A 99,351-nucleotide genomic window follows, 5' to 3' on the forward strand; every position below is an offset into this window, starting at 1 on the left:
TGCTGCTGGTGGTGGCCGGTAACGAGACCACCCGACACCTCATCGCCGGCTCGCTGTCGGCCCTGGTCGACGACCACGAGCAGCGCGACCGACTGGTGGCCGGCACGGTGCCCATCGCCGCGGCGGTCGACGAGCTGATCCGCCATGTCACACCGATCATGCAGTTCCGACGTACCGCCACTCGCGACACCGAGCTGGCCGGGCAGGCCATCGCGGCCGACGACAAGGTGGTCCTCTACTACACCTCGGCGAACCGCGACCCGGCCGTCTTCACCGAGCCGGACCGGCTCGACCTCGGCCGCAGTCCCAATCCGCACCTGGCGTTCGGCATCGGCCCTCACTTCTGCCTGGGCGCCCACCTGGCCCGGCACGAGTTGACCGCCCTGCTCCGGGCGTTCCTCCCGCACCTGCCGTCGCTGGTGCGTACCGGACCGGAGATCCGGTTGGAGTCGAACTTCGTGAACGGTTTGAAGTCTTTTCCCGCACAGATCCGATAAGCGCGTGCTTCAGCCAATGGAAGGGAATTGCGCGATGGAAGAGTTCCGGATCGACATCCCACAACCCGACGTCGACGACCTGCGTCGACGACTGGCCGCCACCCGCTGGCCCGGCGAGCTCGCCAGCGTCGGCTGGGACCGCGGCGTGCCGCTGGCCTACCTGCAGGAGCTCACCGACTACTGGGCCACCACCTTCGACTGGCGGGCCGCGGAGGCTCGGCTCAACCAGATGCCCCAGTTCCGGACCGAGATCGACGGCGCGATGATCCACTTCGTGCACGTGCGCAGCCCGGAACCGGACGCGGTGCCGCTGATCCTCACCCACGGCTGGCCCGGCTCGTTCGCGGAGTTCACCGAGATCGTCGGCCCGCTCACCGACCCGCGCGCACACGGTGGCGACCCGGCCGACGCGTGCCACGTGGTGATCCCGTCGCTGCCCGGGTACGGCTTCTCCAGCCTGCCGGACACCGGCTGGGACGTGGTGCGGATCGCCTCCGCTTGGTCGGAGCTGATGCGCCGGCTCGGCTACGACAGGTACGTGGCGCAGGGCGGTGACGCCGGATCGGTGATCTCGCAGGCGCTCGGCGTCATCGACCCGACGCACTGCGCGGGGGTGCACGTGAACATGCTGATGACCTTCCCGTCCGGCGACCCGGCCGACCTGGACGGCCTGAGCGAGCGGGACATGGCGCGGCTGGGCCGGCTGCGCGAGTTCGACGAGCACCTGTCCGGTTACATGAAGATCCAGCAGACCCGCCCCCAGACGCTGGCGTACGCGCTCACCGACTCACCGGTCGGGCAGCTCGCCTGGATCGTGGAGAAGTTCCGGGAGTGGACCGACAGCGAGAAGGTGCCCGAGGACGCGGTGTCGCGCGACGACATCCTGACGCTGGTGTCGCTGTACTGGTTCACCGCCACCGCCGGGCCCTCGGCGCAGTTCTACTACGAGGGCGCGGCCGCGGTGAAGGCGGCGGCCGCCGGGGCGGCGCCCCCTCCGATCACCGTGCCGGTCGGTGTGGCCGTGTTCCCGAAGGACATCTTCCTGCCGGTACGCCGATTCGCCGAGGCACACATCCCCACCATCGCCCGGTGGACCGAGTTTGACCAGGGCGGTCACTTCGCCGCCCTGGAGCAGCCCGGCCCCCTGGTCGACGACGTCCGGGAGTTCGTGCGTCTGGTGCGCTGATCGACAACCGCCACGGCCGGCCGGGTGATCCCGGCCGGCCGTGGTGTGCGTCAGAGAACGACCGCGCCGGTGGTGATGGCGGACAGCAACGTCCTGGCCTGGACGTTGACATAGTGCCCGTGCCGGAGCAGCGCGGTCAGCTGGCCCGGTGTCAGCCAGCGGTATCCCGGCGGCGGATCGGCCGGCGCCGCGTCGGACTCCAGGACGACGCAGCGGTTCTCCGCGTGGTAGAAACGCCCGCCCTCCTCGGCGTGCACCACGTCGTACCGGATCTGGCCGGGCGTCGCCGACCTGATCAGGTCCAGGAATGCCGGCCCGGTGCCCGAGCCGTGGTGCCCGGGTGTGCACTGTACGGTCGGCCCGAGCTCCACTGTGTTGTGGAAGCCGGCCTCCACCCGGGCGTGCGTGAGCAGATGCGGCACGCCGCCGAACCGGCGGGTCAGGAACGCGATCAACCCTCGTTCCAGCGGTTCGAAGAGTGGCTGGGTCCAGCCGCGTACCTCGCGGTTGTCGGCTTCGACCGAGACCGCCATCACCCGGAAGTAGCGCGGCGGGACGTGTTCGATGGTCCGTTCGCCGATGGTCCAGCCGGGCAGCCCGCGCAGCGGCACCAGCCGGCCGTGGAGGTCGTGGCGGGTGCGTTCCGCGGTGAACCAGGAACGCACCTCGGTGTCGTCGTGCCGGGCCACCGCATCGCCAAAGGTCACCGGCGCGCAGGCCAGGACCGTACGGGTGTCCATGTTGATCAGGTTGTCGACCTGCATCAGACGGCCGATCTGGCCGAGGGTGAGCCAGCAGAAGTCCGCGCCGGCGTCGACCGGGGCGCCAGTCTCGACGATCATGTTCCGGTTCGTCTTGTGGTGGAACCAGGACCCGTGCTCCGACTGCAGCACGTCGGTGAGCGGCCGGCCGCGATGCGGATCGGTGAAGAGCTCCAGGTGGCGCACCGGTGCCCCGCGGTGCGCCCCGGTGTAGTTGCTGCGGGTGGCCTGAACCGTCGGCGAGAGCTGCACCGGTGTCGGGTTGCCGGGCTCGGCCTTGGCCTGCAGGAGGAAGTGCAGAACGCCGTCGAACTCGGTGGCGACGATGCCCAGGATGCCCACCTCGGGCTGGTTGATGATCGGCTGCCACCACTCCAGGTGCGGCGACCCACCGGTGCGTACGTGCAGGCCCTCCACAGTGAAGAAACGGCCGCTGTGGTGCACCAGGTTGCCGGTGCCCGGAGCGAACCCCCAACCGTCCAACTCCTGGAACGGGATCGGCGTCACCCGGAACCGCTGGGCGCGCGCCCGCTCCGCCAGCCAGCCCGGCACGTCCGTCGTAGGGATGGCCGCGCCGGCCTCGGTCTCGGCCGCCGAGCGAGCCAGGCGTTGCGCCAGCCCGTCGTCCTCACGCGGGCGCAGCCGAAGCGCCGCCCCCGGCGCGCTCATGCGGCCAGCTCGATCCGGGTGTCGTCACCGATCACCAGCCGGTGCGCGAGGCCGTCGCCCGCACTGACCGTCGCGGCGCGCCCGATCAGCGACCGGGCCAGTGGCGGCACCGCCGAGATGGTGGCACCAGCGAGCACCACCGAGTCGGCCACGTTGCACCGACGCAGGACGCAGTCCGGGCCGACGGCGGTGAACGGCCCCACCGTGCTGTCCTCGACGAGGGTTCCCGCCCCGATGACGGCCGGGCCGTCGATGCGGGAGCGCACCACCCGGGCGCCGGGCTCAACGACGACGTGCCCGGTCAGGATGCTGGCCGGGTCGACGTCGCCGGCGATGCCGGGCGTCAGATCGGCCAGCATCCGGCGATTGCAGTCGAGCAGGTCGTCGACCTGCCCGGTGTCCTTCCAGTAGCCGTCGTAGACGCTGGCACGTACGTCCGCGCCGGACGCGAGGAGCCACTGGACCGCGTCGGTGATCTCCAGCTCCCCGCGGGTGCTCGCGTCGATCGCGGCCACCGCCTCGTGCACCGCCGCCGTGAAGAAGTAGACGCCGATCATCGCCAGATCGCTGCGCGGCCGGGCCGGCTTCTCCACCACCCGCAGCACGGTGCCGTGCGGGTCGAGCTCGGCGACGCCGAACTCCTGCGGGTCGCTGACCTTGTGCACCACGATCTGGGCGGCCGGGCGGTGCACACGGAAGTCGGCGGCGATGTCGGCGACACCGTCGGGCAGCACGTTGTCGCCCAGGTACATGACGAAGTCGTCGTCGCCGAGGAAGGAACGTGCCAGCCGGACGCAGTCCGCGAGCCCGCGCGGCTGGTCCTGGTGCAGGTACGTGATCGGTACGCCGAAACGCCGGCCGTCGCCCAGCGCCGTCCTGATATCGGGCCCCCACCGACCGACCACCACCCCGATCTCGGTGACGCCGAGGCCGCTGACGGTTTCCAGCACCAGTTCCAGTACCGGTCGATTGGCCACGGGGAGCAGTTGTTTCGGCATGGAATGACTGAGCGGGCGGAATCGGGTGCCGGAACCGCCCGACAGGACCAGAGCCTTCACCGTGGAAATTCCTTTCCTTGCAGGAAGTGTGGACGCTCGTTCAGTGGCGTCCGGCGACGAATTCCCGGATGGTCCGCCCGACGTGGAGGATCATGTCGTCGGTGATGCCGGGATAGACGCCGATCCAGAAGGTGCCGTGCACCACCGCGTCGCTGTTGGACAGGTCACCGGCGACCCGGAACTCGACATCCCGGTAGGCCGGGTGCCGGGTCAGGTTGCCGCTGAACAGCAGCCGGGTACGGATCTGCCGCTCCTCCAGGTGTTGCTGCAGCTCACCGCGGCCAAACGGTGCGTCAGGCGCGACGGTGAGCGCGAACCCGAACCAGCTCGGATCCGAGCCCGGTGTGGGACGCGGCAGCAGCAGTCCCGGCACTCCGTCGAGCTCCTCGCGCAGCCGCTGCCAGTTCTTGCGCCGAGCCTCACCGAACGCCTGGATCCGCTCCAGCTGGCTCAGCCCGAGCGCCGCCTGCAGGTCGGTCGCCTTCAGGTTGTAGCCGACCTGCGAGAACGTGTACTTGTGGTCGTAACCGGCCGGCAGTGTGCCGAGCTGCCAGTCGAACCGCTTCTTGCAGCGGTTGTCCTCCCCGGGCTCGCACCAGCAGTCGCGCCCCCAGTCGCGGAAGGACTCCACGAGGTGGGCCAGTTCCACGCTGTCGGTGAGCACGCAGCCGCCCTCGCCCGTGGTGATGTGGTGGGCCGGATAGAAACTGACAGTGCTGAGGTGGCCGAACGTGCCGGTGAGCCGCCCGCCGTACAGCGAGCCGACCGCGTCGCAGTTGTCCTCGACGAACCACAGCCCGTGCCGCTCGGCCAGTTCGGCGATCTCGGCCGCCTCGAACGGGTTGCCGAGCGCGTGGGCGATCATGATGGCGCGGGTGCGTGGCCCGATCGCTGCCGCCACCCGCTCCGCTGTGGTGTTGTACGTGCCGAGTTCCACGTCGACGAACACCGGTATCAGGCCGTTCTGCACTATCGGGTTCACTGTGGTGGGAAAGCCCGCCGCCACCGTGATGACCTCGTCGCCGGGCCGCAGACGCCGGTCTCCCAGCTCGGACGCGCGTAGCGCGGACAGGGCGAGCAGGTTCGCCGACGATCCCGAGTTGACCAGGTGGGCCTTGCGGAGGCCGAAGTACCGCGCGAAGGAGCGCTCGAACCGCAGCGCGTGGAACCCCGCGGCGATCCGCATGTCCAGCGCCGCCTCGACCAGCGCCAGCCGGTCTTCGGCTTCGAGCACGGCGCCGGACGACAGCACCGGCGTGACGCCCGGAACGAACTCCTGGTCGTCGGGTGTGCGTTCTCTGTGATAGGCCCGGACCAGGTCCAGGATCATTGCCTTGAGGTCCGGGGTCATGGTGTGCTCGCCTCCTGCGCGGGGTGGCCGGGGAACGGGTGGGACCGGGCGGCCTGCCAGATCCCGAGCAGCGTCTCGGGCAGCTCCCGGCGCGCCGACCAGCCGAGCACCGTGTACGCCCGGCGGGTGTCGGCCCGCTGCCAGTCGCCGTCGGCGGAGCGTGCGCCGGTCGTCGGCGCCGGCCGCAGCTCCAGTCGGTAGGGGACACCGCTGACCTCGGCGAGCGCCCGGACCAGTTCCTCTGCGGTCCGGGTGACACCCGACCCGATGTTGAACAGCCCGGGAGCGATCTGCCGTGCCGTGCCGGCGGCCAGGACGGCGTCGGCGGCGTCGCGTGCGTCCACGTAGTCGCGGTACTGCGCCAGGTCCGTGAGCTCCAGGTGTGCCGTCGTACCGGTCCGGTGCGCCGCCACCAGGCGGTTCACCGTCCGGCCCAGCACGCTGACCGGTGACATGCCGGCGCCGATGACGTTGAACAGCCGCAGCACCACCGCCTCGACGCCGTGCCGGGCCGCGAGGCGGCGTACCAGCTCGGTGCCGGCCAGCTTCGACCGTCCGTACGCGCTGCGCGGTGCGGCCGGGGAGTCCTCGGTCAGGGCTGTCGGCGGTGGCTGCGGCGCGTACTCCAGCGATGAGCCGAGATGCACCAGCCGGGCGTCGGCACCGGCCTCGGCCACAGCCCGCACCACGAGTCCGGCGAGTTCGACGTTGGCGGCGGTGAGCCGGTCGGGCTCCGGCCGCCAGATCTCACCGGCGGCGTTGACCACCACGCCGGGCCGCGCCGCGCGGATCGCCTCGGTCAGCGACCCTGTCGCGACCTCGGACCGGCGCCCGGCCACGACCACGTCCCAGCCGGCCGAGGTCAGCCGGTCACGGACGTGCCGGCCCAGCAGACCCGTGCCGACCACCAGGGCGCGCCCGGTCACGGCTCGCCCAGGCCGGCCGCCCGGCGGATGGTGTCGACCAGCCGCGCGTGCCCCAGCATCTCGGCGTGGTGCCCGGACAGGTCGTGCTCGCCGTACACCGCCGCCACGAAGGTGCGGACCAGCGCGGCGAACTGGTCCTCGGCGGCCAGCGTCCGCGACTCGCGGCGGTCCTGCTGCCGCAACCCGAGCACCGGGCGGTGTTCCGGCGGTGGGGTGAACGCGCGCTCCAGGCGCAGCTCACCGGTGCTGCCCCACAGCTCGTACCCGCTGCGGTAGAAGTGCTCGAAGCCGAACCCGACCTGCACCGCGACCTGGTTCGGCCCGCTCAGCAGCACGGTGCCCGCAACGTCCACGCCGGACGGTCCGGTGCGCAGGTCCGCGCCCACCACCCGCAGGTTCGGGCCGACGAAGTGACGTGCCGCGCGCAGAGGGTAGAAGCCGACGTCGAGCAGCGCCCCGCCGCCCAGGTCCGGGCGGTACCGGATGTCGCCGTTCTGCAGCGGCGGAATCCCGAACACGCTGCTGAAGGCGCGTAGCTCCCCGATCTCGCCGGCCGCGTACGCGCGGCGCACCGCGGCGTGCTGGCCGTGCAGGAGGAACGCGGAGTTCTCCATCAGGGTGAGGCCGCGCTCGGCCGCCTGGGCAACCAGATCCGCTGTCTGCTTCTCGGTGCCCACCATCGGCTTCTCGGCCAGCACATGCTTGCCGGCGGCCAACGCCGCGCCCGCCCACCGGTGCCTCAGGCCGATCGGCAGCGGCAGGTAGACCGCTTCCACGTCAGAACGCTCGAGCAGCTCCTCGTACCGGTTCACCGCGGCGCAGCCGAACCGGGCCGCGAAACGGTCGGTGCGTGCCGGGTCACGTCCGGCGATCGCGACGGTACGCAGACCCGGTTCCGCCGCAGCCGCAGGCAGCAGCTTGCGCCACGCGATGTCCGCGCAGCCGAGCACGCCCAGGCGAACGGGGACCGGCACGTGGTTCATCGGCGTCGCCCCAGAACGAGAACGACCCGCAACCGCACGTACAGCATGGGAATCACCTGATCACCATCGCGGAGCACCGCCCGGGACGGCATCTCACACGTTGCGCAGCCGGGTCGTCCGTCCGCTGAGCGCAACTTGCGAGATGCCCGGGATGTCGCCGCTGCGGCACAGTGGTGCCATCGCAGGCAGCGTCGCCTGTCGATGTTCGGTCCGGGCGCCGGGCGGCACCGCAATCTGGAAGAAGATCGCGCGTGGCCAGAGCAAGCAGACTGAGCCGGATCAGTCGACTTATTCCGATGGGTAGGTGCTCACATGGTTGCATCGCGCCGGCAGTTCCTCGGCTCGGCCGCTGCTGTCTCCGGCGCTGCTGTCACCGGCTTGGTCCTGCAGCCCGGCGCTGCGCAGGCCGTCGGTCACAGCGGTGGGGCGGCCTTGCCGAATGTGGTGGTGCGTCCGGACGACCCGCGTTACCCCGAACTGCTGACGCGCGGGTTCAACGCGCGTTTCGTCTTCTCCCCGGATTCGATCGTGCTGGCCTACTCGGCCGGCCAGGTCCAGGAGGCGGTGCAGCGGGCGGTCAAGGAGGGCCGCAAGTTCACCGTCCGCAGCGGCGGGCACTGCCTCGAGGCGTTGGTCGCCGACCCGCGCTTCGACATGCTCATCGACGTGTCCCCGATGCACCAGGTTTCCTGGGACGCCAAGATGAACGCCTTCTCGGTCGGCGCGGGCAGCACGCTCGCGCAGGCGTACAAAGCGCTCTACCTGGGTTGGGGCGTGACCATCCCCGGTGGGGTGTGCCCACCGGTGGGCATCGGCGGACACACCGCCGGCGGGGGATACGGGCCGCTGTCCCGGCGGTACGGTCTCATCTCCGATCACCTGTACGCGGTCGAGGTGGTGACCGTCGACGCCAAGGGCAAGGCCCGCATCGTCGTCGCCACGCGCCGCCCCGACGACCCGAACCGCGACCTGTGGTGGGCGCACACCGGTGGTGGCGGCGGCAACTTCGGCGTCGTCACCCGGTACTGGTTCCGCGACCCGCGGGCCACCGGAAACAACCCGACCAAGGCGCTGCCGCGGCCGCCGGCCCGGCTCCTGATGACCTGGGTGACCTGGCCATGGGAGTCGCTGAGCCAGGCGGACTTCAAGCGGCTGGTGCAGAACCACGGGGCCTGGCACGCGGCCAACAGCGGGCCGGACTCGCCGTACGTCGTCATGCACAGCGCCCTGCACCTCAACATGAAGAGGGACTACGCGCTCTACCTGGAGTGCCGGATGGACGCCACGGCGCCCAATGCCCGCCGGATGGTTGAGGACTACATCGCCGCTGTCTCCGAGGGCGTGTCAGTGCAGGGCTACGTCGAGATGAACGAGGAGCTCTGGCTCGCCAACGCGTTGTTCGAGTACCCCCGTTCGCTCGGCGCCCGGACGAAGTCGGCGGGCAGCAACCTGCGCAAGCCGCTCACCGACGACCAGATCGACATCGTCTACGGGGCGCTGACGGACCCCGATGCCAAGAACTCCTGCCTGGTCTATCTCGGTGCCTACGGCGGGCAGGTCAACGCGGTTGCGTCGGACGCCACCGCGGTGCCCCAGCGCGACTCCATTCTGCGCTTCTGGATCGACTCCACGTGGGCCGATCCGAACGCCGACGCGGAGGCCGTGGAGTGGACCCGCCGTCTCTACCGGGACGTGCACGCCGCCACCGGCGGGGTGCCGGTCCCGAACGACCAGTACGACGGTTGCTACATCAACTACCCCAGCAAGGACACCAGGGACCCGGCGTGGAACACGTCAGGGGTGCCCTGGCACGACCTCTACTACAAGGACAGCTACCCGAAGCTTCAGCGGATCAAGAAGAAGTACGACCCGCTGAACACCTTCCAACACGCGATGTCCATCGAGCCCGCCTGACCGGGCGGTTCGTCCAGGTCTTGCCCGCAGACCGCTGACACAGCCGGTCGCGAAGCGGCCCCACGCCCATCGACATGACGGGTGTGGGGCCGGTTGCGTACTGCCCTGACGACGGTGTGACGGAAGAGGTGGCGGTCCTTGCCGGACAGCCGGGACGACCTGAGTCCCGGCCGAGGAGATCCGATCAGCAAACGGAGGACCGACATGACGAGCCCGGACGGCAATGCGAACGCCACGACCAAGGTGTTCCTGGTGCAACAGGGTGTCTGGGAGATGCCGCTGGAGTCGATGCCGCTGGCGTCGGGCTATCTGAAGTCGACGGCCCTGGCCGACGACCGGATCCGCGACGCCTGCGACATCAGCATCCACAACTTCCGCGGCGGCACCACCAACGCCACCATGGCCAACGCCCTGTTCAGCGACGAGCCGCCGGACGTTCTCGCGTTCAGCGTGCTGGGCTGGAACTACCGGTCCTTCGGATCACTGGCCGCGACGTTCAAACAGCTCAACCCGGACGGCTGGGTCGTCTTCGGTGGCACCCACGTGGCCGAGCAGGCCGACCGGGTGTTCCGGATGTTCCCCGAGGTCGACGTCGTGGTCAACGGGGAGGGCGAGCTGACGTTCCGCGATCTGCTCAACTGCTACCTGGACGGCGTGGACAAGCACGCGCTGCACGCGGTGGCGGGTGTGTCGTTCCGCGAAACTGACGGCGCCACCTGTCACAACGTCGCCCGTGACCGCATCGAGGACCTCGAGATCATACCGTCGCCCTTCCTGACCGGGGCGCTGGAGATGACCGACGCCGACGGCAACTTCCGGTACGACGTGGCGCTGATGGAGACCAACCGGGGCTGCCCGTACAAGTGCGCGTTCTGCTACTGGGGCGGTGCCGTCGGGCAGAAGGTCCGGGCGTTCTCGCCGGAGCGGATGCGCGCCGAGCTTGAGATGTTCGGCCGGCTCAAGGTGCACACCGTGGTCGCCTGCGACGCCAACTTCGGGCTCCTGCCCGGTGACGTGGAGTTCGTCGAGACGCTCATCGAGACTCGGGACCGGCTCGGTTTCCCGCGCGCGCTGGAGACGTCCTGGGCGAAGAACAAGTCGAAGACGTTCTTCCGCATCGTCAAGATGATGAAGGAGGCCGGCATGCGGAGCTCCTTCACGCTCGCGCTGCAGACGCTCAGCGACACCGCACTGGACACCATGAACCGGCGCAACATGAAGGTCAACGAATGGGAGGACCTCGCCGCCTGGCTGGACGAGGAGGGGCTCGACTGTTACGCCGAGCTGATCTGGGGCGCGCCGGGTGAGACGGTGCAGTCCTTCATGGAAGGCTACGACCGTCTTTCGCGGCGGGTGTCGCGGATCGCGGTCTACCCGATCCTGCTGTTGCCCAACACCGACTACATGGAGAAGAAGGAGCAGTACGGCATCAAGGCCGTCCGCGGTGACAACGACGACTTCGAGTACGTGCTCGCGCACAACACCATGACCTTCGCCGAGAACCAACAGATGCAGCGGTTCCTCTTCATGGCGCGGGTGGTGGCGGAGAACGCGGTCCTGCGCTGGATCTGGCCGGCGCTGCGGCACCTCGCCGGCATCACCCAGTCCCAGGTGCTGCGCCACCTGGACACCTGGATCAGCACCACTGACGACCCGGCGGCCGCGCCACTGCGAGGGTACGCCGCGACCGCTGTCGGCGGAACCGGCGCGTTCGGGGCGGCGATCACCTACCTCTACACCGACCCGGACGCCGAGCGGATGCTGCACCGCTGGTGGGACGAGGCGATCCGGCCGCTGGTGCCCGCCGAGGCGGCGCCGGTGCTGGACGAGGTGTTCCGGTACGACCTGCTCACCCAGCCGGTCTACCGCCCTGCCGACCATCCGGTCGGTGAGGACCTGCCGGTGGTGCTGGTACGCGATGAGGAGTACTACCTGCGCAGCGGGGTGCGGCTCCGCTACGACGTGCCGGCCATCGTCGCGGCCATCCGTCGCGGCGAGGAGCCGGACCTGTCGCCGGTGGACTTCACCGTCGACCTGTACTACCGCACCGGCTCGGAGTCGGCGGTCACGTCGACCAACCACGAGATCGTCGTGCACTTCATGGGGATGACCGCCGAGGAGGTCCACGACAACGCGCGGGGGAGTGCCGAGGGCCTGAGCGAGGCGGAGTTCGAGGCCACCTCGGCGTCGCGGTCCGCGGAGGCCGGCTCCCCGGCTCCGGACGGACGGACCACGCTCGGAATGCTCAAGGCGGACAAGGGCGGCTGTTCCTGAGACACGCTGCGGGCCCGGTGCCTCAACAGGAGGCGCCGGGCCCTGGCGTGCGCGCCGACGCGCCTGTCACGAACAGACTGAGGCGTGGACGCCGGTCGCGGGCAAAATGAGGCGTGGACGCTCGACGAGCGCCCACGCCAGCTCAGGGGTCCGCGGCGATCGCCGCCGCCTACTACGTCGCCAGGTGCGGCGCGGTCCAGCCGTTCAGGTCGTACTCGGACAGGCACTGCTCGACCAGGGCGATCATGTCGTCGGTGACGCCGGCCTGGGTGCCGCGGCGCAGCACCTGGGCCCGGTTGTCGTCCGGGTTGCCGGCGTGGTTGCGCTCGTACAGCTCCTGACGCCCGCCGAACTCCGTGCCGACCGCGTCCCAGAGCAGCTTCATCACCTTCACCCGCTGCTCAGCGTCGGTGCCGTGCGAGCCGCGCAGGTACCGGTCCAGGTACGGGCGGATCTCCGGGTTGTGGAAGTCGGCGACGCCCGAGTTCAGGTAGATCAGCCCACTGCCCGCGGTGTGCTGGACGATCTCGCGCATCTTGCCGTACGCCATCGGGGCGAGGGTCCGGTACGTCAGCGCGTACTCCTCGTTGGGCTGCACGTAGCCGTCGGCCCACGGCCGGGACCGCTCGATCATGGCGTCGGACAGCGCCCACATCAGATGCCGCCAGACCATCAGCTCACCGATGTTGCCCTGTACCTGACGGAACTCGTCGGTGCCGTTGATCTCCACGGCCTTCATCAGCAGGCCGCAGATGAAGTCGAACTTGACCGCCAGCCGGGTGGCGCCGTGCAGGGAGAACCGCGGCATGAAGCCGGAGTCGTGGAAGAACGTGTTCGCCTTCTCCAGGTCGCCGTAGACGAAGACGTTCTCCCACGGGATCAGGGCCTGGTCGAACACGATGACCGCGTCGTTCTCGTCCATCCGGCTCGACAGGGGATAGTCGAACGGGCTGGCGGTGCGGGCCGCGGTCATCTCGTACGAGGTGCGGCAGAGCAGCTTCACCCCGGGGACGTTCATCGGCGCCATGAACACGACACCGAACTGCTTCTCCTTGATCCGGAGCCCGTGGTGGGCGATGAAGTTGTAGTTGGTCAGCGCGGACCCGGTCGCCACCACCTTCGCCCCGCTCACCACGAGGCCCGCGTCGGTCTCCCGGTCCACGTGCACGTACACGTCGGCGACCTGCTCGGGGCGCAGGTGGCGGTCCACCGGCGGGTGCACGAGCGCGTGGTTGACGTGCAGCACGCGCTCCTGGCACTCCTTGTACCAGCGCCGGGCGTTGTCACCGAACGGGGCGTAGAAGTCGGCCTTGGCGCCCAGGGTGGCGAGGAACGACGCCTTGTAGTCGGGCGAGCGGCCGAGCCAGCCGTAGCACCGTCGCTGCCACGCCGCGATGGCGTCGCGCGAGCGGCGCAGGTCGGCCGCGTCGACCGGGGCGCGGAAGAACGGATGGGTGAAGCCACCGTTGCCGGTGTCGGTAGGGACGGTCAGCACGTCGCGGTCCGGCGACTCCCAGAGCGCGTCGTACATGTTCGCGATGGTCCGGGCATTGTTGCGAAAGGCCGGATGCTCGGTGACGTCCTTGATTCGCTCGCCGTACAGCCAGATCTCCCGACCGTCGCGCAGGCTTTCCAGATATTCGGCACCGGTGAATGGCCGTAGTCCGGACGGTTGCGCCTCCGGCGTCTCCGTCGTGGATTCTGCGCTCGGCATCGGCAATCAGCTCCTCGGCGTGGCGGTGCGGATATTCATGGAGCGTGCCAGCCGGCTCGGTGGCACGACAAGGCAATGGAAGCGGAACGGCAATTCAGGAGATGCCGCTGCTACGCAAGGAATGCGAGCGTGAGCGGGCGACGATCAGATTCTCACGACCCACGAGGGGGCACGGTGGCACGGGACGAGATGAGCGCCAAAATCTGGTCCATGGCGGGGCTCGGTACGCCGATGGCGATCCGGACGGCGGCGACGCTGCGCCTGGCCGACCACATCGACGCCGGTGCCGACACCGCCGAGGCGATCGCGGGGGCCGAGGGGGTGAACGCCGACGCGCTGGAGCGGGTCATGCGGTACCTGGCCGTCCGGGGCCTTTTGACCCGGGAGAGCGGCGGGCGGTACTCACTGACCCCGCTCGGCGCGGTGCTGCGGGAGGACCACCCGTCGAAGGCCCGCGCCCGGCTGGACATCGAGGGTTCCGTCGGCCGGGCCGAACTGTCGTTCGTGCAGTTGCTGCACAGCGTACGGACGGGAGAGGCCGGTTTTCCGGTCCAGTTCGGCCGTTCCTTCTGGGAGGACTGGGCCGCCGACCCGGAGCGGGCCGCGAACTTCAACCGGCTCACCAGCGACCTGGAGTCACGGTCTCCGGAGATCGTCGAAGGCATGGACTGGGGTCCGCTGGGCTGGGTCGTCGACGTCGGCGGCGGCAACGGCGCGCTGCTGATCGGGCTGCTCAACGCCTACCCGACGCTGCGTGGCACGGTGCTCGAGATGCCGGACAACTGCGAGGCCGCCCGCAAGTCGGTCGCGGAGTCGGACCTGGGGGAGCGCCTGGACGTGGTGGCCGGCAGCTTCTTCGACCCGCTGCCGGCCGGCGCCGGCGGGTACGTGCTGTCGTTCGTGCTGCACAACTGGGCCGACGACCCTGCGCGGGAGATCCTGCGCCGGTGCGCGGAGGCCGCCGGGCAGACCGGCGCGGTGCTGGTGGTCGAGCAGACCGGGCCCGGTGGGGAGGCCACCCACACCGGAATGGACCTGCGCATGCTGACGGCCTGCGGTGGTCGGGAGCGGACCGCCGCTGATCTGACCGCCCTCGCGGCATCCGTCGGGCTGCACGCTGTGGCCGTCCATCCGGCCGGCTCGTTCTCCATCGTGGAGCTGCGCGCGGCAGGCTGACCTGCCATTCCGTTGCCGCCGTCGCGCCACCGGGTGGGTTACCCTGTGCCGCATGCGCTTCGGGATGCTCGGTCCGCTCGAGGTCTGGACCGCCGACGGCAAGCCGGTGCGCATCCCGGAGCTCAAGGTCCGCGCGCTGCTGGCCGACCTGTTGGTCCACGACGGTCGGCCGGTGGCGGCGCACCGGCTCATCGACGACCTCTGGGGCGACCGACTGCCCGCCAACCCGGCCAGCGTGCTCCGCAGCAAGATGTCGCAGCTCAGGCGGGCACTGGACGACGCCGAGCCGGGGGCGCGCGATCTGGTCACGCATTCCCCGGCCGGGTATGCCCTTACCGCCGGCGACGACGCGGTGGACGTCGGCCTGTTCACCGAGATGGTGGGCCGAGCCCGCCGCGCCGTCCACCCCCGGGACAGGATGGCGCTGCTGACCGATGCCCTGGCGCTGTGGCGCGGCCCCGCGCTTGCCGACTTCCCGGACGAGGCGTTCGTCCGCCCGGCTGTCACGCGCTGGTCGGAGGCCCGGCTGATCGCTCAGGAGGAGTGGGCCGAGACAGCGCTCGATCTGGGTCGACACGCCGACGTGCTGGCCGATCTCGGCGACCTTGTGGAACGCCATCCGTTGCGCGAGCGTTTCCGCGCGGCGCGGATGCGGGCGCTGTACCAGTGCGGCCGGCAGGCCGAGGCGCTCGACGAGTTCCGGGTCTTCGGCGACCGCATGCGCGACGAGATGGGGCTCGACCCGGGGCCCGAACTGGTCGCCCTGCACCGCGCCCTGCTCCGCCAGGACCCGGCGCTCACCGGCCCGGCCACGACGCCGGTGCCGATCGAACCCGAACGCGGGAACCTGCCGGCCCCGCTCACCGGGCTGATCGGCCGGGACGCCGCGGTCGCCGACGCGGCTCGACTGCTGGACGCCGGCCGCCTGGTCACCCTGACCGGTCCGGGCGGCGTCGGCAAGACCCGGCTCGCGGTGGCCGTCGCCGCGCGGATCGCACCCGGTGTGCCGGCCGGCGCGTGGATGGTCGAGTTCAGCACCGTGCCGCGTCCGGCCGGCGGCGGACGGGCGCCGTCGGCCGTGATCGACGCCGTCGCCGGCACGCTCGGGCTCCGGGACGACGGCCGCTCGGGCAGCGCCGGCGGTGTCGACCGGCTGGTGGCGGCGCTGCGGGGTCGGCGTCTGCTGCTGGTGCTGGATAACTGCGAGCACGTCGTCGAAGATGTCGCCGAGCTCGGCCGCGAACTGCTGGATGCCTGCCCCGACCTGCGCATTCTTGCCACCAGCCGGGAGTCGCTCGGTGTGCCCGGCGAGGTTCTGGTGCCGGTGCCGCCCCTGGCGCCGCCGGAGGCGGGTACGACGACGGTCGCGCAACTGCGTCGGTCCAGCGCCGGGGAGCTCTTCCTGGCGCGGGCGGCCGCCTCCGAGCCCGGCTTCGCCCCCGACGACGAGAACGCGGCAGCGGTGGCCACCGTCTGCCGGCGGCTCGACGGCATACCGCTGGCCCTGGAACTGGCCGCCACCCGGGTGCGCACGATGGGGATCACCGAACTGGCCGCCCGCCTCGACGACCGGTTCCGACTGCTGGCTGCCCACCGGCGCGGCGGCCCGGCCCACCACGCCACCCTGCGCACCATGATCGACTGGAGCTGGGACCTGATCGGCGCGGACGAGCGGGCCGTGCTGCGACGGCTGTCGGTGTTCACCGACGGCTGCGCGCTGTCATCCGCCGAGGAGGTGTGCGCCGATCCGCCCGCCGCCGGGGGAGTGTCCCGTGCCGACGTGGCGTACCTGCTCGGGCGACTGGTGGACTGCTCGCTGGTCACGCTGGTGGAGAACGCCGACGGGGTGCGGTACAGGATGCTGGAGTCGGTGGGGGCGTACTGCGCCGAGCGGCTGCGCGAGTCCGGCGAGGACGAGGCGGTGCGACTGCGGCACGGCGCCTGCCAGGCCGCCCTCGCCGAGGAGGCGGACCAGAATCTGCGCGGTCCCGTCCAGCGCCGGTGGCTGCGCCGGTTGGACGCCGAACAGGCCAACCTGCGGGCGGCCCTGGCCGCGGCGATCGAGCGTGGCGACGCGGTGCTCGCCCTCCGGCTGGCCTGCGCCTGCGCCTGGTACTGGGTACTGCGCGGCCACTTGGGCGAGGGCCGCCGTGCGCTGGCGGCGGCGGCCGCGGTGCCGGGCGAGGCGCCGGCCGGCCGGCGTGCCCTGGCGCTGCTCTGGGAGGCGGGCATGGCAGCGCTCGGGGGCGATGACCCGCACGACCTGCTGTGCCGGGCGGAGGCCGAGGGTGAGGCCGGTGCCGACCCGCACGCCGTGGCGCGGGCCCGCTGGTTGCTCGCCTCGGCGCTGCCCGAGGATGTCACCGCCCGGCCCGGCGACGGCCGGTTGGACGGAGTGCTGTCGGACTTCCGTAGCCTCGGCGACCGCTGGGGGGCGGCGGCCGCGCTGAGTAGCCTGGCCTGGACGGCGCTGCTGCGCGGAGACGTCGCCGCGCTGCGCCGCGACGCGGAGCGGAGTCTGGAGGAGTTCCGCGATCTCGGCGACCACTGGGGAGTGTTGCAGGCCACCAACCCGTTGGCCGCGCTGGCCCGGATGACCGGGGACAGCAGCCGTGCCGCGCGGCTGCACCGCGATGCCCTCCGCATCGCCCGCGAGCTGGGCCTGTGGCCGGAGGTGTCGTACCAGCTGAACGAACTGGGACGGATCGCGCTGGACGCCGGCGACCACGCCGCCGCCGGCGACCTGCACGCCCAGGCCCGGCACATGGCAAAGGAACAGTCCAATCTGGCCCTGGAGCAGTTCGCCGACCTGGGGTTGGCGATCACGGCACGCCGGCAGGGCAGATGGGACGCCGCCGAGCGACTGCTGCACCCGTGGCTGGAGTGGAACAGGCAGGCCGGCTGGCATGCCGGCGTGGCCGCGGTCGGCGCGGAGCTCGGCTTCGTCGCCGAGCAGCGCGGTGCGGCCGACGACGCGCTGCACCGGCACCGGGAGGGCTTCGCCGCGGCTCAGGACAGCGGTGACCCGCGAGCGGTGGCGCTCGCCCTGGAGGGGCTCGCCGGGGCGTACCGGCTGGCCGGTGACCCGGTGCGGGCGGCCCGACTGCTGGGCGCGGCGGACGCCGCCCGCGACGCGGCGGGACTGCCGTCACCGGACGCGGACCGGCACGACTCGCGACGCGTCGCCGGGCTCCTGGCCGCCGACCTGGGCCCGGCCCAACTGGTCGCGGAGCGCGCCGCAGGGGCCGGCGCGCCGCTCGACGACCTGCTGCGCGACGACCGGTCGATGGCCCGGCGCTGACGAGCCTGCGCAACGCAGGAGATGAACATCGGGTCGTACCCGTGTGATGCTTCAGCTCGCGAGACAGTGAATTCCCGGCCGAGGGGATCCGGATGTCAGAACAATCGCGCGCCGATCTCGAGAAGCACGTCAATGCGATCTGGGAGGACGTTCTCGACACCGCGGCCGGTCCGCCCGACGCGACATTCTTCGAATTGAACGGGCAGTCGATAGCGGCTTTTCGCATCGTCGCGCGGATAAGTGACCGGACCGGCATCGACGTGCCCGTCGAGGAATTGTTCAAGGATCCGACACGCGCCGCCTTCGCCCGGGCGGTTCTCGCGTGTGCGGAACGGCGTTGACCCGAGCGGGCTCGACCACGTGGAAAGGCACGGTGGAATGGTGTACGCAGAGAACCGCTTCCCGTTCTCCATCGAGCAGGAGTTCCTGCGCGGGCAGCATCAGGAGGACGGCTCCACGGCGGGGTTCGGCCCGCGCCCCATCTCCAGCGGTGGCTGGCGGCTCACCGGGCCGGTCGACGCCGACCTGCTCCGCGGGGCTCTGGACGACGTCATCGCCCGGCACGAACCACTGCGGACCATGGTGATCAGGGGCGCCGACGGCTGGGAACAGGAGGTGCGGGACCCGTGCCCGGCCCGGCTCCAGGTGCATGACCTGGGCGACGACCCGGACGGCCGGGGCGTGCGGGCCGAGCGGTTCCTCGACGAGGCTGAGTCCGGTCACTTCGACGCGGACGAGCTTCCCCTGCTCTGGGCGTACCTGGGCCGTTTCGACGACCGGGACGCGGTGCTGGTGCTTGTCGCGTACCTCCCGCTGATCGATGTGTGGTCACTGGGCATCGTCATGGACGACCTGGCCGCGTGTTACGCCGCCCGCCTGGCCGGCGGCAAGCCCGACCTGCCGGACCCACCGCGGTATCGCGACTACGTGCGACGCACCGAGGGAGATGCCGCTGCCGGCGGGTCCGACCCGTCCTTCGAGTACTGGCGTGAGCGGCTGGCTGGAGCGCGCCCCGTCGTCATCGCCGCGGACCGGCCGGCGAACCCCGACCATCCGGGCGTCACCCGCGTCGACCGTTTCCAGATCGACGCCCGGCTCGGCTCGGCCGCCCTGCGTCTGGGTCGTGCGACGGGAAGCTCACCGTTCATGGTGATCTTCGCGGCGCAGCTCATCCATCTCCAGCGGATGACTGGTGTCTCGGACGGGGTGGTGTGGACGCTCACCCCCGGACCCGGCCGCCGGCACGAGTGGGCCGAGGCCACGGTCGGCTACTTCGTCAACATGTCACCGCTGCGAACCGACATCTCGGGCTGTGCCACCTACCGCGACGTCCTCGCCCGGGTGCGCGCCACCTGCCTGGAGGCGTTCCCGCACGAGGTGCCGTTCGTCGGACTGGCGCAGCGGGCCCCGGAGGTCATCGCGGGGTTGGAACAGGGCGGCATGGTCGTGCCGGGCTTCGCGGTGTTCCAGAACCCCGCGGCGTCGAAGACCCGGTCCGCCGGTGCGGTCGAGTACGCGCCGGTGCGTCGGCGGTTGTCCCAGGCGCAGGGCCCGGGCATCCCCGACGACGCGATCCTGTGGACCATCGACATCGACCCGGACGGTGAGATCTTCTGCGCCGTCAGCTCGAGCACGGACCGGTTCGAACAGGCCACAGTGGACCGCATGCTGGCCGAGTTCCGCGACCTGTTCGGCAGGGTCCTGGCCGACCCGGACGCGCCGCTGGCCGGCGCCCGTACCCACGAAGGGGCGCACTCGTGAGCACGCTGCCTCCCGGCTACCAGCTGGTCACCGACCTCCCGGACGACCGGTACGGGGAATGGCTGGACTGCTGGCTCGGTGCCTTCGGCAACCCGGTCAGCGCCGATCCCGAGATCCTCGACTTCTACCGGCGCACGCACCCGCCGGATCGGGCCGTGGCGGTCGCCGACGACGAACGGTACGTCGCCACCAACACCGCGCTCGACCGTGACCTTGTGCTCCCCGGCGGAAACACGGTGCCGGCCGCCGCGTGCACCGGTGGTTCCGCGCACCCGGTGGTGGCCCGGCGCGGGTTGCTGCGCGCCACAGTCGCACACCTGAACCGGCGGGCCGTCGACGAGGGCAAGGCGATCGTCGTCGGGGGCGCGTCCGAGTGGCCGATCTACGGCCGGTTCGGTTCCGGCCCGGCGACCTGGTCCGACGCGGTCGAGTTCGACGTCCGGGCGGTCGGCCTGCGCGACGACGTGCCGGGCCGCGACCTGCGTCCGCGTCGGATCGACGGTACGCAGGCCCGGGACCTCGGGTACAAGCTGTACTCCCAGCAGGCGGCGCAGACGCCCGGGGAGGTGCTCACCCCCTCGTGCTACTGGGACCGGCTTGCCGGCGACCCCGCGTCCGGCGCGCTGGAGGAGGCTCTCGCCCTGGGCGCCCCGGGGTACGGGCCCCGGCACTGCGCCGCGATCGACGACCGTGGCCTGGTGACATACCGGATCATGCCGGACTGGACGGCGGAGTCCGCGCCGCAGAGCAAGCTGCACGTCATCGACTTCCTCGCGGCCGACCAGGAGGCGGAGGGCGCGCTCTGGCGGCACCTGTTCTCCGTCGACCTGGTCCGCGAGATCGACGTGTGGCGGATGCCGGTGGACAGCCCGCTGCGCTGGTGGGTCGACGACGCGCGACGGATGCGTGTCCGCCGCCAGGACGCCCTCTGGATCCGCCCGCTGAATGTGCCACGGCTCCTGCGCACCCGCGGCTGGGCCTGCGACGGCGTCCTCACGCTCACCGTGCACGACCCGGAGGGCCTGGCGGCCGGCACGTTCCGGCTGGAGGTGACCGACGGGCACGCCACGTGCGAGCCGGTCACCGCCGCGGCCGACCTGGAGATGGGCGTCGGCGCGCTGGCCGTCATCCTGCTCGGTGGCACCCCGGCGGCCGCGCTCACCAGGGCCGGCCGGATCAGCGCCCCGGACGCGCGCAAGGTGCGACTGTGGGACGCCATGGCGGTGCCGGAGCGCAGCCCGTACATCAGCTACTGGTTCTGACGGGGTCACCGTGACAGTGAGCCCGCTCGCCGTGACCGGGGCCCTGCACTTCACCGCGCCGGTGTTCCCCGACGACCGGGGCTTCTTCGGCACCCCGTTGCAGGCTGGCCTGTTCGCCGAGACCACCGGCCGTCCGCTGTTCCCACTCGCGCAGGCCAGCTACAGCCGTTCCCGGCGGGGGGTGGTTCGGGGGGTGCACTACACAGCCGCACCCCCCGGTGCCGAGAAGTACGTCTACTGCGCGCACGGCGCCCTGCTCGACATCGTGGTGGACATCCGGGTGGGGTCGCCCACGTACGGCCAGTGGGACGCGGTGCGGCTCACCGGCGACCAGATGGACGCGCTGTACCTGCCGGTCGGCGTCGGCCACGCCTTCGTCGCGCTGACCGACGACGCCGTCATGCAGTACCTGCTCTCGCGGGAGTACGACCCCGCCGACGAACGCGCCGTCTCCGTCCTCGATCCACGGCTGGGTCTGCCGGTGGGAAACCCCGCCGGGCACGATCTGTCCGAGCGCGACCGCGCCGCGCCGACCCTGGAGCAGGCAAGGGAGGCGGGGTTGCTGCCGGACTACGCCCGCTGCCGGGCGATCGAGGTGCGCAATCTGCGAGATGCCCCGGCCAGGGCGGCTGGTGGACGGTAGGCGGGCACACGACGACCCGACCGAAAGGGCACCGATGCGCGTTCTGTTCGCCACCTATGCGGAAACCACCCATTACTACAACATGGTCCCGCTGGCCTGGGCCCTGCGCACCGCCGGCCACGAGGTCCGGGTCGCCACCCAACCGGCCCTCATGGACGCGGTCGTGCAGTCCGGCCTGACCGCCGTGCAGGTCGGGGAGGACCACGACTTCATGTCGGTCATCGCGGCCAAGGCCGACGACCCGACCTGGGGCGAGCGGATCACCACCGCGCTGCGGACCGGCGGCGCCGACATGGACTATCCGGCCCTGCTGGCCTTCTTCGACGAGGCCGTGGAGACCTCGGCCAAGGTGTTCAACGACCCGATGGTCGACGCCCTCGTGGCGTACGCGCGGGAGTGGCAGCCGGACCTGATCATCTGGGAGAACTTCACCCTCGCTGGCGCCATCGCGGCCCGTGTCACCGGCGCCGCCCACGCCCGCCTGCTCTGGGGGGCCGACGCGCAGACCCGCATCTACAACCGGTTCCAGGCGTTGCTCGCCGAGCAGCCCGAGGATCGCCGGCGCGACCCGATGCAGGACTGGGCCGCCGCGCACCTGGAGCGGTTCGGAGTCACCTACGACGCCGACGTGCTGACCGGGCAGTACACCCTGGACCAGGCGCCGGAGAGCATGCGGCTGGACGTCGGGCTGCGGATCGTGCCGTTCCGGTATGTCCCGTACAACGGTCCGGCCCGGGTCCCCGGCTGGCTGCGCGAGCATCCGGAGCGCCCGAGGATCTGCGTGACCGCCGGCATCTCGATGCGGTACATGCTGGGCTACGACCCGATTCCGGTCTCGACGCTCAAGCTCTTCGCCGACGCCGACGTCGAGGTGGTCGCGACGCTGGCCGTTGACGAGAGCGAACTTGCCGACGTGCCGCCCAACGTCCGGGTGGTGGACTTCGTGCCGATGCACGCGCTGCTGCCCAGCTGCGCGGCCGTCGTGCACATCGGCAGCGCCGGCGTGGTGTCGACGGCGATGGCGTACGGCGTGCCGCAGCTGACTCTCGTCCCCGACCTGTGGGACGCCGTCGTGCGCGCCGACATGTTGCGCGAGCAGGGCGCCGGCCTGGATCTGACGCTCGACCGGGCGACGCCCGAGGCGATCCGCGACAACGTCCTGCGGCTGGTGCACGAGCCGGAGTTCCGGACGGCCGCGGACCGGATCCGGGGCGAGATGCTCGCCGAGCCGGCACCGAGCGAGATCGTGCCGGTTCTCGAGAAGATCGCCGCCCAGCGGTGACCCGGGGGTTCCGGCCGGCGCACGTCCGGCCGGAACCGAACCGGAACCCCGGCACGGAAGGCTGACCACTGCTGCGGGAAGCCGGCGAGCCGGGGAGAGGTGACGCCAGGATGAGCGAGAACCATCTGCGGTTGGTGATCGTCATTGCCAGCATCCGCCGAGGCCGGTTCGGTCCGGTCCCGGCGCGCTGGCTGTGCGACGAGACCAACCGTGGTGGGCGCATCGAGGCGGACGTGATCGACCTCGCCGAGGCCCGCCTGCCCGAGGTCGCCGGCGACCCGGCTCCGCCCGCCGTTCGTGACCTCGCACCATGGCTGGCCGCCGCGGACGCGTTCGTCGTCGTCACACCGGAGTACAACGGCAGCTTCCCCGGGTCGTTGAAGACGGCCATCGACTGGTTCCGCGACGAATGGCGGCGCAAGCCCGTGGGCTTCGTCTGCTACGGCGGTCCGGCCGCGGGGCTGCGGGCGGTGGACCATCTGCGCCAGGTGTTCACCGACCTGGACGCGATGACGGTGCGCGACCCGGTGACCATCCCTCACCACCGGTCCGCCTTCGATCTCGCCGGCCGGCCGGTCGATCCCGGTCTGACGGTAGCGGCTGGTCGCATGCTCGAACAGCTCGTCTGGTGGGCCGACACGTTGCGGCGCGGACGCGTGGCGCCGACCGACACCCGACTCGGGAAACTTCAGGAAGGAATTCGATGACAACCGAAGGCACCACTGCGGCCGTGCCGCGGGCGGGCCGCCGGGAATGGATCGGGTTGGCTGTGCTCTGCCTGCCCACCCTGCTGGCCTCGGTGGACCTCACGGTCCTCTATCTCGCACTACCGCATCTCAGCGCCGATCTCGGCGCCACCACGACCCAGCAGTTGTGGATCGTGGACATCTTCGGGTTCCTCACCTCCGGCCTGCTGGTCACCATGGGCACGCTCGGTGACCGTTTCGGCAACCGCAGGATGCTGTTGATCAGCTCCGCCGCGTTCGCCGCGGCGTCGCTGCTGGCGGCGTACGCCACGACGCCGGAGATGCTCATCGGCGCCCGCGCCCTGCTCGGCGTGGCCGGTGCGGCAGGCATGCCCGCCGCCCTGGCCCTCATCACACACATGTTCCGGGACCCGGCGCAGCGCGGCATGGCGATCGCGTCGTGGATGAGCTGTTTCATGGGCGGCCTGATGCTCGGGCCCCTGGTCGGCGGCATCATGCTCGAGTACTTCTGGTGGGGCTCGGCGTTCCTGCTCGCGGTCCCGATCATGGTCCTCGTCCTGGTGGTGGCGCCGGTGCTGTTGCCGGAGCGCCGCAACCCGGGCGCGGGCAAGCTGGACCTGCTCAGTGTCGCCATGTCCCTGGTCGCGATGATCTCGCTGGTGTACGGGCTGAAGAAGCTCGCCCAGGACGGCTTCACGGCACCGGCGCTGCTCGCCATGGTGTTCGGCGTTCTGGTCGGCGTGCTCTTCGTGCGGCGGCAGCGGAGCCTCACCGACCCGCTGCTCGACCTGCGCCTGTTCGGCATAGCGACACTGCGCGCCGCGCTCATCCTCGGCCTGCTGGTCAGCGCGCTCAACGGCGGCGCATCTCTGCTGGTGACCCAGTTCCTCCAGGTGATCGAGGGGCTGTCACCGCTGCGGGCGGGCCTGTGGCTGCTGCCGCCGTCCCTGGCCATGATCATCGCGTTGTTCCTGGCGCCGGGCCTCACCGCCAAGCTGAAGGCGGGCCGGGTGATCGCGCTCGGGCTCGGCATCGGGGTGGTGGGTTATCTGATCCTGGCTCAGGTGGAGAGCGTGGACGGTCTCGGGCTGCTCGTCGCGGGCTTCGCGGTGCTGCTGTTCGGTATGGGCCTGCCCTCGTCGCTGGGCACCATGCTGGTGATGGGCGCCGCGCCGCCGGACAGGATCGGCTCCGCGTCGTCGTTGCAGCAGACCAGCAACGAGTTCGGCATCTCGATCGGCATCGCCACGCTCGGCAGCATCGGCATGGCGACCTACCGCAGCGAGTTGGCGGACACGGTGCCCGACACGGTGCCGCCGGACGTGGTGGAGGCCGCCCGCGAGGGCATCGCTCCCGCCAGCGTGCTGTCCGCGCAGTTCCCCGACCTGCTGGCGCCGGCGCGGGCCGCGTTCACCGTCGGTCTGAACAACGTCGCCTGGGTCAGCGCGGCGCTGATGATCGGCCTGGCCATCTTCGCGTACTTCGCACTGCGGCACACCGAGCTGAGCGAGATGACGCCGCCGACCGACATACCGCCGCTTGCCGAGCAGGCTACGGCCGCGGACGCCGCCGGCGTCGAGGCCGGCCGCACCGACGACGCCCCGCAGACCGTTCCGCCTCAACGCTGACGCCGATGCCCGGCGGGCCTGGCCCGCCGGGCATCGCGGAAGGAGTAACCATGTCACTCGACGTGGATGGCACCCAGGTGACGCTGTGCCGGGACAGCGCGCGGCCCAGCGTGCGGCTGCGGCGCCGCTATCCGGCACCGGTCGCCGCGGTGTGGCGGTGCCTCGTCGAACCGGATCAGGTCAACGCCTGGTGGACGCCGATGACCGTCGAGCTGGTGCCGGAGGCTGGCGCCGCGATGACGTTCACCTGGCCCGGTGGCGACACGGATCCGGGCCAGGTCCTCGCCGTCGACCCGCCCCACCTCTTCGCGTACACCTGGGGTCCGGACACCCTGCGCTGGGACCTGTCCGCCGCAGGGGACGGGACCGACCTCACGTTGCTGACCACGGTGGCCGACCCGGGCCACATCGCCTACAGCGCGGCTGGCTGGCACTCCGGCCTCGACCTGCTCGGAGATCACCTGGCCGGCCGGGAGGTCGTGCCACCCGGTCCCGATCCGGCACCTCCGGCGCTGGTCGAACGCTATCGTCGGCTACTCGACGGAGAACAGGGATGACACATGGCTGACGAAGAGATCCACGACAGTCCCACCAAGTGGGTGGCCGACCACGTGCGCTCCTACGTGGAGACCGATGGCGCCAAGGGACACGACTTCCAGGGCAAGCTGCCCACCCTGCTACTGACGACGCGGGGCCGCCGGACGGGCAAGCTGCGCCGCACCGCACTGATCTACGGGCGGGACGGCGACCGGTACGTGGTGGTGGCCTCGGCGGGCGGGCAGGAGGCGAATCCCGCCTGGTACCTGAACCTCTGTGCCGAACCGGAGGTGTCGGTGCAGGTGTACGGCGAGACCTTCCAGGCCAAGGCGTCGGTCGCCGCTGAGGCCGAGCGGCCCGCGCTGTGGGAGCAGATGGCGGGGATCTTCTCCACCTACCGTCGCTACCAGAAGAAGGCATCCCGGGAGATCCCGGTGGTGCTGCTGGAACCGCTGCGTTAACCCCTGAACAGGCTGTGCGCCTCCGCCGGCCCGCCCCCGTCCGCGCGGAGGCGCACAGCCCTGCCTCAGCCCGCCCGCCGGTAGGCCGCCGTCAGCTTCTCCACGGCGGGCACCACCTCGTTGGGCGTGGGCAGACCCATCATCTCGGTACGCAGGCGGACCGCGTTCTCCTTGAACGACGGGTCCTTGAGCACCCGCATCAGGTCCTCGCGGAGCCCCGCGGGGGTGAGGCGGTCGGAGTCGTAGGCCAGCCACACCCCGGCGCCACGCTCCTGCAGCCCGTTCGCCTGCGCCACCGGGCCGAACCACTTCTCGCTCCAGTACGCGCTCGGCACGATGAGCTGCGGTACGGCGTGCTCGAAGGCTGAGGCCATCGTCGAGGATCCGCCGTGGTGCACGATGGCGCTGCACGTCGGCAGCAGGACGTTCATCGGCACGAAGTCGACCACCCGCACGTTGTCCGGTATCCGCGGCACCGAGGCGAGCTGCTCCGCGCTCATCGTGGCGACCACCTCGATGTCGAGGTCGCCCACCGCCTCGAGCAGGTCCACGGCGGAGGCCTCGGCGACGTCCGCCTCGCGGTGGGTCATGCCCAGCGTGACGCAGACCCGCGGCCGGACCGGCGGCTCATAGAGCCACCGCGGCACCACCGAGGGGCCGTTGAAGGCGAGGTGACGCATCCGGATGTAGTGCGGTGAGCTGGGGCGCCAGGTCCACGGCGGCATGGTGTCGATCGTCCACTGACCGTGCACGACGTCGTCGGCGAACGCGCCGCCGCCGTGCGTGCGCAGCAGCGGCTCCAGCCAGGCGCGCATCGGGTCCGGCCGGGACCCGCCGGCCGCCCGGACCGCCTCCCAGAGCTGCACGAAGGCGTCCGTGCCGAACAGGATGCGCGCGTGCGCCGCGCCGCAGGCCCGGGCCACCACCGGTCCGGCGTAGGTCATCGCGTCCCAGAGCACCAGGTCCGGCCGCCAGGCGCGGGCGAAACCGATCAGGTCGGTGAGCATCTCGTCGGTGTGCAGGAACGGGAGGAGGTTCGTGGTGAGGTACTCAAGCTCGGCGTACGGATCGTCCCGGGCATAGTCGGTCTGCAACGGCAGCGTTGCCGGTGCGGCCTGGCGCTTCGGCGGCTCGGACATCTCGTCGACCTCGGCCAGCGTCTCGGCCATGGGCTCACCGGCCAGGACGGCGGTGAGCCCCGCCTGCGCCAGCGCCTCGGTCGAGCCCGGCTGGCAGGCGACGCGCACGTCATGACCGGCGGTGCGCAGCGCCCAGGCCAGCGGCGTCATGATGTAGAGGTGTGACTTCAGGTCCGGGGGAGCGACGAACAGGACACGCATGGCGGGTCTCTCCTTCGGGTTCGAGGTGATTCACCAGCCCGCCGGCGGGCTGGCGCCGGCGACCGGAGGGAACAGCTCTTCCAGGCGTCGGATCACCGCGGGGTCGAGCGGGCTGTCGAGGGCGGCGAGGGCACCGTGCAGGTGCCCCAGGGTGCGTGGACCGATCACCGCGCCGGTCAGTCCGGGACGGCCCAGTACCCAGGCGAGCGCCACCTCGGCCGGGTCCAGCCCGAGACCGGCACAGTACTTCTCGTAGTCGGCGACGGCCTCGTACCGGTCCTCCAGGGCCCGCATCGCGCGCCCCTGCGCCGTCTTCACCGCGGTGCCGTCGGCCAGCTTCCGGAGCGCGCCGCCGAGCAGCCCGCCGTGCAGCGGGGACCAGGCGAACACCCCGACGCCGTACGCCTGGGCCGCCGGGATCACCTCCGTCTCGGCCTGCCGGGCCACCAGGTTGTAGGCACACTGCTCGACGACGAGCCCGAGGTGACCGCGTCGGGTCGCCGTCTCCCGCGCCGCGGCGATGTGCCACCCGGCGAAGTTCGAGGAGCCGACGTACCGGATCTTGCCCTGGCCGGTCAGCATCTCCATCGCCTGCCAGATCTCGTCCCAGCCGGCGTGTGGATCGAAGTGGTGCATGTGGTACAGGTCGATCCAGTCGGTGCGCAGCCGCCGCAGGGAGTCCTCGCAGGAGGCGACGATGTGCCGGGCGGACAACCCGCGGTCGTTGGGCCAGTCGCTCATCGGGTTGAACACCTTGGTCCCCAGCACCACCTTCTCCCGCCGGCGGTCGCCCTGGTCGAACCATGCGCCGATGAGTTCCTCGGTCAGCCCTCGATGCACCTGCCAGCCGTAGTGGTTAGCAGTGTCGAAGAAGTTGATGCCGTGGTCCAGCGCCTCGTCCATGAGGCGGAACGCCTCTTCGCGCGTGGTGCGCACACCGAGATTGAGCGTGCCCAGGCACAGCGGGCTGACCTCCAGGGCGGTACGGCCGAGTCGGGTGTAGCGCATCGTCGCTCTCCTTCGTCTCAGCCGCGCTGCCCGACGAACAGGCCGCGCCCGGTAAGCCCGTCATCCAGGAACTCGGCCGGGCAGCCGGCGTCCGCGAACGCACCCAGGTACTCGTCGCGGCTGAACAGCATGAGGTGCGACGTCTGGGTGAACTCCCGGATACCGCCCGCGTCCCCCACCAGGAAGCGCACCTCCAGGTGCGACATCCGCCCGGTGCGGGTGGTGTGCGACATCCGGGCCACCGCCCGCGTCCCGTCGGTGTCGGAGTCGACGGCCAGATGACCGTCGAGGAACCGCTCGGGAAACCACCACGGTTCCACCACCAGCACGCCGCCCGGCTCCAGGTGCTGCGCCATGGACCACACGGCCTGGCGTAACTCGGCCACCGAGCCCAGGTAGCCGATGGCGTTGAACATGCAGGTGACCGCGTCGAAGCGGCGGCCCAGGCGAAAGTCGCGCATGTCGCCGTCGTGCACGGGCACCCCGGGTAGGCGCGTCCGGGCCGTCGCACGCATCGGCTCGGACAGCTCCACGCCGGCCACCTCGTCGAAGGTGCCGGCGAAGGTGGCCAGGTGTGCGCCCGTCCCGCAGGCCACGTCGAGCAGGCTGGCCGCCTCCGGACGCCGGTCGCGGATCAACCGGGTCAGGGTCTCCGCCTCGGCGGCCCAGTCCTTGCCCCGGCTGCGGTAGATGAACTCGTAGATCTCGGCGAACTCCGCGGTGTAGGTCATCGGCGGACCCCGGCGAACAGGCCACGGCCGGGCAGGCCGCCGGCATCGGTGAGATGCTCGGCGGTACAGCCCGCCGACCGCAGGGCCTCGAGATAGTCCTCCCGGGTGAACAGGGTCAGCATCTGCACGTGGGAGAAGTGCCGGATACCGCCGTCGTCGGCGACGACGTAGTGCGCCTCGTGCCGGGCCGCCTGCCCCTGCCGCGCCGAGTGCGAGACCCGCACGACGGTACGGGTGTCGTCGTGGACCACGTCGTGGGCGATGTGCCCGTCGAGGAAGGTGTCCGGGGACCACCATGGGTCGATCACCAGTACGCCACCGGGAACGAGGTGCGCGGCCATCGTCCGGACCGTCGCGCAGAGCTCGTCGACGTCGTGGGCGTAGCCGATGGTGCCGGTCAGGATGCACACGGCATCGAATTCGCGGCCCAGCGCGAACGACCGCATGTCGCCGACGTGGACGGCGCCGGACGGCAGCTTGGCCTGCGCCACAGTGCACATCGCCGGGGACAGTTCGAGTCCGGCGACCTCCAGGAAGGTCGTCGCCAGCCGCCGCAGGTGCTCGCCGGTCCCGCAGGCCACGTCCAGCACGGACCGGGCCTGCGGCCGGCGCTCGCGGACCACGCGCGCCACGGCGTCCGCCTCGGCGGCGAAGTCCTTGCCCCGTCCCGCGTACAGCAGGTCGTAGATCTCGGCCACGTCGGCGTCGTATGCCGCCGAGGTCACAGTGGGTTGGCCGGTCACCGGGTGTCTCCCGCCGCGACGGTGTGCCGGCCGAGCCGACGGGCGAGGGATGCGCGCAGCGCCGCGACGACCGCGTCCACGTCGTCGTCGCTGAGCGCCTGGTGCATCGGCAGGCACAGGGTGCGTTCGGCGGCCCGCTCGGCCCGGGGCAGCCGCGCTGTCGACCCGTACGCGGCCACCCGGTGCAGGATGGGGTAGCGGAACGTCGTGTAGATGCCCTGGGCGTACAGATCGCTGGCCACGTCGTCGCGGATTCCCTCGTCCATCTGCACCCAGTACAGGTAGTACGAGCTGCGTTGGCCGGGGGGCAGCGGCGGGGGCAGGGTCAGACCGGGCACGTCGGCGAGGCCGCTGTCGTAGCGAGCCTCGACAGTTCGCCGCCGGTCGGCGAAGTCCGGCAGTCGGCCCAGTTGCACAAGGCCGACGGCGGCCTGCATGTCGTTCATGATCGAACGCCTGGAGAACGACGAGATGTCGAAGTCCCACCATCGGTGCGCCGAGCGCCGGGCCTGGGAGAAGCCGCTGAACTGCTCCAGGCCGAAGTACGCGAGCTTGGCGGCCCGTGCCACCAGGTCGGGATCGCGGGCGGTGAGCATGCCGCCGTCGCCGGCCACGACGATCTTCTGTGCGTCGAAGCTCCACACGCCGATGTCGCCGAGCGTGCCGCAGGGTACGCCGTCCACGCTGGAGTCCACCGCGCAGGCGGCGTCCTCGATGAGGAGGATCCCGCGTTCCCGGCACAGCTCGGCGATGCCCGCGATGTCACCGGGCCGGCCACCGTAGTGCAGCGCCAGCACTGCGCGGGTGCGCGGAGTGAGTGCCGCCGCCACGTCGTCGACGGTGGGGTTGAGGGTGTGCGGATCCACGTCGCAGAAGACCGGACGGCCACCGTGCGCCGCAATGGCGTTGCCCGCACCGACGAAGCTCACTGTCGGCAGCACCACCTCGGTGCCGGGTCCCACACCGGCGAGCTGCATCGCGATGAACGTCGCCTCGGTGCACGAGTTCACCGCCGTGACCCTGTCGGTGTCCACACCGAGGTGGCCGGCGAAGGCTGCCTCGAACGCAGCGGTGCGCGGTCCCTTGCCGACCCAGTTGCTGCCGAACACCTCTGCGATGGCGTTCAGCTCCGCCTCGCCGAGGGACGGCTGAAACACGTTGATCATGATCCGCTCACCACCTCTCGTAGTCGTCGTGGTGGCGGACCCAGTCCATCTTGTCCTCCAGGTGATCTTCCTGGCGACCCAGCGGGGTGAGGTCGAGGTAGTTGTAGGTGTTGTTGAGCAGGTCGCTACCGCGCCGGTAGGTGGAGTAGGCGTAGCGCACCGCGTCGCCCTCGCGCAGGAACGTGCTGACGCCGGGCATCTCCGGCTCCGGGTCGTCGTCGTCGAGGCGCACGTGGAAGTCCTCGTAGAACGTGGTGCCGTGGCAGGAGACGAACGGCACGGTCCAGCCCATCCGCTTGACGAACTGCTCCGTCTCCGCTGGCGGCTCCGGTGACACCACCATCAGCGTGGTGTCCCGTGCGTGCAGGTGCGCCAGGTGACCGATGTTGTCCACCCAGAACGAGCAGATCGGACACCAGCCGTACCCTTCCAACGAACCCATGAAGTGGTACGTGATGAGCTGGCGCCGGCCCTCGAACAGGTCGAGCAGGCTCAGCCGGCGCCCGCCCGGGGCGATGAAGGTGTAGTCCGTGTCGACGGTCAGCAGGGGCAGCGCCTGCCGCTCCCGGGTCACCGCGTCGCGGGCCCGGGTCAGTTCCTTCTCCCGCTCCAGCAGCGCCTTGCGGGCGGCCAGCCACTGCGCCCGGTCGGCCAGCCACTGCGCCCGGTCGGCCGGGGCCGGCGTGGTGGTGGTGGCGGCCCTGCCCGTAGCCCCGTCAGCGCAGCACGACATCGGCGCGCTCCAGCTCCGTCAGGAACACCCCGCGCGACAGCGCCTCGGCGGTCCGCTCGATGTCGTCGGACATGTACCGGTCCTCGTTCAGCGTGGACACGAGGCCGCGGACGGTGTCATAGGTGGCCCGGGCAGCCGGGCTCAGCCCGTCGGGCCCACCCCGCAGGTCCACCGCCTGCGCCGCGGCCAGGAACTCCACGGCGAGGATGCGGTCGTTGTTCTCCAGCACCCGCCGGGCGTTGCGGGCGGCGATCAGGCCCATGCTGACCACGTCCTGGTTGTCGCCGTTGGACGGCACGCTCTGGGTGCTGGCCGGCCCGATGGTGCGGTTCTCCGCGACCAGCGCGGTGGCCGGGTACTGCGCGCCGGCGAACCCGCTGTTGAGGCCGGGATCACCGGCCACGAGGAACTCCGGCAGCCCGTCGCTGAGATGCCGGTTCAGCAGTCGGTTGGTGCGCCGCTCGGAGAACACCCCGAGCTGGGTGAGCGCGATGGTCAGGAAGTCCATCACGAAGGCGATCGGCTGGCCGTGGAAGTTGGCGCCGTGGAAGACCTCCTTGCCGACGAAGAACAGGGGGTTGTCGTTGGCCGAGTTGACCTCGGTCTCCAGCTTCTCCATGGCGTGGTACACGGTGTCCCGGACGGCGCCCACCACCTGCGGGATGGCCCGCAGCGTGTACGCCTTCTGCATGTAGATCTCCGTACGGGAGACGCCGTTCGCGGCCCGCTCGGTCGCCTGCAGCTGCCGGCGCAGGTCCTCGTGCTCCAGCGCCAACCCGCTCCCTCGCATCAGGGCCCGCATGTTCGCCGCGGTGTCGATCTGACCGCGGTGCGGGCGCGCGATGTCGTGGCCCTCGGCGAGGAACGGACTGGTCGACGCACGCATGGTCTCCAACACCAGAGCGGTGACGATCTCCGCCTGGCGAACCTGGTCGAGCGCGCGCTTGGCCACCAGGCAGCCCAGGCCGGTCATGCCCGAGGTGCCGTTGATCAGTGAGAGGCCCTCCTTGAAGCGGAGCTCCAGCGGCTCGATGCCGAGCTTGCGCAACACCGGGCCGGTCGGCACGCGGCTACCACCACGCAGCAGATAACCCTCGCCGATGAGGGTGGAGGCGATGTGTGCCAGCGGAGCCAGGTCACCGCTCGCTCCCAGCGAGCCGATCTGCGGGATGGCCGGCGTCAGGCCCTCGTTCAGATACAGCGCCAGCCGCTCCAGCACCTCGGGGCGGACCGCGGAATATCCCTTGGCGAGGGCGTTGAGCCGGGCCGCCACGATCGCCCGGGCCTCGTCCTCGGCGAAGTCCGGCCCCACGCCGGCGCTGTGACTGCGTACGAGGTTGGTCTGGAGCTCGACCTCCTTCGAGGTGTCGACGAGCATGTAGACCATCTCGCCGTAACCGGTGGTGACGCCGTACACCGGCTCACCGCGTCGTACGGTGTCCTCGAACATGGCCCGGCTGCTGGCCGCACGGCCCAGCGCGTCCCGGTTCACCCCGCAGCGGACGCGGTCCACCGCGACCTTCCACACATCGGGCACGCCGACGGTCTCGCCGTCGAAGTCGACGGTCGTCTGGGTCTCGACAAGGGTCACAGTGCACACTCCATCGGATCGCGGTGTTTCGTTCTTCCGGTACGGAGGCCGGCCAGGGCGCGCCGGTCGACCTTGCCGCCGGTGTTGCGCGGCAGGGAATCCACGGTGGTGAAGGTGACCGGCAGGACGGGATCGCCGAACCGGCGGCGCAGTGCCGAGCGCCAGTGGTCCGGGGTCCCGCCTGGGCCGGGTACGACGTAGGCGTCGAGGCGGACGACCAGACCGTCGTAGCCGGTCACGGGCACCACGGCGCAGGCGGCCACTGCTTCGTCTGCGGACAGGGCGGCCTCGACGTCGGCGAGCTCGATGCGGACGCCGTACATCTTGATCTGCAAATCCCGGCGGCCGTGAAACTCCAGCACACCGTCCGGGCGCCACCGGCCGAGGTCACCGGTCCGGTAGTGCGGGGTGACGCCGTCGACGCCGCGCGGCGGGTGGAACACCCCGTTGTCCGCGGCCGCCGCCCCCACGTACCCGGTGGTGACGTACCGGCTGCGGATCACCAGGTGACCGATCTCGCCCGGCGGGCACGGGCCGTCGCGGTCGTCGAGCACGAGCAGGTCACGTCCGGGGATGGGCCGGCCGATCGCGACGGTGCCGGGCCCGGTGTCCGCGACGGACACCTCGTGCCAGGTGGCGAGGATGGTCTCGGTCGGTCCGTACAGGTTGACCAGCCTGGTCCGTGGCAGCCGCGCCCGGAGCTGGCGGGCGAGCGGGCCAGGCAGCGCCTCGCCGGCGAGCAGCAGGGCGGCCAGCCGGGTCGACGCCGGATCGCCGGCGAGCAGCGGCTCCAGCTCACGGGCGAAGCTCGGCACGGTCTGGAGCACTGTCACGCGCTCACGTGACAGCCACGGCACCAGGCGATCCGGGTCCGCGCGTGTTCGCCACGGCACCGGGCACAGCGTGGCGCCCCCGCGCAGGGCCGCGAACACCTCGACGAGGCAGGCGTCGTAGCCGGGTGCCGCCCACTGCGCCAGCCGGGTGCCGGCACCGATGCCGAACTCGGCGGCGAACCATCCGGTGAACTGGGCCAGCGCGGCGTGGGTCTGCCGGATGCCCTTGGGTCGACCGGTGGTGCCGGACGTGTACGCCACGTAGGCGGTCGCGTCCGGAGCGACGGCGGACACCGTGGTGTCGGTGGCGCCGGGGATGCCGGCGAGGTCCAGCACGGGCACGCCGGTCGCGTCGACCGCCCGGCGTACCGGATCGTCCGGGTCCGAGTCGGTGAGTACGCACGCCGGCCCCAGATCGGCGAGCGCGGCGTGCGCGGTCCCGGTGCCGGCGAGGCACACCATCGGCGCCCCCGAACCGAGCGCGCCGACGAGCGCGACGACCAGGTCCGCGCCGGGGGACGCGAGCACTGCCACCGGTCGTCCCGGCCCGGCACCGTACGCCCGTACCGCCGCCCGCACACCGGCCGCGCGGCGTGCCAGCTCGCCGTAGGTGAGCTCGACGTCGCCGTCCGACACGGCGATCGCTTCGGGATGCCGCCGGGCCTGCGCCCGGATCAGGTCGGCCACGGTCGGGCCGGCGTCGGCCGGCTCCAGACCCTGGGTGTTCGCGGTCACGCCTCCTCCTTTCCAGATCGGTTGGGGCGACGGGGAGATCAGCGCAGTCGCACGGGCAGCGCGTTCAGGCCGTGCATGACGACGCTCGCCCGCCAGGCCAGCGATTCGGCCGGGTTGGCCAGCCGCAGGTGCGGATAGCGGCGCACCAGCGCGCGGATGGCGATCGTCGCGTCCAGCCGGGCCAGCGGCGCGCCGATGCAGTGGTGCAGTCCGTGCCCGAACGCCACGTGCGCGTTCTGCGGCCGGTCGACGCGCAGCGTGGCCGGCTCGGCGAACCGCTGCGGGTCGCGATTGGCCGCCAGCAGCGAGACCAGCACCACCGCGCCGGCCGGAATGGTGGCCCCGCCGACGGCCAGCGGCTGCCGCGCCCGCCGGGCGGCCACCTGCACGGGGCTCTCGTACCGGAGAACCTCCTCCACGGCGTCCGGCACCAGGTCCGGATCGGCGCGCAGCCGCTCGAGCTGCGGCCGGTCGGTCAGCAACGCCAGCATCGCGTTGCCGATCAGGTTGACGGTGGTTTCGTGTCCGGCGATCAGCAGAAGGAACACCATGGAGGTGAGCTCGTCCTCGGTGAGCCGGTCACCGCCGTCCCGCACCGATGCCAGGGCGGAGAGGAGGTCGTCACCCGGCGCGCGGCGCTTGTCGCGCAGCAGGCCCTGGGCGTAGTCCAGCATCTCCCCGGCGGCCGCCTCCAGCTCGGCGAGGCTCAGCGCGCTCGCCGTCAGCGTGGTCGTCCACCGGTGGAAGGAGGCGTCGTCCGACTCGGGGATGCCGAGCAGCCCGCCGAGCACCCGGATGGGCAGCGGCAACGCGTACGCCGCGACGAGGTCGACCTCGTCCGCGCCGGCCATCGCGTCCAGCAGATCCTCGGCGATCCGCTCGATGCGTGGCCGCATGTCCTCCATCCGGCGCCGGGTGAACGCCGCGGAGATCAGCCTGCGCAGGCGGGTGTGGTCCGGCGGTTCCCGGTTCAGCATGTGGTTGTTCATGCCGAGGCGGAGCCGCTCGGAAAGACCGCGCCGGTCGGCTACCGCGCCGGTGCGGCCCTCCAGGCGGGTGTCGGCCAGGCACCGGCGCACCTCGTCGTACCCGACCACCAGCCACGCCGGACCGCCGGACGGCAGCGTCACCCGGTGCACCGGTCCCAGCGCCGCCAGGCGTGCGGATCCGGCGTGCCGCTGTGCCGCGTCGCCCAGCAGGAAGTCCGCGGCGTGCGGCGCGACGGTCATGCCGTCATCCTGGCAACAGCGGGTGTCGCGCAGCGCCTTCGTGGTTGCGCTGCTGGAACGAGGTGCCTCCGGCATGATCAGGACCGGCCGAACTGTCCCGGCGTGCGACCCGCACCGGCCGGCCCGCGGTACGCCTGGGCGATGTCCAGCCAGTGCTCGGCGTCGGCCCCCGTCGCGGTCAGGGACAGATCGTCGCGGTGCCGGCGCCGCGTGACGAGCAGGCAGAAGTCCTCGGCCGGTCCGGAGATCCGCTGCTCGGCGTCCTCCGGGCCGAACCGCCAGACGGAGCCGGACGGAGCGGTGAGCGTGTAGCCGAACTCGACGTCGGGGGTCGACTCGCCGCGAGCCTGATAGCCGAAGTCCCAGGTGCGCACCGCGAAGCCGCACAGGAACCGGATCCGGTCCGTCCGCACCTGACGCACGCCGAGCGTGTCGGCGATGTCCTGACCGTGGCCGAACAGCTCCATCATTCCGGCGCAGGCGAGCACCGGCGCGGGCAGTGGCCGCACCAGCCAGGGCACCACCTGACCGTCCGGCACGGCGGCGAGAGCCTTCTCGGCGTTGGCGCGTTCCTCCCGCCACCGGTTGAGCAGGACGTGCGGCGGGTCGGAGAGATAGGCCGACAGCGCCACGTCGACGTTGCGGTCGAAGTCGCCGCTCATCGTCGCGACGCGGGCGCGGAAGCCGTCCGGGTCCGCGGCGGCGAAACCGGCCAGCCGGAATGTCGCGGCCAGGTGGGCCACCTGATGGGCGATGGTCCAACCGGGAGCCGGGGTGTCCAGCTTCCACTGTGTGTCGTCCAGGCCGGCGAGCAGCCGGTCCAGCTCGTCACCGTCAGCGGTCAGGGCGGGGATCGGGTCGGGTCCGGTCACCGTGAGGTCCTCTCGATCGGGCGTACGGGTGGCGTCGGGCCGGTGCGAGCCGGGCGGCGGTGTGTGTGGCCTGGATCGGCGTCGGTTCTCTGCAGGCGGGGCCCGTGCGCCAATCCCCGGAAAACGTCTCCATGGTCGACCTCGCACGGAGGGTGACGCACCTTCGTCAGTGCGCTGCGGGGCAGAGGGGATCTTCGCCGCCGGGGTGTCCAGGGCGACTGCGCACGAACGCGTACGCGTGGCACGGGTGGCGACTCACCGGGACCGGAACGTTTCCGGACCGTCTTCGCACCGCCGCTGGGGCACCATGAACGCCGGACGGGCGCGTCCAAAGAACCGAAGGGAGTCACACGATGGCGCAAGGCACCGATCTGCCGAGCTCACTGGGCAAGCCCGCGCTGCGGGCGCTCGAGGGTGCCGGCTACACCAAGCTGGAGCAGTTCACCAAGATCAGCGAGTCCGAGGTCAAGGAGCTGCACGGGATGGGCCCCAAAGCCCTGAGCACGCTCAAGTCGTCGATGAAGGCGAAGGGCCTCTCCTTCAAATGAACCGCGACGACCGGGTGGGTGGCTGTTCGCCACCCACCCGGTCTCGTCGTGACGGGCACCCGCCACAGCACTTTGGAAGACGGCATCTGATGGGAAACGGGTACGAAGGCCACACACCAGCTCCATCGCGAGGCAGTGTGGGGCGTCGACCCGGAGGAAGCGGCATGACACAGGCCAGAACAGCCATGATCATCGGTAGCGGCATCGCCGGCAGTGTGGCGGCGCTCGCGTTGCGCCGGGCAGGCATCGAGCCGACCGTGTTCGAGGCGTACGACCGACCGTCCGACGATGTCGGCGGCGAGTTGATGCTGGCGCCCAACGGCATCGACGCGCTCGGCATCGTCGGGGTCGAGGACGACGTGCACCGCCTTGGCAGCCCCATCCGCCGTACCGTGATGACGGACGGCCGAGGCCGCCCGTTCGGCGATTTCGAGCACCTGCCCGATCTGCCGCCGAGCCGCGCGGTCAAGCGCGCGGACCTGCAACGACTGCTGCGCGAGCGGACCGAGGCGGCGGGTGTCCGCATCGTCTACGGCCGGCGTCTGGTCGGCGCCACGGACTCGCCGGACAGCATCACCGCAAGCTTCGCCGACGGCAGCAGCGCGACCGCCGACGTCCTGATCGGCGCGGACGGCATCCGATCGGCCGTCCGGCGCCTCATCGACCCGGGCGCACCCACGGCGCAGTACACCGGGATGCTCGGCCTGGGCGGCGCCGTGGAGGTGCCGTCGGTCGGTGAGCCGGGCGTCATGCATCTGGCGAACGGGCACGACGCCTTCTTCGGCCACTGGATCGGATCCGACGGACGCGTCAACTGGTTCAGCAACATCACCAGCGACGAGCCGATGGCGATGTCCGAGGCGCGCCGGGTGCCAGCGGACCGATGGCTGAACCGGTTGCGCCGGGTGCACGCCGAGGACGTACCGGCGCGCGACGTACTCGACCGGGCCGAGCCGCAGGACGTGTTCCCGTTCGGCGCCATCGAGATCCTGCCCCCGCTGCGGACGTGGTACCGCGGGCGGATGGTGCTGGTCGGGGATGCCGCGCACGCGCCCTCCCCGGTGTCCGGTCAGGGCGCCTCGTTGGCCTCGGAGAGCGCCGTGCAGCTCGCCCGCTGCCTGCGGGATGTGCCCGGGGTGCAGGCCGCGTTCGCCACCTACGAGATGATGCGACGGCCCCGGGTGGAGAAGATCGCTGCCGATGCCGCGCGCGCCAATCAGGCCAAGGCGCCCGGCCCGGTCGCGTACGCGCTCATGCGGCTGCTGGCCCCCGTCGCGCGGCACACAGTGCTGAAGCCCGAGCGGATGTTCGGCCCGGTGCACCGGCACCGGATCGACTGGAACCGGACGGTCACCCCCGCCTGAGCGGCGTCGACCGGTCCGCGGTGTACGCCTCGTGAACCTCCCGCAGGGCACCGATGCCGCCGCCGAAGACGGTGACCGCCAGCTCGGTGACGCCGGCCTCGGCGAACTCGCTGAGCCGCCCGGCGATCCGGTCCACCGGCCCGAGCAGCGACGTGCGGTCGACGAAATCCGCCGGTACGGCGGCGGCCGCCTCGGCGTACCGCTTCGCCAGATACAGCTCCTGGACGTCACGGGCCGCGTCCGCGTATCCCATGCGTGCGGCGAGGAGGTTGTAGAAGTTGCGGTCTCGGCTGCCCATGCCGCCGAGATAGAGGGCGACGTGCGCGCGGACCCGGTCGACGCACCGCCCGACGTCGTCGCCGACGGCGAGCGGCACTGACGCGATCACCTCGAACCCGTCCATGGGCCGGCCGGCTCGCTCCCGGCCGGCCCGGACGTGCCGCAACTGCTCGGCCGCGAACTCCGGGCTGAGGAATGCGGCGAGCCAGCCGTCGCCGATCTCCCCGGCCAGCTCCAGGTTGCGCGGGCCGACCGCGGCCAGATAGATCGGCAGGTCCGGGCGGGGCGGATGGACTGTCAGCCGCAGGGCTCTGCCGGCGCCGCCGGACAGCGGCAGCGGGTAGTGCCGGCCCGGGTGGGCGAGCGGGCGCCGGGACAGGGCGAGGCGGAGCACGTCGACGTACTCACGGGTCCGCCCGAGCGGGTCGGCGAAGGGCACGCCGTGCCATCCCTCGGACACCTGTGGTCCGGAGACGCCGAGGCCCAGCCGGAACCGACCGCCGGACAGGCGATCGAGGGTCGCGGCGGTCATCGCGGTGAGGGCGGGGCTGCGTCCCGGCATCTGCATGACGGCGGAGCCGATGTTGATGGACCGGGTGTGCGCGGCGAGCCAGGTCAGCATCGTCACCGCGTCCGAGCCGTACACCTCCGCCGCCCACACGGTGTGGAAGCCGAGCCGCTCGGCCTCGACGGCCAACCGCACCCGGCCGGCGGCATCGCCGGCGCCCACCAGATGTCCCAGATTCAGCGACAGTCGCATCCGACCATCGTGGCGTCGGGTCGCCTCGGCGGGCATCTCGCGCCGTGCCGTTCCCGCAGCGCGGGGCACCGGCGACGCCCGATCAGACGGGCCCTGGCACCTGCGCAGCCTGGGAGGTGCCCCCGGTCGGACTCGGGGCCAGGATGTGTGACGAGAGCAGGGGGTGGCGATGACCGGAGGGCGCGGAAGTCGCACCGCTGCTGTGGTGAGCTTGGAGGAGTTTGATGTCCATCCACGATTCACGTGTCGAAGCTATGGATCCGGTCGAGTTCGCCCGTCTGGTGAAGCACACTCCGGACGACGAGCTGCGCGAGGTCATGCGCGGTGAGCGGCGTGCCGAAATCCTCGATCACCTGATCGGCGGGATGCGGTCCGCGTTTCGGCCCGAGGTCGCCGGCCGGACCCGGGCGGTGGTGCACTGGCGAATCGGCGACCGACCGGACGGCGGCGTCGACACCTACCAGATGGTCATCGCCGACGGCGTCTGCACTCTGTCGTCACGAGCCGACGGGCAGCCACAGCTGACCTTGAACCTGGCCGCGGCTGATTTCGTCCACCTGGTCACCGGCAACGCGCACGCGGTGATGCTGGTGATGAAGGGCCGGTTGAAGACCCGAGGTGACCTCGGCCTGACCGCCCGGTTCCCCACCTTCTTCGCCGCCCCCCGGCCCTGAGCGGCGCGGCCCGGACCGGGTGGAGGCGTCCGTGTCCATCTGGCGATTCGGCAGGTGAGGAGCGAGAACATGACCGACACCGCTGCGCACGGTGAGGACGGGCGCGATGCCGAGGACTCGGCCGCCGACCCTCGCCACGAGGACCTCGAAGACCCGTGGCGCGGTATCCCGGCCACGCTCCTCGACGGTCCCGGCTACCACATCGGCGGGCCGGCCGGAGACGGGCGAGATGCCCCGCAGACGCTCGGAAACTCTCGCGCCGGGAACGTCGAAGACCGCTGGCGCGGCATTCCGGCCACGCTTCTCGACGGCCCCTTCTACGACGCCGACCCAGCGGGTGACTCCCGATGAACGGCGGGCTCGCGGCGCGCACCGTCAGGCGGTACGACCTCGCCAGGACCCGCGGGCGCCACCGGGTCGCGTACGCCGACTGAGGCGCGTGCACCGCGGCCGCTGCGGGTGTCGTCGCTTTCCCGCCGGGCGACGTGCCTGTGCCCGTCACCCACGTGCCTCTCAGCTGGCACGGTCGGCCCGGCGGGGAAGCTGTTGGGGCGCCCCGGTCACCGGGTCGCCGGCGTGCCGCGTGCCGTTCGCCGGCGTCGCGTCGGTGGTGGGGGAGCGGCCGTGCGTCGACGGGGCCGAGCCGGACGTCTCGGCCGGTCTGCCGAAACGCTGGGTGACCAGGTGCTCCTGGGCCATCCCGCGCAGCGCGGCGAGCGCCGCGTCGAGCAGCACCGCGCGGGCCACCGCGGCGGCCCGCTCCACTTCCATGTCGTCGCGCGGAAGCAGACCGAGCTCGCGGTCTGCGGACTGTTCCGCGAGTTGTGCGTACGGATGGAAGAACTCGGTGCCGTGGCTGCAGCCGAGCTGGCGCAGAGCTGCGAGAACATGGGCCAGCCGGTTCCGACCCGGGACGTCGTCGCCCACCTGCCAGCCCAGCTCGTTGATGAGGCGGTCGACCTCGGTGCGCTCGGCCGTCACGTCGTTGACGGCCTTGGATTTGTCGAGGTCCGGGTACACCACCCGGTTGGCGGTCCGGTACAGCCCGGGAAGTGGGAGGTCGTCGTCCTCGATGGCCGTGAGCAGTTCCATCACTGTGGACAGCTCAAGCTGGCCGATGCCGGTCATCGCCCGGATGAAGAGCAGGCGCCGTCGGTGCGCCTCGCCGTACTGCGCCTGGTTGCGGCCAGTCAGTCGGCCCGGTGGGACGAGACCCTCACGAAGATAGAACTTGATTGTTGCGACGGGCACGCCGGTGTAGCGGCTCAGGTCAGAGATGCGCATCGAGTTCCCCCAGCTGGTCAACACAGCCCCGCGGTGCGATTCTCCCATGTGGAACGGGTAGAGATTGATGGCGATCCCATGGCACGCTCGTGGCGGAAGCGTTCGGGCCGTCACCGCGTCGCGGCTGTGGCCCGGGTGGGACCGGCGGTCGAGCAGTCGAGCAGTCGAGCAGTCAGGCAGCGGTACGGTCGGACTCGCGGAGCTTCGTGATCATTACGGGCGCGGCGCTCAGGGGCGTCTCGGCCGCCTGCTGTTCCGCCGCGACCCGGGCCAACGCGAGCTTTCGGCTGTCCATCAGGGCCAGTAGCACGGGCGGATCGATGCTCTGGATCGGCTGTAGGTCGAGGTCCACCCGGATGTCGGAGTTCCATGAGACCGTCAGCGGCCCCTCCGAGGCCACCGCGATCGGTCGGTTCGCCTCGTCGGGACGCCCGCCCGCGTTGGTGTCGACGGCTTGAGCGAGCAGGTACCAGGTGCCCGGCGGCACCGTGTCGAAGTGGAAGTAGCCGCCGTCGGGTAGCACCGCGCACCGCACCGGACGACCCTCGGGGATGCGGTCCGTGAAGAGGCCGACGAAGACCGGCCCGTTCGGCCGGCCCGGCTGCGAGGGGATGCGGCCGTGTACCCGGGCTTCGGAGAGCGGGGCCGGTTCCGGATCGGTCGCGATCTGCGGGGCGTAGCCGGCGCGGCGCCGGTAGGTGGTCGGCGACATGCCGACGCTGCGGGTGAACCGCGAGCTGAAGGTGCCGACGCTGTTGTAGCCCACCCGGAGGCTGATGTCGGCGACGTTGAGTGTGGTGGAGATCAGCAGTTGTTTGGCGCGTTGCAGACGCAGCGCGGACAGGAAGCGGCCCGGGGAGACCCCGGTGGTCCGCTGGAAGATCCTGGTGAAGTGGAACTTGCTGAACATGGCAGCCCTGGCCATGTCGTCGACGGTGAGCTGCTCGCCGAGATTCTCTCGCATGGTGCTGATCGCGCGATTCACGGCCTGCTTGGTCGATTCCTCCATGATGCCTCCCCCTGACCTGTCCGGCGATTTTTCGTACTAGGTGGTAATAATTGTCGTGTAAAGCATCGCGGTTTCGGTCCCATCGAGCGCGGTAGTGATGCATATGATTGCGCCGGTATGCCCTACTGCCTCACTCCCGCCGCCCCGATGGGCACCGCTTCCGGTCGAGGCTAGCCCAGCCCAGAGCGATTGACAATACTGCTGATCATCGAGGGCAATAGACCGCAATCGTGAAGAGAGGAACGCCTTGAGCAGTGCTTCTGACACTCATATGAAGCTCGACAGTCATCCATGCGGATAGCGGTGCGACCCACTTTCCACCGGGGTTGCCGAGAGTGGCCAATGTGGAAACTGGTAACGCATACGGTGCCCCTGGGCTGCGGTTTGACGCGAAACGTCGGTAATTGTCGATCATGTACCCGGCGGTCTGGCTACCTTCAGTGAATCTGGCGCTTTGTTGACTGAAAAAGATTATTGACCGGAGCGACGAGCGGAAGGTAAGATTATTTGCTCACGCTTTTGGTCGGATCTATTGCAATGCATAGTCGGAGTTTTCCGGAATGCCAGTATTTGTTTTTCTATTAAAAAGAATTGCTGCCTGAATTTCTCGGGCCGGGGTCGCGTGGCCGATATTCGTCAATTCTCAATCGGGTGCCGGATAGGTGGATCAGCCGCTCGTCGCGCTGGTTTCGATCGGGCCCGGATAATCAGTCGGGGCGGATTCCAAAGACCGTCGTCCGGCCCGGTGAACAATAGGAGGAGCGGCAGTGGAATCCCGTCGGCCGCACCGCCTCATGCCACTCGGCACGGTCCCTACCAGGATGGGGGCGAGGGTTGCCTGACCGACCCCGATCGACCATCCCGTCCGTGGGACAACCGTGTGAGACACACCCGAGGGGCGCGTCCTACTGCTCAGGGAGGCGTACGAGACGGGCCTCGTCGTTGCCACCTGAAGCCGCGGCCAGCGACATCCAGGAGCCGTCGGGCGGGCCGTACGCCTCGCAGGATCAACCGATGGTGCGCCGGCTCCAGCCCGCCGTCGGGGCCGGCGCGACGCGAAGGGCGCGCGCGCCCAGGTGACGGGCGGCGGTGAGGCTCGACCAGGCGGCCAGTTCGACGAGACCCCGGTCGTCGTACCCCTGGGCGCGTACCCGGTCGACATCGGCGGCGGTGACCCGGTAGGAGGCGAACGCCACCAGCAACGCCAGGCGCCCCGCCGGGCGGTCCGACTCCGGCAGGCCCGCGACGCACTCGTCGAGCCAACGGAGTCGCAGGGCGGCCGGGCGCGCGTCCAGGACGGACGGGGGCGCGCCAAGGCGAGGGAGTTGCGCCGTCAACAGCCGGCGTACCGGTGCCGGGACACTGCGTTCGCCTGCCGCGTCGACCACCGCTGCGGACCGGGCGAACGCCGCCACCAGGTGCGGCCGGTCGCCGGTCCAGGACAGGTCCGGCGGCACCGTCGCCGGAGGCAGCAGGCCCGGGGACTCGCCCGGGACCACGGTCCTGCCGGCCAGCCCGGCCAGGATCCGGGCCGCACCCCGCCGCAGCACCGCCGCGACCGGGCCGGGCACCGGCGGCAGGGGCGAGTCCGGCAGGAAGACGTTGACCATCCGGTTCAGGTAGTGAAACACCACAGCGACGCCGACGAGTTCGGGACCGTGCTCGGGCGGGAACGGCGGCGGCCCGCCGTGGACGGCCCAGCGGGCCAGCTCACGCAGCTGCGGGTCCCGCAGGTCGGCCAACTGCCCGGTCAGCATGGCGGCGGCGTCCGGGCCGCTCAGCAGACCGGCGAGGGTGCCACCGTGCACGTCCACGCAGTACGGGCAACGGTTGGCCTGGGAAACCCCGGCGGCAACCACCTCCCGGGCCTCCCGGCCCGTCTGCCCGGACGCCAGCAGCGCCTCGCGCAGCATGGTCCAGGCCGCGGCGAGCACGACCGGAGAGGCCGCGTGCAGCGCCACCGGCGGTGCGAGCATCCCGAAGTCCCGTTCGATCTGCTGGTACACGGCCGCCACCGGGCCGTCGGCCCGGCTCGGCGGGACTGGCGCGACGTGCCGGAGTTGCAACGCCGTGGCGCGTCGAGCGACCCTCGCGATGAGCTTTCGCACCGATTCTCCCTCGGAAGAACAGGCGCCGGCCGGCGCCTGGCCGGCCGACGCCCGACTGTTCAGCGGGCGAACACCGCCCGGCGGCCGGCGGTCTCGCCGTCCGGCGACGGCGCCCCGTAGGTGACGGAGACCCCCCGCTCCTGCGCGGCCCGAATGATGCCCGGCATGGCGCGTTCGGCAAGGGCGGCGATCGTGAACGCCGGGTTCACCGTGAGCGCACCGGGGACCGCCGATCCGTCGGTGACGAAGATTCCGGGGTGTCCGCGCAGCTCGTGCCGGTCGTCCAGCGCCGAGGTGGCCGGGTCGTCGCCGATCCGGCAGGACGCCAACGGGTGCACCGTGTACGCGCCGACCAGGTCGTTCGTCCACGGCTCGACCCGGGCCAGCCCGTCGCGTTCCAGGATGTCCTTGATGTCGGCGTCGGCCAGCGACCAGCCCCGCCGGGTGTTCGCGGTGGGCCGGTAGCTCAGCGGACCGTGCCCCAGCATCTGCTGGGAGAAGCGGTGCGCGTTGCCGGTCTCCGGCGGCGGCCCGAAGACGCCCTCGTTGTCGTCCTCGGACATGATGAAGATCGTCAGCCAGGACTTCCAGCGGCGCAGCATCTCCTTCTTGTCCACCCCGAACCAGGTCGGGCCGCTGGCGTCGGGCGCCTGCGCCAGGATGGTGCCCAGCCCCGGCGGGAAGTAGAGCTGCTCCAGTGAGTAGCGCTCGAACTCGGGCAGGTTGCCGTCGAGCCGGTCCCAGCTGGCCACCGTCGGGCCGCGCCCGATCTGGTAAGCCTCGTAGGCCCGCCCGTCCGGTCGGGAAAGCCCGAGCACGTCTCGGACCCGGTCCTCGTCGAAGACGGCGGTGTTCAGTCGCTCCCCGTTGCCGGAGAAGTAGCGCCCCACCGCGTGCGGCATGGTGCCCAGCCCGGGCTCCGACCGTTGCAGGATCACCGGTGTGGCACCGGCACCCGCCGCGACGATGACGAGCTTCGCGTCGATCGCACCTTCGTCGTGCAGGATCCGGTAGTCCTCGCCGTCCACGATCCGGTAGTGCACCCGGTAGCCGCCGTCGTCGTTACGGGAGATCTGCTGCACCTCGTGCAGCGGCCGGATCTCCGCGCCGTGGGCGAGCGCCGCCGGCAGGTAGTTCAGCAGCAGTGAGCGCTTGGCGTCGAACCGGCAGCCGGACATCATCCAGTTGCAGTTGGTGCACATGTCCACGTCGACGGCGGACGGCGCCGGGTTGGCGGTGCGCCCGGCGTGCCGACAGGCCGCGCCGAACAGGCCACCGGCGTACGGGATCTTGTCCCAGGTCTGCCGGGTGATCGGCAGGGCCTCGGCGACCCGGTCGTACCAGGGTTCGAGGGCGTCCCGGCTGATCGAGCCGGGCCACATCCGGCGGCCGATGCTGCCGCGTCGCTCGAAGACGAAGCGCGGCGCGCGCGGCATGGTGGCGAAGTAGACAACGCTTCCGCCGCCGACACAGTTGCCGCCGAGCACGCTCATGCCGTCGCCCACCACGAAGTCGAAGACCCGGGTGTACGACGAGCCGAGCAGGAAGTCGTGGTCGAACTCCTCGCCGCGCAGCCACGGGCCGCGCTCCAGGACGGTCACGCGGGCACCGCCCGCAGCGAGGTGGTACGCGGGGATGGCCCCGCCGAAGCCGCTGCCGATGATGAGAACGTCTGTCGATTCGATGCTGGTCATGCGGGGCTGCCCGTCGCCGTCGTGTCGGGGTGGAGGTCGGCCAGTTGCCGGCCGTAGGAGAAGGACTCGAACCGCCAGATGCCGTCGGCCTGCGGCTGTTCGTAGCCGATGGTGAGCAGCCCTGGGTGGCCGGCGGCCAGCGCGGCGGGCGTGCTGAGGTGGGCGGCGCTGTCGAAGGCCATGTTGCTGAACAGGGCCAGGCCCACCCACATCTGCTTTTCCGGGTGATCCGGTTTGGTGAGGTCGGCGACCAGAGCGGTGCGGTGGTCGAACGGCAGCGCCACGAACGGCGGCACCGTCGGATCCGGCGTCAGGCCGTGGTCGGCCGCGTACTCCCGTGCGTGGTCGTTGAGGGAGAACACCAGGGAGTCCAACCCTTCGGCCAGACCGCCGGCCGGGTTCTCGAGAAGCTCGACCGCACCGGCCGCCACCGCACCACCGCCGGCTGACACCCCGGCCACACTGCGGTCCCCGGGAAACCGTTTCTCGCCGGGAATGATGGTGTCCGCGAACGCCTCTAGCACGAGGGTCCGATCCGGATTGCGCTCGGATTCGTCGGGCTGCACCGCATCGCCTCCTGTCCGTGGTCGGCGCGCCGGTACGGGTCGTCCGCCTGGCGGACGCGCGACCGGAGGAGGTGCCCGCCGGGCCGGTCAGTGCCGTGGCCGTCGTGCCGGACCCGCGGCGGTGACCCACCGGACACCGCTCACGGATCGCTTTCCCACATCGTGACGGCAGCACGACAGGGGCCGCATCTTCGTCGTTGCGCTCGCACGGAACCCTCTGAATCTGGAGAAAAACCCCGGGCTTCTCCGGTCGTGCGCTGGACCGGTCGGCCCCACTCCAAGCGACCGCCGCCCGCTGATACTGACCGGGAACACGACGACGGATGGAGGACGGAGATGGTCGCCGGGCGGGTAGCGTCCTCAATGGTGCGTCGGCAGGTCAGGTACGTGTCCCCGGTTTCCCCAGGGTCGGCCAACGGGCTGGTCGCCGAGGTGTACGCGCAGGTGGCCGACGAGATGCGACTCGTGGTGCCGCCGGCGTTGATGCACTCTCCGGCACCGGACGTGCTGGCCGCGTACTGGGCGCTGACCCGGGAACCCCTGGTCACGGTGGGGCCGGTGGACCGGGCCACCAAGGAGGCGGTAGCCGCGGCGGTGTCGGTGGCCAACACCTGCCCGTACTGCGCGGACATGCACACCGTCGGCATGTACGACCTGTCCGGCGAGCACGCCGCCGAGGCGGTCGCCGGCGACCGGATGCAGGACATCACCGAGCCGGAGCTGCGCGTCGCGGCGGCGTGGGCGCGTACCGCACACCAGTCCGACGACGCCGCGCCGCCGCCTGCCGGGCTGTCCCCGGCGGACCGCGCGGAACTGATCGGGGTGGTCGTCGCCTTTCATTACCTGACCCGCATGGTGAACGTGTTCCTGGCGAACTTCCTGCTGCCGCCGGGCCTGGCTCCGTGGCCCCGTCGCCGACTCAAGCAGGGGATCAGCCGGGTCCTGCGTCCCACCCTGCGGGAGCCGCGCGAGCCGGGCCGGGCCGCTGGGCTGCTGCCCGCCGCGCCGCTGCGCGCGGCCACCGCCTGGGCGGCGCCCCGGCCGGCGGTGGCCGCCGCGGTGGGCCGGGCCGACCAGGTCTTCCGCGCCGCCGGTGAGCGCGCGCTCTCCCCGGAGGTACGCGACCTGGTCACCGCGCATCTCTCGGAGTGGCGGGGGAGGGAGACCGGAATCAGCACCGACTGGTGCGAGCGGCTGATCGCCGACCTGGCACCGGCGGACCGGGCCGCCGCGCGGTTGGCGCTGCTCACCGCGGTCGCCTCGTACCAGGTCGACGAGGAGGTGGTCCAGGAGTTCCGCCGCCACCACCCGGAAGACCGGTCGCTGGTCGACGCCGCGGCCTGGGCCGCCTGGTCGGCGGCTTCCCTGGTCGGCGCCCGGCAGGTGGCCGATCCGGTGACCGGACCGCCGCCCCAGCGCCACGGCTGACCACCGCACCGCATCCGGTCCGGCGCCAACTGAGCATTGTGGAAGAAAGCCGATGCGCCGCGACCCGGAAGGGTGGGAGGGGATGCCGTCCGTAGGGCTCGGGCGGCGACCGCTACGGCGACTGGAGGCCAGGATGAGTGTTGACGCGGCGCGAACCGGGAGGGTCGGCCCGACCAACTGGTGGAACGGTGCCCACCACCGTACCGCGCTGAACCTGTTCATGGTCGTGGTGCTGGCGCACTGGGCCGAGCACCTCACGCAGGCGTTCCAGATCTGGGCGCTGGGCTGGCCCGTGCCGCAGGCGCGCGGAGTGCTCGGCCTGTACTTCCCCTGGCTTGTCACCTCCGAATGGCTGCACTACGCGTACGCGCTGGTGATGCTGGTCGGCCTGTGGCTGCTGCGCGGCGGTTTCGTGGGCCGGTCACGCACCTGGTGGATGATCGCCTTCGGGATCCAGTTCTGGCACCACATCGAGCACCTGATGCTCTTCGTGCAGGCTCAGACCGGCACGTTCTTCTTCGGCCGCTCGGTTCCCACCAGCATGTTGCAGCTGGTCCTGCCCCGGGTCGAGCTCCACCTGTTCTACAACACCGTGGTGTTCCTGCCGATGGTGATCGCGATCATCCTGCACCTACGGCCCAACCGGGCCGAGTCCGCGCTGATGGCCTGCAACTGCGCCCCACGGCTGACCGTGGCGCCCAGCATGTCGTGACGGTGCCGGAAGCAGCGCGATCGGGGCCCGGGTCCCGGTGGTTCGGGTACCTCCTCGCCGCAGTGGTCTGCGCGGTGGTGGCGCTGGCCGCACTCACCGACAACCCGACCGCCCGGGTCGCCGCGGTGACGCCGGCGGACGGCGCGACAGTGGCCGGTCCACCGGCCGAGGTGGTGGTCACCTTCGAGGGCACGGTGCGGGCCAGGGAGTTCCATCTGGCCGTCGCGCCGGCCGGTCAGAGCCGGTCGATAGCCGCCGGTCCGGCGAGGCTGGAGGAGCAGCGGTTGGTGCTGCCCGTCCGCGTTCAGACCGCCGGGGCGTATCTGGCCGCGTACCACGTGCTGTTGACCGACGGACGGCAACTGAGTGGCACGACCCGGTTCACAGTGGCCGCTGGCGGACCGCCCGTTTCGGTGGCCGCCGACGCCCCCTCGGTCGGGCCCGGTGGGCACCAGCACGGTGCCGACGACCCGCTCAGCGTGGGCCTCCTCGTGCTGGACCTGCTGCTGGTCGTGGTCGTGGCCGTCGTGCTGCTACGCCGGCCCCGGGTCCGGGCGGCGCGACGCTGACGGTGACCGGGAGCGCATGAACGAAGGCGCGCGAGATGCGGCCGGCGTACGACGATGGGTACGCCGGCCGCGGCACGTCGCCGGGCCGTGAGGGAGGACGACGATGCCGACGACAGTGGGTTCGATACGGCGGCTGGTCCTGACGCCGTCACTGGCGGAGACGACCTTCGCCCGCCGCGGCTTCCCCGTGACGCCCGGCCCGGTGACCCGCCGCCTCGAGGCGATTCCGCAGGCGGTGATCTGCGGGTTCGAGTGGGGCATCGACATGCGCGACCAGTGGGAGCTGGAGCGTCGTCTGGAACTGGTCGAACCGGAGATGCGCGGCTTCGCGTACGAGGGTGCGGCGATGGCGCTCACCGTCATCGACGCGATGCCGGGGCCACGCCGTCACCGAGCCCGGGAGTTGCTCTCCGGTCCGGGCCGGCCGCACACCTTCCTGACCTACATCGGCATCGGGTTCGCCATGGCCCGCCTGCCGCGCCCACTGTGGAAGGGTGTGCTGCCGGATCTGACCGGCACCCCCTACTACCCGACAATGAGCTGGCTGGCCGTCGACGGCTACGGCTTCGACCGGGCGTACTTCGAGACCGAGCGGTGGGTGACCCGGCAGGAGCTGCTGCCCGCGTACCCCTGGCAGGGGCGGGCGGACTACTTCCCGCGCGCCGTCGACCAGGGCATCGGCCGGGCGCTCTGGTTCATCCACGGGGCCGGCGCGGCGGACGTCGCCGCGGCGGTGCGGCGGTTCGCGCCCGCCCGGCAGGCGGACCTGTGGAGCGGCGTCGGCCTGGCGGCCACGTTCGCCGGCGGCGCCGACCTCGGCAGCCTGCGCTCGCTGGTGGACGCCGCCGGAGAGGACCACGCGCACCTGGCGCAGGGCGCGGTCTTCGCGGCGAAGGCCCGTCACTTCTCCGGTTTCCAGCCGGCGCACACCGAGGTCGCGCTGACGGCACTGGCCGGCATGTCGGTCGAGGCTGCCGCCGCCCTGGCCGACGACGTCGCGGTCGACAGCCTCGCCGACGACGCCGAACCGGACTACGAAGTGTGGCGCCGCCGCATCCGCGCTCATTTCCCGGTGCCCGCGACGCGCGTGTCGTAGCGATTCCCGCTACCCGTTCTGGCGCCCATTTTCCGGGCGCGGCCCCTGCCTGCCCGAGGTCGGTGCAAAGCGCCGCAACAAAGAAGAAGAATGTCCTCGCCCGGGCTGCGAATATTGGCGACATATCTATTGCCCTGGGGGTGCTGATGAGAGCTTGGCGAAGGCTGCGACGGCGTGTCCTGACTCCGGACATCTCCCAGACGAGGTGTGACGTCCGGGGCTTCCACGTCACTGACGAGGCGACGCGTGAGCGCTTGGAGACCGTCGGCGGGTCCTTCCTCGCCGGCTTCGGCGAGGCCGCGGAGGCCCGCGTCGTGGCCGACGTCGTGGCCCCGCTGGAGCGGTTGGCGCCCACCTGGCGCGGCTTCGCCTACGAAGGCGCGGCCATGGGCCTGAGCATCCGCGACGCGCTGCCCGGGCGGGGCGGGCGGGTGGCCGAGTTCCTCGCCGGCCCCGGCGACCCGCACGTCTACATGGCGTACGTCGGGGTGGGCTGGGCGATGGCCCGGCTGCCCCGGTTCCTCTGGTCCCGGCTGTACGCGCCGGACCCGCTGCTGCGCTGGCTGGTGCTGGACGGCTACGGCTTCCACCAGGCGTACTTCCGCACCGGACGCTACGTCGAGCAGCGCTACCGCGAGGAAACCTTTCCCTGGCCCGGCGACGACCCGGGCAGGTACGCGGTGCGGGCCATCGACCAGGGCGTCGGCCGGGCCTCCTGGTTCGTGGTCGGGGCCGATCCGGACCGGTTGGCCCGCCTGTTCGCCGGGTTCCCGGAGCGGCGTCGGGCGGACCTGTGGGCCGGTGCCGGGCTGGCCGCCACCTATGCCGGCGGCGCTGACGAGGCGGGGCTGCAGCGGCTGCGCGAGCTGTCCGGGTCGTACCGGGGCGACCTGGCCCAGGGGTCGGCCTTCGCGGCCGGGGCCCGGGTGCGCGCCGGCCTGACGGTGCCGCACAACGAGGTGGCCACCCGGGTGCTGTGCGGGTTGTCGACACGGGACGCTTCGGCGGTCACCGACGACACCCGGATCGGGGTGGCCCCGGCGAACGGCTTCCCCGCGTACGAAGTGTGGCGGCAACGGATCAGGAACGCGCTCGTGCCGATTCGGAATAGTTGATTTGCTTCATTCACCGAAGACCGTGCGCGAATTGTTCCGTGCTGCGCCGGGCGTTTGAGGAAGGGCGTAGTCAGTATGACAAGAATCGCTGTGGTGGGCATGGCGTGCCGCTATCCCGACGCCACGTCTCCGCGGGAGTTGTGGGAGAACGCACTGGCTGGCCGGCGGGCCTTCCGGCGGCTGCCCGACGTGCGGTTGAAGCTGGACGACTACTGGGACGCCGATCCGAAGACCCCGGACAAGTTCTACTCGCGCAACGCGGCGGTCATCGAGGGCTACGAGTTCGACCGGGTGGCCTACAAGATCGCCGGCAGCACCTTCCGCTCCACGGACCTCACCCACTGGCTGGCGCTGGACGTCGCCGCCGCCGCGCTGGCCGACGCTGGCTTCCCGATGGCCGAAGGGCTGCCCCGGGAGCGGACCGGCGTGGTCATCGGCAACAGCCTCACCGGTGAGTTCTCCCGCGCGAATCAGCTCCGCCTCCGCTGGCCGTACGTGCGGCGGATGGTCGGCGCGGCGCTCAAGGAGCAGGACTGGGACGACGACCAGCTCGCCACCTTCCTGGACGGCTTCGAGGCCACCTTCAAGAGTCCGTTCCCGGAGATCGACGAGGACACCCTGGCCGGTGCCCTGTCGAACACCATCGCCGGGCGGATCTGCAACCACTTCGACTTCAACGGTGGCGGATACACAGTCGACGGTGCCTGCTCCTCGTCGCTGCTGTCGGTGGCCACCGCCTGCAAGACGCTGATCGACGGCGACGTGGACGTCGCGGTCGCCGGCGGCGTCGACCTCTCCATCGACCCGTTCGAGATCATCGGCTTCGCCAAGACCGGTGCGCTGGCCACCGGCGAGATGCGGGTCTACGACCGCTCCTCCAACGGCTTCTGGCCGGGCGAGGGCTGCGGCATGGTGGTGCTGATGCGGGAGGACGAGGCCCGCGCCGGAGGGCACCGCATCTACGCCTCGATCGCAGGCTGGGGCATCTCCTCCGACGGCAAGGGCGGCATCACCCGACCCGAGATCAACGGCTACCAGCTGGCGCTGCGCCGCGCGTACGAGCGCACGGGCTTCGGCATCGAGACCATCGGGCTGTTCGAGGGCCACGGCACCGGCACCAAGGTCGGCGACGCGACCGAGTTGGAGGCGCTGTCGCTCGCCCGCGCCGAGGCGGACCCGACGGCGCCGCCGGCCGCGATCGGCTCGGTGAAGGGAATGATCGGTCACACCAAGGCAGCCGCCGGAGTGGCCGGCCTGATCAAGGCGGCGATGGCGGTGCACCAGGAGGTGCTGCCGCCCGCCATCGGCTGCGTGGACCCGCACGCGCTGATCAGCGAGGGCACCCCCGCGCTGCGGGCACTGCGCCGGGCGGAGGCCTGGCCCGCGGACACACCGGTTCGCGCCGGGATCACCGCGATGGGGTTCGGCGGCATCAACACCCACATCGTCCTGGACAACTCCCGATCACGGCGCAGGTCGACGTTGGACACCCGTACCCGCGCGCTGGCCACCGGCCTCCAGGACGCCGAACTGCTGGTGGTCGACGCACCCACCCCGAATGACCTGGTGCAGCGGCTGGACCAGCTGATCGAGTTCGTGCCGTCCCTGGCGTACGCCCAGCTCGCCGACCTGGCCGCGACCCTGCACGGTGAGCTGCGCGAGCAGCCCTTCCGGGCGGCCGTGGTCGTCTCCTCGCCCGAGGACGCCGAGCGGCGGCTGCGCAAGGTACGCGACTCGGTGGAGGCCGGGGAGACCCGGATGTTCTCCGCCGACGGCCGCTGCCTGGTCGGCCACGTCAGCGGGCCGGGACGGATCGGTTTCCTCTTTCCCGGCCAGGGCTCCGGACGGGGCGTCAGCGGCGGCGCGCTGCGTCGCCGGTTCGCCGAGGCGGAGGAGGTGTACCAGCGCGCGAACCTGCCCACCGGCGGCGACGTGGTGGCCACCGAGGTGGCCCAGCCGCGCATCGTCACCGGCTCCGCCGCGGGCCTGCGGGCGTTGACCACGCTCGGCATCGAGGCCGCCGTGGCGGTCGGTCACAGCCTGGGCGAGATCTCCGCGCTGCACTGGGCCGGCGCGATCGACGAGGCGGGCCTGCTGCGTATCGCCGCCGTGCGTGGCCAGACCATGGCCCGGCACAGCGCGTCCGGCACGATGGCCAGCCTCGGTGCCGCGCCGGAGGCCGTCCACCCGCTGATCGCCGACCTGCCGGTGGTGATCGCCGGCTACAACAGCCCCGACCACACCGTGATCGCCGGTGCCGAGGACGCGGTCAGGGCTGCGTGCCGGAGGGCGTCGGACGCGGGGCTGAACGCCTCCGTCCTGTCCGTCTCGCACGCGTTCCACTCGCCGCTGGTGGCCCCGGCCGCCTCGGCGTTCGGTGCGGCGCTGGCCGACGAGCCGTTCCGGCCGCTGGACCGGCGGCTGGTCTCCACTGTCACCGGCGACGTGCTGCCGGCCGACACGGACGTGCCCGCCCTGCTGAGCCGCCAGATCACCGATCCGGTGCTGTTCACCCTGGCGGTCACCCTCGCCGCGAAGGACGTCGACCTGTTCGTCGAGGTCGGGCCGGGCCGGGTGCTGACCGGGCTGGCGTCCCGGACCACCGACGTACCAGCGGTCGCCCTGGACACCGACGAGGAGTCGATCGCCAGTCTGCTCAAGGTGGTCGGCGCGGCGTACGTGGTTGGTGCGGCGCCGGTGGACAGCGGGCTGTTCCACGGCCGGCTGATCCGGCCGCTCCAGATCGGCCAGCGGTTCTCCTTCCTGGCCAGCCCGTGTGAGCAGGCGCCGCCGCTACGGCTGCCGGAGGCCGCCGCCGCGGCGGCGCTCACGCCGGCAGCCCGGCCCGCCGAGCCGATGGTCGCAGACCTGCTCGGCGAGTCCGCCGAGGAACAGCTGCGCCAGTTGGCCGCCGAGCGGGCGGAACTGCCGCTGGAGACGGTGCAGCCGGACAGCCACCTCCTGGACGACCTGCACCTCAGCTCGATCACCGTCGGCCAGGTGGTCAACGACCTCGCCCAGCGGATGGGTGTGCCGACTGCGGCGCTGCCCACCAACTTCGCCACGGCCACCGTCCGCGAGCTGGCCGAGGCGTTGGATGAGCTGGCCGGTACGGCGGGGCAGGCCGGGTCGGTGACCGAGCCGCTGGTGGCCGGAGCCGCCGCCTGGGCCCGGCCCTGGCGGCTGGACCTGGACGAGCTGCCCGCGCCCGCGCGGGTGGCTCCCGAGGAGACCGGCCGGTGGCGGGTGCACGCCGCGCCCGGACACCAGTGGGCCGACCGGTTGGCCACCGCCCTGCAACGGGCGAACCTCGGCGACGGGGTGCTGGTCTGCCTGCCCGACCCCTGCCCGGAGGAGGCGCTCGACCTGGCGCTGACCGGGGCCCGGGAGGTACTCGGCGGTGCCCCTGGCACGCGATACGTGCTGGTCCAGCACGGTCGCGGCGCGGCCGGCCTGGCCAAGACCCTCCGGCTGGAGGCACCCCGCGCCCGGGTCACCATCGTCCACCTTTCCGACGACGCGGCCGTGGTGGACCGAGTGGTGACCGAGGTGGCGGGCACCGCCGACTATCGCGAGGTGCACTTCGACATCTCCGGCGTACGCCGGGTGCCGACGCTGCGCGCCATGCCGGTGCGTGCCGCCCGGCCCCGTCCCGCGCTCGGCGCGGACGACGTGCTGCTGGTCACCGGCGGCGGCAAGGGCATCACCGCCGAGTGCGCGCTCGCCATGGCCACCGACAGCGGGGCGAGCCTGGCCCTGCTCGGCCGTTCCGACCCGGCGTCCGACACCGAGCTGGCGGCCAACCTGGCCCGGATCGCCGAGGCCGGGGTGACGGTCCGCTACGCCCGCGCCGACATCACCGACGCCGACCAGGTACGTCGTGCCGTCGCCGAACTCACCGCGCAGCTCGGCCCGGTCACCGCGGTCCTGCACGGTGCCGGCCGTAACGAGCCCGCCTCGCTGGCCAGGCTGGACCTGGCGGACTTCCGGGCCACGCTCGCGCCGAAGATCGACGGACTGAAGGCCACCCTGGAAGCGGTCGACCCGGACCGGCTCAAGCTGCTGGTGACCCTGGGCAGCATCATCGGCCGCGCCGGGCTGCGCGGCGAGGCGCACTACGCCACCGCCAACGACTGGCTGGCCGAGACCACCGAGGAGTTCGGCCGACGGCACCCGGGATGCCGGGCTGTCTGCCTCGAGTGGTCGGTCTGGTCGGGTGTCGGCATGGGCGAACGGCTCTCCGTGATCGAGTCCCTCACCCGCGACGGGGTCACCCCGGTCACGCCGGACCAGGGCATCGCGATCCTGCGCCGGCTGCTGGCCGACCCGGACGCGCCCGGCACTGTGGTGATCAGCGGCCGCACCGAGGGCATCGACACGGTCCGCTACGACCTGCCGGAGCTGCCGCTGCTGCGGTTCGTGGAACGGCCGTTGATCCGGTACCACGGCGTGGAGCTGGTCACCGAGGTCGACCTCAACGTCGGTACCGACCTCTACCTGGCCGACCACCTCCTCGACGGCAACCTGCTCTTCCCGGCGGTGTTCGGCATGGAGGCGATGGCCCAGGTGGCCGGTGCGGTCACCGGCGACGGGCGGGTGCCGGTCATCGAGCGGGCCGAGTTCCTCCGGCCGATCATCGTTCCGCCGTACGGCCGCAGCCGGATCCGGGTGGCCGCGACGGTGACCGACGACGACACCGTCCAGGTCGCCATCCGCAGCGAGGAGACGGGCTTCGCCGCCGATCACTTCACCGCGACGATGCGCTTCACCGACACGGTGGCCCCCGACGGCCCGCCCGACCAGGTCTGCGACGAGATCGCCCCGGTGTCGATGTCACCGGCCGACGATCTGTACGGCGACGTGCTGTTCCAGGGTGACCGGTTCCAGCGGCTGCGCCGCTACCGGCGGGCCGCCGCCCGCCACGTCGACGTCGAGGTGGAGGCACTCGACGACGTCGACTGGTTCGCCCGGTTCGTGCCAGACCGCCTGCTGCTCGGTGACCCCGGTGTGCGGGACGCGCTGATGCACGGCAACCAGGTCTGCGTGCCGGACGCCACGCTGCTGCCGACCGGGGTGGAGCGGATCCACCCGGCGGGGGAGAAGCTGACCGGCCGGGGTGAGTTGCGCTACTGCGCCACCGAGCGCAGCCGCGACGGCGACACCTACGTCTACGACGTCGTCCTGCGGACCACGGCCGGCGAGGTCGTGGAGCGCTGGGAGGGCCTGCGACTGCGTGCCGTGCGCAAGCAGGACGGTCGCGGCCCCTGGGTGGCGCCGCTACTCGGGCCGTATCTGGAGCGGGCGCTGGGCGACGTCCTCGGCGCGCAGGTGGCCGTGGCTGTCGAGCCGGACGGCCCGACCGAGCCGGTCGACCAGCCGGGCGGGCACCTGGCCGTGCGGCGGGCCCGGTCGCGCATCGCGGCGCGGCGTTCGACCGGCGAGCCGGTCGAGGTGACCTACCGCCCCGACGGCCGCCCGGAGATCGCGGGCGGGCGGACGCTGTCCGTGGCGCACGGCGCGCGGCTGACCCTGGCGGTGACCGCGACCGGGGCCCTCGGTTGCGACGTCGAAACGGTGCTCCACCGCGACGACACGGTGTGGGACGGCCTGCTCGGCGAGCACGCCGGCCTGGCCCGGCTCGTTGCCGCGGACACCGGTGAGGACGCCGACACGGCCGCGACGCGGGTCTGGACGGCGCTGGAGTGTGTGCAGAAGTCCGGCGGCCAGCCCGGCGGACCGCTGACCCTGCTGCCCTCGCCGCGCCCCGGCTGGACGGTGTTCGGGGCCGGCGAGCTGCGGGTGGCGGCCTTCGTCACCGCGGTACGCGGCGTCGACGAGCCGGTGGTGTTCGCGATCCTTACCGAGGGGAGGTGACGACGGTGGAGCGCTGGTTCGAGTACCGGCACACGGTCGGGTTCGAAGAGACCAACCTCGTCGGCAACGTCTACTACGTCAACTACCTGCGGTGGCAGGGGCGGTGCCGGGAGATGTTCCTCAAGGAGAAGGCGCCGGCGGTCCTGGCCGACCTCCGGGCGGATCTCAAGCTGTTCACACTGCGGGTCGATTGCGAGTTCTTCGCCGAAATCACCGCCTTCGACGAGCTGGCCGTCCGGATGCACCTGCGTGAGCTGGCGCAGACCCAGGTCGAGTTCGGCTTCGACTACGTCCGGCTGGACGCCGGCGGCGGCGAACTCCTCGTCGCCCGCGGCTCGCAGCGCGTGGCGTGCATGCGCGGCCCCAACACCCGCACCGTCCCCACCCGGGTGCCCGAGGCGTTGGAGGCCGCGCTCAAGCCGTACGCCGCGGGCGTACGGGCCTGACCGGCGACCCCAGGAGTCACTGTGACAGCTCATCCCCAACCCACCGGCCTGGTGACCGACTCGAAGACACTCCGCTGGGCACTCGCCGCCTTCGCCACCGGCGTCACGGTGGTCACCGTAGGCGGCCCGACCCCGCACGGCATGACGGCCAACTCATTCACCGCGGTCTCCCTGGATCCGCCGCTGGCCCTGGTCTGTGTCGGCCGGGACGCGATGATGCACGGCGCACTGACCGAGGCCGGGCAGTTCGGGGTCTCGGTGCTCGCCGCGGCGCAGGAGCCGGTGGCCCGCTACTTCGCCGACCGGCGTCGGCCGCTGGGCCGGGAGCAGTTCGAGTTCGCCGAGTGGCAGCCCGGCAGCCGGACCGGCTCGCCGCTGCTGGTCGGCGCGATCGCGCACTTCGAGTGCGAGTTGTGGCAGGCGTACGACGGCGGGGACCACAGCATCTTCATCGGCCGGCTGGTGGCGCTGGACCGCAACGCCGACGATGCGCTGGTCTTCGTCGACGGTCAGTTCCGCCAGTTGGAGCGTGCGCACAGCGGGGCCACGACGTGAGCGTCGCGACGCGGGCCCGCCGGACGCCGCCCGGTCCGCCGCGCCTCGCGGCGCTCCGCATGCTGCTGGTGATGAATCGCGACCGGCTGGGAATGATGACCTCGGCCGCGCAACGGTACGGCGACGCGGCGCGGCTGCCCGTCGGCCCGAAGAGCCTGTACTTCTTCAACCACCCGGACCACGCCAAGCACGTGCTGGCCGACAACGCCGCCAACTACCACAAGGGCATCGGGTTGGTGCACGCCCGGCGGGCGCTCGGCGACGGTCTGCTCACCAGCGAGGGTGAGCTGTGGCGCAAGCAGCGCAAGGTGATTCAGCCGGCGTTCCAGAGCCGGCGGATCGCCGCCCAGGCCGGTCAGGTGGCGGAGGAGGCCGCGGCCCTGGTCGAGCGCCTCCGACGACGGGCCGGCGACGTCGTCGACATGTCGGACGAGATGACCTCGCTGACGCTGGGGGTGCTGGGCCGCACTCTGCTCGACACCGACCTGGGCCGGTTCCCGACCATCGGCGGTGACTTCGCCGCCGTGCAGGACCAGGCGATGTTCGAACTGGCGACGTTGAGCGCGGTGCCACCGGTGCTCCCGCTGCCCCGGCAGCTGCGGTTCCGACAGTCCCGGCGGCGGCTGGAGGGCATCGTCGACCAGTTGGTGGCTGAGCGCGGCAGTGCCGACGACGACCGGGCGGATGTGCTGTCCCGGCTGATCGCCTCCGCCGGCCGGGAGCGGGATCCGCGCATCGGGCGCGCCCGACTCCGCGACGAGCTGGTCACCCTGCTGCTGGCCGGCCACGAGACGACCGCCAGCACACTGAGCTGGACCCTGTACCTGCTCGACCGGCACCCCGAGGTACGCGAACGGCTGCGCGCCGAGGTGGTCTCGGTGCTTGGTGACCGGTTGCCCACCATGGACGACCTGGGCCGGCTGCGCTACACCTCGATGGTGCTGGAGGAGGTGATGCGCCTCTACCCGCCGGTGTGGCTGCTGCCGCGCAAGGCCCTGGCCGAGGACGAGGTGGGCGGGTACCACGTCCCCGCCGGCGCGGACGTGCTCATCTGCACGTACACGCTGCACCGGAACCCGCGGTTCTGGGACGACCCGGAGCGGTTCGACCCGGAGCGATTCGACCCGGCCCGCTCCGTCGACCGACCCCGGTACGCGTACATCCCGTTCGGCGCGGGGCCCCGGTTCTGCGTGGGCAATCACCTGGGTCTGATGGAGGCCACCTTCGCCACCGCGTTGCTGGTGCGGGATCTGCGCCTGACCCGTCCGGCGGGTCGTCCGGTGGTGCCCGAGCCGATGCTGTCACTGCGGGTGCGTGGCGGCCTGCACATGAGCGTCGGCCTGCCCGACTGACTGTGCTCCGCCGCCGTCCCCGCCCGGTCCTCCGGGTGGGGACGGCGCGGTCCACGACTGTTTCCGGGGCATTTTTCTTCCGAGTCACAACCGTCGTGAGTAGTGGCACTCACCGCTTTCGAAAAACGTTTCTTCATCCGTGCGCGCTTCGCCGTAAACAGCTTCGAGAGCAATTCCTGAGAAGACACCGCGCCGCGCCGGACGAAAGCATGGCGATGGTTCGTACCGAGACGCCGCGTCCGACCGCACCGCCCGCTGCCGGCCGACCCGAATGTCCCGGCGCCGTCTACCCGAGGGGGACACTTGCCACCGCAATCCGTAGGCATCCTGCGCCGACTCATCCCACCCGTGTTCGTCCTGGTGCTGGTCGCCGGGCTGTTCTCGGTGGCCCGGCTGCCCTCGGCGTCTGCCGAGGAGCGCAGCGCGCTGGCCTCCCGATACGCGTTCACCGAACGCCCGATCGCGTTGCCGCCCGGCCTGCCGGAGCGCACCGTGCGCCAGGTGAACCCCCGGTACGAGCACATCCGGTCCTGGATCTCGTCGGTCGGCGCCGCAGTGGCGCTCAACGACCTGGACGGCCAGGGTGGTGCGAACGACCTGTGCCTTGTCGACACCCGCAGCGACGCGGCGATTGTCACCCCGGCCCCGGACAGTGGTGCCACGTACGCACCGTTCGTGCTGGATCCAGCCCCGCTGCCGATGGGTCCGGCGATCGCCCCGATGGGCTGCACCCCCGGCGACTTCAACCTCGACGGCCGGATGGATCTGCTCGTCTACTACTGGGGCCGTACGCCGGTGCTGTTCCTGCAGCGCCCCGGGGTGACCTCGCTGAGCCTGGCGGCGTACCACCCGGTCGAGCTGATCCCACAGCAGACCATTGGCACCCTCTACCGCGGTCCGTTGTGGAACACCAATGCCGTCGCGGTGGCCGACTTCGACGGTGACGGCCGCCCGGACATCGGGATCTTCAACTACTTCCCGGACAGCCAGGTCCTCGACCCGCAGGGCCTGCCGCACGTGCAGATGAACCACTCGATGTCGCACGCGCACAACGCCGGTGGCGCGTACCTCCTGCGGTGGACCGGCGCCACCACCGGTGACTCACCCTCGGTGAGCTACGAGAGGCAGGTGGGCGGCGATCCGGAGTTCTTCACCGGCTGGACCCTCGGCGCCAGCTCCGCGGACCTGGACGGCGATCTGCTTCCGGAGCTGTACCTGGCCAACGACTTCGGACAGGACCGGCTCTTCCACAACCGGTCCAGGCCCGGCCAGATCCGGTTCGACCTGGTGGAGGGAAATCGCGACCCGATCACCCCCAAGTCACTCGTGCTCGGACACGACTCGTTCAAGGGCATGTCCATCGACTTCGCCGACCTGGAGGGGCGCGGACGGTTCGATGCGTTCGTCAGCAACATCACCGAGTCCTGGGGTCTGGAGGAGAGCAACTTCCTCTGGCAGAACACGGCCTCGACTCCGGAGCAGGCCCGGAAGATGCTGAGCAGGGGCGAGGCGCCGTTCCGCAACCAGGCCGCCGCCAAGAACATGGCCTGGATCGGTTGGGGCTGGGATGCCAAGATGGCCGACTTCGACAACAGCGGACGGTTGGCTGTCGTCCAGGCCACCGGCTTCGTGAAGGGCACCATCAACCGGTTCAACTGGTTGCAGGAGTTGGCGATCAGCAACGACCTGCTGCTCTCCGACCCGGACATGTGGCCCAAGGCCGAACCCGGTGACGACCTCGCCGGCGACAACGAGCTCGCGTTCTGGGTACGCGAGGACAACGGCCGGTACGCCAACATCAGCAAGGAACTCGGTCTGGCCCTACCCATCCCCACCCGGGGTGTGGCGGTGGCCGACACCAACGGCGACGGGGGCCAGGACTTCGCCGTGGCCCGCCAGTGGGGTCCGCCGGCCTACTACCGCAACGAGAAGCCCGGGAACGGCAACTTCCTGGGGCTGCGGCTGACCCGGCCGACGCTGTCCGGCGACGGTTCCTCGCCGGCGTACGGCGCGCAGGTGCGGGTCACCACCGCCGACGGCCGCACCCAACTCGCCCAGCTCGACGGGGGCGGGGGTCACTCCGGCAAGCGCAGCTTCGACGTGTTCTTCGGCCTCGGCGCCGCCGGGGACCGGCCGGTCAAGGCCGAGCTGTGCTGGCGTGACCTCACCGGTGCCACTCACATGCAGACGCTCGACCTGACCGCCGGGTGGCACGACTTCATGCTGACCAGTCGAGCCGAGGAGTTGACCAAGCGATGACGGACGTCAAGCAACCCGAGGCGACCAGGGAGCTGTCCCTCGCCACCCCGGTCACGCCGTCCGCGACGGCACCGCAGCCGACGCCCACAACGGACCGGCCCGCCGTACCGCGGGTCGACAGCAAGGACCCGCGCTACATGGCGCTGCGCAACTTCGCCATGTCGATGACGGTCTTCAACATCCTGGGTTACACAGTGCTCGGTTTCGAGCAGCCCTGGCTGTGGCCGATCCTGGCCCTGGCGGTCGGATACGGCACCGAGATGATCGTCGAGATGGTCTCGGCGCGGGCGCTGAAGCGACCGGCGGCCTTCACCGGCAACGGCGCGTGGGGGGTCTACACCTTCCTGCTGCCGGCGCACATCACCGCGTTGGCCGCGAACATGTTGCTGTACGCCAACGACAACTTCTGGCCCATCGCGTTCGCGGTGGTCGTGGCGGTCGGTCAGAAGGCGGTGCTCCAAGCGCCGATCAAGGGCCGGATGCGGCACTTCATGAACCCGTCCAACTTCGGCATCACCATCACGCTGCTGGTGTTCTCCTGGGTCAACATCGCCCCGCCGTACCACTTCACGGAGAACGTGCCCGGGGTGATCAGCATTCTGATCCCGGTGATCATCGTGACGGCGGGCACGGTGATCAACGCCATGCTGACCAAGAAGGTGCCGCTGATCGTCGGCTGGCTGGGCGCGTTCGTGATCCAGGCGGTGCTCCGGCACTTCATCTGGGACGTGTCGCTGGTCGCCGCGCTCGTCCCGATGACCGGGGTGGCCTTCGTCCTGTTCACCAACTACATGATCACCGACCCGGGCACCACCCCGGCGGCACCCCGGATGCAGTTCATGTTCGGTTCCAGCGTCGGCATGGTCTACGGCCTGCTGATGGTGTTCAACGTGGTCTACACGCTGTTCTTCGCCGTGACACTGGTCTGCCTCGCCCGTGGGCTGTTCTGGTGGGGCCGGTGGCTGATGCAGCGCAACCGGCCCGAGGAGAACCTGACACCCGCACCGCCGCCCGCGGCGGTGGCGCTACCGGTCGCCCGTTGACCGTCCGCTGGTCCCGGTCACCGGTCGGCCCGCTCGTCGTGGGTCCACCGGTGGCCGGGACCGGCCGCTTTCGTGGAGGTGCACAATGAACCTGCTCGTCGTCGGCGCCTCGTACCGGAGCACTCCGGTCGACGTACTGGAACGGCTCGCGGTCGGATCCGCCGAGCTGCCAGGGCTGCTGCGCACGCTGCTCGACCGGCCGGCGGTCGAGGAGGCGGTGGTGCTGTCCACCTGCAACCGGGTGGAGGTGTGGGCGGCGGTCAGCGGCTTCCACGCCGGGCTGCGCGAGATCGGCGCGACGCTCGCGACGCACGCCGACGCGTCGACCGACGTGCTGGCCCGCCACCTGTACGCCCATTACGACGACGCCGCCGTGGCGCACACCTTCACCGTCACCGCCGGCCTGGACTCGATGGTGGTCGGCGAGGCGCAGATCCTCGGGCAGGTGCGGGCCGCGTACCGGGCCGCGGTCTCGTACGGGAGTGCCGGCCGGCTGACCCACGAGCTAATCCAGCACGCGCTGCGGGTCGGCCGACGGGTCCGGGCCGAGACCGACATCGGGCGCTGCGGCGCCAGCACGGTGACCGCCGCCCTCGACGTGCCGGCGGGACACCTGCCCGGTGGCCTCGCCGGCCGACCAGCCCTGGTGGTCGGTGCCGGGGCGATGGGCGGGATCGCCGTCGCCGCGCTGTCCCGCGCCGGCGCCGGACCGATCGCGGTCGTCGGCCGCGGTGCCGAGGGCATCCGCCGGCTCGTCTCGGCGTACGGCGTGCGGCCCGTGCCCGCGGCGGACCTGGTGCCGGCTCTCGCCGCCGCCGACGTCGTGGTGACCGCGACGACCGCACCGGACCCGGTGCTCACCGCTGAGCTGGTCGCGCCGGCGCTACGTCGCCGGCTGACCCGCGGCCCGGACGTGCCGCTGTTCGTACTGGACCTGGCGATGCCCCGGGACGTGCACCCGGCGGTCGCCCGGCTCGACGGCGTGGTGGTCGTCGACATCGGCGGACTCGGCGCGGTGGCGCGCGACGGTGTCGAGCGCCGGGACCGGGATGCGGCCGAACGGATCGTGGCCACCGAGCGCGACGCGCTGGCCGACCGGCTCCGCGGGGCGGACGCCGGGCTGACCGTGGCCGCGCTGCGCCGCCGGGCCGACCGGACGGTCAGCGCGGAGCTGCACCGGCTGGCCCAGCGCCGACCTGACCTCAGCGAGGCGCAGCGGGCCGAGGTGGCCCGCACCGTCAACCGGGTGGTCCAACAACTGCTGCATCCCCCCTCGGTACGGGTCCGTCAGCTCGCCGGTGAGCCGAACGGCGAGCGTTACACAGCGGCACTGCGTCAGCTGTTCGACCTGGAGGTGCCGCACAGCACCCCGGTCGCCGACGTGCCCCGGGTGGCCTGACCGTCGTCAGCGACCGTCGTCAGCGACCGTCGTCAGCGACCGTCGTCGGCGGGCGTCTCGGCGAGGGCCTTGATGCCCTCCAGGGTGGTGAGCATGGCCTCCCGTAGGGCGGCCGTGCGGCGTTCGATGATGACCTCCTCCTGCTCCGGTGCGCGGTCGATGATGAGGCTCAGACCGGTGCGGCCCGGCCCGATGCGGACCGAGTGGGTCAGTCGACATCCACCCGCCTCCTCGACGAGCCGGAACTGCCAGGCCGAACCCGGACGCTCCGGGTCGGCCGGGCCGCCGCCGAACCGGCCGGCCTCGTCGACCACCACCCAACCGAACACCCGCGGCGCGTCGAGGCGCACCACGTGCGAGACGGTCTGCCACTCACCCAGCAGGGGGTGGTGGTTCTCGCCTTCGAACCGGGCACCCAGCGTCGGCCCTTCGCAGTCGTCCAGCCACCGCACGCGCCGTAACTCCGGGCTGAACCGCGCGGGCAGTTCGATGTCCGTCACCAGGTCCCACACCCGGGCGGGGTCGGCCGCCACATGCAGGTCACACTCGATTGTCGGGCCGTCGGCGTACCGCACGTCACCGCTCCTCTGATCGTTTCGGACTCGTGCCGGTCCACTACAGCGCATGACATGATCGGAATTCAAGTGCGCAAATTCGTGGTGGCGTCGAGCGGGTGGGTGGCCTCGTCGCTATTGCCTAGACAGGCAATGCGCGGGTTGCGGTGTTATGGGTTGTTGGCCCGCTGGTCTGGAGGCGGCGGCATTGACACACGCCGACATTCATTCCAAGGTCGATGGATTCGTCTCTCCGTCGAAGGGGCCGCAGGATGGTCAGCAGCGAGCACAGGTACGTCATCGTCGGGGCGGGTCCCGCCGGCGTTCAACTGAGCTACTACCTACAGCAGCACGGTGCCGACTACCTGACACTCGAAAGCGGCGACGCGCCGGGCGGGTTCTTCCAGCGGTTCCCACGCCATCGCAGGCTGATCTCGCTGAACAAGGTGCACACCGACAGCACCGATCCGGAGATTCGCCTGCGCTGGGACTGGAATTCGCTGCTCAACGACGACCCGGACCTGATGTTTCCGAAATTCAGCGAGGAATACCTGCCGCCGGCCGATGATCTGGTGCGCTACCTCGCCGAGTTCCAACGTGTGCACAAGCTCAACATCCGGTACGGCACGACGGTCGAGCAGATCACGCGTACGGGCGACGGCTTCACGGTGCGCACCGACCAGGGTGAGGTGCGCGCGCGCTGCCTGGTCGTCGCGACCGGCTGGGGCCAGCCGTTCGTCCCGGCCATCCCGGGCATCGAGCACGCCATCGGGTACGAGGACATGGTCATCGACCCCTCGGCGTACGACGATCAGCGGGTCCTGATCATCGGAAAGGGCAACTCCGCGTTCGAGACCGCGTCGGCCATCCTCGGCCACGCGTCGATGGTGCACCTCGCCAGCCGGCAACCCCTGCGACTGGCGTGGAACACCAAACACCCCGGGGACGTCCGTGGTCAGTACGGCGCGATCCTCGACAGCTACCAGTTCAAGACGCTGCACGCGGTGCTCGACTGCACGATCGACGAGATCCGGCCGGTCGACGGGCGGTTCCAGGTGTCGATCACGTACACCCACGCCCAGGGGGAGACCGCCGTCCTCGACTACCACACGGTGCTGAGGTGCACCGGCTTCCGGATGAACACCGCGATGTTCGACGAGACGTCCCGACCCGACATGGTGCGGGACGGCCGCATGCCCGGGCTGCGCCCCGACTGGCAGTCGAGCAACGTCGACGATCTGTACTTCGCCGGCACCATCGCCCAGGCCCGGGACGTCAAGCACGCGTCGTCACCCTTCATCGACGGCTTCCGGTACAACCTCCGTACGTTCACCCGGATCCTCCGTGAGCGCTACGACGACGTCCCGTTGTCGTACGCGACGACGCCGGCCGACGCCGCGTCGCTGACCAAGCTGATGCTCGACCGCGTCAACTGGTCCTCGGCGCTGTGGACCCAGTTCGAATACCTCTGTGACGTCTTCGTCCGCGACGACGCCAGCGGCGACTTCCACCACTACGAGGACCTGCCGGAGGACTACGCCGTGGAGCGCTTCGGGGCTGCCACGCAGTGGTACACGCTCGCGCTCCGGTGGGGCCGCGACGACTACGGCGACGTCTTCGCCATCGAGCGGCATCCGACCCCCGACCGGGCCAGGGAGAGCGCCTTCATCCACCCGGTGATCCGGCGGTACCGCGGTACCGAACTGCTCGCCGAGCAGCACCTGCTGGAGGATCTGCTGGCCGAGTGGCGGCGGACGGACCGGCACGTCGAGCCCCTGGTCGACTTCCTGACCAGGGACCTCACCAGCGGATCATGACCTCGTCGAGGGGTTTGCGGGTCAGGTCGGGTACGTGGGCGTCCGGCGTGGGATACCCGACGGGCATCACCACGTACGGGCGCTCCTCGGGCGGACGCTCACACACCTCGTTGAGAAATCGCATCGGGCTGGGCGTGTGGGTCAGTGTGACCAGGCCGGCATGGTGCAGCGCGGTGATCAGCAGGCCGACCGCCATGCCGACGGACTCCTTGACGTAGTACGGCTTCGGGGTGTTCGGCCCCTGGTGCACCTCGAACACGACGATGACGGCCGGTGCGGTCTCCAGGAACGGTTTCCGCCAGTCGGTGCCGAGCCCGGCGATCGCACCGAGCCACTCCTGCGAGGCGCGGCGGTCGTAGAACGCGCGTTCCTCGGCCTCGGCCGCCTCGCGTAGCCGGCGCTTGCGGACCGGGTCGGTCAGCACGACGAACCGCCACGGCTGCACATTGGCCCCACTGGGTGCGGTCGACGCGGCCCGGATCGCCGCCTCCACCACCCCGTCGGGCACGGGGTCGCTGGCGAAGTCGCGCACGGAACGGCGCCGCGCCATGCGGTCGGCGAACGCCTCCGCCTCCCGCACCATGTCCGCGGGGGATCGACGCTCGAACTGGATGGGGACCTTGGAAAGCAGGTCTGTGTCGTGCACCTGGAACCTCCCCTGATCCGGCGTGCCGGTTTCTGCGGGAGGGTCACCTGCCGCCGGCATCCGGTTCGTTCAGCATTTCGGAGGCCTGACGGCATGTCGTTACGCAGGTGTGCTGTCTTCGCGGGTCGGCACGTCGGGCGCGGTCCGGGTGGCGATGTCGTCGACCACGTCGGTCAGGCGTCCACGGAGCGCCGCGGCGGCCCGCTGGCGGGTCGCCCCGTCGCCGTCCACGGCGAGCCACCTCAGCCATGCCTCCACCCGGTGGCGGTCACCCGCCTCGTCCAGCGCCGGTCGGGCGAGCGCGACCAGCCGTTCGGCGAGGGCCGTAGCGGGCAGCAGCCGGCCCGTGGCGGCGTCGACGCCGTGGCCGCCCATCCCGTCGCGGGCGGCCCGCCAGTACGCCAGTCGCATCAGCTCCGGGACCAGTTCCGGCCCCTCGTCGCCCCGGTCGACGGCATCCCCGGAGACGACCACCAGAGCCCGCACCAGGGCCGCGAGCGCCGCGGATTCGACGGCGCTGACGGGTACGTCGGCCACCCGTACCTCAAGGGTGGGGTGGTTGGTGGACAGCCGGAGATCCCAGAAGATGGTGCCGTGATCGACCAGCGCGCCCGCCTCGAGCAGCATGTCCACGTGGTCGTCGTACTGCCGCGCCGAGGTCAGGAACGGCGGCGGGCCGGCCACCGGCCAGCGCCCCCACGTGACACTGCGCCAACTGGCGTACCCGGTGTCGCGTTCGGGCCAGTACGGCGAGTTGGCCGTGAGGGCGAGCAACACCGGCAGGTGCTGGCGCAGATGGTTGCCGATCAGCACCGCCCGGTCCCGGTCGGGCTGCTCCACGTGGACGTGCACGGCGCAGATCGCGAGCTCGTCGTGCAGCCCACGGTAGGTCGCGGTGCCCCGGTCCTGGCGAGGCCCTTCGGTGAGGGGCGGCGGCACGGCACGGCCCAGCACCGGCGAGCCGCTGGCGATCACCCGCAGACCCGCCGACAGGGCTGCGGCCTGGACGGCGGCGCGGCCCTCGGCGAGCTGCGCGCCGATATCCTCGACGCTGCGGCACGGGTCGGTTCGCGTCTCCACCTGAAACTTGGTGATCTCACCACCCACCCGGGTGCCGAGGGCCGGGCGCGCGCGGTCGACGACGATGGCCGCCTCCGGCACGAGCTCGCCCCGGTCGACGTCGACGACGAGGAACTCCTCCTCGACGCCGAGCAGGGGAATGGATGATCCCGCACGCTGTCCCGTAGTCATCCCGACGCCGACCTCTCGCTGCCGGTCGTGTGCCGGCGGTGAGCACGTTACGTTACGGGATCACGTCGGTGGGTCAAGATCCGAGACGCTCTGATGTGGACAGAACCTCCACGAGCCCGGCCAGGAGCGCCGTCCGTTCGGGCATCCGGTCGAGGCAGACATACTCGTCGGCGGCGTGCGCCCCGCCGCCGACCGCGCCCAGGCCGTCCAGGGTCGGTACGCCCAACGCGGCGGTGAAGTTGCCGTCGGACGCGCCGGCCGCGTACGCGCCGACGATGCCCGGGATGCCGAGCTGACGGGCGACCGACTGGGCCAACTTCAGCAGTGGTCGCGCGAGCTCTTCGGACATCGGGTAACGGTTGATCCCGCCCTGTACGGCCAGCGTCGCCTCCGGCAGGAACGGCACCAGAGCGCGGATGGCGTGATCGACGCGTTCCAGCTCGTCTCTGGTCCAGGCCCGCACGTCAACGGCCAGACTGGCGCGCTCCGGCACCGTGTTCGTCGTGGTGCCAGCGGAGAGCAGGGTCGGTGTGACGGAGGTGCCGCCGCTGTCCATCGCGCCGAGCGCACCCAACGTGAGAACCTGGTGGGCGACCTCGACTGTGGCGTTCACTCCGCGCTGCGGTTCGACGCCCGCGTGGGCGGCGCGACCCTCGACGATGACGCGGTAGACCGAACCGCCCTTCCTGGCCACCTTCACCTGCCCGTCCGGGGTGGCCGCCTCGCAGACGAGAACGGCACCCGAACGCCGTGCCTCGCGTTCGATCAGTGGCCGTGACGTGACGGACCCGGTCTCCTCGTCGCAGGTGAGCAGCACGCCGACGGACGAGGTGTCCTCGATCAGTCGCAGTGCCGTGAACATCTGCACGATCCCGGCCTTCATGTCGCAGACGCCAGGTCCGGTCGCCACGTCCCTGCGTACGGTGAAGGGCCTGGACCGGATCGTGCCGACCGGGAAGACCGTGTCGAAGTGGCCCAGGAGCAGCACGCGCTGATCGGCGGCCGGCCACAGCAGGTGCGGCAGACCGTCGATCACGACCCGGCAGGCGGGCCGGCCGAGCGCCTCCTCGCCCCAGCGGGCGAGCAGGTCGGCACAGGACTCAAGGTGGGGCAGCGAGCCCGGTGCCGACTCGAGCGCGACGAGCGCGCTCAGCCGGTCAACCATGTCTGCTCGGAGCTGCTTCGTCGCGGGGAGCAGCCGGCGTGCGAGGTTCATCGATCCCTCCAGCGTTACAGGTGCCGGGCATGGCCGGGCCTGTCCGTCGACCATCGCAGAGGGATCGGGGTGTGGTCACCCGTGTCTGTGCTCAGGCGGCTGGCGGCCCGCTGACCGCAGCCCCGTAACCAACCTCGACGATCCGACGTGCGGTCTCGGCGTAGGCGTCCCGGCCCTCGGGCGCGAACGTGCCGAGCCCGTCGACGTAGCGGTTGAACATGCAGAACGCGGCGGCGATCAGGACGGTGTCGTGGATCTCCAGGTCGGTGGCGCCCTCGGCGCGGGCGTCGTCGACGAGTTCGGTGGTGACCTCGCGACCACTGATCTGTACCGCACCGGCGATGCGCAGCAGTGCCCGCAGTTTGGCGGAGATCGGGGCGGTATCCAGGTCCGCGCGCACCTGGTCGACGAGGGAGTAACCCTCGTCGAGTTGCGCTGCGGCGAATGCGGAGTGCGACGCGCAGCAGAAGTTGCAGTCGTTACGCCCGGACACGTACGCGGCGATCAGTTCGCGCTCACCGGCGGGAAGCGAGTGAGGGGCACGCAGCAGCACCTCGGCCAGTTCGTTGAGTGGCTTCGCCGTCTCCGGCCGGTACCGCATTGGTCCGGAGATGCCGGGAAACTGCTTCTCGTCCAACCCGAGATCGATGTGCGCCATGGTCGTCAAACCCTTCGCTTGTGGGTCACGGCCCCGCCGACATCAACGTCCACAACGGACAGAGGTTTGCGCGCGGCCGTGCGGCTGATGCCGCGCAGCCACGATCCCACTCGATCCACCGCTCGGATCTCTTCATTCGTGCCCTCTTTCCGTCGAGGTCGCGTCGGCGCACCGTGACCACAGCAGGTGCGGCCGGTCGACCTGTCCACGGAACGACCGATACCCGGCGACGCGGTCCTCACGACATCGGGTTGCGCTCGGCGAACTCCCACATGATCGCGCTGGCGTCCGGGCCCGCGTGATCGGTGTACCTGCCGTCACCGTCGGGGCCCGGCCAGGCGTGCCCCATGTCCTGGACGTGGTACGCCTCGACGATCGACGAGCCGTCCGGCGCGGTGATCGTCGTCCGCGTGTACGCGTGCCGGTCGGCGGCGCCCGGCACGGACGCGGTCTTCGTGGTCGGGTCGAGGCTGTCGTTGGGCAGCCCGTCGTCGACGAGGTCGTTCACCGCGATCCAGTGGGCGACGAGTCGGGTGCCGCCCAGGGGCGGCACGACCTCGTCCTGCTCGCCCTGTATGACCAGCAGCGGCACCCGTCGGGCCCGGTCGCCCATCTGTGCCCAGCCCTGACGCGCCGTGTCCAGGGGCGGGGTGGCGTCCGGGTCGTCCGGGTCGACCTGGTTGAGCCCGTACTCGCCGCCGGCGACCGAGGTCACCGTGGCGAAGACGTCGGGGTAGGTCACGCCGAGGATGACCGCCGTCCCCGCGCCCGACGAGGCACCAGCTACGTGCACGCGCGCCGGATCCGCGTCGTACTCCTGGACCACCTCGCGGGCGACACCAGCCAACAGCGCGGGTTCGCCGGTGTGCCGTTGCTGATGCCGTGGGTCGGCGGAGTTCCAGCAGGCGATGACGTTGCGGGAGATCAGTTGCGTGGGGTAGACGACGATGAAGCCCTCCCGGTCGGCCAGGCTGTTGAGCTGCGTCGTGGACTTCATGGAGTTCCACCCGTAGCCGGTCATCGCGCAGCCGTGGATGGCCATGACGACCGGGAGCCGGGCCGTCCCGTCGTGCTGGGGCGGAAGGTGGACCTGGTAGCGCTGCGAACCGGCAGCGCCTTCGTAGACGTGGTTCCGGTCGTTCTCGCCCAGTTGCCAGGGCAGGCCGAGCTGAAGTGCGGCGACGCCGAGGCTGACGGCGGCCGCGAGGATGGCGAGGGTGCCGGAGACGATCCAGAGCCACCGCCGTCGCGAAGGACGGGTCGGCTCCAGATCGGTATCCGGCGCGGAAGGCGGGGAGGTCACTCCTGTCTCCTTTCTCGGATCTCTGCGTTGGTCATCCGATGGTGGGTGACCCTCCACGCTCACCACCCGACCTCGATTCGCCGCGATCAGGCGACCGCCGAGGGTGAGGTCCGCGAGAACGGCTCCGCCGAGGACGTAGAAGGGGCGAGAATTCGCTCTGCTGGAGCGGAACGCCCATTCGCACCTTGGAGGAACGATCACTCACAGCGCGAAAATCGCCGTGTGTGAGGTTCAGCCGGTCGACGTCGATGACGGGTGTCGTGGACATGCACCCATGACAGCAGCGTTCGCGGCCACCCGTCAGTGCAACCACGTCACGGATACCGGTGACGCTGTGTCACTGGTCGTGGCCGGCGGTCAACGGCGGGGTGCTCAGGGGGAGGCAGTGGGCGGCTGGACCGCCGATGCGGAACCGCCGCCGGGAGGGCCGCGGCGACGTATGCGGTTCGCCAGCAGCCCGGCTCCGATAAGCGCCACGATGATCGGGACAACCACCTGCGCCAGGACCGTTACGACCCGGTCGAAGGTGGACTGCCCGGCGTCGCCCTGAGCAGGCTGAACGGCCGCCTGACTTGTGGCCTGCGAGCCTGGTAGGGCTGATTCGTCAACGGCCGGGCCGCGACTGGCATCTTCACTGCTCGGCTGCGTGCTGGTCGGGACACGACGCGCGGTGAGCTGAATGGGGATGATCTCGTCTGGCACCAACGGCTCGTCGCTCTTGCCGTCCAACACGCGAATCGTCAACCACATCGTGTACGTGTCAGGCGTCGACGCCTGCGCAACCCAGACCCACAAAGCGGCGTCGCCGGGATCGGTCAACGGCTGAGGCAAATTGTCCTGGTCGCGATCATTGCGGCGAACCTGCAGGCGATCGTCGGGGGATGCCAGGTGCACCTGAACGCGGCCCCCGAGCAGGACCTTCGCAGACCGCGATTCCGATTGCTGCCCGACGCCCGACGGCCTCACCTCCGTGCTACACCACGCTTTCGTGGTGGCTTGCGGACCGCAGAGAGCAACCCTGACCATGAATGACCTGGTTACCTCGACCTCTTGGTCGGCTGTGATGAACAGATTGCCCTGAAACAGTGCTCGTCGACTGTGCTGCAGCTTGATCTGGTACTCGAACTGCTCGGACGGCCTGACGCTGGCACCAGGGGACGGCTTCGAGGATGGCTCACCAGAAGTTGGGTAGGGACCAGGGTACGGCGGCTGTTGGCTGTTATCTCCGATTAGCACGATCGCGGCGGCGACGACGCTCACGATAATCCCGGCCAAGGCGGCCACCATCTGTAGGCTCGGCCGGTGCCGTCGCTCACTGCCTGTGGATGCCACCGATTCCCTCCGGATTAGCCAGTCGGGCCAGTGTGGAGTAGGGAATTAGCTCCGCTGAGCAGGAGGTTAGCTTCCACCACAGGCGGTAGTGAGGAGGGCACGACGGCAATGGGCGCTGGTGGTTGATGAGAGTCGACAGTCGTCACATGAGTATGATGACCTAGAGACACGGTGAGGGCACGTTAGGTGTCGGGTTGTTGGTTGCTGTGGCCGTCCTTCCCAGTGGTGGATGGCTCTGGACGAGTCAGCTGACCGGCCTACCCGAGCAGGGTCGCCGCCGCGGTCAGCGTTGCCAGCGACAGCGTTGTGGTCACCACCACCGCCCGGTTGGCCACCGCCTCGCCGACGCCGTACTCCTGACCGTAGATGAACGTGTTCTGCGCCGTCGGCAGGCCGGCGCACACCACCACGGCGAGCAACTGCGGCGCGGACAGGTGCAAGGCCAGCCCGGCCGCGTACGCGATGATCGGCTGCGCGACGAGCTTCAGAGCGGTGATCACGGCCAGCTCGCCTGGCTCGGCCTGCGACAGCGCCGTGCGGTGCAGCGACGCGCCGAGCGCGACCAGGGCGGCCGGAACCGCGGCACCCGACAGCAGGGTGAGCGACGCGCCGGCCGCCGACGGTAGATGCAGGCCAGTAGCCGAGAACGCGACACCGAGCAGCGACGCCAGGATCACCGGGTTGCGTACCGGCAGGGAGGCGATACGGGCGACCCGTACCCGCCCGGCCGGGTCGCCGTGCCGGTCCAGGGCGACCAGGATCACGGGTGTCACCACCAGCACCTGCAGCAGCACCACCTCTGCCAGGAACGACACGTTGCCGAGAACCTGCGTGGCGATCGGGATGCCGAGGTTCGCCGAGTTCACGTACCCGGAGGCCATGCCCCAGATCGGCCGTTCGCCGGGCGTGCGACCGAACAGCCAACTCGCGCCGACCCACCCGAGCCCGATGACAGTGGCGGTGCTTATCCCGAAGGCGAGCAGCGGGCGGCCGGCTAACCCGGACAGCGGCATTCGGGACAGGGCGAGGAACAGGGCGGCTGGCATCGCAAGGTGGAACACGAATCGGCCGAGCACCGACGCCGCCGCATCGCCCAGCAGGCCCCAACGACAGGCCCCGTAACCGACCGCGGTGAGGATCCAGATCGGTACGAACGCCGCTACCAGGCTCATACGGACATGTGCGTCGATCGGGAAGTCACGCGTTCAGACTCGCACCCAGTCCGGACCGGGCGGATGTCCCGCACCTCAGCAACGTCGCGGAGCACTGTCACAGGGTGACTTGCCGGCGGGCGGCCATTCTGCTGACCGCGACGTTGATGGCGAAAATCCCGACCACGACCTCGAGGAGCACGTTTCGCGGGTTCCAGTCCCAACCGTAGAGCGTCCAATTGGTCGGCTGATAGGCCAGCATCGGCAGCATCAGCGCCAGAAGGACCGCGCTGGCCGCGATCGACACCCGCACATCTAGTACCGCGCCCACGAGGGCCGCCACCAGCCCGGCGGCCATGATGACCGGTAGGGTCAATCCGTCTGCCCAGCCATTGAGTGGGTTGGGCGTCATGATCGCCATGGTTGTCGTGGCGCCGATAAGCCAGGTCCATTGTCGCGTGGCCCGTGGTTGGCGAGCTCGAAGGAGCGGCACCATTGTCAACACGGCCAACAGGCATATCCACGTGGAAATTTGCATGATCAGGTAGAGGCCGGTCCGGAGCCCCAAGGCAGAGTCGTACCTTGCCCATGGCTCTACGGCGTACCTCAGGTCATTCGCTATGGAGTGCCAGATTTCCCAGCCGAAGGCGCCAATGGCCAGGGGAAGGGCGAGGCGGTAGCGAGCCCACACTGCGGCGGCCAGCGCGAGAAGCAGCAATGCGGGCGTGACCGAGCTTCGCTCATACAGAAAGCTGGCCGAATTACCCGGCAACAGCAGCCACAGGCGCCACGTGAGGGGCAGGGCCGTAAGGGCAACGCCGCACACGAGCAGGGACAGCACGGTCGATCGCAGCGCGGAGTGTCGCAAGGTGTCCCGGGAGCGGAGCTGGTCTACACCGGAGCGGACCCGCAGACCTCCCACCACGAGTGCGAGGGACTCCCGGAGCCTCGGGTGCCTCCGGTCCGTCTCGCCCGCGACCAGCAGCGTTTCCAGCATCTCGTCGGCGCGGTACTGCCGGTAGGCCCGAGGGTACGCGCGCAGCAGCCACCGGTAGCGGCGCTCCAGGCCGGTCATGCCGGCGCCGTCCGAGCCGTCGCGGCCGTCGACCGTACGGAACGGTCTCGAACGACCCGGGCCGCAGCGGCCATCCGAGCCGCCTCCTCGCGCAGTGCGGACAGCCCGCGCTCGGTCAGCTCATAGGTGCGACGGGCGCGACCGTTGACCACCGCCTCTTCCGCCACCCGCACCATCTCCTCGCCGGCGAGCCGGTCCAGCGCGGCGTACAGCGTGCCGGTCGTCAACCGCACTCGCCCGTCGGACAACTCCTGCGCGCGCTTGACGATGGCGTAGCCGTGCAACGGTTCGTCCTGCAACGCGGCGAGGATGAAGTACGTGGGTTCCCGCATAGCCGCGGAGGGCTTAGTCATGTCATCAACATAAGCAGATGGTCGACATATGCGTCAACCCAGTTGGTCCAGCTTCTCGCGAGCGCCCGTGTCGGGCCGAGGCGTGAGGACCACGAGGCGCAGGTCGGTGTTCTGAGTGGTCAGGACGTTGGCGTCGAATGGGATGGCGCCCACGTCCGGGTGCACGGCGGTCTTGTGCGCGCTCTCGTGACTGGCCACCGCGCGGAGGGCCCAGAGGTGGCGGAACCTGTCGTTACCGGCCATCCGCGAGATCAGTGCCGCCACGTCGGGGTCGTTCGGATAGCGGGCGCTGGTGGCGCGCAGATCGGCCACCAACGACTGCTCGAAGTAGGCGCGCTCGGTGTCGGTCTGCCGCACCCGGGGGTTGCGGGATTCGAACTGGACGATCAGGGCGTTGCGATCGTCGCCGCTGGCGCCCGCGGGGTCGCCGAAGACGGCCGCGAACAGCCGGTTCCAGTGCAGCAGCCGCCACGCGGCGTCGTAGACGGCCGCGGGGGTGTCGCCGAGGTGGTCGATGACGCGGTGCAGGCTGCTGGGGATCAGGTGGGGTATCCGGTCGGGGGCCGCGGCGAACCCGGCGAGGCGCATAAGGTGCGCCTCCTCGTCGTCGGAAAGTCGTAGCGCGCGGGCCAGGGAGGTGCACACCTGCGCGGATGGTGTGGCGGCCCGGCCCTGCTCGAGGCGTGCCACGTACTCGGGGGAGATGCCGGCCAGTGCTGCCAGCTCTCCGCGTCGTAGCCCGATGACGCGGCGAGGTGATGCGCTTGTGAGGCCGACCGCGGCCGGGTCCGTGCGGTCCCGCCAGGCCCGCAGCGCCGCGCCGAGGTCATTCATGAACACCATGATCCGCCATTGGTGCCAATGGCTGGGTGGTACCAGCGGTACGCGGAAGATCCGTGCCTTCCACAGTGGTGGTACCGCCGTCGAGGATGGGGATCATGAGCAAAGTGACCAGGATGCATCACATCGGAGTGCCGGTCAGCGATCTGGCGCGGTCGGTGAGGTGGTACGAGGACGTTCTCGGCATCGCGCCGACCGGCGTGACGATCTCGGCGGCGAACCCGGCGATCGGTGCCGTCGTCGAGGTCGAGAACGCGTCGATGCGGGCATCGTTCGCACTGGCCGGTGACAACGTCCTTCTGGAACTCATCCAGTACGACAGCCCGCAGCCGAGGCCCTTCACCGGGCGCAACTGCGACGTCGGGGTGATGCACCTGTGTTTCGAGGTCGACGACCTCGACGCGGCGCACCGTGCCCTGGTGGAGCGGGGCGTGCACGTCAACGCCGACCCGGTCGTGCTCCAGGATGGGGACGGCGTCGAATCGGGCCCGCTGGCCGGGACGAAGATCCTCTATCTACGAGACCCCGACGGCATCCAGTTGGAACTGTTCGAGTTGCGCTCGTAGGAGCACCGACTCCAGCCCTGGCGACGATCGGCTCGACCGGGGCTCCCGTGGATACCATCGATCGACCATTCGTCCGGCGACATGCGGAAGTTGATGGCAGCTATCAGGTCAGGATTTTTCGTCGCTCGAGAGCCTGAGTTGGGCGAGATCGCCTCGGTGACGGACCCCGCGGCGCGCGGCCGTGGCGGGGCGATGCTCGTTCTCGGTGACGCGGGGATCGGCAAGTCGACGCTCCTCGGGGTGGCCGCTTCACGGCTCGACGGATGGCAGGTGCTACGGGCCGGTGGTATCGAGTTCGAGAGCGAGCTGCCCTACTCGGCCCTGCACCAGATGTGCGCGCCCGTGCTCGACCGCCGCGCTGCGCTCCCCGCGCCGCAGCGCAGCGCGCTCGAGGCGGTGTTCGGGCTGCGCGCCGGGGTCACGCCGACCCCGATGCTGGTCGGCGTGGCAGTCCTGGGTCTGCTCAGTGCCGTAGGCCGTCGTCGACCGGTGTTCTGCGTTGTCGACGACGTGCAGTGGACCGACGCCGGCTCGCGGCAGGTGCTGGCCTTCGTCGCGGCGCGCGTGGCGGCGGAGCGGGTCGCCATGGTGTTCGCCGCCCGCGACGCCGCCGCGGTGCCGGAACTCGGTCGCCTACCCGCTCTCCCTCTCACCGGGCTCACCGACTCGGAGGCCCTCACCCTGCTGCGATATCGGGCGCCGTTCGGCCACGAGGCGGCGATCCTGCAGCGGATCCTCGCCGAAGCGGCCGGCAACCCTCTCGCCCTGGTGGAGATCGCCCGCGACGCCGGGCCGTTCGGACTACCCGGGGGCGGCGGCCACGGCGCGGTGGAGCACCGGTTCGCGAAGCGGTTCCTGCGACTGCCCGCACCCACGCGCTCGGTTCTGGCGCTGGCCGCGGCGGAGCCGACGGGCGATCTCGTTCTGCTGCGGCGCGCCATGGCGATCCAGGGGCTGGACGCCGCGAACCTGGCCGCGGCCGAGGACAGCGGCCTGTTGGTGATCGGGCCCCGGGTGCACTTCCAGCATCCGTTGGCGCGTTCCGCTGTGTACCGGTCGGCCGGTGCCGAGCCGCGACGGCAGGCGCACGCTGCGCTCGCCGCCGGTACGGACGTCGACGTCGATCCCGACCGGCGCGCCTGGCACCGGGCGAACGCGATCACCGGCCCGGACGAGGGAGCAGCGGCAGAACTGGAGCGTTCGGCCGGCCGGGCACAACGCCGGGGCGGATTCGCGGCCGTGGCCGCGTTCCTCGAGACCGGGGCCCGACTGACACCGGGCCGGTCGGAGCAGGCACGCCGCCTGATGGCCGCGGCCCGGGCACGGTTGAGTTCGGGGGCGCCTTCTGCTGCCCGGGAGCTCGTGAACGAGGCCGAGCGTCGCCAGCCAGAGTCGGCCGACCACTGCGCCGCGCGACTGCTGCGCGCGACGATCGACTATCACGTGACACGCAGCATCCCGGCGACGATCGCCCTCGTCGACGCTGCCGACGGCATGGGACCCGATGAAGTCCGCGAGACCTACCTGGAGGCCTTCGCGTCCCTCATGTTCAGCGTCGACGAACCCGGCAGGCTACGGCGGCTCGCCCTGCACATCCGGGAACGGGTGCCACATCGTCAGCCGCCACGTCCGGTCGACCTGCTGCTGCGGGCGTTGGTCGAGCAGAACCTCCGCCCGGTGGACGAGGCGATGCCCCTGATGCGTCGCACTGTCGACGCCTACCGGGAGTACGCCCGCACACCCGACGCGGATCCGTGGTGGATGGAGCGTGCCTGCGCGTTGAGCGTTGACCTCGGTGACAGCGACGCCATGGAGGAGATCGTCGACCGCCAGGTGGAACTCGCCAGGGCGCAGGGCGCCTACGCGATCCTTCCCCATGCGCTGCGCTTCCAGGCGGTCGCACGGACAATCATGGGTCGCTTCGCCGACGCGCAGGTCTGCGTCACCGAGGCGCGTGCTGTCGACGAGGCCGCAGGGACGTCCAACCTCGTCGGGTCCGACCTGATGCTCGCCGCATGGAGCGGAGACGTCGACCGGTTCCGGGAGGTTCAGGAGAAGCTGCGCGGCTGGGAAGGGGTGAACCCCACAGCGCTGCCCTACGCGAACGGCGTGCTGTGCAACGGCAGCGGCGACCACGAGGCCGCGCTGAACGCGTTGCTGCTCGTGCAGGACCAGCATCGGCGTGGCGCGTACGCGGTCACCGCATTCCACCACGAGCTGGTCGAAGCCGCAGCGTACGTGGGACGTCCCGAAGCGGCCAAGGAATCAGTGGAGTGGATCGGGGCCGTCGCACGGGTCAATCCGAACGCGTGGACGACGGGTGCGCATCTGTTGGCGTGTGCGCTGCTGGAACCGGGGCTCGGCGCGCAGGACCGCTACCGCGAGGCGATCAGCCGGTTCGCCGGGAGCAGAATGCGGGTCCACTACGCGCGAGCCCGCCTGCTCCACGGGCAGTGGCTGCGGCGGGTCGGCCGCCGCGCCGAGGCGCGGGTGGAGCTGCGTGCCGCACACGACCTGCTCTCCACCATCGGCGCGCGTGGTTTCGCCGCCCGCGCCGCCCGCGAACTGGATGCCATCGGCGAGCCGACCCTGGCCGACCACGCCGATCCGCTGGCGGGGTTGACCGCGCGGGAGCTGCTCGTCGCCCGCAAGGTCGCCTCGGGCGCGGGCACCAAGGAGGTCGCCGCGCTGCTGTTCGTCAGCCCGCGAACGATCGACGCCCACCTGCGCAACCTCTACCGCAAGCTGGGCATCACCTCACGCCGGCAGCTGCGCGAACTCCTGCGCTGACGGGTCCGGGTCGATCGGGCGGCGAACGGCCCCGCCGGCACGAGACCGGCGGGGCCGTGAGTCGCGTCAGCGGCGGGCCCGCTCACACTCCCGTTCGGCCCGGGTCTTCAGCTCCGTCAACCACGTCTTCAGGCCCTCGCCGAGAGCCACGGTGGAGAATTCGGCGTCCTGCTCCACCTGCTCACCGCGCCACGTCTCCTCGGTACGCACGAGAACCCGGCCGTCGATCTCGGTGAACGTCCACACGTGAACGCCCTCGTCGATGCGCAGCCCGGCACCGATCGCCGGGCCGTCCCACCGAAGGCACCTCTGGTGCTGGAGCTGCCGGACGGTGGACGTGACGACGAGGGTCGTGGCGGGGTTCAACGCGGTCTCGGGCACCGGCGTCGTCCATCGGAACGACGAACCGGGACGCAGTGGACCACGATCGAGCCGCTTGCTGGAGAGGACCGGCTTCTGCCATGACGGCCAGCTCTCGACGTCGGTCTGGATCTTCCAGACGGCGCGTAGCGGGGCGTCGATCGTCGTCTCCGTCCGGTAGCGGATCTTCGCCGCGGTGTCGACGGTCCTTCCCGCGCACCGCAGCGCCGCGCGGTCGGAGCTGCCATCGTGCCTGGCCTCGGCCTGAGCCGGTGCACCTGCGGCGCCCATGACGCCGGCCACGACCACTGCCGTCGCGACGGCAACCATACGGTTCTTCATGAGGCGGTCGCCGCCTCGGCGGTGCGCTTGAGTCGATCCAGCCACCGGGCGAGGGTCGCGTCGAGGCCCCCTTGGAACTGGGCAGGGTCGGCATCGACGGGCGGGCCGGCGAAGGACTCCTCGGTCGACACCTCCACGCCGTCGCCGGCCGGAGTGAGCGCCCAGACGTGAACGCCGAGGACGCCGTTCGGCCCGTCACCGTATCCCCGCCACACGAGGCGTTCCTGCGGTCGTGCCTGAACGATCGTCGACTCGATCTCCATGCCGGCTGCGGACCAGCGGAACACGGAGCCCGGCGCGAGCGGACCGGGTGTCTCCAGGCGTGCGTACGGGATCTCCGGCAACCAGGTCGTCCATGCGTCAATGTCCGTGAGGATCCGCCAGACGGCGTCCGCCGAGGCGGTCACCGTGACACTGTGCCGGCTGACCACCGGCGCTGACACGTCAACGCCGGCCTCGTCGTCGTCCGTAATGTTGTTCATCATGAAGCCCCTCTGCGGTCTCTGACGACCGGTTCGCCGGGGCATGGGAGAGCCGCTGGATCCACACCCGCTGGCAGCCATCGTGCCAAGACGGCAACCGCCCCACATCAGCAAGAATTACCTAGTTCGCAGTACGTGGGGCAGCCGGCCAGCGTCCCGTCGTCGTCAATCTGGGCGGACGGTGAAGTTCCTGCACTTGTGGGCCAACGCCACCTTCGATAGATAATGGACAACACCGAGCGCCGCTTCAGCGACCAATGTGATCCGCCGACCCGATGGAGGCCAGTCCATGGCGTTGACCCCGGCGACTGGGGGCGGTTGCGGCGAGTCGACGCCGCGCTCGCCGATTCAGTCACCGAGGCCGGTCAATTCCGACGTCGAGTGGGACAGCTTCGACCCGCAGGCATATGTCCGGCACAACTACGCGGATCTGCGGTCCGACGATCGGGAGATACTCTGCCGCATCCGAGACTTCTTCGCCGAGGCGAAGCTCTCCGACGCGCGGTGCGTCGACGTGGGATCGGGAGCGAATCTGTACCCGGCCCTGTCGCTTCTGCCGTTCGCGAAGGCCGTCGACCTGTGTGAATGGTCGGCGGCGAATGTGAACTGGCTGCGCACACAGGTCGACAGCTACGACCAGCTCTGGGACCCGTACTGGCAGGTGTGTGCGGAGCACCCGGCGTACGCGGCACTGGCGGACCCGCGTCGGCGCCTGGCGCAGGTGGGCAGGGTGGTGCGGGCCAGCGTTTTCACCCTGCCGAGGCATGTGTGGAGCGCCGGCACGATGTTCTTCGTGGCCTGCTCCATCTCGGCCGACCGCGCCGAGGCCGAGCACGCGATCGGTCGGTTCCTGGACGCGCTGCGGCCCGGGTCGCCCTTCGCCGTGACGGTCATGCTCGGGTCCCTCGGCTACAGCGTCGGTCCGCGGATGTTTCCGGCGGTGGCACTGCAGCGCGCCGACGTGGTGGCCAGCATCGCGGCGGGCGCGTACGACCTGGACGTCCACGAGGTGCGGCCCAAGCCGCCGCTGCGGGACGGGTATTTGAGCATGCTGCTGGCCACCGGCCGTACTCGCGGATAGCGCCGAGGCGTGCCCGTGCGATGCGCCGATGTCGTGCTGTCGGCGCATCGTGGCGGCGCGGCAATCCGTCGCGCCCCATCGACCGGAGTGTCAACACGCGGCCATCGAAGCCTTTCAAGTGGCACTCGACTGGCCCGCTACCATGATGCTGTACGCCATCGTGGGCACGGCAATACCAGAGGTTTCGAGTCGACGACTACAACAGACGGCGGTGGGTCATGCGGATGCAGCCGCGCCAGGAGATCCTCGACATCTGGCGGGCTACGGTTCGCAGTTGCTGGGCGAACGGTGAATGGCACTGGGGTGGCCGAAGTGGCAGCAACTCGATCGGCGACGCGGAGCAACTGCTGACCCTGCTGCTCCCCGCGGCAAAGGTCCCGGTGTTGTCGCTGGACGACCCGGACCGCGCCGACGAAGAGGTGATCGAGGCGCTCAGCCCGATCGGCGGCGCGATCGAAATCCCCCGCCGGCTGGTCAGCGTGATGATCGACTATTTCCGGCGGTACACCGACGACGCCGGCACTCCGATCTTCGGCGGGGGCAGCTACCTCACCTCGCTCGAGGGTGGTCCGGAGCTCACCGACGAGCAGCGTTCGCGGGACATCGTGGACTCGTTCGCGGTGTCGGTCACACTCACGCTGGCGACGATCGGTTTCGTCAAGGTCTACCGGAGCTCCACCCAGCGGCGCGACCTGTTGGCGCAACTGGACGAACTGGAGGCGATGGCGAGCGTGCGCCTCACGGCGGCGATGGTCGGCCTGCTGCGCAGCTTCAGCACCTTCGTCTTCACCTCCACCGACGAGTACGGCATCCGTCTGTGCGACATGGTCAACCAGGACGAGCTGCCGCGCCGCGAGCTGGTGGCGGCGCTGCGCGAGCAGTTGCGGGACACGATGGCGAGCCTGCGTAGCGTGATCATCGGGTCGGGCCGGGTGACCGAGGACCTGGACAACAGCGAGATGCTGTTCGAGTGCGGCTGGTCGTGGGGTATCATCTCCGGTGCTGAGGAGGTTCCGACCACCGAGCCGATCGGCCGGCAGCGTGAGGGCTCCGCGGAGAACGCTCCCTACCTCTACTTCACTGTGATCGCGATGGACGCCATCGAGGACCTGAACTCCGAACGCACCCGGCTGCTCGGGTTGCTCAACGAGGAGCAGCAGCGGCTGTCCCGGGCGCTGCAACTGCGCTGGGAGCTCACCCGGACGTACTGGGCGACGGTGGCAACCTTTGGCAACCGACGGCGGTGGCCCATCGAGGACATCCCCTGGCGGACGACCGACGGCGACCGGACCGACTACTACACCCTCCAGGCCACGTCGCTGGCGGTGAAGGGTCTGATCGCCGTCGGGCGCGGCGGTGACGAGGAACTGGGGCGGATCGCCTCGGTGCTGGTGGAGCTGGCGCAGCGGGCGCGGATCACCCGGCGGGCGTCGCCCGGCGAGCCGGCACTGTTCGTGCACGCGCCAGGCAAGCGGGTGACCCTGAACGACGACACCTCAAAGCCGATCATGACGTGGAACGTGAACGAGTTCTCCGTGGTGCTGCTGCAGCGGGCGGCCACCGTCGCCGGTCTGCTGAGCAATGCCCGACGGCGCAGTGAACTGCTCGAGCTGGCCGACGAGGTGTGGGACCACCTGCTGCTGCGGCGCATCCCGGATGGCCGGCACCAGGGGCTGTGGGACCACGCCGGTGGTGCTTTTCCCGGCCTGGCGCCGAAGCCGGACGCACCCTCCTGGTATCTGACCGAGCGGGTGGTGCAGGCTCTGGTCACCTCCGGTCAGCTGCTGTGGGAGCGGCCGTTCCCACGGGCCGGCCGGCTGGCCGACTACGCGCAGGATCTCATCGACGAGGCGGAATACCTGTTCGACCGGGAGTTGATGCGCGGCACCTTCGACGGTGAGGCGATGCAGCGCAGCATGCGCAGCATCCGAGCCAGCCTGGGCCGCGCGCAGCTGCTGGTCGACGAGCGTCCCGGCACGGCGGCCGCTCTGGTGAACACACTCCTGTTGCTGCTCAACGACATCGCCACCGGGCAGCAGAAGGCCAGCGAGGGGATCTGAATGCTGGTCTTCGTCACGTCGCACAAGGGCGGCACCGGGCGGTCGGTGACCGCGGCGAACATCGCCTACCGCAGCGCCTTGTCCGGTCGCCCCACCTGCTACCTGGATTACGACTTCGGCTCGCCGACCGCCGGCATCACCTTCCAGATCCCGCAGGCCGTCAACGGCGTGGAGGGCGCCGGGCCCAACGGTGGCGGCCTGCACCGGTATCTGCGCGGGGAGATTCCGTCTCCGGAGCAGTTGGACGTGTGGGGCACCTCCGAACGTGCCAGTCTGCGTCAGAGGCCCATCGGGTCCGGTCCGTTGGTGCTCCTGCCGGGCCAACGCAACGGTAGCGAGTTCGGTTTCACCAACGACATCGCCAAACGCTGCGCCGAGCTCTTCCTCCGCCTGGAGGAGGAGTTCGACCTGACCCTGGTGGACCTCAGCGCCGGCCGGTCGTACGCCAGCCAGATCGCGCTGGCCGCCACCGCGACCTCGACCCTGCGCAAGGTCGCCGTGCGCTGGTTGGTCTTCCACCGGTGGACTCCCCAGCACGTCACCGCAGCGGCGGACCTGGCGTTCGAGGCGGGTGGGATCGTGGCCATGGGCAAGGAGTACGGCCACGAGCCGGACAGGCTACGGGAATCGCTGCGCTTCATCCGTACGGCGGTGATCGACTCACGTGGCCCGGAAGTCGGCCACCTCGGCCTCGCCCAGCAGGCGTTCCTGCGCAAGTGCGACGCGGAGCTGTCGGAGCTGGCCCGACGCCGAGGTGTCGGGCGTACGACGCTGCTCGGCGCGGTGCCGCTGGATCCTCTGCTGCAGTGGCGGGAGCAGCTCATCTCCGATCACGACGTGCAATCCAAAATTGCCAACGTCAAGACGGTGGACGCCTTCGTTGACCTGACTGAGAAGCTTTTCGACGAGACGGCATGGGACACCGCGTGATTGGCATGGATGTCAGGTTCCAGGAGGCAGCTGCGGTGCGTCGGACAGAGAGCGTGGCGTACTCGCATCTGTCCGTGGAGCTGGGGCACTTCTACGCGGAGGACTTCGGCGACGGGTGTGACGAGCTGAAACGCAAGTTCGAGCGGATCGCGGACTGGTCTGCCGCGATCCCGGCTCTGGCCCGACGTGGGCTGCCCGCCCACCGGGAGCCGCGAATCAGCACCTGCTTCATGATGGACGACTACTTCCACCGCTTCGGTACCCCCCGCGAGGTGATACCGCAGGTGCAGAGCGCCGCGGCGGAGCACGGCCTGGTCCTGGACTACGTGGCCCGGGAGTCCAGCTTCGCCCGGCACGACGGTGCCGAACTGGCCCGGTTGGTGGTCGACACGCTGGTGGTCGAACCACCTCGGCACACCACCGGGAGTCGTCCACCGCTGAACGAGTCGGGCTGGCTGTCCAACGGTAAGCGGTCCCCCGGGCACGTCGACGCGCCGGCGATGACGCTGCCACGCCCGTGGGCTCCGCCGTTGCAGTCCGGTGATCCCCGGCACTCCATCTTCGTCGACATCGAGCTCTGGTCCGACGAGCCGGACGCCCGGGTGTGGGCCTGCGCCCTGCTCGCCTCGGTCTGGCAGATGACCCGACTCGGCGTGCTACGGCATCGCGGCGAGACGATGACGCAGCCGTGCCGGCTCGCCGGCGAGCTGCCGACGGACTGGGACGAACTGCCGGCGATCGTCCAGCTGAACCCGGCGGCCGCGCCGTTCTGCGCGTATCGCACGCTGACCCTGATGGGCACCCAGTACCTGCCGGTGGAGCTGGCCGTACGGACCATCCTCGGTCAGGTGGCGGTGCCGCCGACGGTCGCGCAGCAGGTCGCCAAACGGGCCGGCGGTGAGGGCTTGCTCCTGCCCAGCGAGTTGGTCGACCGGTTGAGCTACGTGTTCATCAGCGACTGAACGTGCTCAGCTCCCGCACGGCTCGTCGACGGCCACCCGGCCGGCCAGGTCGCGCAGCAGAGCCATGTTGCTCACGCTGATCTGATCCCGGATCCAGTTGACCGACGAGTTCCACTGGCGGCTGAAGCCGGGTACCTGTTCCAACTGCTCCCAGATCGGCCGCAGCCGCGGGTGCACCCGCGCGCCGGGCAGCCACAGGTGCAGCAGGTGCTCCAGCACCGGCCGCAGCCGCTCGACGTGCTCCTGCCCGGAGGCCGATCGGGTGACCGCGGACTCCACCAGCGAGGACAGCATGGTCAGCAGCCAGTCGTGCAACGCGAGATCTTCGCAGAGCCCGGCCACGGCGGCCGGCACGTCCTGCGGGTCGAGCACGAGTTCGACCGTACGCAGGGTGGGCGAGTCCACGGTCACCACCGCCGAGACGTCCCGGTCCGGGCGCGCGTCGGCCTGCGCGGTCCAGCGCAGCCGTGTGCGGGCGGTGCGCAGTGGCGGGCGCCGGTCCAGCAGGTCGGACATCTGCACACCGTCGAGAACCCTGCCGGTGATCGCCTCCAGGTTCAGCACGTCGGCGTTGTTGCCGTGCAGGAAGCCCGCGCTCAGGTCGGCGACGTCCAGCTTGCCGACCGTCTCCAGGACGCCGGGGTTGGCCAGATAGTGCGACCACGGCTGGCGGCGCTCGCCGGCGACGACGTGGATGACCGAGGATGCCTGCACCATCCGGCCGCCGGTGACGATGGCCCGGGTGACCACGGCTCCCACCCCACGTAACTGGCGCCCTCTGGCGCTCGGGAGCCAGCAGTCGACACCGGTGCGGACATCGGGTGACACCGCGTACAGCGATGGACGCCGGGAGGTCAGCACGGCCTCGCCTTCGATCAGGCTGAGCATCTCGGCGCTCTGTTCCTGGGCCAACGCCGTGCTGTGTTGCAGAAGGCTGGTGTGCACCTCACCGACAGTGAGCATGGCTTCCTCCGCAACGCTGCCACCGACCCGCGTTCATCGCGCGGTATGCGGCTCATGCTGATTGACGTACACCCCTCGCGACCGGCACTGACACGGATCCGCGCCGGACAACCGAGACTCCGCGGGTACGAGTTTCGACCGCCCGGATCCGTATCTGTTGACGGTCATCATAGGCCCGGGATGAGCGGGAATCCCATGTGCGTCGGGCATTCGGAGTGTTCGCGGGTCGGACGGACGTGACAACTGCTGATATTTTCGATGGTGCGGTCGCCAGCCACTCCCTGGAGTTTGCCGTTCATGAAGGTCTACATTTCGGCCACACAAAAGGACCTGCTGGAATACCGCGCTGCCGTGCACGCCGTGGCTCGCCGTCTGGAGATCGACGACGTGGCCATGGAGGCGTACGGCGCCGACATCCGTCCGCCGCTGGAACGCTGCCTCGCCGACGTGCGTCGATGCGACCTCTACGTGGGGCTGTTCGCTTGGCGGTACGGGTTCCGGCCGCCCGGCCAGGAGTCCTCGATCACCGAGTTGGAATACCGGGAGGCGCTCGCGGCGGGAAAGCCGTGCCTGGTCTTCCTGCTGGCAGAAGACAAGCCCTGGCCGGTCGACATGATCGACCGGGACGCCGACTGGCAGCAGATCGTCGCCTTGCGCCGTGAGCTCAAGGAGCGTCACCTCTGCGCCTTCTTCTCCGGCGTGGACGACCTCACCGCCAAGGTGACGGCCGCACTGGCCGACGTACGCAGTGGCAGGTCCCCGGCGCGCGAGCCCGCCGACCCGGACACCCACCTGCCGACGGCCGTCCGCAACCAGTACTACAAGCAGTTGTCGCTGAGATACCACACCGTCTCGGTGGACGCGGTCTCACCGCGTCCCACCATCGGTTACCTCACCGTCGGGCTGCCCAAGGTGTTCGTGGAGCCCCGCGTCCACGAGGACGCGCGACCGGAGATGCCCCTGGCGTGGTGGCGATGGGCCGGGTCCACGCCGGGCGACGACGTCGGCGGGCTGCCCGGGGTGGTCAACCCGGAGGAGGTGGAGCGGCTCTGGGAGGAGTACGCGGCCAAGGACGAGCTGTCGTTGTTCGATGTGGTGTCCGACCCGGGGCGGCGCACGATCGTGCTGCTCGGCGACCCCGGCTCCGGCAAGTCCGCAGCCGCGCGGTATCTGGCGCTGACGCTGGCCGAGGTCTGCGTCGAGCCTCGACTGAGTGCGCTGGACCGGTACCTACCCGTCCTGATCGAGCTCCGCTCGTACGCCACCCATCATGGGGACGGCCGGTGTGACGGCTTGCTCGACTACGTCGGCCACCGCCACCAGCAGGGGCTGGCCGGCATCGACCAGGACGTGCTGGAGGCGTACCTGCGCCAGGGCGGTCAGGCACTGTTCCTGTTCGACGGCCTGGACGAGGTGTTCGACCCGGCCCAGCGGGAAGAGGTGGCCGCGCAGATCGCCACTTTCGCCAACGAGTACCCGGGAGTGCTGACAGTGGTCACCTCGCGGGCGGCCGGCTACCAGCGGCACACCTTTGCCAACGCCGGCTTCGACCACTTCACGCTGGAGGATCTCGACGACGAGCAGATCGCGAGGTTCCTCGGCAACTGGTACCGCTACGTGATGCCCACGCCGGCCGCTGAGGCAGAGCGGCAGCGGCGGCAGATCCTCGACGTGGTGGGCAGTTCTCGAGCGATGCGCGAGATCGCCGGCAACCCCCTGCTGCTGATGCTCATGGCGATCGTCGGGCGGGGTCACCCGCTGCCCCGCAACCGACGCCGGCTCTACGCGCACGTGACCGACGTTCTGATCTCCGAGTGGGATGTGACAAAGCAACTGCGCGAGAGCCACGGCGACGTACCGTCGCTGGACCTGCAGGCGAAGCGTCGGCTGCTGCGTCACCTGGCGTATTGGATGCAGTTCCGCGAGTCCGGCCCCGCCGGAAACTACATTGAGTCCGACGAACTGGCGCGCATCTTTCGTGACCACCTCGTCGCGTTCTACGGCTTCGAGAATGAGCGGGCGCTCGCCATGGCCTACTCAATGATCGACAAATTGCGGCAGCGAAGCTTCATCCTGGAACGTTACGGGCTACGACTGTTCGGGTTCGTGCACCGAGCGTTCCTGGAGTTCTTCTGTGCAGAGGAGATCGTGGACAGATGCGAGCATGATCCGACCACCTGGGGCCTCGATCGTCTGCGTTCACTGTTTCGCGAGCACTGGGCCGATCCGTCGTGGCGCGAGGTGCTTCGACTGGTCGCCAGCGCCCTCCCCGCCCAGACCGCCAACGAGCTGGTCACCTTGCTCGCCACCGAGGCCACCCAACCGTGGCCGCCGCTGAACCTGACCGGGCCGCCGTGGAACCTGGTGCTGGCGGCGCAGTGCGTGGCTGAGGCGCCGCAGCCCGCCGAGCTGGCCGACGCGGGCGACGCGGTGCTGCGGCAGGTCGTGCGTCTCATCGAGCATGGCATCTCCGCCGACGACCCGAACCTGGTGGATCTCACCGAGCAGGAGCTGCTGTCCTCGATCCGGGCGCTCGGCCCGAGTTGGCCCGGCAGGGAGATCTTCCTGCACTGGTACCGCCGCCGTGGTGTCCGGACCAGTTGGCGATCCGGCTCTCCCTTCGCCACCCGGATCGCGGCGGTGCTGTCCACCGCCGAGGAGCAGATGGAGGACCTGCTCGTCCGGGAGCTGGGACAGGGCCGCGAGCGTCAGGCCCACCTCACCCTGGTCGCCGGGCTGGCCGAGGCCGCCGGCCGCCTCGAGGCCACCGGTGGCAGCAGTCGCCGATGCCGGGACCTCCTGGTCGCCCAGGCGCAGGCCGAGGTCTCCACCGCGGTACGGCAGGCCGCCGTACGCGCACTGGTCGCCCACTTCGGTGCCGACCCCGACCTCGTGGACGTGCTGCGCGGTTTCGCCAGTTCCCCCGACCTCGCGGTGCGGGCGCTGGCCGTGCAGTCCCTCGGCGCCCGGTCCGAACTCTCCGACGACGTCCGTCAGGTGCTGGCCAGAGCCACCGGGGACACTGCCGTCGCGGTGCGGCGAGCCGCCGCCGGAGTGCTCACCGCACGTTGCGCCGACCTGCCGGACGCACCCGAGACGATGCAGCGACTGCTGGCCACCGACGCCGACCCCGGTGTGGTGCAGTGCGCGCTGAAGGGTCTGCTGGTTCTGCCGGAGTACGCCGAGACCGCACGAACCACGGCGTTGCAGCGGGTCACCGGCGATTCCCCGGATGAGGTCCGACGCTGCCTCCTGACCGAGCTGCTGCCCGAGCGACCCGACCCGGAGAGCACCGAGCTGCTGCTGAAGCTGGCCTGCTCGGACACGTCGGCGCGGGTCCGCGCGGTCGCCGTGCAGCGGTTGGCGCTCGTACCCGACCCCGAGGGGCGCTGCCGGGCCCGGCTGATCGATCAGATCGAGCAGGACGAGGAGTCCTCCGTGCGGGCCGCCGCGGTCACCGCTCTGATCGACCGGGACCGCGCCGACGACACGGGGTGGACCGTGGTTGCCCGCTCGGCTCGCGTCGACGAGGACGCGACGGTACGCCTCGCCGCGGTGCGCGCGTTGGCCGAGGCCTACCCCGACCACCGCACCGGGGAACTGCTGCTGGAGAGCGCTCGACGCGATCCGACCGCGAGCGTTCGGCTCGCCGCGGTCGACCTGCTCACCGGGCGACCGTTGTTCGGTCACGCGACCCGAGATCTGCTCATCAGCCGCGCCTCCCAGGAGCGGGACCCGATCGTCCGGCTGCGGGTCACCCGTAGCCTGGCCCGTCTCGCCGACCCACCGGATCTTGAGGTGCGGGAGTGCCTTGCCGAGCAGGTCAGTCGGGACCCCGACCCGAACGTGTTGTGCGCCGCCGCACAGGCGCTCGCCCGCCACGGCGAGGCCCCGGGCCTGATGGAGACACTGTGCCGGCGGGCACGCCGGGACAGCTACGTCGGCATCCGGTTGGCCGCCGTGCAGACCCTCTGCGCGTACGGGAGCCCGGAACTGGTGACCGACGTGCTGCTGGAATGCGTCGAGTCCGACACCGACCCGACAGTGTTCGACGCGGCCGTGCGCTGTCTGACCGAGCAGGGGTCGGCGTCCATGGCGGTGACGCTGCGACTCATGCGCCGCCTGTCGGACCAGAACCCGGCGATCCGCGCCCGCATCGCCGCCGCGCTCGGCGAGCACTTCGGCGCCGACCCGGAGGTTCAGGTGCTGCTGGTCGGGTTGGTCCGCGACGATCCGGCCCTGGAGGTTCGCCGCCGGGCCGTCGAGCAGCTGGGCGCCAGCCTGGCCGGCCGCACGGGGGTACGGGACCTGCTGCTGCGGCTGGCTGACGACGATGACTGGGAGATCCGCCGGACCGCGCTGCTCGCGTTGACCCGGCACTACGACAGGGACACCCGGACCCGGGAGATGCTCGTCCGGCTCGCGTATCAGGAGGATGACGGCGCGGTGCGGCGGCTGGCCGGGCAACTGCTGGCCACGCTGGCCGACACCCAACCCGACGACTTTCCGTGATCGATCCGGAGCCGTAGGTGTGCGTGGGTGCGCGTCGAGCGACGATCCGATCGACCTCGTCAAATACCATGAGCTCATGACGGATCCGGTCGCCGGCTCGTCCCGCCCGACCGGCTGGAGTCTGCGAGTCCTCTTCGGAGTGATCGGGCTGGCCGCTCTCGTCCTCGGCTATGTCGGCTTCGAGCGCCTGCTGCAGGCCCGACCGGACGTCGCCAACGATCCGTACGACCTGCTCTACTACGACCTGCAACTCTTCGTCTTCGGCGCCGAACCATTCCAGGACGCCGGCCCCTACCCGTGGCAGTTGCAGGTCGCCCGGTTCGCGGCCCCGCTGTTCACGCTTCTCGCCGTCGCCGAGGCCAGCCGGCTGCTGCTGGCCGCCGAGAGTCGTCGCCTGCGCGCCCGGCGGGCACGTGGTCACGTCCTGGTCTGCGGGGACTCCCAGTTCGCCCGCATGCTCGCCGACCGACTCTTCGCCGACGGTGAACGTGTGGTGGTGGTGCGCTCCGAACCGTTCGGGCCGCTGGAGTACCGACGGCGCCGGTACCTCGGCGTGGTCGGCGACCCGACCAGCCCCGAGGTGTTACGCGGCGCCGGCCTGCCCCGAGCCCACACCATCTACGCCTGCAGCGAGGACGACGACCGCAACCACGCGATCGCCAACACCGTCAACCGGCTCATCCAGGACCGACGGCAACCACCGCGGGTCTACATCCTGGTGCACGACTCGGAGATGTGTCTGTCTCTGCAGGCCCGACGGCTCGGTGCCGCCGGGTCCAGCCGGCTGCGGCTGGACTACTTCCACGTCGACGACGTCGCCGCCCGCGCGCTGAACCGGCACCACCCGCTGCCCAGCGGGGGAGACCGACCAACCAGGATCGTCATCGCGGGCACCGGCGCCTTCCGCCGGGCTCTCCTGGTGGAGACCGCCCGGCACTGGCGCGCATCCCGAGCCGACACCCCCCCGGGCCAGGACGTGCCACCCCTGCGGGTGGACGTCGTGGCACCGGATGCCGGGACCGAGATCGCTCTTGCGTCGTCGCGGTACCCGTTCCTGGCCACCGTGTGCCAGTTGACCGCGTACGACCTGGATCTCGACCGTGTCGTCGGTCTCGGCCGCGACCGCTACGACCGCATCTACGTCTGCGCGCCGGACGAGATCAGCGGCCTGCGGTTCGTGCTGGACACGCCCGCCCTGTGGCAGGGCACCGAGAGCGCCGTGTTCGTGCCGGTCTACCGGCAGGCGGCGCTCGCCGCGGCCTTCCACGGCGACCCCCGTCACGATCTGCTCGACGAGGTGCACGGCAAGCTCCGCCTCTACCCGGTGCTCACCCACGCCTGCGACGCCCGGCTGATCGCCGAGGACCTCACCGAGCGGCTGGCCCGGCTGATCCACGAGCGGTACGTCCAGGCTCAGCAACGCGCCGGGGTACGCCTCGGCGATGCCCCGGCGATGGTGAACTGGTCACGACTACCCGAGTCGTTGCGGCGGGCCAACCGGGCCCATGTGCAGGACATCGCCGCCAAACTGTTGGACCTCGGTTGCGTCGTGGCCCCCCGCCACGGTGGCACCGGTGACGCCTCGGCCGCCGGGCAGGCCATCGACGACAGGATCGAGGAACTCGCCCGCCTGGAGCACGACCGGTGGTGCCGGGAACGGCGCGGGGACGGCTGGACGTACGGTGACCCTCGCGATGACGTTCAGCGGCGGCATCCCGCCCTGCGGCCGTGGGAGGAGCTGCCGTCCGACGTGCAGGAGCAGAATCGTGAGGGGATCCGGGCCCTGCCCGATGTGCTGTCCGACAACGGGTTCGAGCTGATCCGGCTGGCGCCCCCGGTGCCCGCGCAGCGCGGAGGCCCGAGGGATGCCGCCTGACCTCGGCCCGGTCCGCGTCGGCGTGACCGGGCACATCAACCTGACCCGCGACACCGAACTGCTTGTCGCCGACGCGCTCCGCGTGGAGTTGGGCCGGATCAGCGAGCGGCCCGTGCACGGCGTGACCTGCCTGGCGGCCGGCGCGGATCAGGTCTTCGCGCGTACGATCCTCGATCTGGGCGGCACCTACGAGGTGGTCCTGCCGGCCCGCGACTACCGGGTCGCGGTGATCAGGCCGGAGAACCGGCTGGCCTTCGACGAGCTGCTCGACCGGGCGGCAGCGGTCGTCCACACCGGTCACGACCGCTCGGACACCGCCGCCTACGTGGTTGCCAACCGTGAGTTGGTCCGACGGGTGCAGCGACTCGTGGCGGTGTGGGACGGCAAACCTGGCCGCCACCCCGCGTCGACGGATCGGACCATCGACTGGGCGCGGCAACACGGCGTCCCGACCACGATCCTCTGGCCCGTCGGTGCCCGCCGAACGCCCATCGAGGACTGACGGGCCGATCCTGCCGCCGGGCCCGACGAGCGGCAGCGCGGAAAACGACGGATACTCGCCTGATGACTGGACCCGATCTCGACCCGGAACAGTATCCGCCCATCGACCCGCGCGAACCGGTGCCCGACGACGCGGGGATCCTTCTGCCCGGCGCGCCGGACGAATTGCCAGAAGCCCCGGCCGAACCGATGCCGGACGACGGTGGAAACGCCGGTGGCGTGCGCGAGCCGGCATAGATCAGTCCGTCGTGTCCGATGCCGCGCGGATCCGTTCATCGGGGGGCGGGGGGGGCAGGCGGACTGCCGGCGGCGGCCGGTGACAGGAGCAGGCCGACCGCCGCGGCGACGAGCAGCGGGTACGGCCTGCGGACCTGGGCAACGCGAGCCACGCTCGCATGGTAGTGGCCGCACCGGCCTCCGTCCGACCTCGGCCAGCGCGGATGGCAGTTATGACATAGATGGGATTACATGTCTTGAGTGAACTCAGGTAGGAAGGCCGAAGGCACGTCTCGGTGCTGATTCCTGAGAAGGAGCGACGGATGAAACTTGCCCTGCGCCGCCTGCGAACGGGGGCGGTCGTGCTCGCTGCCTGCACACTTGGGCTGAGCCTCCTGTCGATACCCGCCGCCGAGGCGTACTCGGTTGCCCCTCTCGCGCCAGGATCCGAGCGGGCACCGGAATCGAACCAGTTCTCGGCAGAGGGCGTGACGACGATCGGTGAACTCCGCACCGTGAGCAGCTCTCTGTCCTACGCCCCCAGCGGCGGGACACAGATCATCCAGCATCCCGGTGCCACCTACGTCAAGGTGCACTTCAGCTCACTGCGACTGGCCGACGGCGACTACGTCACCGTGTCGAGCCGCGACGGCAAGGAGAGCTACCGGTACGACCGCGACCTGAACCGGGCGACCGGTTCGGACTACACCACCGACGGGCAGCCGGGCTTCTGGGCGATGTCGGTGGAGGGCGACACCGCCGTCGTGACACTGCACAGCAGCCGCCCCGCACGTGGCAACGCCGCAACCATTGACCGGTTCTGGCGCGGGTACGACCGCACGGAGATCAAGGCGCACAACTTCTCCACCCAGTCCGTGTGCAGCACCGACGCCCGCCGGGACGTGGTCTGCTACCAGAACAGCCACCCCACCGAGTACGCCCGCGGCAGGGCGGTGGCGCGGCTGCTGATCAGCGGCGGTGGACTGTGCACCACCTGGCGGGTCGGCAACACCAACCGGATGCTGACGAACAAGCACTGCTTCTCGACGCAGTCCGCCGTGAGCGGCAGCGAGATGCAGTTCAACTACCAGTGCGCCACCTGCGGCGGCGCGAACCCCGGTGCCGGCACCAAGGTCAGCGGTGCCACCCTCTACCGGGTGAGCAGCGGCGGCTCCAGCCAGCTGGACTACGCCCTGTTCTCGGTCAACAACTTCGCCACCATCCAGGGATTCGGCACGCTGTACCTGGCAACTACCGCCACCAGCAACGGCACCCGGATCTACGTCCCCGGCCACGGCGACGGCACTGCGAAGCGGCTGTCGATCTTCGAGGACACCCAGAACGGCGCGACCTGCGCCGTCCGGAACGCGAACTACAACACCTGGAACATCAGCTACAGCTGTGACACCTCCGGCGGCAACTCGGGTTCACCCGTGCTGAACGCCAGCCACCAGGTGATCGCCCTGCACCACCTCGGTGGTTGTCCGTCGAACCAGGGCGCGAAGGCGCACCTCATCTACAACGAGATCGCCAGTCTGATCGACAACGGCTGAGACGGTGGGCCGCCGACGCGCGCCCTGCGCCTCGGCGGCCCAACGGCTCACCGCCGGCCACCGCGCACTCCGGCCCGGCCGCGCGCCAGAGCCCACCGATTAGCGGACCCTGGCAATCGCGGAGACGCTCAGCGCAGGGTGTCGATGTCGATGACGAACCGGTACCGCACGTCCGAGGCGAGCACCCGCTCGTACGCGTCGTTGACCGCCTCGGCGCCGATGACCTCGACCTCGGGAGCGATGCCGCGCTCGGCGCAGAAGTCCAGCATCTCCTGCGTCTCGGCGATGCTGCCGATGCTGGAGCCGGCGAACGACCGTCGACTGCCGAACAACGCGAAGACGGGCACCGGAAGCGGCTCCGGCGGGGCACCCACGCTGACAAGAGTGCCGTCCAGACGCAGCAGACCGAGGTAGCTGGCCATGTCGATCGGTGCGCTGACCGTGTTGATGATCAGGTCGAAGCTGTTCTTGAGCACCTCGAACGTCGCCGGATCCTTGGTGGCGTAGTAGTGCTCGGCTCCGAAGCGCAGGCCGTCGTCCTTCTTGCCCAGCGTCTGGGACAGCACTGTCACCTCGGCGCCCATCGCTGCGGCGATCTTGACAGCCATGTGGCCCAGACCGCCCAGGCCCACCACGGCGACCTTCCTGCCGGGACCGGCATTCCAGTGCGCCAGCGGAGAGTACGTGGTGATGCCCGCGCACAGCATCGGCGCGGCCGCCTCGTACGGGATGCTCTCCGGCACCCGCAGCACGAAGTCCTCGTTCACGACCACATGGGTCGAATAACCGCCCTGGGTGACGGTGCCGTCGCGGTCGACGCTCGCGTACGTCTGGGTGTTGCCCTTGAGGCAGTACTGCTCGTTACCGGTGCGGCAGTTCTCGCACTCGCGACACGAGTTGACCATGCAGCCGACACCGGCGCGGTCGCCGACCGCGTGACGGGTGACGTCGGCGCCGACCTCGGTGATTCGGCCGACGATTTCGTGGCCGACGGTGAGTGGGTAGGGAACGCTGCCCCAGTCGCCGCGCACTGTGTGGATGTCAGAGTGGCAGATGCCGGCGTAGCGGATTTCGATGAGAACATCGTGCGGGCCCAGGTCCCGCCGTTCGATCGTGGTGCGCACGAGCGGTTCGGTGGCGGACGGCGCGGCGAGGGCGTTGACGGTGAAGATGATGTCCTCCGGTGACGTGATGCTGACTCCTGGCGGATCGCGCAGACGTACCTTGCCGTCCCTCGGGCCATGGTGAGACGCCGTGGTGGACGCATGAAACGCCAAACGGCGGCCCGCTGAATCAGTCGGGCCGCCGTTCGCAGAGTGTGGATCAGAGCGGGCGGATGTTCTCCGCCTGCGGGCCCTTCTGGCCCTGGGTGATGTCGAACTCCACCTTCTGGTTCTCGTCGAGGCTGCGGAAGCCGCTCGCCGAGATCGCGGAGAAGTGGGCGAAGACGTCAGCGCCACCGTCGTCCGGGCTGATGAAGCCGAAGCCCTTGTCGGCGTTGAACCACTTCACGGTACCTGTAGTCATGTCTGCTCCTCGCAGGCTGTTAGAGACCGCACTGTGCGGACCCTTACGCCGCCGCGTTGATCACCCGCGTCGAAACGACACGAAAAACGAAAAAGCGCCTGGGCGGGTTCAGATGACCCATCAGGCGCTGAAAAACGTCTACGGAAATCAAAACTGCAACGTGGTTACCGTAGCAGATGATCTGTCGTCGAGCCCGTTGGGTCAGCTGGTTTCTCGCACTCATCACTGAGCACCACATCGACGTTACGGACAGTAATCTGCCGGAATCACCGGCCCGCCAAGCGTAAAGGCGGCGTTGGGCGCGGAGTCGCCCAAAGATTCTGAGAATCTTCCTGGGTGACGGCAACCTGCGGGCGGTGGATCGCATGTACCCGGATGTAAGCGACGATCGCCACGATCCATAGGGGCCTGGAAATGTCTGCACGTCCTCTCCTGCTGCTGCCCGTTGCCGCTGTCCTACTTGCACAGACCGCCTGTGGCTCCACGCCGGCGTCTGGTCCTGGCCCGACCGCCTCTGCGTCGACGTCGGCTGCTGTCGCCGCTGGCACCCCCAGTGCATCGCCCGCCGTGGCTACCACGGCCGCCGACTGTCCCTCGGCTGCGACCCTCCAGACGCTGGTCGAGCTGCCGAAGGGCTCGTCTCTCACGACGGTGAAGTGCGTCAAGGACTGGGCGGCGGCCGACCCGCAGGGTCCGACCGCCGGTGACGGCGTCTATCTGTTCCGCTACGCGAGCGGCACGGGCTGGAAGTACTACGACCAGGGCAGCGGCTATGACTGCAAGGATCTCGGCCTCAGCGAGCCTGCGCCGTTCTGCATCTCGGAGCCGGTGACGACGACGAGGAAGCCGGCGAACAGCGCGGCCACGACTGCCGCATGCCCTTCGGCGAAGACCCTGGAGGCCCTTGTCGAGCTTCCGAAGGGCTGGACGTTCGGCGGTGTCGAGTGCGTCAAGGACTGGGCGGGAGCTGATCCGCAGGGCCCGAAGGCCGGCGACGGCGTCTACCTGTTCCACTTCGTGACCGGCACGGGCTGGAAGTACTACGGCGAGGGCAGCGGCTATGACTGCAAGGACCTCGGCCTCACCGAGCCGGCGCCGTTCTGCATCTCCTGACTGGTTGACCGCGGCCGATTGACTGTGGCGCACACCAGCTAAGGTGTGCGCCACAGACAAAAGGACCCCAACAAGCCCCAGCAGCCAGAAAGAACAAGGGGAAGGGGGGGGGCCG

81 protein-coding genes and 1 pseudogene (1 of these 82 only partly in view) are annotated in these 99,351 nt (G+C 70.6%); 44 read left to right on the forward strand and 38 right to left on the reverse strand.

The features are described from left to right. Both ABZU43_RS23830 and ABZU43_RS23835 read left to right on the forward strand, forming a co-directional pair. Positions 1–497 carry the 3' portion of a cytochrome P450 gene (locus ABZU43_RS23830; RefSeq protein WP_355008690.1) on the forward strand. It extends 760 nt beyond the left edge of the window, so the window shows 497 of its 1,257 coding nt (coding positions 761–1,257); its start codon lies beyond the left edge, outside the window; it ends in the stop codon at positions 495–497. A 34-nt stretch (positions 498–531) separates the two neighbouring features. Beyond that, positions 532–1,683, forward strand: coding sequence for an epoxide hydrolase family protein (locus tag ABZU43_RS23835; protein WP_355008691.1), 1,152 nt, complete (start codon positions 532–534; stop codon positions 1,681–1,683). A 50-nt stretch (positions 1,684–1,733) separates the two neighbouring features. Here ABZU43_RS23835 and ABZU43_RS23840 read toward each other — a convergent pair whose 3' ends face one another. From ABZU43_RS23840 to ABZU43_RS23860, 5 genes are read right to left on the reverse strand one after another with little or no spacing between them, the layout of a single operon-like run. Then, entirely contained in the window at positions 1,734–3,113 is a 1,380-nt protein-coding gene (locus ABZU43_RS23840; protein WP_355008692.1) for an NDP-hexose 2,3-dehydratase family protein, read from the reverse strand. Continuing rightward, positions 3,110–4,171 (reverse strand): glucose-1-phosphate thymidylyltransferase, encoded by a 1,062-nt coding sequence (locus ABZU43_RS23845; protein WP_355008693.1) that lies wholly within the window; start codon positions 4,169–4,171, stop codon positions 3,110–3,112. Before ABZU43_RS23845 ends, ABZU43_RS23840 begins: the two co-directional genes overlap by 4 nt. A gap of 40 nt (positions 4,172–4,211) precedes the next feature. After that, positions 4,212–5,522, reverse strand: coding sequence for a lipopolysaccharide biosynthesis protein RfbH (gene rfbH, locus ABZU43_RS23850; protein WP_355008694.1), 1,311 nt, complete (start codon positions 5,520–5,522; stop codon positions 4,212–4,214). Further along, positions 5,519–6,448: an NAD(P)-dependent oxidoreductase gene (locus ABZU43_RS23855; RefSeq protein ID WP_355008695.1), complete on the reverse strand. Its 930-nt coding sequence runs from the start codon at positions 6,446–6,448 to the stop codon at positions 5,519–5,521. The genes rfbH and ABZU43_RS23855 overlap by 4 nt, the downstream gene beginning before the upstream one ends. After that, complete coding sequence (locus ABZU43_RS23860; RefSeq protein ID WP_355008696.1) at positions 6,445–7,431, reverse strand: Gfo/Idh/MocA family oxidoreductase; 987 nt, start codon at positions 7,429–7,431, stop codon at positions 6,445–6,447. Before ABZU43_RS23860 ends, ABZU43_RS23855 begins: the two co-directional genes overlap by 4 nt. Positions 7,432–7,743: 312 nt before the next feature. On the opposite strand from ABZU43_RS23860, the gene ABZU43_RS23865 reads away from it, so the two are divergent. Then, a complete protein-coding gene (locus tag ABZU43_RS23865; RefSeq protein WP_355008697.1) occupies positions 7,744–9,345 on the forward strand; it encodes an FAD-binding oxidoreductase in 1,602 nt (533 codons plus the stop codon). A 204-nt stretch (positions 9,346–9,549) separates the two neighbouring features. Next, positions 9,550–11,451, forward strand: a pseudogene (locus tag ABZU43_RS23870) (KedN5 family methylcobalamin-dependent radical SAM C-methyltransferase); the annotation flags it as partial. A gap of 340 nt (positions 11,452–11,791) precedes the next feature. On the opposite strand, the gene ABZU43_RS23875 reads toward ABZU43_RS23870, so the two are convergent. Next, the gene (locus ABZU43_RS23875) at positions 11,792–13,333 is read right to left on the reverse strand and encodes a 4-hydroxyphenylacetate 3-hydroxylase N-terminal domain-containing protein (protein WP_355008698.1); all 1,542 of its coding nucleotides are present in this window, start codon (positions 13,331–13,333) and stop codon (positions 11,792–11,794) included. A gap of 174 nt (positions 13,334–13,507) precedes the next feature. Here ABZU43_RS23875 and ABZU43_RS23880 point away from each other — a divergent pair, with 174 nt between their 5' ends. The 11 genes from ABZU43_RS23880 (at position 13,508) to ABZU43_RS23930 (ending at position 26,091) form a co-directional block, all read left to right on the forward strand. Further along, positions 13,508–14,509, forward strand: coding sequence for a methyltransferase (locus tag ABZU43_RS23880; RefSeq protein WP_355008699.1), 1,002 nt, complete (start codon positions 13,508–13,510; stop codon positions 14,507–14,509). A gap of 52 nt (positions 14,510–14,561) precedes the next feature. After that, entirely contained in the window at positions 14,562–17,810 is a 3,249-nt protein-coding gene (locus ABZU43_RS23885) for a BTAD domain-containing putative transcriptional regulator (RefSeq protein ID WP_355008700.1), read from the forward strand. 92 nt (positions 17,811–17,902) lie between these two features. Continuing rightward, positions 17,903–18,151 carry a phosphopantetheine-binding protein gene (locus ABZU43_RS23890; protein ID WP_355008701.1) on the forward strand — a complete coding sequence of 83 codons (249 nt, stop codon included), beginning with the start codon at positions 17,903–17,905 and terminating at the stop codon, positions 18,149–18,151. A 37-nt stretch (positions 18,152–18,188) separates the two neighbouring features. Continuing rightward, the gene (locus ABZU43_RS23895) at positions 18,189–19,571 is read left to right on the forward strand and encodes a condensation domain-containing protein (protein ID WP_355008702.1); all 1,383 of its coding nucleotides are present in this window, start codon (positions 18,189–18,191) and stop codon (positions 19,569–19,571) included. Beyond that, complete coding sequence (locus tag ABZU43_RS23900) at positions 19,568–20,833, forward strand: GNAT family N-acetyltransferase (RefSeq protein ID WP_355008703.1); 1,266 nt, start codon at positions 19,568–19,570, stop codon at positions 20,831–20,833. The genes ABZU43_RS23895 and ABZU43_RS23900 overlap by 4 nt, the downstream gene beginning before the upstream one ends. 10 nt (positions 20,834–20,843) lie before the next feature. Beyond that, entirely contained in the window at positions 20,844–21,476 is a 633-nt protein-coding gene (locus ABZU43_RS23905) for a dTDP-4-dehydrorhamnose 3,5-epimerase family protein (protein WP_355008704.1), read from the forward strand. 34 nt (positions 21,477–21,510) lie between these two features. Next, a complete protein-coding gene (locus ABZU43_RS23910; RefSeq protein WP_355008705.1) occupies positions 21,511–22,758 on the forward strand; it encodes an activator-dependent family glycosyltransferase in 1,248 nt (415 codons plus the stop codon). Positions 22,759–22,868: 110 nt separating this feature from the next. Continuing rightward, positions 22,869–23,465 carry an NADPH-dependent FMN reductase gene (locus tag ABZU43_RS23915; protein ID WP_355008706.1) on the forward strand — a complete coding sequence of 199 codons (597 nt, stop codon included), beginning with the start codon at positions 22,869–22,871 and terminating at the stop codon, positions 23,463–23,465. Further along, positions 23,462–25,093 carry an MFS transporter gene (locus ABZU43_RS23920; protein ID WP_355008707.1) on the forward strand — a complete coding sequence of 544 codons (1,632 nt, stop codon included), beginning with the start codon at positions 23,462–23,464 and terminating at the stop codon, positions 25,091–25,093. The genes ABZU43_RS23915 and ABZU43_RS23920 overlap by 4 nt, the downstream gene beginning before the upstream one ends. A 50-nt stretch (positions 25,094–25,143) precedes the next feature. Continuing rightward, positions 25,144–25,650 (forward strand): SRPBCC domain-containing protein, encoded by a 507-nt coding sequence (locus ABZU43_RS23925; RefSeq protein ID WP_355008708.1) that lies wholly within the window; start codon positions 25,144–25,146, stop codon positions 25,648–25,650. A 3-nt stretch (positions 25,651–25,653) separates the two neighbouring features. Beyond that, the gene (locus ABZU43_RS23930; protein WP_355008709.1) at positions 25,654–26,091 is read left to right on the forward strand and encodes a nitroreductase family deazaflavin-dependent oxidoreductase; all 438 of its coding nucleotides are present in this window, start codon (positions 25,654–25,656) and stop codon (positions 26,089–26,091) included. A gap of 65 nt (positions 26,092–26,156) precedes the next feature. Here ABZU43_RS23930 and ABZU43_RS23935 read toward each other — a convergent pair whose 3' ends face one another. The 10 genes from ABZU43_RS23935 to ABZU43_RS23980 all read right to left on the reverse strand — a co-directional run bounded on the left by ABZU43_RS23935 (position 26,157) and on the right by ABZU43_RS23980 (position 37,072). After that, the gene (locus ABZU43_RS23935; protein ID WP_355008710.1) at positions 26,157–27,431 is read right to left on the reverse strand and encodes an activator-dependent family glycosyltransferase; all 1,275 of its coding nucleotides are present in this window, start codon (positions 27,429–27,431) and stop codon (positions 26,157–26,159) included. Positions 27,432–27,461: 30 nt separating this feature from the next. After that, entirely contained in the window at positions 27,462–28,439 is a 978-nt protein-coding gene (locus tag ABZU43_RS23940; protein ID WP_355008711.1) for an aldo/keto reductase, read from the reverse strand. Between the two features lie 17 nt (positions 28,440–28,456). After that, positions 28,457–29,170 (reverse strand): class I SAM-dependent methyltransferase, encoded by a 714-nt coding sequence (locus ABZU43_RS23945; RefSeq protein WP_355008712.1) that lies wholly within the window; start codon positions 29,168–29,170, stop codon positions 28,457–28,459. Next, on the reverse strand, positions 29,167–29,913 hold the full coding sequence (locus ABZU43_RS23950) for a class I SAM-dependent methyltransferase (RefSeq protein WP_355008713.1): 747 nt from the start codon (positions 29,911–29,913) through the stop codon (positions 29,167–29,169). The genes ABZU43_RS23945 and ABZU43_RS23950 overlap by 4 nt, the downstream gene beginning before the upstream one ends. Next, on the reverse strand, positions 29,910–31,079 hold the full coding sequence (locus ABZU43_RS23955; protein ID WP_355008714.1) for a DegT/DnrJ/EryC1/StrS family aminotransferase: 1,170 nt from the start codon (positions 31,077–31,079) through the stop codon (positions 29,910–29,912). Before ABZU43_RS23955 ends, ABZU43_RS23950 begins: the two co-directional genes overlap by 4 nt. A gap of 7 nt (positions 31,080–31,086) precedes the next feature. Then, positions 31,087–31,812, reverse strand: coding sequence for a DUF899 domain-containing protein (locus ABZU43_RS23960; protein ID WP_355008715.1), 726 nt, complete (start codon positions 31,810–31,812; stop codon positions 31,087–31,089). Then, on the reverse strand, positions 31,796–33,403 hold the full coding sequence (gene cmdF, locus ABZU43_RS23965; protein WP_355008716.1) for a tyrosine 2,3-aminomutase: 1,608 nt from the start codon (positions 33,401–33,403) through the stop codon (positions 31,796–31,798). The genes ABZU43_RS23960 and cmdF overlap by 17 nt, the downstream gene beginning before the upstream one ends. Beyond that, the gene (locus tag ABZU43_RS23970) at positions 33,400–34,971 is read right to left on the reverse strand and encodes an AMP-binding protein (protein WP_355008717.1); all 1,572 of its coding nucleotides are present in this window, start codon (positions 34,969–34,971) and stop codon (positions 33,400–33,402) included. The genes cmdF and ABZU43_RS23970 overlap by 4 nt, the downstream gene beginning before the upstream one ends. A gap of 38 nt (positions 34,972–35,009) precedes the next feature. Beyond that, positions 35,010–36,200: a cytochrome P450 gene (locus ABZU43_RS23975; protein ID WP_355008718.1), complete on the reverse strand. Its 1,191-nt coding sequence runs from the start codon at positions 36,198–36,200 to the stop codon at positions 35,010–35,012. Between the two features lie 77 nt (positions 36,201–36,277). Continuing rightward, on the reverse strand, positions 36,278–37,072 hold the full coding sequence (locus ABZU43_RS23980; protein ID WP_355008719.1) for a TIGR03084 family metal-binding protein: 795 nt from the start codon (positions 37,070–37,072) through the stop codon (positions 36,278–36,280). Positions 37,073–37,425: 353 nt separating this feature from the next. On the opposite strand from ABZU43_RS23980, the gene ABZU43_RS23985 reads away from it, so the two are divergent. Together ABZU43_RS23985 and ABZU43_RS23990 are read left to right on the forward strand one after the other, a co-directional pair. Continuing rightward, a complete protein-coding gene (locus ABZU43_RS23985; protein ID WP_355008720.1) occupies positions 37,426–37,620 on the forward strand; it encodes a DNA-binding protein in 195 nt (64 codons plus the stop codon). Between the two features lie 164 nt (positions 37,621–37,784). Beyond that, a complete protein-coding gene (locus ABZU43_RS23990) occupies positions 37,785–38,984 on the forward strand; it encodes an FAD-dependent monooxygenase (protein WP_355008721.1) in 1,200 nt (399 codons plus the stop codon). On the opposite strand, the gene ABZU43_RS23995 is transcribed toward ABZU43_RS23990, so the two are convergent. Continuing rightward, positions 38,971–40,023 carry an LLM class F420-dependent oxidoreductase gene (locus ABZU43_RS23995; RefSeq protein ID WP_355008722.1) on the reverse strand — a complete coding sequence of 351 codons (1,053 nt, stop codon included), beginning with the start codon at positions 40,021–40,023 and terminating at the stop codon, positions 38,971–38,973. The two genes, ABZU43_RS23990 and ABZU43_RS23995, sit on opposite strands and share 14 nt — an antisense overlap. Positions 40,024–40,247: 224 nt before the next feature. Between ABZU43_RS23995 and ABZU43_RS24000 the strand changes: the two genes are divergently transcribed. Both ABZU43_RS24000 and ABZU43_RS24005 read left to right on the forward strand, forming a co-directional pair. Next, positions 40,248–40,697 (forward strand): SCP2 sterol-binding domain-containing protein, encoded by a 450-nt coding sequence (locus tag ABZU43_RS24000; protein WP_355008723.1) that lies wholly within the window; start codon positions 40,248–40,250, stop codon positions 40,695–40,697. A 69-nt stretch (positions 40,698–40,766) separates the two neighbouring features. Continuing rightward, a complete protein-coding gene (locus ABZU43_RS24005; protein WP_355008724.1) occupies positions 40,767–41,048 on the forward strand; it encodes a hypothetical protein in 282 nt (93 codons plus the stop codon). Between the two features lie 162 nt (positions 41,049–41,210). Here ABZU43_RS24005 and ABZU43_RS24010 read toward each other — a convergent pair whose 3' ends face one another. The 5 genes from ABZU43_RS24010 to ABZU43_RS24030 form a co-directional block, all read right to left on the reverse strand. After that, positions 41,211–41,981, reverse strand: coding sequence for a MerR family transcriptional regulator (locus ABZU43_RS24010; RefSeq protein ID WP_355008725.1), 771 nt, complete (start codon positions 41,979–41,981; stop codon positions 41,211–41,213). A gap of 172 nt (positions 41,982–42,153) precedes the next feature. Continuing rightward, a complete protein-coding gene (locus ABZU43_RS24015) occupies positions 42,154–42,990 on the reverse strand; it encodes an AraC family transcriptional regulator (RefSeq protein ID WP_355008726.1) in 837 nt (278 codons plus the stop codon). 1,007 nt (positions 42,991–43,997) lie between these two features. Then, positions 43,998–45,098: a carboxymuconolactone decarboxylase family protein gene (locus ABZU43_RS24020; RefSeq protein ID WP_355008727.1), complete on the reverse strand. Its 1,101-nt coding sequence runs from the start codon at positions 45,096–45,098 to the stop codon at positions 43,998–44,000. A 59-nt stretch (positions 45,099–45,157) separates the two neighbouring features. Beyond that, on the reverse strand, positions 45,158–46,792 hold the full coding sequence (locus ABZU43_RS24025; RefSeq protein ID WP_355008728.1) for a GMC family oxidoreductase: 1,635 nt from the start codon (positions 46,790–46,792) through the stop codon (positions 45,158–45,160). Continuing rightward, complete coding sequence (locus ABZU43_RS24030; RefSeq protein ID WP_355008729.1) at positions 46,789–47,358, reverse strand: DUF5987 family protein; 570 nt, start codon at positions 47,356–47,358, stop codon at positions 46,789–46,791. Before ABZU43_RS24030 ends, ABZU43_RS24025 begins: the two co-directional genes overlap by 4 nt. Positions 47,359–47,745: 387 nt before the next feature. Here ABZU43_RS24030 and ABZU43_RS24035 point away from each other — a divergent pair, with 387 nt between their 5' ends. The 12 genes from ABZU43_RS24035 (at position 47,746) to ABZU43_RS24090 (ending at position 65,206) form a co-directional block, all read left to right on the forward strand. After that, entirely contained in the window at positions 47,746–48,786 is a 1,041-nt protein-coding gene (locus ABZU43_RS24035; protein WP_355008730.1) for a carboxymuconolactone decarboxylase family protein, read from the forward strand. A gap of 133 nt (positions 48,787–48,919) precedes the next feature. Then, entirely contained in the window at positions 48,920–49,498 is a 579-nt protein-coding gene (locus tag ABZU43_RS24040; RefSeq protein ID WP_355008731.1) for a hypothetical protein, read from the forward strand. Positions 49,499–49,500: 2 nt separating this feature from the next. After that, entirely contained in the window at positions 49,501–50,067 is a 567-nt protein-coding gene (locus tag ABZU43_RS24045; protein ID WP_355008732.1) for a copper resistance CopC family protein, read from the forward strand. Positions 50,068–50,170: 103 nt separating this feature from the next. Next, a complete protein-coding gene (locus tag ABZU43_RS24050; RefSeq protein ID WP_355008733.1) occupies positions 50,171–51,163 on the forward strand; it encodes a DUF1702 family protein in 993 nt (330 codons plus the stop codon). Positions 51,164–51,309: 146 nt separating this feature from the next. Beyond that, positions 51,310–52,278: a DUF1702 family protein gene (locus tag ABZU43_RS24055; RefSeq protein WP_355008734.1), complete on the forward strand. Its 969-nt coding sequence runs from the start codon at positions 51,310–51,312 to the stop codon at positions 52,276–52,278. A gap of 75 nt (positions 52,279–52,353) precedes the next feature. After that, positions 52,354–58,152: a type I polyketide synthase gene (locus tag ABZU43_RS24060; RefSeq protein WP_355008735.1), complete on the forward strand. Its 5,799-nt coding sequence runs from the start codon at positions 52,354–52,356 to the stop codon at positions 58,150–58,152. 5 nt (positions 58,153–58,157) lie between these two features. Then, a complete protein-coding gene (locus ABZU43_RS24065) occupies positions 58,158–58,598 on the forward strand; it encodes an acyl-CoA thioesterase (RefSeq protein WP_355008770.1) in 441 nt (146 codons plus the stop codon). Positions 58,599–58,646: 48 nt separating this feature from the next. Beyond that, a complete protein-coding gene (locus ABZU43_RS24070) occupies positions 58,647–59,153 on the forward strand; it encodes a flavin reductase family protein (RefSeq protein ID WP_355008771.1) in 507 nt (168 codons plus the stop codon). Next, a complete protein-coding gene (locus ABZU43_RS24075) occupies positions 59,150–60,505 on the forward strand; it encodes a cytochrome P450 (RefSeq protein WP_355008736.1) in 1,356 nt (451 codons plus the stop codon). Before ABZU43_RS24070 ends, ABZU43_RS24075 begins: the two co-directional genes overlap by 4 nt. Positions 60,506–60,808: 303 nt before the next feature. Beyond that, on the forward strand, positions 60,809–62,764 hold the full coding sequence (locus ABZU43_RS24080) for a CRTAC1 family protein (RefSeq protein WP_355008737.1): 1,956 nt from the start codon (positions 60,809–60,811) through the stop codon (positions 62,762–62,764). Further along, entirely contained in the window at positions 62,761–63,807 is a 1,047-nt protein-coding gene (locus ABZU43_RS24085; protein WP_355008738.1) for an enediyne biosynthesis protein, read from the forward strand. Before ABZU43_RS24080 ends, ABZU43_RS24085 begins: the two co-directional genes overlap by 4 nt. A gap of 85 nt (positions 63,808–63,892) precedes the next feature. Further along, positions 63,893–65,206 (forward strand): glutamyl-tRNA reductase, encoded by a 1,314-nt coding sequence (locus ABZU43_RS24090; RefSeq protein WP_355008739.1) that lies wholly within the window; start codon positions 63,893–63,895, stop codon positions 65,204–65,206. A 32-nt stretch (positions 65,207–65,238) separates the two neighbouring features. Here ABZU43_RS24090 and ABZU43_RS24095 read toward each other — a convergent pair whose 3' ends face one another. Beyond that, on the reverse strand, positions 65,239–65,781 hold the full coding sequence (locus ABZU43_RS24095) for an SRPBCC family protein (protein WP_355008740.1): 543 nt from the start codon (positions 65,779–65,781) through the stop codon (positions 65,239–65,241). Between the two features lie 251 nt (positions 65,782–66,032). On the opposite strand from ABZU43_RS24095, the gene ABZU43_RS24100 reads away from it, so the two are divergent. Beyond that, positions 66,033–67,577, forward strand: coding sequence for an NAD(P)-binding domain-containing protein (locus ABZU43_RS24100; RefSeq protein ID WP_355008741.1), 1,545 nt, complete (start codon positions 66,033–66,035; stop codon positions 67,575–67,577). On the opposite strand, the gene ABZU43_RS24105 is transcribed toward ABZU43_RS24100, so the two are convergent. From ABZU43_RS24105 to ABZU43_RS24150, 10 genes are all read right to left on the reverse strand, one after another. Next, positions 67,561–68,160 carry a nitroreductase family protein gene (locus ABZU43_RS24105; protein WP_355008772.1) on the reverse strand — a complete coding sequence of 200 codons (600 nt, stop codon included), beginning with the start codon at positions 68,158–68,160 and terminating at the stop codon, positions 67,561–67,563. The two genes, ABZU43_RS24100 and ABZU43_RS24105, sit on opposite strands and share 17 nt — an antisense overlap. A 162-nt stretch (positions 68,161–68,322) precedes the next feature. Continuing rightward, positions 68,323–69,474 carry a glutamate--cysteine ligase gene (locus ABZU43_RS24110; protein WP_355008742.1) on the reverse strand — a complete coding sequence of 384 codons (1,152 nt, stop codon included), beginning with the start codon at positions 69,472–69,474 and terminating at the stop codon, positions 68,323–68,325. Positions 69,475–69,547: 73 nt separating this feature from the next. Further along, positions 69,548–70,690 (reverse strand): M20/M25/M40 family metallo-hydrolase, encoded by a 1,143-nt coding sequence (locus ABZU43_RS24115; protein ID WP_355008743.1) that lies wholly within the window; start codon positions 70,688–70,690, stop codon positions 69,548–69,550. A gap of 91 nt (positions 70,691–70,781) precedes the next feature. Then, complete coding sequence (locus ABZU43_RS24120) at positions 70,782–71,348, reverse strand: carboxymuconolactone decarboxylase family protein (protein ID WP_355008744.1); 567 nt, start codon at positions 71,346–71,348, stop codon at positions 70,782–70,784. A gap of 238 nt (positions 71,349–71,586) precedes the next feature. Beyond that, the gene (locus ABZU43_RS24125; RefSeq protein ID WP_355008745.1) at positions 71,587–72,651 is read right to left on the reverse strand and encodes a PHB depolymerase family esterase; all 1,065 of its coding nucleotides are present in this window, start codon (positions 72,649–72,651) and stop codon (positions 71,587–71,589) included. A 372-nt stretch (positions 72,652–73,023) separates the two neighbouring features. Beyond that, positions 73,024–73,935 carry a hypothetical protein gene (locus ABZU43_RS24130; RefSeq protein ID WP_355008746.1) on the reverse strand — a complete coding sequence of 304 codons (912 nt, stop codon included), beginning with the start codon at positions 73,933–73,935 and terminating at the stop codon, positions 73,024–73,026. Positions 73,936–74,240: 305 nt separating this feature from the next. Beyond that, complete coding sequence (locus ABZU43_RS24135; protein ID WP_355008747.1) at positions 74,241–75,155, reverse strand: AEC family transporter; 915 nt, start codon at positions 75,153–75,155, stop codon at positions 74,241–74,243. Between the two features lie 97 nt (positions 75,156–75,252). Next, positions 75,253–76,209 carry a hypothetical protein gene (locus tag ABZU43_RS24140; protein ID WP_355008748.1) on the reverse strand — a complete coding sequence of 319 codons (957 nt, stop codon included), beginning with the start codon at positions 76,207–76,209 and terminating at the stop codon, positions 75,253–75,255. Then, a complete protein-coding gene (locus tag ABZU43_RS24145; protein ID WP_355008749.1) occupies positions 76,206–76,562 on the reverse strand; it encodes a PadR family transcriptional regulator in 357 nt (118 codons plus the stop codon). The genes ABZU43_RS24140 and ABZU43_RS24145 overlap by 4 nt, the downstream gene beginning before the upstream one ends. 33 nt (positions 76,563–76,595) lie before the next feature. Then, on the reverse strand, positions 76,596–77,396 hold the full coding sequence (locus ABZU43_RS24150) for a helix-turn-helix transcriptional regulator (protein ID WP_355008750.1): 801 nt from the start codon (positions 77,394–77,396) through the stop codon (positions 76,596–76,598). Between the two features lie 104 nt (positions 77,397–77,500). Between ABZU43_RS24150 and ABZU43_RS24155 the strand changes: the two genes are divergently transcribed. Next, a complete protein-coding gene (locus ABZU43_RS24155; RefSeq protein ID WP_355008751.1) occupies positions 77,501–77,968 on the forward strand; it encodes a VOC family protein in 468 nt (155 codons plus the stop codon). A gap of 93 nt (positions 77,969–78,061) precedes the next feature. Continuing rightward, a complete protein-coding gene (locus ABZU43_RS24160; RefSeq protein WP_355008752.1) occupies positions 78,062–80,758 on the forward strand; it encodes an AAA family ATPase in 2,697 nt (898 codons plus the stop codon). Positions 80,759–80,824: 66 nt separating this feature from the next. On the opposite strand, the gene ABZU43_RS24165 is transcribed toward ABZU43_RS24160, so the two are convergent. Further along, a complete protein-coding gene (locus ABZU43_RS24165; protein WP_355008753.1) occupies positions 80,825–81,460 on the reverse strand; it encodes an SRPBCC family protein in 636 nt (211 codons plus the stop codon). Next, positions 81,457–81,942, reverse strand: a complete 486-nt coding sequence (locus ABZU43_RS24170) for an SRPBCC family protein (protein ID WP_355008754.1) — start codon at positions 81,940–81,942, stop codon at positions 81,457–81,459. The genes ABZU43_RS24165 and ABZU43_RS24170 overlap by 4 nt, the downstream gene beginning before the upstream one ends. A 289-nt stretch (positions 81,943–82,231) precedes the next feature. Between ABZU43_RS24170 and ABZU43_RS24175 the strand changes: the two genes are divergently transcribed. From ABZU43_RS24175 to ABZU43_RS24190, 4 genes are all read left to right on the forward strand, one after another. Continuing rightward, positions 82,232–83,023, forward strand: coding sequence for an SCO2525 family SAM-dependent methyltransferase (locus ABZU43_RS24175; RefSeq protein WP_355008755.1), 792 nt, complete (start codon positions 82,232–82,234; stop codon positions 83,021–83,023). A 218-nt stretch (positions 83,024–83,241) separates the two neighbouring features. Beyond that, on the forward strand, positions 83,242–85,083 hold the full coding sequence (locus ABZU43_RS24180) for an SCO2524 family protein (RefSeq protein WP_355008756.1): 1,842 nt from the start codon (positions 83,242–83,244) through the stop codon (positions 85,081–85,083). Further along, positions 85,084–86,013 (forward strand): SCO2523 family variant P-loop protein, encoded by a 930-nt coding sequence (locus tag ABZU43_RS24185; protein WP_350853374.1) that lies wholly within the window; start codon positions 85,084–85,086, stop codon positions 86,011–86,013. A 5-nt stretch (positions 86,014–86,018) separates the two neighbouring features. Then, positions 86,019–86,975, forward strand: coding sequence for an SCO2522 family protein (locus ABZU43_RS24190; RefSeq protein WP_355008757.1), 957 nt, complete (start codon positions 86,019–86,021; stop codon positions 86,973–86,975). Positions 86,976–86,981: 6 nt separating this feature from the next. Here the strand turns inward: ABZU43_RS24190 and ABZU43_RS24195 are convergent, their stop codons facing one another. Continuing rightward, entirely contained in the window at positions 86,982–87,938 is a 957-nt protein-coding gene (locus ABZU43_RS24195; protein WP_355008758.1) for an SCO2521 family protein, read from the reverse strand. 297 nt (positions 87,939–88,235) lie between these two features. Between ABZU43_RS24195 and ABZU43_RS24200 the strand changes: the two genes are divergently transcribed. The 5 genes from ABZU43_RS24200 (at position 88,236) to ABZU43_RS24220 (ending at position 96,596) form a co-directional block, all read left to right on the forward strand. Further along, positions 88,236–92,450, forward strand: a complete 4,215-nt coding sequence (locus ABZU43_RS24200) for a HEAT repeat domain-containing protein (protein WP_355008759.1) — start codon at positions 88,236–88,238, stop codon at positions 92,448–92,450. A gap of 76 nt (positions 92,451–92,526) precedes the next feature. Further along, on the forward strand, positions 92,527–94,326 hold the full coding sequence (locus tag ABZU43_RS24205; protein ID WP_355008760.1) for a RyR domain-containing protein: 1,800 nt from the start codon (positions 92,527–92,529) through the stop codon (positions 94,324–94,326). Further along, the gene (locus tag ABZU43_RS24210; RefSeq protein ID WP_355008761.1) at positions 94,316–94,828 is read left to right on the forward strand and encodes a hypothetical protein; all 513 of its coding nucleotides are present in this window, start codon (positions 94,316–94,318) and stop codon (positions 94,826–94,828) included. Before ABZU43_RS24205 ends, ABZU43_RS24210 begins: the two co-directional genes overlap by 11 nt. Positions 94,829–94,890: 62 nt before the next feature. Then, positions 94,891–95,064 (forward strand): hypothetical protein, encoded by a 174-nt coding sequence (locus tag ABZU43_RS24215; protein ID WP_355008762.1) that lies wholly within the window; start codon positions 94,891–94,893, stop codon positions 95,062–95,064. Positions 95,065–95,366: 302 nt separating this feature from the next. Further along, positions 95,367–96,596, forward strand: a complete 1,230-nt coding sequence (locus ABZU43_RS24220) for a serine protease (protein ID WP_355008763.1) — start codon at positions 95,367–95,369, stop codon at positions 96,594–96,596. Between the two features lie 128 nt (positions 96,597–96,724). Here ABZU43_RS24220 and ABZU43_RS24225 read toward each other — a convergent pair whose 3' ends face one another. Together ABZU43_RS24225 and ABZU43_RS24230 are read right to left on the reverse strand one after the other, a co-directional pair. Further along, on the reverse strand, positions 96,725–97,768 hold the full coding sequence (locus ABZU43_RS24225; protein ID WP_355008773.1) for an NAD(P)-dependent alcohol dehydrogenase: 1,044 nt from the start codon (positions 97,766–97,768) through the stop codon (positions 96,725–96,727). A gap of 151 nt (positions 97,769–97,919) precedes the next feature. Continuing rightward, a complete protein-coding gene (locus ABZU43_RS24230; protein WP_013283833.1) occupies positions 97,920–98,123 on the reverse strand; it encodes a cold-shock protein in 204 nt (67 codons plus the stop codon). Positions 98,124–98,690: 567 nt separating this feature from the next. Here ABZU43_RS24230 and ABZU43_RS24235 point away from each other — a divergent pair. Further along, the gene (locus tag ABZU43_RS24235; RefSeq protein ID WP_355008764.1) at positions 98,691–99,236 is read left to right on the forward strand and encodes a hypothetical protein; all 546 of its coding nucleotides are present in this window, start codon (positions 98,691–98,693) and stop codon (positions 99,234–99,236) included. Positions 99,237–99,351 lie beyond the last annotated feature (115 nt).

Origin of the sequence: Micromonospora sp. NPDC005205 (assembly GCF_040608275.1) — a bacterium.
Lineage (GTDB): Bacteria > Actinomycetota > Actinomycetes > Mycobacteriales > Micromonosporaceae > Micromonospora.

Excerpts from the sequence above, each read along its gene's own strand:
- ABZU43_RS23835 (WP_355008691.1), top strand. The coding sequence starts at position 532 with ATGGAAGAGTTCCGGATCGACATCCCACAACCCGACGTCGACGACCTG.
- ABZU43_RS23840 (WP_355008692.1), bottom strand. The coding sequence starts at position 3,113 with ATGAGCGCGCCGGGGGCGGCGCTTCGGCTGCGCCCGCGTGAGGACGAC.
- rfbH (WP_355008694.1), bottom strand. The coding sequence starts at position 5,522 with ATGACCCCGGACCTCAAGGCAATGATCCTGGACCTGGTCCGGGCCTAT.
- ABZU43_RS23860 (WP_355008696.1), bottom strand. The coding sequence starts at position 7,431 with ATGAACCACGTGCCGGTCCCCGTTCGCCTGGGCGTGCTCGGCTGCGCG.
- ABZU43_RS23865 (WP_355008697.1), top strand. The coding sequence starts at position 7,744 with ATGGTTGCATCGCGCCGGCAGTTCCTCGGCTCGGCCGCTGCTGTCTCC.
- ABZU43_RS23875 (WP_355008698.1), bottom strand. The coding sequence starts at position 13,333 with ATGCCGAGCGCAGAATCCACGACGGAGACGCCGGAGGCGCAACCGTCC.
- ABZU43_RS23885 (WP_355008700.1), top strand. The coding sequence starts at position 14,562 with ATGCGCTTCGGGATGCTCGGTCCGCTCGAGGTCTGGACCGCCGACGGC.
- ABZU43_RS23890 (WP_355008701.1), top strand. The coding sequence starts at position 17,903 with ATGTCAGAACAATCGCGCGCCGATCTCGAGAAGCACGTCAATGCGATC.
- ABZU43_RS23895 (WP_355008702.1), top strand. The coding sequence starts at position 18,189 with ATGGTGTACGCAGAGAACCGCTTCCCGTTCTCCATCGAGCAGGAGTTC.
- ABZU43_RS23910 (WP_355008705.1), top strand. The coding sequence starts at position 21,511 with ATGCGCGTTCTGTTCGCCACCTATGCGGAAACCACCCATTACTACAAC.
- ABZU43_RS23915 (WP_355008706.1), top strand. The coding sequence starts at position 22,869 with ATGAGCGAGAACCATCTGCGGTTGGTGATCGTCATTGCCAGCATCCGC.
- ABZU43_RS23920 (WP_355008707.1), top strand. The coding sequence starts at position 23,462 with ATGACAACCGAAGGCACCACTGCGGCCGTGCCGCGGGCGGGCCGCCGG.
- ABZU43_RS23925 (WP_355008708.1), top strand. The coding sequence starts at position 25,144 with ATGTCACTCGACGTGGATGGCACCCAGGTGACGCTGTGCCGGGACAGC.
- ABZU43_RS23930 (WP_355008709.1), top strand. The coding sequence starts at position 25,654 with ATGGCTGACGAAGAGATCCACGACAGTCCCACCAAGTGGGTGGCCGAC.
- ABZU43_RS23935 (WP_355008710.1), bottom strand. The coding sequence starts at position 27,431 with ATGCGTGTCCTGTTCGTCGCTCCCCCGGACCTGAAGTCACACCTCTAC.
- ABZU43_RS23940 (WP_355008711.1), bottom strand. The coding sequence starts at position 28,439 with ATGCGCTACACCCGACTCGGCCGTACCGCCCTGGAGGTCAGCCCGCTG.
- ABZU43_RS23945 (WP_355008712.1), bottom strand. The coding sequence starts at position 29,170 with ATGACCTACACCGCGGAGTTCGCCGAGATCTACGAGTTCATCTACCGC.
- ABZU43_RS23955 (WP_355008714.1), bottom strand. The coding sequence starts at position 31,079 with ATGATCAACGTGTTTCAGCCGTCCCTCGGCGAGGCGGAGCTGAACGCC.
- ABZU43_RS23960 (WP_355008715.1), bottom strand. The coding sequence starts at position 31,812 with ATGTCGTGCTGCGCTGACGGGGCTACGGGCAGGGCCGCCACCACCACC.
- ABZU43_RS23975 (WP_355008718.1), bottom strand. The coding sequence starts at position 36,200 with ATGACCGTCGCGCCGCACGCCGCGGACTTCCTGCTGGGCGACGCGGCA.
- ABZU43_RS23985 (WP_355008720.1), top strand. The coding sequence starts at position 37,426 with ATGGCGCAAGGCACCGATCTGCCGAGCTCACTGGGCAAGCCCGCGCTG.
- ABZU43_RS23990 (WP_355008721.1), top strand. The coding sequence starts at position 37,785 with ATGACACAGGCCAGAACAGCCATGATCATCGGTAGCGGCATCGCCGGC.
- ABZU43_RS23995 (WP_355008722.1), bottom strand. The coding sequence starts at position 40,023 with ATGCGACTGTCGCTGAATCTGGGACATCTGGTGGGCGCCGGCGATGCC.
- ABZU43_RS24000 (WP_355008723.1), top strand. The coding sequence starts at position 40,248 with ATGTCCATCCACGATTCACGTGTCGAAGCTATGGATCCGGTCGAGTTC.
- ABZU43_RS24005 (WP_355008724.1), top strand. The coding sequence starts at position 40,767 with ATGACCGACACCGCTGCGCACGGTGAGGACGGGCGCGATGCCGAGGAC.
- ABZU43_RS24010 (WP_355008725.1), bottom strand. The coding sequence starts at position 41,981 with ATGCGCATCTCTGACCTGAGCCGCTACACCGGCGTGCCCGTCGCAACA.
- ABZU43_RS24015 (WP_355008726.1), bottom strand. The coding sequence starts at position 42,990 with ATGGAGGAATCGACCAAGCAGGCCGTGAATCGCGCGATCAGCACCATG.
- ABZU43_RS24025 (WP_355008728.1), bottom strand. The coding sequence starts at position 46,792 with ATGACCAGCATCGAATCGACAGACGTTCTCATCATCGGCAGCGGCTTC.
- ABZU43_RS24040 (WP_355008731.1), top strand. The coding sequence starts at position 48,920 with ATGAGTGTTGACGCGGCGCGAACCGGGAGGGTCGGCCCGACCAACTGG.
- ABZU43_RS24050 (WP_355008733.1), top strand. The coding sequence starts at position 50,171 with ATGCCGACGACAGTGGGTTCGATACGGCGGCTGGTCCTGACGCCGTCA.
- ABZU43_RS24055 (WP_355008734.1), top strand. The coding sequence starts at position 51,310 with ATGAGAGCTTGGCGAAGGCTGCGACGGCGTGTCCTGACTCCGGACATC.
- ABZU43_RS24060 (WP_355008735.1), top strand. The coding sequence starts at position 52,354 with ATGACAAGAATCGCTGTGGTGGGCATGGCGTGCCGCTATCCCGACGCC.
- ABZU43_RS24085 (WP_355008738.1), top strand. The coding sequence starts at position 62,761 with ATGACGGACGTCAAGCAACCCGAGGCGACCAGGGAGCTGTCCCTCGCC.
- ABZU43_RS24090 (WP_355008739.1), top strand. The coding sequence starts at position 63,893 with ATGAACCTGCTCGTCGTCGGCGCCTCGTACCGGAGCACTCCGGTCGAC.
- ABZU43_RS24100 (WP_355008741.1), top strand. The coding sequence starts at position 66,033 with ATGGTCAGCAGCGAGCACAGGTACGTCATCGTCGGGGCGGGTCCCGCC.
- ABZU43_RS24105 (WP_355008772.1), bottom strand. The coding sequence starts at position 68,160 with ATGGTGCGGGAGGCGGAGGCGTTCGCCGACCGCATGGCGCGGCGCCGT.
- ABZU43_RS24110 (WP_355008742.1), bottom strand. The coding sequence starts at position 69,474 with ATGACTACGGGACAGCGTGCGGGATCATCCATTCCCCTGCTCGGCGTC.
- ABZU43_RS24115 (WP_355008743.1), bottom strand. The coding sequence starts at position 70,690 with ATGAACCTCGCACGCCGGCTGCTCCCCGCGACGAAGCAGCTCCGAGCA.
- ABZU43_RS24120 (WP_355008744.1), bottom strand. The coding sequence starts at position 71,348 with ATGGCGCACATCGATCTCGGGTTGGACGAGAAGCAGTTTCCCGGCATC.
- ABZU43_RS24135 (WP_355008747.1), bottom strand. The coding sequence starts at position 75,155 with ATGAGCCTGGTAGCGGCGTTCGTACCGATCTGGATCCTCACCGCGGTC.
- ABZU43_RS24140 (WP_355008748.1), bottom strand. The coding sequence starts at position 76,209 with ATGACCGGCCTGGAGCGCCGCTACCGGTGGCTGCTGCGCGCGTACCCT.
- ABZU43_RS24145 (WP_355008749.1), bottom strand. The coding sequence starts at position 76,562 with ATGACTAAGCCCTCCGCGGCTATGCGGGAACCCACGTACTTCATCCTC.
- ABZU43_RS24150 (WP_355008750.1), bottom strand. The coding sequence starts at position 77,396 with ATGAATGACCTCGGCGCGGCGCTGCGGGCCTGGCGGGACCGCACGGAC.
- ABZU43_RS24155 (WP_355008751.1), top strand. The coding sequence starts at position 77,501 with ATGAGCAAAGTGACCAGGATGCATCACATCGGAGTGCCGGTCAGCGAT.
- ABZU43_RS24160 (WP_355008752.1), top strand. The coding sequence starts at position 78,062 with ATGGCAGCTATCAGGTCAGGATTTTTCGTCGCTCGAGAGCCTGAGTTG.
- ABZU43_RS24165 (WP_355008753.1), bottom strand. The coding sequence starts at position 81,460 with ATGAAGAACCGTATGGTTGCCGTCGCGACGGCAGTGGTCGTGGCCGGC.
- ABZU43_RS24170 (WP_355008754.1), bottom strand. The coding sequence starts at position 81,942 with ATGAACAACATTACGGACGACGACGAGGCCGGCGTTGACGTGTCAGCG.
- ABZU43_RS24175 (WP_355008755.1), top strand. The coding sequence starts at position 82,232 with ATGGCGTTGACCCCGGCGACTGGGGGCGGTTGCGGCGAGTCGACGCCG.
- ABZU43_RS24180 (WP_355008756.1), top strand. The coding sequence starts at position 83,242 with ATGCGGATGCAGCCGCGCCAGGAGATCCTCGACATCTGGCGGGCTACG.
- ABZU43_RS24185 (WP_350853374.1), top strand. The coding sequence starts at position 85,084 with ATGCTGGTCTTCGTCACGTCGCACAAGGGCGGCACCGGGCGGTCGGTG.
- ABZU43_RS24190 (WP_355008757.1), top strand. The coding sequence starts at position 86,019 with ATGGATGTCAGGTTCCAGGAGGCAGCTGCGGTGCGTCGGACAGAGAGC.
- ABZU43_RS24195 (WP_355008758.1), bottom strand. The coding sequence starts at position 87,938 with ATGCTCACTGTCGGTGAGGTGCACACCAGCCTTCTGCAACACAGCACG.
- ABZU43_RS24200 (WP_355008759.1), top strand. The coding sequence starts at position 88,236 with ATGAAGGTCTACATTTCGGCCACACAAAAGGACCTGCTGGAATACCGC.
- ABZU43_RS24205 (WP_355008760.1), top strand. The coding sequence starts at position 92,527 with ATGACGGATCCGGTCGCCGGCTCGTCCCGCCCGACCGGCTGGAGTCTG.
- ABZU43_RS24210 (WP_355008761.1), top strand. The coding sequence starts at position 94,316 with ATGCCGCCTGACCTCGGCCCGGTCCGCGTCGGCGTGACCGGGCACATC.
- ABZU43_RS24215 (WP_355008762.1), top strand. The coding sequence starts at position 94,891 with ATGACTGGACCCGATCTCGACCCGGAACAGTATCCGCCCATCGACCCG.
- ABZU43_RS24220 (WP_355008763.1), top strand. The coding sequence starts at position 95,367 with ATGAAACTTGCCCTGCGCCGCCTGCGAACGGGGGCGGTCGTGCTCGCT.
- ABZU43_RS24230 (WP_013283833.1), bottom strand. The coding sequence starts at position 98,123 with ATGACTACAGGTACCGTGAAGTGGTTCAACGCCGACAAGGGCTTCGGC.